This window comes from Micromonospora sp. NPDC005979 (assembly GCF_040614415.1).
GTDB lineage: Bacteria > Actinomycetota > Actinomycetes > Mycobacteriales > Micromonosporaceae > Micromonospora.
In genome coordinates, this window is the sequence record NZ_JBEXUR010000017.1 from 1 (window position 1) to 97,683 (window position 97,683).

Genomic DNA, 97,683 nt, shown 5'->3' on the forward strand with positions numbered 1-97,683 from the left:
GCCATCATCGCCGCCACCAAGAAGGCCGGCCTGCCCGAGCGCGCCGCGGTCATCTCCATCGCCACCAGCCTGCAGGAGTCCAAGCTTCAGAACCTGGGCCACCTCGGCGACGCCAACGACCACGACTCCCTCGGTCTGTTCCAGCAGCGCCCGACCTCCGGTTGGGGCACGCCCGAGCAGATCACCAACCCGGAGTACTCGACGACGGCGTTCCTCAAGGGCCTCAAGCAGGTCGACCGCTGGCAGGACATGCCGCTGACCGACGCCGCCCAGACCGTCCAGGTCTCCGCCTACCCGGACGCCTACGCCCAGTGGGAGCAGCAGGCCACCGACCTCGTCGCCCACAACTGGAACAGCTAACAACCACCGATGACCGGCACCCGACAACGGGTGCCGGCCATCGCCGCATCTACAGATCTTGGACAGCTTCCGTCAGCTCGGAACAGTCAGCTCGGAACGGAAACTGTCCAAGATCTCGTGGGGCGACGTAGCGCAGTGGCCTTGTCGCCGCCCGGTGATCCGATCGACGGTCGCGTCCGTACCCTCCGGCGGGGACCGGCGGAGGGACAGGGCATGGCCGTGGTGGGTGACGGCAACGAACCTCAAGGCGAGCATCGAAGCGAGCATCAAGCGACACGCCGCGCAGGTCGGCGACCTGCGGACACGACGGCCGCGGCCCGGACGGCTGCGGCGCACCTGCCCGCCGACGACTCTGCGACGAACCAACCAGTGCCCGAGCCGGCCAGCCGGGACCGGGCGACAACGGGGAAACCGCCGCCCGAGACAGAGCCGGGGCCACCGGAAGTGGACGTCGCGTCGGGACGCTGGTCCGTCGGTGCCCGCCTGCTGCTGACCGCCGCTGCCGTCGTGCTGGTACTCGGCGTCATGGCGGTCGCGGTGATCGTGAGTGACCCCGACCGCCTCGGTCAGACCTACAGCGACACGGGTCCACGGGACACGAGGCAGGACGCCGCGGCGGCATCCGATCAGACGGTGACCGCGCCGTTGGCGGGCCGGCAGAAGGCTACCTTCGTGCTCGTCGACGGGTTGACGTCGTTCGACCTGCGGGTGACGGACCTGGGTGACGACCTGTACCGGATCAGCAGTCCGTCCGGCACGGGTGTGGCGGCCCGGCCGGTGCTCGACGGGGAGACGGTCCGGCTCGGCGTGGTGGCCGCCGGCGCGTCCGACGGACGGGCCGTACGGGTGTTGCTCAGCGAGCGGGTCGCCTGGCGTCTGCGCCTGGAGGGCGGGGTGAGCGACCAGGCGCTGGATCTGACGCGGGCGCGTCTGCGGGGAGTGGACCTTGTCGGCGGTTCCGCTCGCACCGATCTCATCCTGCCGCCCGTGGATCGCGGCGTCATGACTGTGCGGTTGACCGGCGGGACCAGCCGGCTGTCCGTCCGGGTGCCGGGCGTGCCGCCGGTGCGGGTGCGGGCGGGCGCGGGCGCCGGCTCGGTGGTGGTCCGCGACCAGCGGTGGAACGGGGTTGCCGCCGGGGATCTGGTGAGCACGCCGGGATGGGACCGCTCGCCCAACCGGATCTTCCTGGACCTGGTCGCGGGCGTCAACGCGGTGACGGTGACCGAGGCGCGGTGACGGTGACCGAGGCGCGGTGATGGGAACCAAGGCCGGGTACGGCTGGCCGGCATCGGTGGCCGGGGGACGCCACGCGGGATTCGAGCGCCAGCCTGAACGCCCCGGCGGTTGAGGTGGCGGTCACCCCGAACCGGAAGCGCGGCTGTCGGGGGAGCGCGCGAGCGTACAGTCGGGCGGTGGAGCGTACCGAATCGATGCTGGCGCAGACCCGACCGCCCGGCGTGGCCGACGTCGATCCCGGCAGCGTGCTGCTGCCCGGCCACGACGTGCCGCTGGGTCGGTACACGACGGTGCGGCGTCTGCTGCCGCAGCGGCCCCGACGGATGGTCGGCGCATGGTGCTTCGTGGACCATTTCGGCCCGGACGATGTGGCGCAGCGACCCGGCATGGAGGTTCCGCCGCACCCGCACACGGGGCTGCAGACGGTGACGTGGCTGCTCGACGGCGAGATCATCCACCGGGACAGCCTGGGCAACGTCCAGGCGATCCGACCCGGCCAGTTGAACGTGATGACCTCCGGGCACGGCATCGCCCACTCGGAGCGGTCGCCGGCCACGCACCCGCCGGTCATGCACGGGGTGCAGCTCTGGGTGGCGCTGCCGGACCCGGCGCGGGCCGGCGCGGCCGACTTCGCCCACCACGCCGACCTGCCGCGCTGGCGCGACGGTGAGGTCGACGTGACGCTGCTGGTGGGCGAGTTCGCCGGGCAGCGGTCGCCGGCGGTGGTGCACACCCCGCTGGTGGGCGTGCAGCTCGAACTGGGCGGGTCGGCGCCCACGACGCTGCCGTTGCGGCCCGACTTCGAGTACGCCGTGCTGGCAATGTCCGGCGCGGCCGAGGCCGCCGGGGTGGGCTTCGAGCCGGGGGCGCTGCTCTACCTGGGTACGGGTCGGCGTGAGCTGACCGTGCGCGGCGGGGCGGGGGCGCGGCTGTTGCTGCTGGGCGGTACGCCGTTCGAGGAGCCGCTGGTCATGTGGTGGAACTTCGTGGGCCGTTCGCACGAGGAGATCGCCACGGCTCGGGAGGACTGGATGGCCGGGCGGCGTTTCGGTGTGGTGGCCGACGACGCGGCGTCGCCGCTGCCCGCGCCCGCCCTGCCCACCACCCGGCTCAAGGCCCGCGACCGTACCGGCGGCCTGCACGGCTGACCCGACGCGTTCTCCGCAACGGATGCCGGGGCTGACGTGGGCTGGCCCACAGTTCAGCAAAAACTGACCGTACGGAGGATGTTCTGTCGTATGGTTGTACCCGGCAGTGCTGACCGCTCGGTTCGGGCGGGCATCCACCGCCTGGTGGCCGCGACCGGTTCGGACGTGGTTCACCGCCTGGGCAGGTTTGCGTGGCGCCCCCGGTCGCGGTTCGTGGCCAAGGGGCGCCCGCCTGTCCCGGCGAACGTTCGCCAGCTCCGGCAAGACCGTCGAGCAGGCAGGATCCGACGGGACAGGGCGCCGGCCCGCGCCCACCCACTCAGCGTGCCAGCCCCGCAAGCAGGTTCACCGTGACGGCGATGACGAACGCGCCGAACAGGTACGACACCATCGAGTGCCGCAGCACCGTCCGGCGCATCTCGTTGCTCGTCAGGTTGGTGTCGGAGACCTGGAACGTCGCCCCGACGGTGAACGCGACGTACGCGAAGTCCGAGTACCGGGGCGGTTCGCTCTGGTTGAAGTTCACGCCGCCGTCCGGGCCCGTGTAGTAGATCCGCGCGTAGCGGGCGGCGAAGACGGTGTGCACGACCAGCCAGGACAGCACCACGCTGAGGACGCCGAGTACGCCGTACAGGTCGCGGCGCACTCCGGGTGGCGCGGCGTGCGCGCTGGCCAGAACCAGCCCGACGGCCAGCAGGCTGGCGAGGCAGGCGATCAGCAGGACCACGTCCCGGGTGGGCCGGTTGGGGTCCTCGTGCACGGCGAGTTGGGCGGTGCGGGCGGCGTCCATCGGCCAGAGTTTGCGCCACACCAGCACCAGCCAGCTCAGCGCGGCGGCGTCCCAGCCGGCCAGCGGGGACAGCGCGGGCGACAGCGTCAGAGCGAAGACGCCGCCCACGAGAATGCCGACCACCGCCACGATCAGCAGCTGCGTCGCCGCGGGGATGCCTCCGTCCGGCGGGCGGGACAGCGGACCGGTGCCGGTCATCCGCGACGCCGGCTCGCCACGGCGGACACCTCCACGGCGCGGTCAGATGCCGCGCAGATGCTGCGACACCCGGTTGTGCTTCTTGTCCCGGGCCTGCGTCGCGCGTTGGGCCGTCGCGTGTTGCGCCGGGCCCACCTCGGGAGCGGCCTCGATGCCGGCCGAGCGGGCCACCTCGGTGCCGTTGGCGTAGTCGACCGGGGGCAGCGCGCGCAGTGCCTTGAGCACGTCCGGCGGGGCGCCTTCGCGCTCGGCCTCGCGGACCACGTCGTCCTTCTCGGCCGGGTAGTCCAGGCTCGACAGGTACTGCAGGACGTCCGCGTAGCTCGCCATGTCTGGGGCTCCCTCGGGGCATGGATTGGTCGCGTCCGGCGGCGGTTACCCGTCCGCCGCCGGGTCACGCCCGGGTCGTAGGGGAAATCCGGCGTCGTTTCCAGCGGGGCGCCGCGGGTACCCGCAGGCGCCGCAGACACCGTTCGAGGGAGTACGCGATGAACTACGACACCTTCGTCGACCAGGTTTCCCAGCGCACCCGTACGTCGTCGGAGCAGGCCGTCGAGCTGACCCGGGCGGTGCTGGAGACGTTCGCCGAGCGGCTGACCGGTGGCGAGGTGCTGGACCTGGCGGCCCAGTTGCCGCAGCCGCTGCAACTGATGCTCAAGCCGAGCCCGAGCACCGAGCAGGCGGACCGCTTCGGGGCGGCCGAGTTCGTGGCGCGCGTGGCGTTGCGGGCGCGGGTCGAGGAGCCGGCGGCGCGGGACGCCGTCCGGGCGGTGTTCACCACGCTGCGCGAGGCGATCACGGGCGGCGAGTTCGACGACGTGGCGACGCAGTTGCCGCGCGACTACCGGGATCTCGTGGAGCAGGCGATGGCCCCCGGCGCGACGCTGCGCCGCGCCTGAGGGCGGGTGGGAGAGCAGGCGCACACAGCGGTTGGCCAGGGCAACCATCGACGGCCGGCTTGGCGTGTCGATCCGGCCTGGCCTAACCTGGTCGTGCGAGGGGAGTACTTCCCACGAACCATTCCGGTCAGTACGGCACGCCCGGCGTGCCTCGGGTGGTTGCCCATCGAGTGATGGGTGAAGGAGACCTCGAACATGACACGGTGTTCGAGGAGACCCCATGACCGAATTGTCCCCCTTGGCCGCGGCGAGTGACCTGTCGTCGATCGGTACGCCCACCCTCTGGGCGGTGACGATCGCCGGCGTGCTGCTCCTGCTGGTGCTGGACTTCCTGGTGACGCGCAAGCCGCACGAGGTGTCCATGCGGGAGGCGATCGGCTGGTCGACCTTCTACATCGCCCTGCCGCTGGCCTTCGGTGGGTGGCTCTGGGCCCGCTACGGCTCCCAGCAGGGCGTCGAATACCTGACCGGTTACCTCGTCGAGAAGTCCCTCTCGGTCGACAACCTCTTCGTCTTCATGCTGCTGCTGGCCGCGTTCGCGGTACCGGCCGTGCTGGCCCAGCGGGTGCTGCTCTACGGCATCGCGGGCGCCCTGGTGCTGCGGGCGGTCTTCATCGCCCTCGGCGCGGCGGCGTTGCAGACCCTCGACTTCGCGTTCCTGCTCTTCGCGATCATCCTCATCGCCACCGCGGTGAAGCTCCTGCGCGACGCCCTCTCCGGGCACGAGCAGGAGGTCGACATCAACAAGATGCGCTCGGTCAAGCTGCTGCGCAAGGTCATGCCGGTGGTCGACGACTACCACGGCACCCGGATGACCGTCCGGGAGGGCGCACGGCGTGCGCTCACGCCGTTCGCCCTGGTGGTGGTCGCGGTGCTGGCCACCGACATCGTCTTCGCCGTCGACTCGGTGCCGGCGGTCTACGGCATCACCGAGGACCCGTACCTGGTCTTCGCCACCAACGCGTTCGCCCTGCTCGGCCTGCGGGCGCTCTACTTCGTCCTGCACGCGGCGCTGAGCCGGCTGGTGCACCTCAGCTACGGTCTGGCGATCATCCTGGCGTTCATCGGGCTCAAGCTGGGTCTGCACTGGGCGCACGGCATCTGGGAGAGCGTGCCGCAGATCCCCACCCTGGCCTCGCTCGGCGTGATCATCGGTGTGCTGGTGGTGGTCACCCTGACCAGCCTGCGCGCCACCCGGGGCGGCACGCCCGCCGAGCGCGAGGTCGTCACCGAACGGCACTGACCGCGCCGCGCCGGGCCCACGAGGGGGTACGCGGGAAAGCTCCCGCCCCGGCCGGCCCGGGTGGTACGACTGTGCAATGGGAATCGTGTCACCGGGCTTTCAGGGTCGGCCCCGATCACAGGAGCCGGCCCTGCCGCCCGGTCAGTACCTGACCGAGGACTTCCCGGTGCTCTCGGCCGGCCCGACACCCCGGGTCTCCCTGGACACCTGGGAGTTCGTCATCGCCGCCGAGAACGGCGCCGAGTACCGGTGGTCGTGGCAGGAGTTGATGGCGCTTCCGCAGGAGACGCCGACCGTCGACATCCACTGCGTCACCCACTGGTCGAAGCTCGGCACCAGCTGGACGGGCGTCTCCCTGGACACCCTGCTCGAGGGTGTGGACACTGGCGCGCACTTCGCGCTCGCGCACTCCTACGGCGGCTACACCACCAACCTGCCCCTGGAGGACCTGCGCGGCGGCCGGGCGTGGGTGGCGCACACCTTCGACGGAGCGCCGCTGCCGGCCGAGCACGGCGGCCCGGCCCGGCTGCTGGTGCCGCACCTGTACTTCTGGAAGTCCGCCAAGTGGGTGCGCGGCATCCGGCTCAAGACGATGGACGAGCCGGGGTTCTGGGAGACCGCCGGATACCACGACTACGGCGACCCGTGGCGCGAGCAGCGGTACCAGGGTGACTGAGCGGGCCGTGGCGACGGGCACCCCGGCCCGTGCGCCGATCAAGTGGCAGGTGGCCCGTCTGGTGGAGCGCCGGGTGGAGACGCCGTCCGCGCAGACGCTGGTGCTGGAGGTGCCCGACTGGCCGGGGCACCTGCCCGGCCAGCACGTCGACGTGCGCCTGACCGCCCCGGACGGCTACCAGGCCGCCCGGTCGTACTCGATCGCCGGGCCGGTCGTGGACGGGCCCGGCGGCCCGCGCATCGAGGTGACCGTCCAGCGGGTCCACGACGGTGAGGTGTCTCCGTACCTCATCGATGTCTTCACCGCCGGCGACCCGGTGGAGATCCGCGGACCGCTCGGTGGCTGGTTCATCTGGCGGCCGGAGCAGACCGATCCGGTGCAGCTCGTGGCCGGCGGCTCCGGGATCGTCCCGCTGATGGCGATGATCCGGGCGCGGCGGGAGGTCGGCAGCAAGGTGCCGTTCCGGCTGATCTACTCGGTCCGCACGCCGCAGGATGTGATCTACGCCGACGAGTTGCGCCGCCGGGGCCGCGACGACTTCGGCCTGGACGTGGCGTACGTCTACACGCGCGAGGCCCCCGACGGCTGGCGCGGCGAGCCGCACCGGGTCGGCCTGGCCGACGTCAACACCCACGGCTGGCCGCCGGATCTGCAACCGCTCACGTACGTCTGCGGTCCGACCGGGTTCGTGGAGGCCGTGGCCGACCTGCTGGTGGGGCTGGGCCATCCCTCGCGGCGGATCAGGACCGAACGCTTCGGCCCCACCGGCTGAGAGCGCGCCCGCCGCTCACCGTCTTGTCGAGGAGATCCGATGACCAACATGTCCTACCTGGACGGCAACATGCTCGACGGTCCGCTGCGCGAGCTGTTCGCCGTCGACCTGAGCACCGCGATGGGCCGCTGTGAGAACTGCGGAATGACCGGCTCGATGGCCAGCCTGCACGTCTACTCGCACGCCCCGGGTCTGGTCGGCCGCTGTCCGTCCTGCGAGTCGGTGATGGTGCGGCTGGTGCGCGGGCCGGACCGGGCCTGGCTGGACATGCGCGGTGTCACCTACCTCCAGGTGCCGATGCCGATGGAGCAGACGCTGCCCGAGCCGCTCTGAACAAGCCGGCTTCGCCGCCGCTAACGGCTACGGCCTCGGTGTGAACGAGCGGATGTAGGCCAGGGCGGCGTCCAGCGACGCGCGCATCGGCTGGGTGTTGCGCATCGTCTGACTCAGCAGCGCCCCGCCCTGCAGAGCCGTCAGCAGCACCAGGGACAGCTTGTCGAGGTCCGCTTCGGCGCGCAGCTCGCCCCGGTCCCGCATCGCGCCCAGGCCGTCCAACAGCAGGGCCTGCCACCGCAGGAAGCCCTGGTTGAGCTCCTCGTGCGACTCCTCGTCGGCGCTGAGTTCGGCGGCCAGTGAGCCGAGGGTGCACTCACCGCGTCCCCCGTTCTGTTCCTGCCGTTCGATGGCCGCGTCCGCCCAGGCGCGGAGGGCGTCGAAGCTGTCGAGCGCACCCATCATCGGCTGGCCGGGGATCGGCGGGGCGTCGGCCTGGCGGGTGATGACCGCCCGGATGAGGGCCTGCTTGCTGTCGAAGTAGTGGTAGAGCTGCGAGCCGCTCACGCCGGCTGCCCTACGGACGTCCTCGGTGCTGGTCCCGGCGACGCCGTGGACGGCGATGAGGTCGGTGGCGGCCTGCACGATGCGCTCGCGGGTCGCCTGTCCCTTGCGCGTCAGCCGCTGCGGCGGGGCCGAGCTCTCTGTCACGCAGCCCAGCCTACCCGACTGGGTTGTGTAACCCAGAAAGCGGTGCTAAAAATGGGTTGACCAACCCAGAAAGAAGGCCCTGATGACTGTCAGCACTGATCTCTCCGGACGTACCGCCCTCGTGACTGGCGCCACCGCCGGCATCGGCCGCGCCGTCGCCCGCAAGCTTGCCGAGCGCGGCGCCGAGGTCGTCGTGCACGGGCGGGACCCGCGCCGGGGTGCCGACCTGGTCGCCGAGATCGCCCAGCGGGGTGGCCGGGCGCGCTTCGTGGCCGCCGACCTCACCGACGCCGAGCAGGTCATCGGGCTGGCGGCCACCGCCGGCGAGGTGGACATCCTGGTGAACAACGCCGGGATCTACGACTTCGCCAGCACGCCGGACACCAGCACGGAGAGCTTCGACCGGCACGTCGCGATCAACACCCGGGCACCGTTCCTCCTGGTGGGTGCGTTGGCGCCCGGCATGGCCAAGCGCGGCCACGGCGTCATCGTCAACGTCACGTCGACCGCCGCTACCCTGGCCGCGCCCGTCGGCGGTGCCTACGGCGCCTCCAAGGCCGCCGCCGAGATCCTCACCCGCTCCTGGGCCACCGAGTTCGGGGCCAACGGAGTCCGCGTCAACGCCGTGTCGCCCGGCCCGGTGCGGACCGAAGGCACCGAGCAGATGCTCGGTGGGAACGCGGAGATGCTCGGGAAGGTCAACATCCGTGGTCGGGTCGGGGAGCCCGACGAGATCGCCGAGGTCGTCCTGTTCCTGGTGGACGACCGCAGCAGCTACGTCAACGGAACCGTGATGATCGCCAACGGGGGCGAGCTCAGCTCCCTGCCGGGCTGAGCCGAGATGCAAGGGGCGGGGGTGAGCGCGGGAAAGTGGATAAATACTTGATTTTTCATAGTCTTGAATTTATCGATGCCTTCTTGCTCGCTTTCCCGGTATGCGGTCGGATGTCCGGCAACTGTTAAGACAGTTGTCTATTCATCCACCCGTACTGAGGAGGGCCCCCATGCGCTGTCGACGCGTACTCCTGGCGGTGGTCATCGCGCTCGCCGCCGGCGCGGTGACCACCACCGCACCCCCGAGCGCCCAGGCCGCCCCGGCCACCTTCACCCATCCCGGTGTGCTGGTCAGCCGGCCACAGCTCGACTTCGTCAAGGCCAAGGTGCAGGCCGGCGAGCAGCCGTGGCGCGACGCCTACAACCAGATGATGGGCAGCCGGTACGCCTCCCTGTCCCGGGTCCCCGCACCGCGCGCGACTGTGGAGTGTGGTCAGACCTCCAACCCGAACTACGGCTGCACCGACGAGCGCGAGGACGCCATCGCCGCGTACACCGACGCGCTGGCCTGGTACATCACCGGCAACTCGGCGTACGCGCAGAAGTCGATCGCCCTGATGGACGCCTGGTCCGCCACGATCCAGCGGCACACCAACGCCAACGCCCCGTTGCAGACCGGCTGGGCCGGCTCGGTGTGGCCGCGCGCCGCCGAGATCATCCGGTACACGTACGGCAACTGGCCCAACCAGGCGCGGTTCGCGACCATGCTGCGCACCGTCTACCTGCCCGTGGTCATCGCCGGTGACTCCCGCACCAGCAACTGGGACCTGACCCTCGCCGAGGCGGCCATCGGCATCTCGATCTTCCTGGAGGACCGCACGTCGTACGACCGGGCGCTCGCCCGGTTCCGGGCCGTGGCCGCTGCCTCCATCTACATCGCCGCAGACGGGGTTCGACCCCTGTACCCGCCGGCCACCAGCGTCGACACGCCCGCCGAACTCGTGTCCCGCTGGCACGGCCAGGCCACCTACACCGACGGTCACGCGCAGGAGACCTGCCGCGACTGGGTCCACACCGGCTACAGCCTCTCCGCCATCTCACATGTCGCCGAGACCACCCGCATCCAGGGTGGCGACCTGTACCCGGAGCTTCAGGACCGGCTGCGCCACGCCCTCGGCTTCCACACGAAGTACGAGAACGGCACCGCCGTGCCGTCCAGCGTGTGCGGCGGCTCGGTCGTCCTCGGCCTCGGCCCGATCACCGAGGTCGGCTTCAACGCGCTGCACAACCGGATGGGCATCGGCATGGCCAACACCCAGAGTTACACCGAGCGCAAGCGTCCCCAGGGCACGAACAACCTCTTCGTGGCCTGGGAGACCCTGACCCACGCCAACAACCCGGCCTAGCCGGCGGCTCAGCCCTTGATCGACTCCGTTTCGCTGATGTGGGGGTGTCGAAGTGCCCCGGATACCCCCACATCGGCGATCCGACGTCGATCAGGGTGCTTCTCGTGTCGGGGTCGCGCGGCAGACTGGCCGGGTGGGCACCGATCGGTGGCGCGGCGTTCCGGCGCGGGTCCGGCTGGTCGTGTCGGCGGCCGTGCTGGTCTTCGCGTACGGCGGCGTCGTGCACGTACTCCAGCTGTTCGTCCCCGGCCTTCGACCGCAGCTCGCCCTGCCCGGCTGGCTCGCGGTCTACTTCGCGTCCCTGACCCTGTGGGATCCGCTGGCGGCGCTGCTGCTGGCGGCCCGCCGTTCGGCGGGGCTCGGGCTGGGCTGCGCCGTGCTGGTCACGGACGCCGCCGCCAACGGGTACGCCAACTACGTGCTCGACCCGGCCGGTGGCGTCACGCCGGGCCGGATCGGGCAGGCCGTCATCACCGCCCTTGCCGCCGCGCTCGTCGCGTTCACCCCGTGGCTGGCCCGCTGGTTCAGTCCGGCGCGATGAGCGGGCGGCGGTACGGGGTCCAGCCGACGAACCGCGCGAACATCGCCTGCGGTGCGGGCGCCTCGTCGGGATTGAGCCGGTAGAGGTCCCGGATCGCCTCGTGCAGTTGCCCGCACAGGTAGATCGACAGGCCGATCAGGTCGTGCTCGTGTTCGGCCTTGAGCACCAGCCGGGCGGTCGGGCAGGGCCATGGGCCGCCGCATGCCCGGCAACACCACATCGGACGCAGCGGCGTGTGTGGCGGTGTGCCGGTCGGCGCGGGCGGTGAGGTCAGCATGGATCACGCTCCTTCGCAGGTGGGGGAGGGGCCGCCGCGGTACGGGGGTTCGCGGCGGCCCCTCGTTCGGTTCCGCCCGTCGGTCGGCCGGGCCGGGCGGTTCCGCTACGTGACAGTCTGCTGACCGGGCCGCTACTGTCGGAAGGCGCGCGAGTCCCACCAGCGCCGATGTACGTGTCAGACGCCCCCGGTGTGCAGAGGTGTGCAGTGGATCGTTTGCCCATGCTGGAGCTGTTCGCCGGAGAGCTGCGTCGGCTGCGGACGGTCGCCGGTCTGTCCCAGGAGGCGCTGAGCGAGCGGATCAACTACTCGGCGTCGCTCGTCGCGGCCGTCGAGCAGTGCCGGCGTCCGCCCCGGCTGGAGTTCACCGAGCGCAGCGACCGCGTGCTGGACGCCGACGGCCTGCTGCTGCGCATCCGCGAGACGATGATCCGCGAGTCGGTGATGCCGTGGTTCCGCGAGTGGGTGACGATCGAGCAGGAGGCGACGGCGCTGCGTTCGTTCCAGCCGTTGGTGCTGCCGGGGCTGCTGCAAACCGAGGGGTATGCGCGGGCGCTCTATAGCGGCGCGAGTCAGCTGGCCGATCATCAGCTGGACCAGCCTGTCGCTGCCCGACTCCAGCGGCAGGAGATCCTGACCCGTGAGCAGCCACCACTCTTCGTCGCGGTGCTCGACTACACGGTGCTGGAACGGCCCGTGGGCGGACCGACCGTGATGCGCGAGCAGCTACAGCACCTTCTTGACATTGGCCGGCGGCCACGGGTGCACCTGCACCTCGTGCCGCGCGAGGTGGGCGCGTATCCCGGGCTGGACGGCGCCTTCGTGATCGCCACCCCGGCTGACGGGGACGACGTGGCCTACCTGGACAATCCTCTAAAGGGGACGGTGATCGAGCGCCCTACGGACGTACTATCGCTGCGACAGTCGTGGGAATCGGTACGGGCCGAGGCGATGCCGCACGGGCAGACCCTCAGCGTGATCTCGGAGGCGGCAGAGGCATGGACCTGAGCGGCGCGATCTGGCGCAAGAGCACCCGCAGCAGCGGCAATCAGGGCGACTGTGTCGAGGTCGCGGCCAACCTGCCGGGCGTGGTGGGTGTCCGCGACAGCAAGGACCCGGCCGGCCCGGCGCTGGTCGTCACCCCGGCGGCCTGGCGGGCCTTCGTCACCTTCGTCACGCGCCACTGACCGGGCCGGCGAGCGCCTCCCGGATCAGCCTCTCGACCAGCCGTGGCGTGACCGGCTCCAGGGCGAACACCTCGACCACCCGCTCGGGATCCGTGGTGATGATCGGCCCGTAGTTGAGCCACGGGTCGTCGAAGGCGACCCGCTCCTCCAGCCGGACGTCCTGGCCGCCGTCGACGTCCCACACCCGGACCACGACGTGGCCCGGATCGGCCTGGCTGACCGTCCATCGATAGTCGACGTCGTCGACGCGGATCGTCCGCTTGCGAGTCCTGGCCACGGTGCGAGGCTAGGCCCCGGGCGGGCACGGCGGTAGCGAATACTCGGATGCGGAACGGCATGCTCATCCTTAGGCTTTCGCTCCACGGCGGGCCGCGCCCAATCGGATCGGAGATGAGCAGACCGATGACCTCCCACCTGTTCGCGATCAGCTTCGACGCGCTCGAACCTCTGCCTCTGGCGCGGTTCTGGTCCGGGATCCTCGGCTGGGAGATCGTCGACGATCCGCGCGAGGGTGTGGGTCTCGTGCCCACCGACGACACCGGGTTCCGACTCCGCTTCCCGCCGACCGAGCAGCCGAAGGTCGTCCAGAACCTCATGCACTTCGACCTGACAAGCACCTCGCCGCAGGATCAGGAGCTGACGGTCTCCAGGGCGATCGAGCTGGGTGGACGGCACATCGACATCGGCCAGGGCCCGGACGTCGACCACGTGGTGCTGGCCGACCCGGAGGGCAACGAGTTCGACGTCATCCCGCCGGGCAACAACTTCCTCGCCGGCTGCGGGTTCGTCGGCGCGCTGGCCTGCGACGGCACGCCGGAAGTCGGGTACTTCTGGGCCGAGGCGCTCGGTTGGCCGCTGGTCTGGGACCAGGACCAGGAGACCGCGATCCAGTCGCCGCGCGGCGGCACGAAGATCACGTGGGGTGGGCCGCCCTACATGTCGAGCGAGGGCAGGGGTCGGGTGAGCTTCGACCTCGCCCCACCCGTCGACGGTGACCGGCAGGCGGAGGTGGACCGTCTGCTCGCCCTCGGCGCGACCCGGGTCGGCACCGACCCGGCGGGCGCGGTGGTGCTGGCCGATCCCGACGGCACCCCCTTCCGGCTGCTGACGCCCCGCTAGGCCGTCCCCGGCTGGGCGTGGGCCGGTACGAACGGCGGGCCGGTTGGACAACTGTCGCGCCGGTCGTCAGAGTGGTCCGCCGTGAGATACCTGCGCAGCGGTGGTCCCGCCGCGATCCGGCGACCCCGGCCGACCGACGTCGACGAGTTCGTGGCGGCCGTGCGGCGGAGTCGGGACCTGCACCATCCGTGGCTGGCCGCGCCGGAAACGCCCGAGGAGTACGACCGTTACCTCGCCCGGATCCGGCGTCGCGACAGCGCCGGCTACCTGATCTGCGACCGGGCCAGCGGAGCGATCGCCGGCTACGTGAACATCAGCGGAATCGTGCTCGGCGCGCTGCGCGGCGGGTACCTCGGGTACGCGGCGTTCGAGCCGTACAGCGGCACCGGCCACGCCTCTGCGGGCATCGCCCTGGTCATCGACCACGCGTTCACCAGCGTCGGACTGCACCGGCTGGAGGCGAACATCCAGCCCGGCAACGAGCCGTCCCGGCGGGTCGCCCGCAAGCTCGGCTTCCGCCTGGAGGGCTTCTCCCCCGACTACCTCTTCATCGACGGCGCCTGGCGCGACCACGAACGCTGGGCCATAACAGCCCCCACCCCACCTCCCCCCACCCCACCCGCGTGATCATGAGGTTAGCGTCACGACACGCCGAAGCGGGTGACGCTAACCTCATGATCAACGGGGCGAGGACGGGGGCGAGGGCGGGGCAAGGGGCAGCGGCGGGCCCGCAGGGGGTTAGGCGCCGGGGCGGGGGAAGGCTACCGGGCTGTGGAGGCCGGCTCGGTTGACCGCGCGGATGCCGAAGAAGACGTTGTCCTTGGACAGGTCGATGCTGACCTCGGTGACGTCGCCGACCCCGATCACCCGCTGCCACTCGGCGGCCGTGGTCTCGCGCCACACCACCTCGTAGCCGGCGAGGTCCGGCTCGTCGCCGCGCTGCCAGCGCAGCGTCGTGTTGTTGGTCAGATCGGTGGTCACGATGATGGCGCCCTTGGGCGTACCGGGGGCCTGGGCCAGGGACCACAGCGCGGCGCCGTTCACCCTCGCCACCCGCGCGATGTACGCGAAGTCGCAGAACTCCGGCAGGTCACCGAACTGCTTGCCGTCCTGCACGCGGACGTCCTGGTGCTGGTGGGCGAAGTCTTCGTTCGGCTCCGTGAACCGGGCCGCCGGCCAGCCCTCGCGCAGGAACGAGATGTGGTCGCTGCCGCGCAGGTAGCGGTCCCGCCGGTAGATCACCCGGACCCGCATGCCGGTCGTTTCGTTGTCCGCGACGTCCCGGACGAACCGGGCGAGCTGGCGCGACGGTGAGTCGTTCTCGCCGCCGACGGACTGGCGGGTGGTGGCCTCCTCCGGAGTCTCCGCGGTCGGCACGCCCTCGGCGAACAGCCGCACCGTGTACGGGTCGCGGGCGCCGTCGTCGGCGGTGCTGCTGCCCACGATGTCGTCGCTGAACATGCCCTGCACGTCGACGCCGGCCGCCTTGAGCTGCGCGGCCAGGTACGCCGAGCCGTACAGGCCCTGTTCCTCGGCGGCCACTGCGGCGAACACGATGGTGGCGGCCGTCGGCCGGGTGGCCATCAGTCGGGCCAGCTCCAGCACCACGGCCACGCCCGAGGCGTCGTCGTCGGCCCCGGGGGCGTCGCTGGCGGCGTCCATCACGTCGGTGACGCGGGAGTCGTAGTGGCCGGTGACCACGTACGTGCGGTTCGGCGACGTCGCGCCACGCAGGGTCGCGACCACGTTGGTGATCCGGGTGGCGGTGGGAATCCGGGACGCGGGCTGCTGGACGTACGACTGGAGCTCGACCGTCATCCGGCCGCCGGAGGTGGCCGCGTACTCCTGCAATCGGGCGTGGATCCAGTCCCGGGCGGCGCCGATGCCCCGCTCGGGGTCGCCCTGGCTGGAGAGGGTGTGCCGGGTGCCGAACGCGGCGAGCCGGCGCACGATCGCCTCGATCCGGCGTGGGTCGACCTGGCGCAGCAGCTCGCGCAGCTCGCGGTTGGGCCGCTGCGGGTGTGCTGCGCGCCCGGGGCCGGCGTCAGCGGCGGCGGGCGCGGCCAGGGCCGGCAGCGCGACGGTGGCGGCGGTCGCCGCGGTGGCGGCGGAGGCGGACAGGAAGGTGCGGCGGGTGGGCCTCGTGGGCGAGCCGCCGATGTCGTCTGATCCCATTGGGGCATCCTGCCCATCGATGGTGGTGTCTGTCCATATCGTTCGACGTGGATGTTGGGGGAGTTCACCCGGTCCGGGTGATGACACTTCGTAACACGATCCCTACGGTGGGTGCCATGGCTGTCCTGCGCGCGACCCCCGCCAACCCGACCGCGGGCGTGGCTTCCGCGACGGGGGAGAGTGGTGACCAGCGCGCGATGCCGCCCGAGCTGGGCCCCAACTCGCTCGCCGTGCTCAGCGGCCCCACCTTCCTTTACTCCGACGCGCGCGGCGACGTGCCACCCGGCAGCATCGGCGGGCTCGTGCACCTGGACACCCGCCTGATCAGCGGCTGGACCCTCACCGTCAACGGTGGTCAGCTGCTGGTGTTGCGGGCCAGGACCATCGAGCACTACTCCGCGCAGTACGTGCTCACCAACCCGGAACTGCCCGGGCTGGCGCCGAACGGTCTCGCCATCCGGCGGTTGCGCTACGTCAGCGACGGCTTCCACGAGCGGGTGGAGTTGGTGTCGTACCAGCCCGAGCCGGTGCGGGTGGAGCTGCGCCTCGCCGTCGACGTGGACTTCGCCGACCTGTTCGAGGTCAAGTCCGTGGTCCGGGACCGCTCCGCGCAGATCGTCCGCGGCCACGCCGCCGACGGCTCCGAGCTGTGCTTCTCCTACCGCAACGGAGACTTCACCGCCGAGACCCGGGTGCGTTGCGCGACCCCGGCGGACCGGATCGAGGGGGACGATCTGGTCTGGGACCTGCACCTGCGTCCGCGCGAGGACTGGCTGGTGGACCTACACGTGCCGCTGGCGCCGGGCCTGGGAGTGGTCGAACCGGTGCGGGGCGACATCATCGACGTCCTCCAAGGCAGGGCCGATGACCCGCTGCGCCGGTGGACCGAGGATCGGGCCGTGCTGCGCAGCGACAGCCAGGCGCTGGAGTGCACCGTCCGCCAGTCCCGCGACGACCTGGCCGCGCTGCGGCTCGACCTGGAGGTCAAAGGTCAGCGGATCCTGCTGCCCGGCGCGGGGCTGCCCTGGTTCCTGAGCGTCTTCGGGCGGGACACGCTGATCACCGCGTACCAGACGTTGGTGGCCGGGCCGGCGCTGGCGAAGGGGGCGCTGCTCGCGCTCGCCCGACTACAGGGCGAGGCCTGTGACGATTTCACCGACGAGGAGCCGGGCAAGATCCTGCACGAGGCCCGCAGCGGCGAGCTGACCCGTACCGGCCAGAAGCCGTACGGCCCCTACTACGGCACCGCCGACGCCACCCAGCTCTGGCTGATCCTGCTCTCGGAGTACTGGCGGTGGACCCGCGACGACGAGACCGTCCGGCACCTGCGCGACAACGCGCTGGCCGCGCTGCGGTGGATCGACGAGTACGGCGACCGCGACGGCGACGGCTTCGTGGAGTATGCCACCCGGTCTCCGGAGGGGCTGGGCAACCAGTGCTGGCGGGACTCGCCGGACGGCGTCTGCTTCGCCGACGGGCGTATCCCGGTGCTGCCGCTGGCAACGGCCGACGTCCAGGGCTACACCTTCGACGCGAAGGTGCGGCTGGCCGAGCTGTTCGACGGCCCGCTGGGCGACCCCACCCTGGCGGCACGGCTGCGCGACGAGGCCGGCACCCTGTACGAGCGGTTCAACCGGGACTTCTGGATCGACGAGCGGGGCGGCTACTACGCGGTGGCCCTCGATGGCGACAAGAACGTGGTCGACTCCAAGACGTCCAGCATGGGTCACCTGTTGTGGAGCGGGATCGTGCCGCCGGGGCGGGCGGACGCGGTGGTGCGCCAGCTCATGTCGCCCGACATGTTCTCCGGCTGGGGCATCCGGACGCTGTCCGCCGAGGAACGCCTCTACCGGCCCCTCGGCTACCACCTGGGCACGGTCTGGCCGCACGACAACTCGCTGATCGCCCTCGGCCTGGCCCGCTACGGCTACCGGGCCGAGGCGAACCGGGTCAGCCTGGCGATGATCGACGCTGCCGAGCAGTTCGATCACCGACTGCCCGAGGCGCTCAGCGGGTCCGACCGACAACGGCTGCTGTTCGCCATCCCGTATCCCACCGCGTGCAGCCCACAGGCGTGGGCGGCCGGAGCGCCCCTGGCGCTGGTCCGCGCGATGCTGGGGCTCAACCCGGTCGAGGGTCGGCTCGTGCTCGACCCGGCGGTTCCACCGGAGATCGGCCGGATCTCGGCCAACCGGGTGCGGGCCTTCGGTCAGGAGTGGGGTGTAGAGGCGACGGGCTCCAGCGGCCACGTCTGGATCGAGCGGAGCTGACCGCGCGCCTGCGCTTCGACGTTTGTCCTGGGCTGCGACGGGAAACGGCCGGCAATGACGAAACCTCGTGTGGTGATCGTGGGGGCCGGGTTCGCCGGTTACCACGCGGCGAAGACGTTGAGCCGGATCGCCCGGGACCGGGCCGAGATCGTGGTGCTGAACTCCACCGACTACTTCCTGTACCTGCCGCTGCTGCCCGAGGTGGCGGCCGGGGTGGTCGAGCCGTCGCGCATCGCCGTGCCGCTGACCGGGACCCTCAAGGGCGTCCGGGTCGTGATCGGCGAGGCGGACCACGTCGACCTCCAGAACCGCTGGGTCGGCTTCACCCAACCCGAGGGGGAGAAGAACCGCCTGGCGTACGACCGGCTGGTCCTCGCCGTGGGCAGCGTCAACAAGCTGCTCCCCATCCCGGGCGTCACCGAGTACGCGCACGGCTTCCGCGGCCTGCCCGAGGCCGTCTACCTGCACGACCACATCGTCCGCCAGGTGGAGTTGGCCGAGCAGGCCGAGGACCCGGCCGAGCAGCGGGCCCGCTCCACCTTCGTGGTGGTCGGTGCGGGGTACACCGGCACCGAGGTCGCCGCGCACGGCCAACTGTTCACCGACGCCCTGCACGCGCAGCGACCCCGGCTGACCGTCCGGCCCCGCTGGATGCTGCTCGACGTCGCCCCCCGCGTGCTGCCGGAGCTGGACAAGAGAATGTCCGACACCTCGCACAAGGTGCTCAACAAGCGCGGAGTGGACGTGCGGATGGGCACCTCGGTGGCCGAGGCGACCTGCGACGGGGTCAAGCTCACCGACGGCGAGTACGTCCCCACCTGCACGCTGGTGTGGTGCGTGGGCGTACGGCCCGACCCGTTCGTCAACGAGTTGGGGCTGCGCACCGAGCGGGGCCGGCTGGTCACCGACGAGTACCTCAACGTCCCCGGCTATCCGGAGGTCTTCGCCTGTGGTGACGCGGCCGCCGTGCCCGACCTGGTCAACCCGGGGCAGATCTGCGGCATGACGGCGCAGCACGCGGAGCGGCAGGGCAAGCGGGTGGCGCACAACATCGCCGCGTCGTACGGGTTCGGCAAGCGCCGGCCGTACAAGCACCACGACCTGGGCTGGGTGGTCGACCTGGGTGGCAAGGACGCCGCCGCGAACCCGCTACAGGTCAACCTGGCCGGGCTGCCCGCCAAGGCGGTCACCCGGGCGTACCACCTGATGGCGATGCCGGGTAACCGCACCCGCGTGGGGGCCGACTGGGTGCTCGACGCCGCGCTCACCCGCTCGGCGGTGCAGTTGGGGCTGGTCCCGGCGAACGCGGTGCCGTTGGAGAGCACCTCACCCGAGGTCGCGGCGCGCGGTCGCTGAGCGGGGAGGCTCCGCCCGCCGCGCCGGGTCCTCCGGGCGGGGCGGGTCCGCCCGTCGCGGGCCGTACTCGCGCAGCAGGATCTGGACGATGCCGGCGGCGGGGATGGCCAGCAGCGCGCCGAGCAGCCCGGCCAACTCCGCCGCGAGCAGCAGGCTCAGCAGCACGGTCAGCGGGTTGAGCCGGACCGCCCGGGCCAGGATGAGGGGTTGCAGCAGGTGGTTCTCCACCTGCTGGTAGACGACGAAGAAGACGAGCACGACGACGCCGGCGGTGGGGGAGTGCAGGAACCCCGCCCCGGCGGCGAGCACCGCGCCGATCGTCGCGCCCACCAGCGGTATCAGGTCGGCCACCGCGACGAGCAGCGCGATCACCCCGGCGAACGGCACCCCCGTGAGGCTCAACACCAGGAAGGTCAACGCGCCACAGATCACGCTGATCAGCAGGTTGCCGGTGAGGTAGCCGGTGACCGTGCGGGACACCTCCCGGCCGACGCGGCGCAACCGCTCGCCCGGACCGTCCCCGGCCACCGCGAGCACGCCACGGGTGATCCGCGGCGATTCCAACACCATGAGGTACGCCAGCACGACGACCGTGACCAGCCCCGCGATCCCCTCCGCCACGCCGCGCAGCACCCCGACGGCGGGTTGCCGCAACCGCGCTCCGGCGTTCCGCAGCTCGTCCGCGTGCGCGCTGGCGTAGCGCCGTACCCCGGTGCGTTCCAGGAACTGACCCAGCGGACCGCGCCCGGCGCGCGCGTCGCGCAGCAGCTCGGGCCCCCGCTCGGCGAACCGGCCCACCTCGTCCAACAGCGGCACCAGGATCACCGTGGCGAGGACCGCCAGCACGACGAACGCGGCGAGGAAGACGAGCAGCGTGGCCAGCGCCCGGCGGCGGACGAACCGGCGTTGCAGCCGGTCCACGGCCGGTTTGAGCGCGACCGCGAAGAAGGCGGCCACCACCGCCCAGACGAGCACCCGACGGGTCGCGTACACGAAGGCCAGCGCGAGCGCGGCGGCCAGCACCAGCGCGATCACGACCAGGGTCCGGCGGGCGGTGGCCCGATCGTCGACGTTGCTCACCCGCCGGGCCTTCCCCGCCCAGACCGCAGGAAACCCGGCATTGCGGGACGGTTGGCGCTCCCTCAGACGTCGGTGTCGAGAAGTGGGTGCGCGCCGGCCACGAAGGTGTCGAGGGCGGCGGCGTGCAGCAGCCCACCCGCGATCGGGTCGCGCAGCGCGGCCACGGCGAGCCGACCGACCGGCAGCCCGCCGGGGCGGTGCGTCGCGGCGAGCACCAGGTTGCCGTAGCGCCGACCACGCAGCATCCGGCGGTCGCCGAACACGCAGACGTCCCCGAAGACCGCCCGCAGCGTCGCCACCTGCACCCGGGTGCCGACCAGCGGTGGCAGGTCCGTCACGTTGACCAGGTAGAACCCGCCGGGCCGCAGGACACGGGCCACCTCGGCGGCGAACTCCACGGTGCGGACGTGCCCGGGCATCCGGGCGGCCCGGTAGATGTCGGCGATCACCAGGTCGTACGCGTCCGCCTCGGTGGCGGTGACCGCCTCCCGCGCGTCGCCGACCTCCACCCGCACCTCGGGTGGCAGCGGCGGCAGCTCCCGCGCCACCAGGTCGACAACCGCCCGGTCCCGTTCCACGACCCGCTGTTCCGAGCCCGGCCGGGTGGCGGCCAGCCAGCGGGGCAGCGTCAACGCGCCGCCGCCGAGGTGCAACACGTCCAGGGGTACGCCGGCCGGCGCTGCCAGCTCCACGGCCGACGCGATCCGGCGGACGTACTCGAAGTGCAGGTGCCGGGGATCCTCGACGTCCACGTACGACTGCTCGACGCCGGCGGAGAGCAGCGTCCGTCCGGTCCTGCGGACCGGATCGGCGACCAACTCCAACCGGTCGGCGGCGCGGTTCATGAGGGCACGCTAACCGAGCGCCCGACGGGCCGGCGGAGCGGGAGCACCCGCGTCCGCCGGCCCGTGTACGTCACGACGGCGGTCAGCCGCCGGCCATCCCGGCGCCCGCCTCGTCGATCGCGTCGTCGATCGCGTGGGCCAGGTCCACGTCCAGCGCGCTCACCCCGTCCGCCTGGTTCGTGCGGACGGTCAGCACGGCTACCGTGTCGCCGGGCCGCCCGATGCTCGGGCCCCGGCCGGTCTCCTGACGCAGCCGGTCGAGCCGGGCGAGCACCCGGTCGAGGTTGTCCGGGGGCAGCGCGACCACCCGGTACAGGCCGGTGGTGTCGCCGGCCCAGTACGGCAGGTCGTCCAGCGCCGCCTGGACCTGCTCCTCGTCCAGGGTGGGCGTGGTGGTGGAGGCCCCCACGATGCCGCCGCCGGCCGCCGGCGGGTTCAGCAGCTCCCGCAGGCCGTCGGGGACGTGCAGGGACTCGATCAGGTCGCCGTCCTGGTCGGCGAGCGCGGCCATCGTCGCCTCCGCCTGGTAGCGGGCCTGCTCCGGCGTACGCCCGCTGATCCGGCCCACCTCGGCCAGGAAGCCGGGCAGGTCGCGGTGCCGCTCGATGCCGTCCACGGGCACGACGTCGTGCAGCGAGTTCGGCACGGCGGCGAGCAGCCGTTGCCGCTCCGCCACGTCGAGCGCGAAGGCCAGCACCAGGACGGTCGCCTCGGCGCCCACCTTCGCCGTCCGGAAGTCGACCCCGGACCGGCGTCGGACGTCCTCGACCAGATCCTGGTAGCCCAGACTTGTCACACCGGCCGCGCCCCCGGGAGGCGGCTGCGGTCGCGGATTGTCCGGGGTACCCCTCGACGGCGGGGCCGGTCCACCACGCGTGGTGTCCGCCTTGTGCCGTCCGGCCGGCGGCGGTCCGGCCCGTCTGCTCTGGTCCAGGCTGGTGAGCTGCTTGGAGGCGCTCAGGCTCGCGCCGTACTCGCTGGGCTGGCCGCCCTGTTCGCGGGCCTGCCGGGCCAACGCCCGGCGGCGCTGGTTGTCGCCCTCCATCTGCTTGCGCATGGTGACGCCCCTTCCGCTGGGGATCGATCCTGCGACGGTCGCGTTCCCGCCGTCCCGGGAGCCGAAACGGACGCTGCCGGCCGAGTAGGGCTGAGCGTGGGCCGGGCTTCATCCGCCCGGGGTGAGGGGCGCTCACCCGTGCGGCCCGCAGGATCGGGGCAGGAGGCAGTTCTTCCGAGGTACGCGGAAGGAAGGTCGTCATGAAACGGATCGTCGAGATCGTTCCCGCTCGACCCGGCTGGTACGCCCGCTGGCAGCTCACGCCCGACGCCACCCGGTGCTACCCGGTGAGCCTGTGGGCGCTGTTGGAGGAGGCCGACGGAACCGGCCGGGAAGTGGTCGGAATGGACTGCATCGGCCAGTGGCCGGGTGCGGACGACAACGAGGCGGGTGGGGAGTTTGTCCGCTACCTGTACCAGACGCCCGACTCGGGGGAACCCGACGACATCGAACCTCCGTCGACCGTCGAACTGCGCGATGGCGGGCCTCGACTCCAGCCGATGACCGCGCCCTAGGCATTTCTCCGGCCCCCGGCCCCAGGTCCCAGGGTCGGGGGCCACCCCCCTCGCGCGTGGGGTGGTCGCTCGGTGCGCCCGTCAGCCGGTGGCGCGCAGGTCGTCGTCGCCCTGCACGGCCAGCAGTTCGGTGAGGCCGGTGCGGTCCAGCAACTGCTGGATCTGCGGGCTGACCCCGGTGAGCTGGATCGCGCCGACGCTCCGACGCGCGAGCAGCAGGGCGCTGAGCCCGGACGAGTCGCAGAGGCCGACGCCGCTCAGGTCGATCGTCACCTGCTGCTCGCCGTGCAGGCCGGCTGCGGCGGCCACCAGCTCGGGCGCGGTGTCGTAGTCGAGATCGCCGGTCAGCCGGAGCCGGACGTGACCGGCGTCGGGCCGGCTCACCTCGATGGTCAACAGCTGGTGGGGCATTGCACCATGTTCCCAGTCCGCGCGCGGAACGCAAACTATGGGGCCGCGCGTCGCCGGATCACGCCGTGGCGGGGGACGCCTCGGCGTCGGGGCCGTCCTCCGGACGGGCGGTGGGCAACGGCCGACCGATGAGCGTCGCCACGCCGGTGATGTCCAGGATCGTCGCCAGGAAGCGGGGGACCGAGCGCAGCCGGAGCCCGGCGCCGACCGCCTGACCCTCCCGCCAGGCGTGCACGATGACGGCGAGGCCGGTGCTGTCGATGAAGGTCAGATCGGCGAAGTCCAGCACGATCGCGCGTGGCGCGTCGGCCAGGATCCGGTCGATCTCGGCGTGCAGAGGGGCCGAGGTCGCGTACGCGAGCTCGCCGGCGACGCGGATCAGGGGCAGGTCGGGCTCGGACCTGTCGACCGACAGGATCAGTGGCTTCGCCTCGGGTCTACGCCCTTCCAACAGCACGATCACGCCCTTTCGCCCGCCGGATTCTCTGGCCGGTGCGAGGGGATCGTAACAACCGTCGAGGGGGGCCGCTCGCTACCGGAACCGGGGCCCGACCTGCTGTCGGATGCCGGTCACGGCGCACCGGCGTAGGGTGGGTGGCCAGGTGCACGTTCGGTGGACGACAAGGAGTGAGGCTCAGCTGGTGACTGCTTCCGACGTCAGGGACTGGGACCCGGGCGACGGACGGATCTCCACGCCGAGTACCACACGGGCCCCGGCGTGGTCCGCCGCCGCACCGTCCTGGCCCGCGCCCGCGCTGGCGCCGCTGGCCCCCGACCGTGACCCGGCCAGTCCGGACTGGTCCGAGGTCGTCGAACACTTCCGCGAGGGCCTGGTGGTCTGCGACGCGGACGGTGTCGTCCGGCACGTGAGCCCGGTGGCCGAGCGGCTGTTGCCCGAGGTGGTACCCGGTGAACCGCTGGCCGCGTCCGGCGTGCCGGGGTTGGGCGACGGCGTGCCCGGAAACTTCACCCACCACGACCGTCGGCTCACCGCCCGCCGGGTGCCGCTGTCCGCCGGCCGCTGCTGCTGGTACGTCGAGGACGTCACCGAGAGCGTCAGCCGGGCCGACGCGTTGCTCGCCGAGCGGGCCCGGTCCGCCTTCCTGGCCGTGGTGGGCGACAAGCTGGGCAACCCGCTGCACCCCGACCGGGCCGCCGCCGCAGTCGTCCGACTCGCCGTGCCGACCCTGGCCGAGGTGGCGGTGCTGGTGCTCGCGCCCCGCGCGGGGCGGGGCCGCTGGTGGCGGGCCACCCGGGTCGACGACGAGGCTCCGATGGTCGACAGCGGCGTCCTGACCGGCGGCACCCTCCCGCCGGCCATCGCCGACGGGCTGACCGGTGTCGAGCCGCACACGGTCGACTGGCTGGTGGAGCAGGCGGTCGACGCCGGCTGGCTGCCCGGCCTCACCGGCGTCGACAGCACCGCCCGCGTCGTCCCGCTGCCCGGCCGCGACACCCCCGTCGGGGTGCTGTTGGTCGCCCGGCGCTCCAGCCGCTGGTACGACGAGGACGACGTCGAGTTGATCAGGGCGTTCGCGGCCCGGGCCGGCGCGGCGTTGACCACCGCCCAGCTCTACCGCGACCAGGCGGAGGTCGCCGACACCCTGCAGGCCAGCCTGCTGCCGGTCGAGCCGACCGAGACCGCGGGCGTGCAGTGGGGCACCGCGTACCGTCCGGCGCAGGCGGGACTGCGCATCGGCGGCGACTTCTACGGCTCGCACCGGCTCGCCGACGGCGGTTCCGTCTTCTTCCTCGGCGACGTCTCCGGCAAGGGCGTCGAGGCGGCCGTGTTCACCGGTCAGCTCCGCCAGTGCCTGCAGGCGCTGCACCGGGTGGAGTCCCACCCGGGCCGGCTGCTGCGGCTGCTCAACGACGCCCTGTTCGAGACGACCCAGGCCAACGGCCAGGGCCGCTTCGCCACCATCGTGCTGGGCGTGGCCCGTCCGCAGCGCGACGGAGGCGTCACCCTCACGATGGCCGGGGGCGGGCACCTGCCGCCGCTGGTGCTGCGCGACTCGGGCGAGGTCGAGGCGGTCCCGCTGCGCGGCATGCTGATCGGGGTGGTGCCCGACCCGCGCGTCGGCGAGGTGACCGTACGTCTGGCGCCGGGCGAGACCTGTCTGCTCTACAGCGACGGCGTCACCGAGGCCCGTGGGGGTCGTCGCGGCGACGAGCAGTTCGGCGCGGAGCGGCTGGTGACGGCCGTGACGGGTTGCCAGCGCATGCCGGCGCCGGCCCTGGCCGAGCGCGTCGAGCAGGTCACCTGTGACTGGCTGGGGCACGGCGACCACGACGACATCGCCGTCCTGGCGCTGCGCGCGGTCAGCCCCGGCGGTCGTGGCGCGCGGCACCTGCACGCCGTTCCCACCCCGACGACCGCCGACGAACAGAGGATGAGCCCCGCGTGACCGCCCCCGCCGCGACGACGGAACCGACCGACGCCTACCCCGGCTACCTGGCCTGCCTCGCCGACGCCGACGAGTACGCCGCGATCGACGTGGCGATCGGCCTGTTGGAGGCGGGCGTGCCGCCGGAGCGGGTGCTGCTCGACCTGGTCGCGCCGGCACAGGCCGAGGTGGGTGAGCGGTGGGCCCGCAACGAGTGGAGCGTGGCGCAGGAGCACGCCGCCACCCACATCAGCGAGCGGGTGGTGGCCGCCGTGGCGGCGCACGCCAAATCGCGTCCGACGGGCGGTCATGTCGTGGTGGCCTGCATGGACGGCGAGTGGCACGCCCTGCCGCCCCGGCTGGTGGCCGAGGTGCTGCGGCTCCGCGGTTGGCAGGTGACCTTCCTGGGCGCCAGCGTGCCGGCCGCGCACCTCGTGTCGTACCTGCACCGCAACGACGCGCAGGCGGTCGCGCTGGCCTGCGCGCTGCCGATGCGGCTGCCGCATGCCCACCGGATGATCGAGGCGTGCCGGCGTTCGGACGTGCCGGTCGTGGTCGGTGGGCGGGGCTTCGGCGCGGACGGCCGGTGGGCGGCCCGGCTCGGTGCGGCCTGGGCGCCGAACGCGCCGGCGGCAGCCGAGGTGATCGCCGACGAGCGGGCGCTGCGGCGGGTGCCGGCGGCGCGACTCGCGCACCTGGCCGATGACGAGTACGCGAGTCTGGTCCGCCGCCGTGGCGATCTGATCGACAGCGCGCTGACCGATCTGCGGGAGAAGGCGCCGGCGACGCGCGAGTACACGGCCACCCAGCTCGACTCGACGGTGAGCGACCTGGGTCACATCCTGGACTCGCTGGCCGCCGCGTTGTACGTCGACGACGCCTCGCTGTTCACCGAGTTCGTCGACTGGCTCGCGGAGATTCTGACGAGCCGGCGGGTGCCGGCCAGCGCCGTCGCCCTGACCCTGGAGCACTTCGCCGCCGAGTTGCGGGACTACCCCCGGGCCGCGCACACGCTGGAACTGGGGCGTGCCCGGCTGGCCGCCGCGTCCCGTTCCGCCGGCTGACCCGGGTGGGCCAGACGATCACCACGCGCTGCGGAGCGTCGTACCCCCCTGCGTATACTTGCCGCACTGCAAACGTCCCACCCGCCGGTGGAGCGAGCGAGGGGGGAGACGGTGACGTTCAGTGTCAGCGACGCCGGGCGCGACGGTGGTGTCGCCTGCCTGCGGCTCGCCGGTGAGCTGGACCTGAGCACCGCGGACGAGCTGACCGCCGCCATCGACCGGCTCACCGCGGCCGGCGAGCGCCGGGTGCTGCTCGACCTCACCGACCTGACCTTCTGCGACTCCACCGGGATGGCCGTGTTCGTCCGGGGCGACAACCAGGCGGCCGCCGACGGGGGCTGGCTGAGGATCACCGGCGCCGCCGGTCGGGTCGAGCGCGTGTTGCGGATCACCGGTCTGGCCGACGTGCTCCGCTACGTTCCCGACACGGCCGACCCGGCGTCCCACAGCGCCCTCTGATGGGCTAGATTTCCCCGCCAGCACGGTGACCGTCCGGTTTCCATGCTCCGCCGACCCGAGGCAGGTAGTGATGGGCGACAGCCCGCAGCCGGTACGCATCCTGGTGGTCGACGACGATCCCGGCGACGTGCTGATGATCGAGGAGGCGCTGGCCGACTCCGACGTCGAGAAGATCATCGACGTGGTGAGCGACGGCGAGGAGGCGATGGAGTTCCTCCGGGCCGAGGGTCGCCACCTGCAGGCCCGTCGGCCGGACGTGATCCTGCTCGACCTCAACATGCCGCGCATGGACGGGCGTCAGGTGCTCGGTGCGGTCAAGCAGGACGAGGATCTGCGGACCATCCCGATCGTGGTGCTGACCACCTCCAACGCGGACACCGACATCGTCGGCAGCTACACGTTGCAGGCCAACGCCTATGTCACCAAGCCGATCGACCTGGACGACTTCAACGACGTGGTGCGCCGCATCGACGAGTTCTTCGGCCGCGTGGTCGTGCTACCCAAGCGCCCCTGATCCGTCCGTCCCGCGCATGCTGAACAATTTTCCCGAACCGCCTCGGTAGGTGTCGTCGCGCCCGAGGATCCAGGTGGGGAAGTAACAGCGGCTGCCTGGGGGCGACAGTATGAGGTTCTCCGTCGTGAAGACCGGCTACGACCAGCGACAGGTGGACTCCTTCCTGGATGAGCTGGGGATCAGGTTGTCCCGGCTCGCGGCGCGGGCGGAGGGCGCGGCCGGGGCGACCCGGGAGTGGGACGAAATCCGCCAGGAGGCGACCTGGCTCAGCGGGCTGCTCCAGCGACTGGACCTGGACGACGCCGCGGCCACCCGCGGGGCCGGCGACGTGGTGCGTCAGGAGGCGGACGAGATCCTGGCACAGGCCCGCCGCGCGCTGGACGAGGCCCGTGAGGAGGCCCGTCGGGTCCGGGAGCAGGCGTACGCGGATGCCGTGCAGGCCCGGCGTGACTTCGAAGAGGCGCTGCACGCGCGCCGCCGCCGCGAGGCCCTGGTGGACGAGATCCTCATCGGCGTGACCGTCGAGCCGGTGCCGGCCGACACGCCCACGGCCGCGGCCGGCACGGGCGTACCCGCGACCCGGGCGGCGGCCGGCGGCCGGGACAGCGGGGCGCAGCCGCCCACCGGGCGTACGGCCCGCTGAGACCGCCTCAGGCCAGCAGCGCCGCCGCCACGGTGGTGGCACGGTCCTCGTGCGGGGCGTACGCGTCGGGGTACGCCGAGACCTGCACGGCCTGGGCGGCGGCGGTGAGGCTCATGTCCTCCCAGCCGGGGATCTCGGCGAGGGCGGTGTAGAAGGCCCGGGCGGCGTACGACGGGCGCATCAGCTCGGCGACCGTGCCCCACCCGCTGCTGGGCCGCTGCTGGAACAGCCCGACCGAGTCGTGGTCGGAGCCGCTGCCCTGGTGCGGGTACTCGCTCGACTCCGGCAGCACGTCGCTGGCCAGGTTGTAGAGGTTGCTCTCCTGCATCGCGGTGGCGAGCGCCACGACCAGGGCGCGACGCGGCATCTTCAGCCCCACGCCGACGTCCACGATGATCTTCGCGTTGTCCATCTGCTGCTGGTCGAGCCCGGCGACCGGGCGCGGCCGGCGGGGCTTGACCGGCTTCTTGGGGGCCTTGCGGGTGACGGTGGGCCGGGGGGTGGGCGAGGCCGTGGGGGTGGGGGTGACCCGGGCCGGGGCGATGTCGCGGTCCAGCGACCGGGAGGCGCGCTCGTCGGCGATGGCGGCACGGTCGGCCAGCGCGTCGGCGATCGGCCGGACGGGCTGCGGGGCTTCCTGCCCGTCCCGGGTGGCGGCGAACGCGCCCAGGCCGAGGCAGCAGGTGACGCCGGTGGCCAGGGCGACCCGGACCGGGGTGGAGCCGAGCAGGGCGCGGCGCGGCGGCGGTTCGGGGGCCCGGTGACGGCCGATCGTCCGTTCGGTTGATGCGGCGTCCCTCGTGCGGGTGGTCGAGGGCGCGTCGGCCAGCTTCTGGGCGGTGGGGTCGTCGGGATGCACCCGCCGAGGCTAGATAGTCGACTGCCCGCTGCCATCGGCCCCAAGAGTGGCATGCGCCACAATTTGCCCGAATCCATGGTGTGGGACCGGTCGAACTCCGCTTATACCGGCATAACCTCGCCGATCAGGCGAGCCGGGTATTCCCGATTCGCCTGATCAGACCGGTCACCGGGACATGCGCGTACGTCGCTGTGGCTCGCGCTTCGGTCATCGTCCGACCGGTCGATGGTCGCATCCACCGAAAGGTGGTCCTCAGTGCCGGCCGTTCTCGGCTGGGCTGACCGTCAGCCGGTGCCGGGTGTTGTCGCTGCTGGAGAAGGGCCAGAGCCGATCGGCGTACTCGACCAGGTCGGCCAACTGCGCCCGGCTCAGACCGGCCGACGAGATCGAGGCGTGCACGTCGGCTCGGTACCGGCCGTCGTCGTCGCGCCCCAGCCTCGCCTCGGCGCGCACCTGGACCGTGTGCGCCTCGTCGGTGATCTCCCCGGCCGCCTCCACGGCGGCGTGGTGCAGGCAGGAGGCGAAGGCCGCCGCCAACAACTGCTCCGGTCTCAGGCCGGTGCAGTGCGCCGCCAGCGGCGACGCGAGCGGCGTGGAGAGCCCGCCGTCATCGGTTCGGACGTGGCCACCCTCGGCGGTGGCGGTGGCCTCGCGCAGCCAGGAACTCGGACTCGGCATCGCGTTCCTCCCGTCGCTCACCCGCCCGGCTACCCGGCCGGGGGCGGGCGAAACGCTCAGGTCAGCTCGCGTCGACGACCGACAGCGCCTCGGTGGGCTGTGCCGCCGCCCGCTCGGTCCACGGCGACGACGTCGCCGACGGTGGCCGTTGGGTGGGGATCGCCATCGGCACGTACACCCGGGCGTCCACGACCTCGGCCAGCAGCAGGGCCGTGACCAGGCTGGTCGGGCGCTCGGCGGGATCGTCCTCCAGGCAGCAGCGGCACAACTCGGACACCTCGGGCGGGAGGCCGTCGACCTCCGGCAGCGGCTCGGGCGGCCGGGACCGCCGCGCGGCCAGCAGCTCGGCCGGGTTCTGGGCCCGGTAGGGGAGACGGCCGGTGAGGCAGTAGTAGAGCAGCACGCCGAGGGCGTACATGTCGGCGGCCGGCGTGGCGGGGGCGCCGTCGAGCTGTTCGGGCGCCAGGTACGCCGGGGTGCCGAGCAGCATGCCGTCGGGCATCGGGTCCGCCGTGCCGGTCGGGGTGGCGATGCCGAAGTCGAGGACCTTGACCCCCGCCGGGGTGAGCATGACGTTGGCCGGCTTGACGTCGCGGTGCACGATGCCGCTCGCGTGCGCGGCGGACAGCGCGGCGGCGACCTCCGCGCAGACCCGTACCGAGATGCGCCAGTCCAGTGGGCCCGCCCGCAGGTGCGCCGCGAGGGTCTCGCCCTCGGCCAGCTCCATGACGATGTAGGGGACCCGGCGGCCGGGAAGCGTCGAGGAGGTGCCGAAGTCGTGCACGCTCGCGACGTTCGGATGCACCAACCGGGCCGCCGATCGGGCCTCCGTGCGGATCCGGTCCACCGTGTCGTGGTGGCCGTCCGGGCCGGGCGCGATCAGCTTCACGGCGACCGGTCGGTCCAGCACCCGATCGTGGGCCCGCCACACCTCGGACATCCCGCCGACGCCGATGCGCTGTTCGAGCTGGTACCGCCCGTCCAGCGTCCGCATCGTCAGCTCCTCGTCCTTGTCCCACCCGGCGGCGGGGCCTGGGAATCGCGGTACCCGGGGGCCGAGCTGGGCAAACCGCGTCGGCCGTCGATCACGCCGTACGTCGACCGGGGTCGCCGCCCGGTGCGGTAGCTTGCGACCCAGGGCCGTACGCACCGAGCGTGCCGGCATCGTCACGCAAAGGAGCGCCGCGATGGGCGAGGTCACCGTACGCTTCGTCGGCGGTCCCGCGGACGGGCTGGTCCGCGCGGTGCCGGCCGAGCCGGACGGCGCTCCTCCGCACCGGTGGATCATGCGGCATCCGGGCGGCACCGGCCCGACGCAGCCCGGCCCCGACCACCTCTACGAGCGCGACCAGCCCGACGGCCACGGCGGGTGGAGCATGCGCTTCGTCCGGACCGACGCGTACGGGGTGTCCGAGTGACCACGGTCGGAGGCTGAGCGGTGGCCCGGCGGCCCGGCCGCACAGCTGGCACACAGGCGGCGCAGAGGCGCGACACAGCGGAGGTGTCCACGATGGGGGGCATGGTCATCCAGGGGCAGACCGTGCCGGGCCGGATCGAGTTGCGCCGCCCGGACGGTGAACCGGTCCGCGTGCTGGTGGTGGACGACGAGGCGACGCTTACCGATCTGCTCTCGATGGCGCTGCGCTACGAGGGCTGGCAGGTGCGCAGCGCCGGCAACGGCATGGCGGCGTTGAGCGCCGCGCGGCAGTTCCAGCCGGACGCCGTCGTCCTCGACGTCATGCTGCCCGACCTCGACGGCTTCCAGGTGCTGCGTCGGCTGCGCGAGCACGCCCCGACCGTGCCGGTGCTCTTCCTGACCGCCCGGGACGCCGTCGAGGAGCGCATCGCCGGGCTGACCGTGGGCGGCGACGACTACGTGACCAAACCGTTCAGCCTGGAGGAGGTGATCGCCCGGCTCCGCGCGCTGCTGCGCCGCTCGGGCTTCGCGGTCGCCGCCCACGAGGAGGCGCTGCTGACCGTCGGCGACCTCACCCTCGACGAGGACAGTCACGAGGTCCGCCGTGCCGGCCAGCTCGTCACGCTGACCGCGACCGAGTTCGAGCTGCTGCGCTACCTGATGCGCAACCCGCGTCGGGTGCTCAGCAAGGCGCAGATCCTCGACCGGGTGTGGAACTACGACTTCGGCGGCCAGGCCAACGTGGTGGAGCTGTACATCTCGTACCTGCGCAAGAAGATCGACGCCGGGCGACCGCCGATGATCCACACGCTGCGCGGCGCGGGCTATGTCCTCAAACCCGCCGACTAGGGCACTCGCCCGGCTGCGGCGCTGGTGGGCCGGCCGACCGCTGCGGACCCGGCTGGTGCTCGCCCTGGTCGCGCTGCTCGCCCTGGTCAGCGTCGCCATCGGCGGGCTCACCACGCTGGCCCTGCGGCACGTGCTGGTCGCCCAGGTCGACACCCAGTTGACGATGGGGGACCGGCCGCGCGACCTGCCGCCGTGGTTCCGCCCGGGTGGCGACCCCGGGTGGCCCGCCCCACGGCCGGGCGTGGCCGCGCCGACCCCGCCGGAGCCTCCGCGCGGCTTCCCGCCGGGCTCGCTCGCCGTACGCCGTGCCGACGGCGTCACCACGGCGACGCGGAGCACCGCGAGCGGCAGCCTCGCCGACGTGCCCGCCGCCGACGCCGCACGGCTGGTCGCGCTGCCCACCGACGGCCGGCCCCGCACCGTCACCCTCGACCAGGGGGACGTCCGGGCGGTGGCCCGGCAACTGCCCAACGGGGTCGTGGTCGCCGTGGGCATTCCGCTCAGCGGCGTGCAGGACACCGTCTGGGCGCTGGTCGCCGCGCAGGCCGGGGTCGTCGGCCTCGGCCTGTTCCTGGCCGGTGGCGCGGGCGCGCTGATCGTCCGGGCCACGCTGCGACCGCTGAACCGGGTGGCCGCGACCGCCGCCCGGGTCACCGAGCTGCCACTGGACCGGGGCGAGGTGGCGCTCGCCGTCCGGGTGCCGGCCGCCGACACCGACCCGCGCACCGAGGTCGGCCAGGTCGGCGCGGCGTTGAACCGGATGCTGGGCCACGTCGCCGACGCGCTGGCCGCGCGGCAGGCCAGCGAGACGCGGGTACGCCAGTTCGTCGCCGACGCCAGCCACGAGCTGCGCACCCCGCTCGCGGCGATCCGTGGGTACGCCGAGGTGGCCCGGCGGGGCCGCGACGAGGTTCCCGCCGACGTGGCGCACGCCCTGCGCCGCGTCGAGTCCGAGAGCGCCCGGATGACCAGCCTCGTCGACGACCTGCTGCTGCTGGCCCGGCTCGACGCCGGCCGGCCGCTCGCGGCGGACCCGGTCGACCTGTCCGCCCTCGTGGTCGACGCGGTCAGCGACGCGCACGTCGCCGGCCCCGAGCACCACTGGCGGCTCGACCTGCCCGAGGTCGTCATCCGCGTGCCCGGCGACGCCGCCCGCCTGCACCAGGTGGTGGCGAACCTGCTGGCCAACGCGCGCGTGCACACCCCGCCCGGCACGACTGTCACCACCACTCTCGCCGTGGAGGCGGACGCCGCCGTCCTCACCGTCGCCGACGACGGGCCGGGCGTGCCGGCCCAGCTGCGACCGGAGATGTTCGAGCGGTTCGCCCGGGGTGACAGCTCCCGCTCCCGGGCGCACGGCAGCACCGGGCTCGGCCTGGCGATCGTGGCGGCCGTCGTCGAGGCGCACCACGGCACGGTCGGCGTCGACAGCCGTCCCGGCCGGACGGTGTTCGCCGTCCGCCTGCCGGATCCCACAGCTGACGCATAGGCGGCGCACGGGGTTCCGCCAGTTCGGCCGCCAAGGCTGGCGGCATGGACCGAACAGACACCCTGTCGACGACGCCCGGCGACCCGGTCGGGCCGCCGCACCCGAGCACGCGCCCCGAGGAACATCCGCCGCCGGCCGGCCGTGCGCCGACCTGGACCCGGCCCGCTCTGCTGGCCCTGCTCCTGGGCACCGGCCTGCTCTACCTCTGGGGCCTCGGCGCCTCCGGCTGGGCCAACTCGTTCTACGCGGCCGCCGCACAGGCCGGCTCGGTGAGCTGGAAGGCGTTCTTCTACGGCTCCTCCGACGCGGCCAACTCGATCACCGTGGACAAGACGCCCGCCTCGCTGTGGCTGATGGCCCTGTCGGTGCGGATCTTCGGGCTCAACAGCTGGGCGATGCTCGTCCCGCAGGCACTCTGTGGCGTCGCCTCCGTCGGCGTCCTGTACGCCAGCGTGAAGCGCTGGTACGGGCCGGTCGCCGGCCTGATCGCCGGTGTGGTGCTCGCCCTCACGCCGGTGGCGACGCTCATGTTCCGTTTCAACAACCCCGACGCGCTGCTCGTGCTCCTGCTGCTCGGCGGCGCGTACGCCACCGTGCGCGCGTTGGAGACGGCCAGCACCCGGTGGATCGTGCTGGCCGGCGCGCTGGTCGGCTTCGGCTTCCTGACCAAGATGCTCCAGGCCTTCCTGCTGGTGCCGGTGTTCGCCGGCGTCTACCTGCTGGCCGCCCCGACCGGGCTGTGGCGGCGGGTACGGCAACTGCTGCTGGCGGGTCTCGCGGTGGTGGTGTCCGCCGGCTGGTGGGTGGCCGTCGTCGAACTCGTCCCGGCCGGCGCGCGTCCGTACGTCGGCGGGTCGCAGGGCAACAGCATCCTGGAGTTGACCCTCGGCTACAACGGGCTCGGCCGGATCACCGGCGACGAGGTGGGCAGCGTCGGCGGGGGCGCCGGACGGATGGGCGGCGGCGGTGGGCCGTTCTCGGGGCGGACGGGCCTGCTGCGGATGTTCGACGGCGAGGTCGGCGGTCAGATCTCCTGGCTGTTGCCGGCCGCGTTGATCCTGCTGGTCGCGGGCCTGGTGGTGGCCGGTCGGGCCGCGCGTACCGACCGCACCCGGGCCGGTCTGCTGCTGTGGGGTGGCTGGCTGCTGGTGACCGGACTGATCTTCAGCTTCATGTCCGGGATCTTCCACGCCTACTACACCGTGGCGCTCGCGCCGGCCGTCGGCGCGCTGGTCGGCATCGGCGTCACCGTGCTCTGGCGGCAGCGCCGTCCGCGGCCCGCCCCGGCCGCCGACGCGCACGAGGAACCGGCGCTGGTGTCCCGGTGGCAGCGGTGGCGTCCGCTGGCCGCCACGGCGACCCTCGCCGCCACCCTCGCGGTCACCGTCTGGTGGGCGTGGGTGCTGCTCGGGCGCAGCCCCGACTGGTACCCGTGGCTGCGCACGGCGGTCCTGGTCGCCGGTCTGCTCGGCGCGGCCCTGCTCCTGTCGACCGTCCGACTGCCCCGGTGGCTGGGGGCCGTGGCACTGGGCGTCGGCGCGGCGGCGGCCCTCGCGGGGCCGGCGGCGTACGCGGCGCAGACCGCCGCGACCCCGCACACCGGCTCGATCCCGAGCGCCGGCCCGGCGGTGGCGGGCGGATTCGGCCGCGGCGGCTTCCCCGGCGGACGACCGCCCGGCGGGATGGCGTTCCCCGGCGGCGGGCAGTTCCCCGGCGACGGCCGCAACGGCGCTCAGCCGCCCGGCGGCGACGGCCGCAACGGCGCTCAGCCGCCCGGCGGCGACGGCCGCAACGGCAACCAGAACGGCGGACGGTCCCCGGGCTTCCCGGGCGGCGGTCAGGCGCCCGGTGCTCCCGGCGGCGGTCAGGCGCCGGGCTTCCCCGGTGGCTTCCGCGGCGGCGGCCAACTACCCGGCTTCCCCGGTGGTGGCCGGGAGGCCGGCGGCGGCATGGGCGGTCTGCTCGACGCCCGCGAACCCAGCGCCGCGCTGCGCGAGTTGCTCGAGCGCGACAGCGATGACTTCACCTGGGTGGCGGCCACCATCGGTTCCAACAACGCCTCCGGTTATCAGTTGGCCACCGGCGATCCGGTGATGCCGATCGGCGGGTTCAACGGCAGCGATCCGTCACCGACCCTCGCCCAGTTCCAGCGCTACGTGGCCGACCACAGGATCCACTACTTCGTGGGTGGTGGTGGCTTCCGTGCCAACGGTGGCAGCTCGGCCTCGCAGGAGATCTCCACCTGGGTCGAGGAGACGTTCACCGCGCAGACCGTGGACGGGGTCACCGTCTACGACCTGAGCACCGGCGCGGACGCGTCGTGACCGCGCTCAGCGGCCCGCGTCCCGCCGTCCGGACCCGGTCCACCACCACCGGGGCGGTGCTGGACGTGGTGATCCCCGTCTACAACGAGGAGATCGACCTCGGGCCGTGCGTACGCCGGCTGCACGCCCACCTCACCGAGCACTTCCCGTACCCGTTCCAGATCACCGTCGCCGACAACGCCAGCGTGGACGGCACCCTGACGGTCGCCGAGGACCTGCGCGCCGAACTGCCGGGCGTCGAGGTGCTGCACCTGGACGCCAAGGGTCGGGGACGCGCGCTGTCCGCCGCGTGGTCGGCCTCGTCCGCGCCGGTGCTGGCGTACATGGACGTGGACCTGTCCACCGATCTCGCGGCGCTGCTGCCGCTGGTCGCGCCGCTCATCTCCGGCCACTCCGATCTGGCGATCGGCACCCGGCTGGCGCGTACGTCCCGGGTGGTGCGCGGCGCCAAACGGGAGGTCATCTCCCGGGCCTACAACCTGCTGCTGCGCGGCGCGCTGTTCGCGCGGTTCTCCGACGCGCAGTGCGGGTTCAAGGCGATCCGCGCGGACGTGGCCGGTGAGCTGCTGCCCCTCGTGCGGGACACCGGGTGGTTCTTCGACACCGAGCTGCTGGTGCTGGCGCAGCGGGCCGGGCTGCGCATCCACGAGGTGCCGGTGGACTGGGTCGACGACCCGGACAGTCGCGTCGACATCGTCGCCACCGCCCTGGCCGACCTGCGGGGGATGGGTCGACTCGGGCGGTCCCTGGTGACCGGCGCGCTGCCCCTGGCCGAGCTACGTGCCCAGCTCGGTCGGGCACCGCTGGCCGCGCCACCGGCACAGGTGCCGGTCGGGCTTCCCGGGCAGCTGGTCCGGTTCGCCGCCGTCGGGGTGGCCAGCACGCTGGCGTACCTGCTGCTGTTCGTGACCACCCGGGGCGCCCTCGGCGCGCAGCCGGCGAACCTGCTGGCGCTGTTTCTGACGGCGGTGGCGAACACGGCCGCGAACCGACGGCTGACGTTCGGGATCACCGGTAGCCGCAATGCCGGTCGGCACCACGCGCAGGGGCTGCTGGCGTTCGGCCTCGGCCTGGCGTTGACCAGTGGCGCGCTGGCGGCGCTGCACGCGCTCGTCGCCGTACCCGCCCGGTCGGTGGAACTGGCCGTGCTGGTGGTCGCGAACCTGGTCGCCACCGTGCTGCGCTTCGTGCTGCTGCGCCTGGGCATGCACCACCGGCGCAGCTAGGCCAGCATCTGCGCGAGGACCTCGACGACGCGCCGGGTGTGCCGCCCGTCGGGGTCCTCGTCGGGGTTCAGGTCGGTCACGCTCATCCCGAGCAGCCGGTCGGCGCGCGCCAACGGCGTGACCAGTGCGACGAGGTCCGCCCACCGTGGCCCGTCCGGCTCCGGGTAGGTCACCGCCGGCAGGTCGCGCGGATCCACCACGTCCAGGTCGAGGTGCAGCCAGGCCGGCCCGTCGCCGCCGCCGGCCAGGCCCGCCCCGACCGCTCCGGCGCCGAGGCGCAGCAGGTCGGCGGCGGGCACCTGGTGGATCGCCGGGTCGATCCGGGCCGCCTCGACACGGCTGTCCTCGTCGGTGGGCGGTCGGTGGCCGAGCAGGTGCACCCGGGCGGGGTCGAGCAGCGCGTCGTCGACGCCGATCGCGGCGGCCGGGCCGTGCCCGGTGACCACCGACAGGTCCATGTCGGCGGCCTCGCCGGTCGGCGACGTCGCGCCGTCGAGGAAGTCGGGATGCGCGTCGACGAACCACAGCTCGGTCGTGCGGGGCAGCGCGCGGCAGATGCCGGGCAGGATCGCGCAGTCGCCGCCGAGCACCAGCGGTCGGTGACCGTCCGCGATCAGCCCGCCGATCCGCGCGCTGATCGCGGCGCCGGCCTGGACCAGGCCGGCGGCGTCGATCACCCCGCTCGCCGGCTCCCGGTTCGGGTCCCGCAACCGGGCCTCGTCGATCTGCCCGTCGTCGTCGGCGGCCAGGGCGTCCAGCAGGCCGGCCCGACGCAGGGCGGCCGGCGCCCGCTCCTCGCCGCGCCGAGCGCCGGAGGAGTCCAGTGGCGCGTCCACGACCATCCAGCGCACGCTTCGCAGCCTACCGAGGCAGGCCGCTTCCTGTGGCCGGGCTGGGAGTCCTCGGATGTGGGCGCGGTGGCGCGGACGAGCAGCGTACGGTGATGGACAAGTCCGGCTTACTGGGTCAAAAGCCTCATTGCTGTCGCCCCGGGACGCCGGTGTCGAGACGGGCGAGGGGAAGGAGCGGTCGGTGATCCATCTGGCCTACCTGGACGCGGGATCGGGCAGCCTGATCGTGCAGGCCGTCGTCGGCGGGGTGGCCGGCGTCGCGGTCGCCGCCAGGCTCTACTGGCGGCGGCTGGTCGACCGGTTCCGCCGGCAGCCCACCGACCAGCGGTAACGGTCGCGGCGACCATGACGAGCACACCCACCGGGGTACGCCCCGAGCCCGCCTCCTTCCGCGACCCCGCCAACCGGGTCTTCCACGTCGGCGACGAGGTGCTGCGCGGCCTCGACGCCCAGGCCGCCGCGCACTGGCGCACCCTCGCGGCCAGCCCGTTCTTTCCCACCCTCGTCTCGGCGGGCAAGGTCTGCGCCACCGAGGACGCCCCCGCGACGCTGGCGCCCGCCGCCGGCCCCGAATGGGCGGCGGTGCTGCGCCACGAACGCATCCCGTTCGTCTCGCACCCGTACGAGTGGTCCTTCGCCATGCTGCGCGACGCCGCGCTGCTGCACCTGGAGATCCTGCGTACCGCCCTCGCCGAGGGGTTCACCACCAAGGACGGCTCCGCCTACAACCTCCAGTGGCGCGGCGCGAAACCCGTCTTCATCGACATCGGCTCCTTCACGCCGGTCCGCGACGGCGAACCGTGGGCCGGCTACCGCCAGTTCTGCCAGACCCTGCTCTACCCGCTGCTGCTCACCGCGCACCTGGGCGTGGACTTCCAACCCTGGCTACGCGCCCAGGTGGACGGCATCGAGGCCGAGCAGTTGCGTCCCCTCTTCGGCGGAACCCGTCGGCTGCGCCCCGGCGTCCTGACCCACCTGCACCTGCACGGCGCGATGCAGCAACGCAACGCCGCCGCCAGCACCACCGACGTCAGGGCCCAGCTCCGGGCCGCCGGCTACTCGCGCCAGTTGCAGGCGGCCACCGTACGCGGCATCGAGAAGCTGGTTCGCCGCCTGGAGCACCGCCCCTCCGGCAGCCACTGGTCGGACTACCAGCGCACCTGCGGCTACTCGGCGCGCGACCGGGTCGCCAAGGAGCAGTTCGTGGTCGCCGCCGTGGCCGCCGCCGGCCGTCCCCGCCTGGTGCTCGACCTCGGGGCCAACGACGGCCGGTACTCCCGACTGGCCGCCGGGCACGCCGACTACGTGGTCGCCGTCGAGCAAGACCCGGCGGTGGTCGACGAGCTGTACCGGGCGCTGCGCTCCGAGGGGCAGCAACAGATCCTGCCGCTGGTGGTCGACCTGGCCGACCCGTCCCCGGGCGGCGGCTGGCGCGGCGTCGAGCGGGCCGGCTTCGCCCAGCGGGCGTCGGCGGACGTCGTGCTCGCCCTGGCTCTCGCGCACCACCTGGCGATCGGCCGCAACGTGCCGCTGCCGGAGGTCGTCGACTGGCTGGCCGGGCTGACCGCTCCCGGCGGGGCCGTGGTGGTGGAGTTCGTCCACCCGGACGACCCGATGGCCGCCCGGCTGCTGGCGAACAAGCCCGACGGCCTCTTTCCCGACTACCGGCGGGACACCTTCGAACGGCTCCTCGCCGCCCGGGGCCGGATCACCGACCGGCTGGAACTGCCCTCGGGCACCCGCACGCTCTACCGGACGGTGATGGGTGGCTGACCCGCCCGTCGAGCCCGCGCCGCCCGCCTCGTCACCGTCGACCCGGCCCCCCGCCGCTGTCGGACGGGGGGAGCGGGGGTGGCGCGGGGAGCTGGGCCGGGTGCTGGAGATCGTCGCGCTGGTCGGGCTGGTCGTCACCCAGCCGCTGCTGGACGTGCTCGGCCGCAGCCCCGACTTCTTCCTGTTCCACCGCGCCGACACCGGCCAGATCCTGCTGCTGGTCGCGCTGGTGGCGCTCGTACCCACCCTGCCCGTGGCGGCGCTGGGCGCGCTCAGCCGATTGGCCGGCCGGACCCTCCGCGCGCTCACCCACACGGCGCTGGTGGGCCTGCTGGTAGCTGCCCTCGCCGTGCAGGTGGGTCGGCACGCGACGACGCTTCGGGGCGTACCCCTGCTGGGTCTTGCCGGTCTGGCCGGTGTGGCCGGCGCGGCGGCGCACCGGCGGTGGCGGGCCCCGGTCCGCGCGCTGCGACTGGCCGCCGCCGGGCCGGTGGCGTTCGTGGCGCTGTTCCTGTTCGTGTCGCCCACCTCGGCGGTCGTGCTGCCGCGCGGCGACGGCGGCGCGGTCGGCACCGCGCAGGGCAGCGCCGTGCACCCGCCGGTGGTCATGCTGATCCTCGACGAGCTGCCGCTGGTCAGCCTGCTCGGCGGCGACGGCCGGATCGACGCGGCACGGTTCCCGCACTTCGCCGAGCTGGCCGGAGCGTCGACCTGGTACCGCAACGCCACCGGGGTCAGCGGCTGGACGCCCAACGCGCTGCCGGCGATGCTCACCGGCCGCTACCCGGCGCGGTCGGTGGCGCCGCACTACTCGCAGTACCCGGACAACCTGTTCACCGCCTTCGGCGGCCTGTACGACATCCAGGCCGAGGAGAGCATCACCCGGCTCTGCCCACCCAGCCGCTGCGAACAGCCGGTCGCCCCCGAACAGGGACTCGGCGTGCTGGTGAAGGAGACCGGCAAGCTGCTCGGCCGGATCGCCGGGCCGACGGAGAGCGCGGTCGACCCGGAGGACTCGTACCGGGAGCGGACGCGCGCCGAGGCGGGCCTGGACGCCGCCGAGCCGGTGCCGGCCGACCCCAAGTTCCGCTGGGACAGCCTCGACGACAACCAACCCGCCCGGTTCACCAGCTTCCTCGCCGGGCTGAAGCCGCAGCCCCGGCCCACCCTGCACTTCCTGCACCTGCTGATGCCGCACTCCCCATGGGCGTACCTGCCGTCCGGCGCGCGGTACGACGCCCCCGAGGACCTGCCCAACGACGGCGCCGGCTGGATCGACCTGGCCCGTCAACGTCACCTCGCCCAACTCGGCTACACCGACCGGCTGATCGGCGAAACGCTGCGCACACTGCGCGCCAGCGGCCTCTACGACCAGGCCCTCGTCGTCGTCACCGCCGACCACGGGGTGAGCTTCACACCGGGCGCGCAGGGCCGGGGGATGGACGCCATCAAGGCCGCCGCCGGCGAGGTCGCCTGGGTGCCGATGTTCGTCAAGGAACCACGGCAGCAGACCGGCCGGGTGGACGACCGCAACTGGGAACACGTCGACCTGCTGCCCACCGTCGCCGACGAGGCCGGCATCCGCCTGCCCTGGCGGGTCGACGGTCGCTCCGCCCGCCAGAGCCCGCGCGCCGACGCCACGAAACACTTCTACGACACCCCCGGCCAGGCGGTCACCTTCCCCGGCGGGGTACCCACCCCACCGCCGCTGCCGACACCACACCGGCTGGTCGGCACCGAGGTACGCGCCGGCCCCAGCGGCGGCAGCGCCCGCGTCGCCGACCTGGCCGCGTTCCGGGCCACCGATCCGGACACCGGCACCCTCCCGGCACTCGTCTGGGGTGACGTGCCCGATGCCATACCGGACGGCACGCTGCTGGCCGTCGCCGTCAACGGCCGGATCGGCGCGGTCGTCCCGGTGGTGCCGACCGACCCGGGCGGGCGTCGGTTCGCCGCGCTGCTCACCGACGACCGGCTGTTCCACGCCGGCACCAACCAGCTCGACCTCTACCAGGTCACGGCCACGGGTACGCTGCGCCGCCTGACGCTGTCCTGAAACCGGCTGTCCGTCGGACTGCCGGGGACAGGTCGTTTGCGGCTTTCGTGGGCTTCCCGCCTGCCGGGATTGCGGGTTTCCCGGCCTGCTGGTCGGGAATCGGGTGACGCATACCTCACCGCCGAACCACGGCGGGCAGTGTCCCCCGAGCCGCAATTACGGTAGAAGCGAAGGCAATTCAACGTAGATCTGCCGGCGAAGCGAGGAACCACATGACGGAAGTCAAGCTCGACCACCCCGGCGGGCAGCTGTCGATGCCGGTGCATTCCGCGGTCGAGGGCCCCGCTGGCATCGGGGTGAGCAAGCTGTTGAAGGAAACCGGGATGACGACGTACGACCCCGGTTTCGTCAACACCGCGGCTGCCTCATCCGCGATCACCTACATCGACGGCGACGCGGGCATCCTGCGTTACCGGGGGTACCCGATCGAGCAACTGGCCGAGAAGTCCTCCTTCCTGGAGGTCTCGTACCTGCTCATCTACGGTGAGCTGCCCACCGAGCAGCAGCTGACCGAGTTCACCGAGTGGATCCGGCGGCACTCGCTGCTGCACGAGGAGATGCGTCGGTTCTTCGACGGCTTTCCCCGCGACGCCCACCCGATGGCGGTGCTGTCGTCCGCCGTGAGCGCGCTGTCGACCTTCTACCAGGACAGCCTGGACCCGTTCGACTCCGAGCACGTGGAGATCTCCACGGTCCGGCTCATGGCGAAGGTCCCCACCATCGCCTCGTACGCGTACAAGAAGTCCATCGGGCAGCCGCTGCTGTACCCGGACAACTCCCTCGGGTACGTGGACAACCTGCTGCGCATGACGTTCGGCGTGCCGGCGGAGCCGTACGAGGTCGACCCGGTCATGTCGAAGGTGCTGGACATGCTCTTCGTCCTGCACGCCGACCACGAGCAGAACTGCTCCACGTCGACCGTCCGGCTGGTCGGCTCCAGCAACGCCAACCTGTTCGCCTCCGTCTCGGCGGGCGTGAACGCGCTGTTCGGCCCGCTGCACGGCGGTGCGAACCAGGCGGTGCTGGAGATGCTCCAGCAGATCCACGCCGGTGACGACGACGTCCGGTCCTTCGTCCGCAAGGTCAAGGACAAGCAGGACGGCGTCAAGCTGATGGGCTTCGGCCACCGGGTCTACAAGAACTACGACCCACGGGCGGCGATCGTCAAGAAGGCCGCGCAGGACGTGCTGGGCCGGATGGCCAAGCCGGACCCGCTGCTGGACATCGCCATGGAGCTGGAGGAGATCGCCCTCGCCGACGACTTCTTCGTCTCCCGGCGGCTCTACCCGAACGTGGACTTCTACACCGGCCTGATCTACAAGGCCATGGGCTTCCCCACGAAGATGTTCACGGTGCTCTTCGCGCTCGGCCGGCTCCCCGGCTGGATCGCCCAGTGGCGCGAGATGATCAGCGACCCGGAGACCAAGATCGGCCGTCCGCGGCAGGTCTACGTCGGCGCCGCCGAGCGGGACTACGTCCCGTTCAACGAGCGCTGACCTCCGCTCCTTTCACGACCGCAGGCCGCCGATCCGCTTCAGGGTCGGCGGCCTGCGTCGTCTTCGGTCGACCTTGATCGGCTCGGGTTCCGTCGTCCTGGCCTGCTGGTCGGGGTCAGAAGGCGGAGATGTCGCGGGCTCGTTCGCTGCGGCTCAACGCGCCGATCAGCGCGGACTGGCCGTGTCGGCGCACAGCCAGCCGGACGAGCAGGTCGCGTACGGGGTCGAAGACCCCCGCCGGAAAGACCGGGGTGGGCACGCCGACGCTGACCGCGAGGTCGTCGCTGTGTACGACGATCTCCAACTGGCGCGTGAGCAGGAAGTCGGCGCGTCGCAGGGACCAGCCCTGCCACGGGATCGGCACCAGGTCGAGGGCTGCTCCCCGGGTGAGCAGGTCGTTTACCTGTGTCAGCGCCTCGCCGGAGCGGGCGTGCAGGTCGTCCGGTCCGCGGAGCGCGTCGGCCTCGTCCGGGCCGGCCGCGACCGCGTCCTCGTCCGGGGTGCCCTCGGTGACCCAGGCGGCCCGCTCGTAGTGGCTGTCGGCCGATTCCAGGGTGGGCAGGTCGGCGGACGCGGGCAACAACTCCGCCGCACGGATCGCCTGCCGCCCGAGGTGGCACGCCAGCGCGCCCACGGACAGGTGCGGCAGGGCGCTCGGGCGCGACCACCGCGCGGCCACCTCGGGGTGCCGGATCAGGTCCAGCGCGATCGAAGCGGCGATCGGGAAGGCGGAATCCAGAGCGTCAACGGGACGAGACATCAGCACATTCTGGCAGGACGAGCCGCGCCCGGCACGACCGGCGAAATCGCCTCGGGTCGGCGGGGCGGGCGACAAGGATGCGCGGGCGGCGATCCACACCGAGGAAGACCGGGCGGCGATCCACACCGACGAAGAGCGGTGGAGCCGCGACACCGGGGCGGACCGGGAGGTTGCCGCGCGCGTCCTTTGCTCTGCTTCAATCCAGGAAACACCTGGCGTCCGATAATCGGACACCGGGTGTTTCCCCCGTTGAAGCAGAGCAAAGGACGTGAGGGGGAGGTGGGGTCGTCCGGCTGGGGGCGTCGACGCTCCGGGTGCCGCCCCGGCTCGCCGGTGGTGTCGGGGGCGGGTGTGCCCTTTCCGTGGTCGAGGCGCACGGGCGGGCGGTGACCGGCTCGGCCTACGGGAAGTCGGGGTGTCACCGGGCACGGGACACCCCGACTTCTAGGAACGCGAGTCGATCACCGCACGTGCGCGTCGGGCACGCGCGCTCGGAGGCGTCAGCGGAGGCCGGCGGCGGCCAGCAGGTTGCCGTCGGGGAGCGCCGGAAGCGCCCGGCCCTGCGACATGCGCTGTTCGGCGCGCTCGGTCGTGAACGCGGCGTCGTTGGCGATGGCGGCGCCGTAGCTGGCGGCGGTGCGCTGGGCGATGGCGGTCCAGCCGTACTGCTCGGTGACCATCCGACGGGCCCGGCGGGCCATGGCGCGGGCGCGCTCGCGGTCGGACAGCAGCGCGTCGACGGCGTCGGCGAGGCTGTCCGGGTCGTGCGGGCGGAACGTCATGCCGGTCGCTCCCGACTCGACGATCTCGGCGAGGCCACCGGTGGCGGCGACGGCCAGGGGCGCACCGGCGGCGGCCCCTTCGAGGGCGACCATGCCGAACGGCTCGTAGATGCTCGGCACGGCGAAGCAGTCGGACGCGGCCATCAGCGCCGGCAGGTCGGTGCCGCCGAGGAAGCCGGGCATGCTGACCATGCCGCCGAGGCCACGGAGGTGCACCTCGGCCTCCAGGTCGGCGCGGTACGGGCCGTCGCCGGCGATCACGGCGCGCAGCCCGGGGTGCCGCTCGCGCAGCCGGGGGAGAGCGGCGACGAGGTGCTGGACGCCCTTCTCGTACACCAGCCGACCGGCGAAGGTCACCAGCGGGCCGTCCCCGGCGAACCGGGCCCGGGCCGCCGCCACGTCGCGTGCCGGCACCTTCCAGCGGTACGACTCGACGCCGTTGGCGACCACGTCGACCCGGCTGGCCGGTACGCCGAACAGGGCGTTGACCTCGTCGCGCATGTAGCCGGAGCAGACGATCACCCGGTTGGACTCGCTGCTGAGCCACTGCTCGACGCCGTGGATGGTGCGGTTCATCTCCTCGGGCAGCCAGCCCTGGTGCCGGCCCGCCTCGGTGGCGTGGATGGTGCTGACCAGCGGGATGTCCAGGTGGTCGCGCAACGTCATCGCGGTGTGCGCGACGAGCCAGTCGTGGGCGTGGATGACGTCGTAGGCGCCGGCCTGGGTGGCGCGCAGTGCGGTGCGGGTGAGGGTGTGGTTGAACGCCATGGTCCACGCCAGCAGCGAGCCGGTGGCGAGGGGGAACGTCACCGGGTCTTCGGGGGCGCGCAGGATGCGTACGCCGTCGGCGTACTCCTCCAGGGGTGCGCCCTCGGCGTGGCGGGTGACGACGGTGACCTCGTGCCCGGCGGCGGCCAGGGCCACGGACAGGGCGTGGACGTGGCGGCCGAGGCCGCCGACGAGCACCGGCGGGTACTCCCACGACAGCATGAGGATGCGACGGGTCTGCGGCGGCACACCGGGACCGCGCTGCGCCGGCACGGCGGAGCCGGGCTGCGCGGACGGACCGGGCGAGGTCGACGGCTGGGGCCGGGAGGTCACGGTGGGCCGGTGGGTTCGGTCCTTGGTGGCAGCGAGCTGCTCATCGACCCGCAGGGTCGTCACATCTGTCTCCGTCCAGGCATGGAGGGGCGCGCCGGCGTCAGTGGCGGCGGAGAGGGTGGAAAAAAGGTGGCCGAGGGCCGACGGGCGCACGCTGGCGCGTGTCCCCCGACAAGCAAAGGCCATCGGACGCCGGTTCGCACCTCCAAATCGGCCATGGTGACGGAAGACACCTGAGGGGTGTAGCGCGCATCAGACAGGTGGATTCCGGTCACCGCCTGAAAGGATGGATTGGCGCGCCCGGGGCGGGGGCACTACCCGCTTGCGCGCGGGCGGCTGAGCCGGCGCGCACATCACCATGGCTTGAGGGAGCGACATGCAGGTCTGGCCGGGCGAGCGGTATCCCCTGGGCGCCACCTACGACGGGATGGGCACCAACTTCGCCATCTTCTCCGAGGTGGCCGAGCGGATCGAGCTGTGCCTGTTCGACGAGTGGGACACCGGCGCGGAGCGCCGTATCGAGTTGCGCGAGGTCGACGCGTACGTCTGGCACGCGTACCTGCCGGGCATCGAGCCGGGGCAGCGCTACGGCTACCGGGTGTACGGGCCGTACGACCCCGCGAACGGGCTGCGCTGCAACCCGCACAAGCTGCTGCTCGACCCGTACGCCAAGGCCATCGACGGTGACGTCACGTGGGACCCGGCGGTGTACGACTACGAGCTGGGCGACCCGGAGACGATGAACGAAACCGACTCGGCGCCGTTCATGCCGAAGTCGGTGGTGGTGAACCCGTACTTCGACTGGGGCAACGACAAGCCGCCGCGCACCCCGTACCACCACTCGGTGATCTACGAGGCGCACGTGCGCGGGCTGACGATGCGGCACCCGGACATCCCGGAGGAGCTGCGCGGCACGTACGCGGGGATCGCCTCGCCGCCGATGATCGAGTACCTGACGCGGCTCGGGGTGACGGCGATCGAGCTGATGCCGGTGCACGAGTTCGTGCACGACCACCGGCTCGTCGACCTGGGGCTGCGCAACTACTGGGGCTACAACACCATCGGCTTCTTCGCCCCGCACCACGGCTACTCCGCGCTGGGCCGGACCGGCCAGCAGGTGCAGGAGTTCCGGGGCATGGTGAAGGCGCTGCACGCGGCCGGCATCGAGGTCATCCTCGACGTGGTCTACAACCACACCGCCGAGGGCAACCACCTCGGCCCGACGCTGAGCTTCAAGGGTGTGGACGCCCCGAGCTACTACCGGCTCAGCGAGGAGGACCGCCGCTACTTCGTCGACTACACCGGCACCGGCAACAGCCTCAACGTGCGCAGCCCGCACTCACTGCAACTGATCATGGATTCGCTGCGCTACTGGGTGACCGAGATGCACGTCGACGGCTTCCGGTTCGACCTGGCGGCCACCCTGGCCCGCGAGTTCTACGAGGTGGACCGGCTCTCCACCTTCTTCGAGGTGGTGCAGCAGGACCCGGTGGTCAGCCGGGTGAAGCTGATCGCCGAGCCGTGGGACGTCGGCCCCGGCGGCTACCAGGTGGGCAACTTCCCGCCGCTGTGGACGGAGTGGAACGGCAAGTACCGCGACACCGTGCGGGACTTCTGGCGCGGTGAGCCGGCCACCCTCGCCGAGTTCGCGTCCCGCATCTCTGGTTCCGCCGACCTCTACCAGGACGACGGCCGCCGCCCGTTCCACAGCATCAACTTCGTCACCGTGCACGACGGGTTCACCCTCAACGACCTGGTGTCCTACAACGACAAGCACAACGAGGCCAACGGCGAGGAGAACCGCGACGGCGAGAGCCACAACCGGTCCTGGAACTGCGGGGTCGAGGGTGACACCGACGACGAGGCGGTCCTCGCGCTGCGGGCCAAGCAGCGGCGCAACTTCCTGGCCACGCTGATGTTGTCGCAGGGCGTGCCGATGATCGGCCATGGCGACGAGTTGGGGCGTACCCAGCACGGCAACAACAACGCCTACTGCCAGGACAGCGAGCTGGCCTGGATCGACTGGGACAACGCCGACGAGCAGTTGCTGGACTTCGTGCGCACGCTCACCGACTTCCGCAAGCGCCACCAGGTGTTCCGTCGCCGCCGGTTCTTCACCGGCCTGCCGGTGGGCGGGCGCGGCACCGACGAGCCGCTGCCGGACCTGGCGTGGCACACCCCGGACGGGCGGGAGATGACCGGCGAGGACTGGGGCAACGACTTCGGCCGGTCGGTGGCGCTGTTCGTCAACGGCGAGGGCATCCGCGAGCGCGGCCAGTACGGCCAGAAGCACCACGACGCCTCGTTCCTGCTGTGCTTCAACGCCCACGACGCGCCGCTGGACTTCACCATGCCCGGCAGCGAGTACGGGCAGAAGTGGGAACGCGTGATCAGCACCGCCGAACCGGAGCCGGGCGACGCCACGGTGATCAGCGCGGGCGGCACCATCCGGGTACCGGACCGGTCCCTCGTCGTGTTGGAGAGGATGATCTGACATGCCGGCCACCCCTCCCAAGGCCACCTACCGCGTCCAGGTCCGCCCCGGTTTCGACCTGGACGCCACCGCCGCGATCGTCGACTACCTGCACGACCTCGGCGTCAGCCACCTCTACAGCGCCCCGCTGCTGGCCGCCACGCCCGGCTCGCAGCACGGCTACGACGTCGTCGACCACCGGTCCGTCAATTCGGAGCTGGGCGGGGAAGCTGCCCGGCAGCGGCTGGTGCGCGCCCTGCGCGACAAGCGGCTCGGCCTGGTCGTCGACATCGTGCCCAACCACGCCGGGGTCGCCGTACCGCCGGCCAACCCGGCCTGGTGGGACGTGCTGCGCCGGGGGCGCGACTCGTCGTACGCCGACTGGTTCGACATCGACTGGGACCGGGGCCGGCTGCTGCTGCCGGTCCTGGCCGACGACCCGGCCGCCCTGGACGACCTGAAGGTCGTCGACGGCGAGCTGCGCTACCACGAGCACCGCTTTCCGATCGCCGACGGCACGGGCGACGGCAGCGCCCGCGAGGTGCACGACCGGCAGCGCTACGAGCTGGTCTCCTGGCGACGCGGGGACGCCGAGCTGACGTACCGCCGGTTCTTCGCCATCGCGGGCCTGGCGGGCCTGCGGGTGGAGGACCCGGCGGTGTTCGCGGCCGTGCACGAGCTGATCCTGCGCTGGGCCGCCGACGGGGAGGTCGACGGCATCCGCGTCGACCACCCGGACGGCCTGCGCGACCCGGCCGGCTACCTCGCGCGGCTGCGCGAGGCCGCGCCGGACGCCTGGCTCGTGGTGGAGAAGATCCTGGAGTACGGCGAGGAGCTGCCGGACTGGCCGGTGGACGGCACCACCGGGTACGACGCTCTCGCCGCCGTGAACGGCCTCTTCGTCGACACCGACGCCGAGGGCGACTTCACGGTGCTGGACACCCGGCTGACCGGGCAGCGCACCTCGTGGGAGGACCTGACCCACTCGACCAAGCTGGCGGCCGCCACCACGCTGCTCGGCGCCGAGCTGACCCGGCTCGCCGCGCTCGCCCCCGAGGTGCCGACCGAGCAGGCCCGCGCGGCCCTCGCCGAGCTGGCGGCGGTGTTCCCGGTCTACCGGGGCTACCCGCCGCAGGGCGCCCGGCACCTCGCCGCCGCCCGCTCCGAGGCCGGTCGCCGCCGCCCCGACCTGACCGGCGCACTGGACGCCATCACCCGCCGGCTGCGTGACCCCGACGACGAGCTGGGCATGCGCTTCCCGCAGCTCACCGGCGCGGTGATGGCCAAGGGCGTCGAGGACACCGCCTTCTACCGCTGGACCCGGTTCGTGGCGCTCAACGAGGTGGGCGGCAGCCCCGCCCACTTCGGCGTACCGCCGGCGGAGTTCCACCGCTTCGCCGCCGCCCGCCAGGTCCGCTGGCCCGCCAGCCAGACCACCCTCTCCACCCACGACACCAAGCGCGGCGAGGACGTCCGCGCCCGCCTCGCCGTACTCAGCGAGCTGCCGGGTCGGTGGGCGGAACAGGTCACGACCTGGATGGAGTACGCGCCGCTGCCCGACCCGGCGTTCGCCCACCTGCTCTGGCAGACGGCCGTCGGCGCGTGGCCGATCGAGCGGGAGCGGCTGCACGCGTACGCCGAGAAGGCCGCCCGGGAGGCCGCGGCCTCGACCAGTTGGGCGGACCCCGACCCGGGCTTCGAGCAGGCCATGCACGCGGTCATCGACCGCATGTACGACGACCCGGCGCTGCACGACGAGCTGACCGAACTCGCCGCCGCGATCGCCCCGGCCGGCTGGTGCAACTCCCTCGGGCAGAAGCTGATCCAGCTCACCATGCCCGGCGTCCCGGACACATACCAGGGCACCGAGCTGTGGGACAACTCCCTGGTCGACCCGGACAATCGCCGGCCGGTCGACTTCGACGTACGCCGGGAGATGCTGGCGCGGCTCGACGGCGGCTGGCGTCCCCCGGTCGACACCGACGGAGCGGCGAAGCTGCTCGTCGTGTCGCGGACGCTGCGCCTGCGGCGGGCGCACCCGGAGCTGTTCACCACCTACCGGCCGGTGCCGGCGCACGGGCCGGTAGGCCGGCACGTGGTGGCCTTCGACCGGGGTGGCGTGATCGCCGTGGCGACCCGACTGCCGCTGGGCCTGGCACGTGCCGGTGGCTGGTGTGACACAGCCCTGTCGCTTCCTGTTAACGAGATGAAGGACCTGTTCACCGGCCGGGTCTACAGTGGCGGGGAGGTCCCGTTGGACAATGTCCTCGCGGACTACCCCGTTGCTCTGCTGGCTCCTCCCACCGCTGCCGAGGAGGCCTCGTCATGACCGAATTCTCCGTCTGGGCGCCGGACGCCAGCCGGGTACGCCTACGCCTGGCCGGCGACACCGACCACGAGATGCGCGCCGCCGCCGACGGCTGGTGGACCGTCGAGGTGCGCGACGCCGGCCTCGACTACTCCTTTCTGCTGAACGACGACGAAACCGCGCTGCCCGACCCCCGCTCGCCGTGGCAACCTGCGGGTGTGCACGGGCCGAGCCGCCGCTACGACCACAGCGCTTACGCGTGGTCCGACGGCTCGTGGACGGGGCGGCAACTGCCCGGCAGCATCCTCTACGAGCTGCACATCGGCACCTTCACCCCGGAAGGCACCTTCGACGCGGCCATCGACCGCCTCGACCACCTGGTCGACCTCGGCGTCGACCTGGTCGAACTGCTCCCGGTCAACGCATTCAACGGCGAACACAACTGGGGGTACGACGGCGTCTGCTGGTATGCCCCGCACGAGCCCTACGGCGGCCCCGACGGCCTGAAACGGTTCGTCGACGCTGCCCACGCGAAGGGGCTGGGGGTGATCCTCGACGTCGTCTACAACCATTTCGGGCCCTCCGGGGCCTACGCGCCGCGGTTCGGCCCCTACCTCGCCGAGCAGAGCAACAGTTGGGGCCGCTCGATCAACCTGGACGGCCCACACTCGGACGAGGTACGCCGCTACATCATCGACAGCGTGCTCATGTGGCTGCGCGACTACCACGTCGACGGGTTGCGGCTCGACGCGGTGCACGCCCTGCCGGACTCGCGGGCTGTGCCGATCTTGGAGGAGCTGGCTGTTTCCGTCGAGTCGTTGTCGACTCATCTCGGCCGGCCGCTGTCGCTGATCGCCGAGTCTGACCTGAACGACCCCCGGCTCATCACGCCACGGGAGGCGGGCGGGTTCGGCCTGCACGCCCAGTGGAACGACGACGCCCACCACGCGCTGCACACCCTGCTGACGGGGGAGCGGCAGGGCTACTACGGCGACTTCGGCTCGCTGGAGACGCTGTCGGACGTCCTCACCGGGGGGTTCTTCCACGCGGGCACCTGGTCCAGCTTCCGTAACCGTCACCACGGGCGGCCCCTGGATGCGCGGGTGCCGGGGCACCGGCTGGTCGCCTATTTGCAGAACCACGACCAGATCGGCAACCGGGCCACCGGGGATCGGATCTCGGCCTCGTTGTCGTCCGCGCTCGTGCGGGTCGGGGCGATGATCCTGCTGACGGCGCCGTTCACGCCCATGCTGTTCATGGGGGAGGAGTGGGCCGCCTCCACGCCGTGGCAGTTCTTCACCTCGCACCCCGAGCCCGAGTTGGCTTCTGCGGTGCGGACCGGGCGGCGGCGCGAGTTCGCCTCACACGGGTGGCCGGAGGGGGACGTGCCTGATCCGCAGGACCCGGAGACGTTCGTACGGTCCCGGTTGGACTGGGCCGAGCTCGACAAGCCTGAGCACGCTTCGATGTTGTCGTTTTATCAGCGGCTGATCGCGCTGCGGCGGTCGGTGGCCGACCTGTCGGATCCTCGGATGCACGCGGTTTCTGTGCAGCACGGGGACCAGTTCCTGCTGATGCGGCGGGGGGACACGCTTGTCGTGGCTAACTTCGCCGGGCGGGGGCAGGGAGTGTCGTTGCCTGGGGTGGCTCGTCGGGTCTTGCTGGCTACGGGGGAGGGCGTCACCGTCATGCGGGACCGGATCGAGCTGCCAGCGGAGACAGCGGCGATCGTGGCGTTGTGAGGCAGGTACCAGACGTCGGCAACGTCAACGATACGGCGGATTGTTGACGTAGCGGATAGTGGCACCTAGTAACCTCAGATACATTCTACTAAATGCGGTTCGTGCCTTCCCCCTACCCATCGGGAAATGTGCCAATAATGCGTGAGAGCTCAGGGCTCACCTCGCCAATAAATCCCGGCATTCCAACCTTCATCATCGCGATAACCGATGCCGCTCGCCAAGCGATCGAGACTGCTCTCGATTCAACCTCCGCATCTCGGCTTCCACGAACATCGACTTGGGCGCCCACCCAGTCGTCGTGAATAGAGTAAGCCGTAACGTATGGGTCCCTCAGGAACCCGATAGGGTGAACGGCCCTCAAAATTTCCTCCTTCTCGACAGGAACTAAGGCAGGAGCCATTAAAGAGTCGTCAGAAAAGAGTAGATCTCGAAGCTCTCTGCCGTAGAAGGCTGCTGGATCGATTAACCGCTGGAAATCTGGCGTATAAATCAGGTAATGGCGTTCCCATAACCTAGGCGACAATCTCGGCCCAGATCTGCTGATTCTGCCTCCAAGGGTTGCGATTGGGACACCTGTAGGTTGCGCAGAAAACTCATCGTCAGGACGGCGACGGAACACTTGCTGAACGACCGCAAAGGGGACGGAGTTGTAACCGAGGATCTCGAGAGCTCGCGTGAGCTCAGCACAAATCGTCGAGGATGGCCTGAAGTAGAAATTACTTTCCAATTCTTTTTGCGACGACAGCACCGCGTAGAGTAATCGCACACTGATCGGCAGATTAGGACTAGACCACAAGCGTCGCTTATCTTCTGGGTACACGGGAAGTTTGGCCCGAGCGGGCTTATTCGGGATATTCGTGGGTTGACCCGAGAGGTTGGCGATCGGCCTCGGAATGTCGGCGGCGGGAATGTCGACTTCGAGACCCTGTCTCGTCAATCCTTTTGACAAGCGCCTCCCGGGACGGGTACCACCTGCAGCCCTCTTCTTCTTCTTCAAACTTACCCCTTGATTATGTGTTTACATCTAGTAGATTTGGATCGCAAGTTTGCAGCGACTGACGTATTACGCGGTATAGCTGCAAGGGTCCAATAGCCTTGCCCGTCTGGGCTTCCGAAAGGTCCCGCTCTTCGACTAATTCGATGTGCCTCAGAGCTACGGAGAAGTGACCCTTCGTCAGAGCCAGGAATGCCTGGTAAGTAAGCAGCCTGGCTCTATCGTGGGGCCGGAATCTGCCGCCTGCATTTTGATATTGCAATGCGAGTGTCAAAGCCCGCTCGAGGGCGATACACGCATCGGGCTCGCCTGCAACCTCGTACATCACCGCGAAGTATGCTGTGCCGAGAACAAGGTTCGTCAAATCCAGGTAGGCGATCGACAAACCTGCCGCGGCTGCCGAGAAGCTGTCTAGGACCTTGATGCACCCCACCCAGTCATGACTCTGGGCCTTCGCCTCGGCCAGTAGTCTTAGCAGGGTGACTGTATGCGGGCCAGCATCTCCCCTGTCAAGAAGCGCCTCGATGAATTTGCTGGCCGCTGCCGTCTCATCCGACGGCGATCGCAACATTTCATTTATCTTGATAATTTCGTTCTGGACTTTACTAAGCCCCGTCGACGGGAGACTGTAGTTGTAGTGGCGCAGCCTCTCCAGTAGGTTACCTACGCGCTCGTCTCGACCCCAATCCATATACATCTCGTTTGCGACTGTTACGGCATTCGAGATCTGTACAGAGACGGCTTCTATATCATGTTTCCGAGCAGCATCCGCGCGTGCCAGAACTGCCTCCAGCAGTTCTGTGACTTCACCAACTATGAGCTTCGGCCTCTCGGCTCGCCTCAGTAAGCAATAGGCGAGTTGACTGTGCGTTTGCAGATCGATAAGAGGATCACGTTCCGATGCTGCGTGCAGGTAGCGCAATTCGGAACGCAGACATCGCTCAGCGTTGTGCCAATCCTCGTAAAACATGAGGGCGCTGGCTGTATTTCCCCAGAGCAGGGCTAAGCAATGGTTGTCGAAACCCTGGGCGTCACCGTAGTCGCCGAGGGTGATGCACTGCTCCAAAAATTGTCCTGCCAGGTCGTAGCGTCCGGCATCGATGAGGCCGGCGAGCCAAGACTGAGTGAAGAAGGCGCCTTGAGTGACGATGCTTTCCTCAATTCTTGATCGGCGGGCTTCGCTCCGAATAACCTCTTGCACTACTTCGTTCATGGATATTGTGTAGTTCAGAGATGTTGGCCCTTGTTTAGAGCGCTCGAAATCCAAGGGTCGGTCCACGGCGACAAGCGATTCTTTACGCATGGCGCGGACAATCTCACCCATCGGGGCATTCTGTCCTCGGTAGGGAACTGGCCCATTCAGGCCTTGCTCAAGGGCCGACCGTGGGTCCAAGAAGATGCACATTAGCAGAAGGTGGACGGGAATCTGTCGGGATGACATGTAGGCAGCGAACCACAGAGCCTTGAACGCACACTCGGCTGCGGTTTCATTATCACCATGGGCGCGCATGCGGTCCCACCCCAGGCGGATTGCTGCGGCAAGGGTTCGTGGGTAACCCAGGGGCACAGAACTCTCGTCGTCTAGGGCCCGCATCAGAGCACGTTTGTAGTCGCCAATGCTATCCACGTCGCCGTAACATTCGCTCAGATACGCTGCCGCGAGCTCCAGCGCCAATGGCCAGCGTTGTAGGTACTCGACGAACTCCCGCAGCTGGTCTTCAGGCTCGTTCGTCCTCTTGCGTCCGACGAGCCTCGTTGACATAAGGTTGAGTGCTTGATCCTGGGTCATGGGTGGAACAGCGACCTTGCTGACACGAGGCCCGCTCCACGCCGTCTGATCGGTGGTTGTGACAAGAACATGACCTAATCCCGAGGTGGGTAGCCAGGCTCTTACATGTGGATGCTCAATGGCGTTGTCGAAAACGAGTAGCCACGGCTGGCGCAGCTGGGCAAGCGCAAGGTGGACTCGCTGCTTGAGGTCATTCTGAAACTTTGCGGAGGGAATCTCAGCCTGACACCACTGATCGATTACCGAGAAGGAGTGGTGCATCGCTTCGGTACTGCTCGCGTCCACCCACAAGACGGCGGCGTAGGAGTCGTTGCGATCAGCCACCCATGCTGCGGCTAAGCTAGTCTTGCCAATTCCGGATAGACCGCTTAATACGCACACTGGAACGTGCATGTTTTTGATTGGGGTTTGTAAGGCAGATCCGATCTTCTCAAGGATTTCTGGTCGAGCGATATCGGGTTGACGTGCAGGAACTGTTACATACTCCGTCCAACCTTGCCGCCCGATGGCGTCAGCCAGTGTGACTGCGTCAATGCACAATTCTCGCTTTAGCGCGGTGAAGGGTATTCGTGGCTCGCCAGGTGCTGCCGCCTTGCCGATTACCTCGGAGACAAGATAGCCAAGTAGGATTCCTGCGGCGTCCCATCCGACAGATTCGGCCCCTGAGAATCTGCGACGAAGATTTCGAACCTTTTCGCGTACTGCACTCCGAACTTCGTATCGATTACGATCGTCGAGCCGGATACTGCAGCGGGTAATGCGCTCCCAGGCGGTCGATTCGGCGGGGGGCAGAATTTCGGATGCCGTCTTTGCTCTTGCGACAAGACGACGAATTTCAGCACGCAAACTAGGAGGATCTGCGGGAGGGTTTGATAAGAGGCGCTGTAATGCTTCAAGTCCTGGGCCCGCGGCTCGGTTGGTGAGCAGAAGATACGCTTCCGACTCCAGGCTGACTAATCTTATGATGATCTTCACGGCCTCCCACGCCGAAATTGTCGATGCCTCACTTCCACTCTTGACCTGAACTGCGAGGAGGCACTTCTGGTCGGAGTGCAGTGAAAAGTCGACTATTTCGGCGTCGGCATTCGGATCATCTTTGGGCGGCTCTTCGACGAACAGGGTCGTGGTACGTCGATCATCGATAGAAATCGAATCTAGGCTGAATTCGAGAGCCTGTAGGAACTGATACTCGAAACCACGGACTGCTTCCCGGCCGCCCATCGATTTTCGCTCCCGCCGTCTACTGGACAGATCTCTTGCCAGCTCTGCTGGAGGAGTTGGCCGGCGTCCATCCTGCCAGCAAATTGAAAATCCTATCCGGTTCGGCGGCTGCCGCGCATCGCGCTGTTCTGTCGTGATTCCGACTTCCGCCGCCACGCGCGGAGGATTGTCCGCCGACCCTGTACGTTATGCCCGAAACGGGAATATATGTAGCGAGAGCAGTAGGGACAGATATTCGCGGGTCGGCCTTCGAGTTCGGCCCGGAGCGGTGGACTGGGCGAACGATGTCCGAACCTCAGCGCCGCCTGCGTTCGCGAGATCTCTGGGCGCCGCCCTTGTTCCGCCGCCGCCTTACCCTGAAGGTGGCAGTCGCTCCACGCCGCCGACAAGGTGCGTCGGGCCTTCGCGGCTGCGGGCATCTGCTGCTGCGGAGACTCGCCGAGCCACATTATGGGGAAGGGCCTGCTCAGCGTCTCGGCGCGTAAAGAAGGCAACATCCTCTAGTTCCTGTCTTGGGACAGTGATGCCGTCAAGGCCGGCAATGAAGCCGCAGTCGTAGGTGAAGCTGATTATGGCGCGAGGCCGCTGTCCAGAGGGCGGAGCCCAATCGACGACGAGAAGCTCGCCGACCACCACGGCGATCCCCAGTTCCTCCCGGACTTCGCGGGCGCAGGCATCGTGTGGGTATTCGCCCTCGTCCACATAGCCGCCAGGGAAGGCCCAGTGGTCGCGGTATGTGGGCTTGACGAGCAGGACGTTCCCCGCTGGGTCGGTGATGAAAGCCGCAGCGGCAGCGTAGAAGGAAGCCAGGTTGGCATACCAGGTGGCGGGCTCCGTCCAGGTCACCCCGGTGACGGTAGCGGACATGCCTAAGTACGCTCTCGCTCTACGTAGCTGCTGGCGCGGCTGAGAGAGCAAGCAGGGCTTCGTTGAGCTGGGGCGATGCCCGGTGCATGCGGAGACTGGTAGTGAGTTCGCGGAGGCGCTGACGAACGCGCACCGACTGGACGGCCGCAGCATCCTGCACCAGCGTCCGGCTCCACTCACAGGCCGCATCGGTGTCGCCAGCCCGGGCATGAGTCATCGCGATGAGAGCCGTGTGCAGGGCACGGGTTCGGGTGTTCTGGCTGCCGAGGGTGAGCGCGTCGGGCGCATGTCGTAGGGCCTGCGGATAAAGGTGCAGGTCGCCTAGGCATCTCAGAGCTGCGCCGGCCAGGTGGGCTGGGGTGAAGTAGCCGACCCAGCGTGGGCCGGACTCTGTGCCCGTCCGACCTAGAGAGTGCTCAGCCTTGTTGAGGGCAAGTTGGCAGGCACGCCGTTCGCCTGCCTGTCCATAGGCCGTAGCGGCGGTGGCGTGTAGCCGCGCGAGGACCGCGGCGGGTGCACGGCCAGCCCCGTCGATGGCGGCTTCCGCGAGCCGAGCAGCCTCCCGAGCATGGCCCAGAAACACAGCCTGAGTGGCAAGGTTCGCTAGCAGGTGAGCGCCGTAGAGGCGGTCGTTCCCGGCCTTTGCGAGCCGCATACCGAGGGTCACGTGATGTTGCGCCCTCGAATGGTCGCCCGCGTCGTACGACATGAAGGCGAGTTGGCCGGCGAGCACCGCCGCCGCACGCAGGAGTTCGCGCCCCACTGCGTCGGTGTAGGTGCCGCGCAACATCGGCCCGACCTGACGTACGAGCAGATCGGCCATGACGGCACGAGTATGCGGAGAGCCGCTGCCGTGACGTCGGTCGAGGTCGGTGAAATGGTCCGCCAGCGCGTACAGCGATTGAACATCGCTGGAGGTCACCTTCTGCCGACCGCGCCGGATGACCGCCTGATCGGGCAGGTCGTACCGCCAGCCGAGCGCCGCCTGTAGAGCTTTACCGCTGTCGAAGCTCCCGTCTGCCTGCCGGTTGAGGTGCTTGGCGAGCGTCATCCAGATCTGCTCGGCGGCATCTATTGCCGCATCGACGGAAGCGGGGTAGACGCATGTTCCGGTGCTGGCGAGAACGCCGAATCCCAGCTCCGCCGCAGAGACGGCTCGCCCGAGTTTGCGAGCGAGTGTTTCGGCCATGGCCTCTTGGACGTGCTCGCCAGGCCGGCGACCGCGCAGCCACCAGTAGACGCTGGCTGCGTCGTACCGCCAGGCGCCCTGCTCTCGGCCGACGTGATTGAGCTGGCGTGCGAATGCGGCGTGCGCGTTCCCATAACCAGCGGCAGTCAGCAGTCCGTCGAAGGCCGCATTCGTCACCGGTCGTGCCACGTTTCGCCTCCAGCAATCGTTCAACTACCAACAGTGATGAGCCTATGGGTTGCCGTCGTCCGATGGGGACCCGCGCAACCCCGCGCAAGCCACGTCCTGACCAGCGCAACCGTGCGCAGCGCTCGCCATCTGGCTCGTCGGCCGGCAGCCCGCTTGCCTGGTTGCAGGGAGTTCCCGGGTGGCGGCAGAGCTCAGTGTCCCGCCCCGGTTGACGGAGGTGGAGATGGGCAGCGATAGGCAACCGAGCAAGGGTGAACAGGCTGAGGCGGCCGAGCAGGAGGCTGCCAAGCAGCGCATTCTGGCTCAGGCCGAGGCGGAGCGCGTACCCGTGGACGACACGACCCGTGCGGTCCCGGACCGGCGGTGGCGGCGTGAGCAGCGATGACCTCCCCATCGGACGACGGGTCGCCGGCTGGCGGGTGCGGCGCTCGATGACCCAGCAGATGCTGGCCGATCGCCTGCGCAGGTCGAAGAGCTGGGTCGACAAGATCGAGCGCGGCGTGCGCCCCCTGGACCGGTACTCGGTCATCCAGGAACTGTCCCGCGTCCTGCGAGTCGACCCGGAGGTGCTGCTCGGCCAGCCGCCCAGCACCCCGAGCAGCACTCCGCCTGGAGTGGACGACATCCGGGCCGCGCTCGCCCGCTACGACATCCCGCAAGCTCCACCGCAGACCGATGAGCTGAGACGGCAGGTCGGGCACGCCTGGTTGTCGTACCAGCACGCGCACTACCCGGAGCTGCTGCGCGTGGTGCCGGGTCTGCTCGACGCCGCTCAGGGCGCGCGGTCGGCGGAACTGCTCGTGCAGGCTTACCGGATCACCTCGTCGCTGCTGGTGAAGCTCGGCGAGGCCGACCTCGCCTGGCTGGCCGCTGACCGGGCGATGGGCGCCGCTGCAGACGACCCGGCGCTCGCGACGTCGGCGGCCGTGTCGGTGGGCCAGGCGCTGCGCGCGTCGGGCCGTAACCGCCTTGCCCTGACCGCGACACTTACCGCAGCCACCCGCATTCTCCCGCCCACCACCGACCCGGCCACATCTCGCTCGGGTGATCATGAGGTTGACGGGCCGTATAGAGATCAAAGCTCCCGCCAACTCCATGATCACCGGGGCGGGGGCTGCGGGCGGTCGGCGGGGGAGTGGGCCGTGGGCGGCACGCTGCTGGTCCAGGCCGCGCTCGCTGCCGCCGGTTGCGGCGAGCACCGCCGCGCCGCCGCGCTGACCGACCGGGCCGCGGGCGTCGCCACAAACCTTCGGGGGTACGACGATCAGCATCGCACCAGCTTCGGCCCGGTCGCTGTCGAGCTGGTACGGGTACTGCTGGCGGCCGCGCGGGACAACTCGATGGAGGCGCTGCGACGGCACTCGATCGTGGTGCGGCGGGAGGGCTGGCGATGGTTGCCGGCCGAGTATCGGGGCGCGTACCTGCTCGACGCCGCGCGGGTGTACGTGCACGCCGGAGACCTGCGTGGGGCGGCACGGGCGTTGGTCGACGCGGACAGTGTCGCGCCGGCCGAGGTTCGGGGGCGGCCTCTGGCGCGTACCCTCATCGCCGATTGTGCGCGGGCGCGGCCGGTGCCGGCCGGCGTGGCGCGACTGGCGACGCTGGTCGGCCTCACCTGCTGAACGCCTGATCGGCCTCAAGATCCGCGCAACATCAGGGAAACTGCTGTCTCCCGCGCGCCCGAGGCAGCAGTTTCCGCGAAGTAGTGCGGGCACCGCGACATGCCGACGATCAGCCAGCATCGGCAAGCGTCGTGCCCACCCCGCAACCCCTTGCGTGGCACGGATAACCTCTCGGCCATGGCTGAACGCCGCAATCCCACTGGTGTCTCGGCGCTACGGGCTTCACTGACGGCAATCATGTGCGGAATCCTGGTGACCGGTCTCGGCGTCACCATCGTTTGGGATCATCGAGGTTGGCCGGGGGAGGTCTGCACCACCGCCACGCTGATCAGCACATCTGAGACGCCACCGCGCGCGAGTCGCCATGGCACGTACTACGAATTCCAGTACGCCGTACCCGATGGACGGCAAGTGCTCCGCACGGAGCTGGTCACCCGCAGCGGCTCCCCCAACCGCGACGGTGACTCCCTCACGGTCCTGTACTCGCCGGATGCCCCGGAGCGGGGCCGGCTGTGGGTGTCCCGAGACGGGGCGGAGTATCTGGTCGCGCTCGGCGGGATAGCGCTCGCGTTCGTCGGGCTCTGGGGCGTCATCCACGAGCTTCGCAAACGGCGTCGCCGACGGCGCGACGGCGCGTCGCTCAGCGCGCTGGCGACCCGGGGTTGACGACCGACTGGACCGGATGACGGCCTGGTTGGGGTGCCGCCTCCCATCCGGGCCCGATCCAGCCGGTGCCGGACGTCAGGGCGTGGCTGGCTGGGGTGCGGGTGTGAACGGGCTCAGGAGAAGGGCGGTGAGGCGTCGCTGGGCGTCCTCGTCACCGGTGAGGCGCAACGCGCCCGACTCCACTGCCGCCGGGAGGGTGATCTCGGAGCCGCAGACGGCCCGGAGGGTGTCGATGTCGGTGGTGAGTGTCGCGTCGGGGTCGGGGACCGTGCCGCGCCGGATCTGCACCGCGTCCTCGGCGACCTCGGCGAGGATCGTGTCGGCGTCGATGTGGAACGCGTAGGTGCCGGCGAGTTCCGGGGCTCGCGCCGGGTCGAAGGACGCCTTGACGCTGAGCAGCAGCGAGTCGACGCCCAGGGCGCCCTCGGGCATCTGCGGTGACTGGCTGCCCCAGCGCCCGAACTGCAGGAGGATGGGCTCCAGGGCGCGGCCCCATTCGGTCAGCTCGTAGAGGTGGACCCGCGTCGGCGGCCCGAGGTCCCGCCGTTGCACGACGCCCTGCTCGGTCAGTTGGCGTAGCCGCTGGCTCAGCACGTTGGGGCTCACGCCGGGCAGGCCGCCGAGCAGGTCGTTGAAACGCCTGGGGCCGAGCAGCAGGTCGCGGACCACCAGCAGTGCCCACCGCTCCCCGATGACGTCCAGTCCACGCGCGACACCGCACGGATCCCCATAGCTACGCACGCCGCTCATGACCGTCAGCCTACCTCGATCCTAATTTAGGAGTTGAACTTGTTCTCTAGGAGTTGACCCTCTACGTTGACACTCATGAGCCTGCCGAACGTCGAGGCGGCGAACCTGCCGCAAGGTGATCTGAAGCTGCTGGACACGGCCCTGGCGCAGCGCCTGCTCGGCGCGCCCGTGGCACGCCTCGCCTACACCAGCCGAGACCTGACGCCGCGACTGATCCCGGTGAACTTCCTGTGGACCGGCGACGAACTGGTCGTCGGCGCGTTCGCCGGCACCTACAAGATCCGTGACCTGCGCGCCCGGCCGGACGTGGCCATCTGCATCGACACGGCGGACGGGCTTCCGGAGGTGCTCATGCTGCGCGGGAAGGTCACCCTGACGGAGGTCGACGGCGTCCTACCCGAGTACGCCACCATCCAGCGCGCCGGGATGGGCGACGAGGCGGGCGCCGCCTACCTGGCGGCGATCGACACGCCGGGCCTGCGGATGGTCCGGATCGGCCTGCGCCCCACCTGGGTCGGACTCGTCGATTTCCAGCAGCGGTTCCCGAGCCGGACGCCGGAGCCCGTCCGGGCCGCGCTCAGCGGCGGTCGCTGAGCCCGCACCATCACAAAGGACGAGGTATGCGCAAGATAGTCGTGTCGATGTGGACCACGCTCGACGGGTTCGTCGCCGGTCCGGACGACGAGATGGACTGGCTGCTGTTCGGCGAGCACCTTCAGCGGTACGAGCGGAGCCTGGTGGACAACGCCGGCAGCCTGCTGCTGGGCCGGGTCACCCACGCCGACTTCGCCAGCTACTGGCCGCTGGCCGCGCAGAACCCCGACGAACCGGACGAGGTCCGCGGATATGCCCAGCGCGTCGACGCGCTGGAGAAGATCGTCGTCTCCGCCTCCGGCAACACCGCAACCTGGAACAACACCCGGAGACTGGCCTCCATCGACCCCGACGAGATCGCCGAGCTCAAGCGCGGGTCCGGCGGGGACATCGTGGTCTACGGCAGCCTCAGCGTGATCCGGTCCCTCGCCGATCTCCGGCTCATCGACGAGATCCATCTTCTCGTGCACCCGCTGTACCTCCGCCAGGGCAAGGCGCTGTTCGACAGCGGTCAGCCGCCCGTACGACTGGAGCTGGTGTCCGCCGAACCCTTCGCCTCCGGGGTCGTCCTGATGACGTACCGACCGACGGGTGCCGTCGCCACGTCTTGATCGCCCGGTGGCGACGCGGCCGGCGGTATCCCCGACCGTGGCTGCCGCAACGTCGGGGAGCTTGCGCGAGTCTTGGGGTCGGCGAGGCGCCCGCGTACGTGGTCTCCTGTATGGACGGGCCGTGCGGCCGTCGACACCGGGGGAGGTGCGGTGCAGTGGGCAGATGGTTCAACCGCAGCCGTAAACGCGACGACGAGCCACCGCGCGAACCGGAGTCGACTGTCCCGGTCATCGAGATCACTCTCAACCATGACGGCCGCTCGATCACCGAGACGATCGGCGGTCCGACGGCCTTCGGGTTGCAGTACCACGCCTTCCACGACCAGTACGGCGCGACCGACCCGCGGACGTTGGCGGCGGGCACCCGGTACGCGCAGGAGTTGATGCGCACCAACGACATCGCCGAGGCCGTGGCCGTCTATCAGCAGATCGTCGGGTTGCGCAGTTCGGCGCTCGGGCCGGAGCATCCCGACACCCTGCGCAGCAAGCACAGCCTGGCCTTCGCGCTCTGGCAGCTCGGCGCGCACGCCGAGGCGGAACCGGTGCAACGGGACGTCTACGAGGCACGCCGCCGGGTGCTGGGCGACGACGACGCCGAGACGTTGCGCAGCGGCAACAACCTCGGCTGGTTGCTGATCGAGTTGCGTCGGATGGACGAGGCCGAGCCGCTGCTGCGGCGGGTCGCCGACGGTATGGCGCGGACGCTGGGCAGGAACGACGCGGACACCCTGGCCTGCCAGATGAAACTGGCCGGCCTGCAACACCTGCGGGGCGACAGCCAGCCGGCCGAACGGGCCCTGCGGGACGTGGTCCGGCGGATGACCAGGACGTTGGGGCCTACCAGCCCGGTGACGCTCCAGGCGCGCAGCAACCTGCTGGTCGTCCTGCTCGACGCCGGCCGGGCGGCCGAGGCGATCGACCCGGCCCGGGCGCTCGCCGACGACGCGGGGCGCGCGCTCAGCACCACCGACGGGGTGTCTCTGCATGCCCGGCACTCCCTGGCCAGGGCACTCGCCGGGGCGGGGCGGCCGGCCGAGGCGATCCGGTTGCTGGCCGACACGCTGCCGGACAGTGAGCGGGGCCGGGGCGTCGACCATCCCGGAACCCTGGAGATGCGGACGCTCTTCGCCCAACTGCTCATCGAGGCGGGTGACCGGCGGGCGGGCAGTGTGGCGCGCGCCGCGCTGGCCGGGTGCGAACGCGTGCACGGCCCGGGTCATCCCGACACGGAGAAGGCCCGCGCGCTGGTCCGGCGTACCCGCTGATCTCAGCCTCCGGTGTGGACGTGCGCGGCCCACAGCGTCGGTGCCAGGGGGTAGCGGTCCCGCAGCCCGCGCACGGCCGAGTGCAGCGCGTACGCCGCTGACCCGGTCGCGTCGCCGTGCGCGTAGAAGGCGGCGGTCAGGGCGAGGGAGATCGCGTCGTCGACCTCCCACAGGGTGCCGATGACGTGCCGGAACCCGGCGAGTTGGAAGGCGCCGGTGATGTGCAGCGCCTCGTCGACGAGGGTCGGCGGGGCCTGGGCGGTCGCGCAGGCGGACAGGAAGGCGAATTCCGCGTCCAGGTCTAGCCGGGACACGTCGGCCACGGTGAGCGGATTCTCCTGGTGGTCGTGCACGAGCAGCCGGCCCTGCGCCGGGTCCTGCGGATCGGCCACGGCGTGGCACGCGAAGTGCGCGTAGGCCGAGTCGGCCAACCGGTCCAGGACCTCGTCGCGGTTGGCCGCCGCGTCCAGCCCGGTCCACGCTCCCGGCAGCGCCCGCGCCGCCGACGCGGCCTCACGTTCGGCGCTGGGCAGCGCGCCCAGACCGCCGGGGGTGGCGCGCATCGCCACCACGCAGGACCGGGCATCGGGCCGGGACTGGCGCGCCCCGGTGCGTTTGCGGGCGAGCGCGGTCACCGTCGGGGTGTAGGAGGAGACCACCCGGTCGAGCGCGGAACGGCCGGCGTCGGCCTGCGCGGCGTGCAGGGGAAAGAACGCCAGCGGGCCGACCGGGCACCACCAGACGCGCGGCAGCTCGCCGCCCGCCCCGGGCGCGCCGATCGCGTCCAGCACCGGCCCGACCAGGGAAGACCACAACCATTCGAGTACGCCGCCGAGCGCCGACTGGGCGCGCAGGCGGCTCCGCGCGTCCGCCGCCGGATCGGACGCCGTGGTGGTGGCCTCCTGGAGCAGCCGCAACTGCGTCACCGCGTCGCTCAGCGACAGATCCGGCAGCGGCAGTACCGTCACGCGGTGGTCCCGCAGGATGAGCGCGTCGCAGCGCAGCTCACTCGCGATCGGCACGATCACGGTGCCGTCGACCTGGTCGAGCAATTGTCGCGCGCTGGGCGGGCGCAGAAAATCACCCAGGCCGGGCAGCTCCCGGATCGTCGCCAGCAGCACGTTCCACTCGGTCTCCCGGTCCCGGCCGAAGGTGGTGGGGCGGGAGGACTCGGGGGCGGGCGCCTCGAAGTCCCGGCGCATCCGCTGGAAGTCGGCCGCCAGCCGCCCGTCGGCGCGTTGCAGCGCCGCCCACTCGCCGTCCGCCGTCAACCGCTGGTGCAGCAGCAGACCCCGGCCACGTTCCAGCAGCTCCAAGGCCCGCTCCGGCTGCCCCGCGCCGATCGCGCAGGAGGCGGCGGTCGCCGCCAACCCGGCCGTCGAGCCGAGGTCGGCGTACTGGTCGTGCCGGGTACGCCCCCGCGAGGCCAGCCGGGGCAGCAGCGTGATGGCCTCGTCGAAGGCGTCCGCCGCCTCCTGCCACCGGTCCAGCGCGGTCAGCGTGTAGGCCGCCTTGTCGAACGCCTGGATCCGGACCGGCACGGCACCGGACTCGATCCGGCCGGCGGCGAGCGCCCGCTCGGCGGCCTCGGTGAGCAGGGCGGGTTCGCCGGTACGCAGGTACGTCGCCCGCAACGCCTGGGCGATGGACAGCCCGGTCTCGACCCGCTGCGGATCACGCGCCGGCAGGGCGTCCAGCGCCTGGCGCAGCAGGACGAGCGACTCCTGGAGGTAGGCGGGCTCCCCGGTGGCGTCGTAGAGCAACCGCAGGCTGTAGCCCAACTGGTCCAGGTACAACGCGTGGTTGGCCTCCCCGCGTACGGACAGCGCGAGCGCCCGGCGTAGCAGGCCTATCGCGATCTCCAGGGCGGAGACGTCGCCCGTGAGCTGGTGCGTCTTCATGCCGACGGAGGACAGGCTCGCGAGGGCCCTGCGATGGTGTGGATGGCGCTCTCCGACGGTGCTCAGCGCGCCGGCGAACTCCTCCCAGGCCTGGCCGAGCAGTTCGGCACGGCCGGTGCGGTCAACCAGGGTGAGCAGCGTCTGCCCGAGCAGGAAACGCGCGTCGATGCTCTGCGAACCGTGCTCCCGCAGCACCGCGACGGCCCGTTCGACATCAGCGGTGTGGGTGGTCCCGGCCGCCCTGGCCAGCAGGCACCGGGCTCGCAGCATGACGATCTGGTCCTGGTTGGGCCCCGTGGTGTCCACCGACGACAGCAGATCCAGCGCCTCGTCGACGTAGTCCTCGACACCGGTGAGCTGGTAGGCGCGCAACAGCGCTTCCGCGTGGACGCCCCGCAACGCGGGTCGGTGCTCCTCGCTGATCCAGTTCTCGGCCATGTTGGCGATGGCCGTGAGCCGGTAGAGCGTGTCAACCGAGCCGTCGAAGTCGTGCCGGACCCGATAGACCTGGCACTTCTTGAGCATCAGCACCGCGCTGTTGCCCAGGTCGGCCGAGGCGTCCTCCGCGAACTGCAGATACTGCTCGGCGACGTCCAGGAGTTGCGGCTCACTCTCGACCCGGGCCCTGGCCAACAGCACATCGGTGTACGTGACAAGCGCGCGGACGCCGTGCGTCGTACCCAGTTCCTCGGCCAGGAAGGAGTCGGCCATCGCGCGGATCGCGGCCTCCAGCACGACGGTGGCCTCGATCAGGTCCTGCCGCGCCCGGTCCGCGTGGTAGCGGTCGAGCAGCGCGGCCCCCAGCTCCACCTGGGCCTCGGCCCAGCGTCGGTCGCCGCGCCGCTGGCCGGCCGCGACACGACGCCAGTCGTTCACGGTGTCCCTTGCGTTGCGACCCACCGGCGTACCTCCCCGTCGCGGTTGCTCCCCAGCCTGCCAGCCGTACGCCACGTCGACAGGAGATAATCAGCCGATGAGCCAATCGGCGCCGGACCGGCGACTCGACGACGACCGGGCGGCTCGACTGGCCCGGATCTGCGCGGACATCGCGCAGGTGGGCGACCTGCTCGGGCCGGAACCGGCCCGAGCCCTGACGCGGCTGCGGGATCGGTCACTGTCCGACCAGGGCGTGGACGCGGTGCTCGCCGAGGTGACCGAGTTGATGCGCGTCGGTGGCCTGGTCGGGGGTGACACCACCGTCCGGGGCGATCGTTACCTGCCGTTGGCCGGCATCCACGGCCGCCGCCCGGAAGTGGTCCAGGTGTGCCCCGCCGACCTGTGCGACCGGGTCGAGATCCCCCGGCCGGACGCCGGCCCCTCGCCGCACTGCGCCGTGTGGGACTGCCCACTGCCGACGTTCCGGATGGACCGGTGAACGCGCTCATCGCCTCGCTCGGCGGAAAGCTGGCAGAGCGGTGGCTCGCCGGCCTGGCGCTGCCCGGTGTGGTGTTCGTGGCGGTGGTCGCCGCGGCGCTGCGGCTGCGACACGCCCACTGGTGGGACCTGGAGCTGCTGCGGCAGGAGGTGGACCGTCTCGCCCTCGGGTCGCCGACGCGCAGCACCGGGTCCGCGCTGCTGATCGTCCTCGGTGTCGTGCTGGGCGGTGTCGTCGCCGCGATGGCCGCCCAGAGTCTGGAACGCCTGGTCATGGTCCTGTGGACGCAGGACTGGGGCCGGGCCGGCGATGCCGTGACCCGCCGACGGCGGCGCCGGTGGAACGCCGCCATGGACCGGTACGAGAACGCTTTGCGGGACAAGGCACGCCGGTTGCGGTCGCCCGCCGACGCCACCGGACCGCTGCCGGATACCCAGGCGCTCGCCCGCGCCTGCGACCGGATCGCGTTGACCGAGCCGGACCGCCCGACGTGGATCGGTGACCGGATGCAGGCCACGGCGGTACGGGTGCGGGCCTGCTACGGCCTGGACCTGGCCGCCGCCTGGCCCCGGCTGTGGCTGCTACTGCCCGAGGAGACCCGGGGACCGCTCGCCCTCGCGCAGGCCGACTTCGCCGCCGCCGCCCGACGGGTGGGCTGGGGGCTGTTGTATCTGGCGCTCGGCCTGCTGTGGTGGCCCGCGGCGGTCGTCGGCCTGGGCCTGTGCGTGGTGGGCTGGCGACAGGGCCGCAGCACGGTGTCCGTGCTGGCCGACCTGGTGGAGGCGGTGGTCGACCTGCACGTACGCACCCTCGGCGCCGCGCTGGGCCATCCCACCGACGGCCCCTTCGGCACGGCCGACGGCGAGGCGGTGACCCTCCTGCTGCGCAAGGACCGGTGAATTTCGGGTCACGTGCAGTGCGCCGCGACGAACGTCACGCGACGACCCAGACCTCGCGACGACAGCGGTCCTCTCGGTAGTCCAGCGGCTCAGCGTGTCGAACGCGGATAGTGTCGCGCCGGCTGAGGTTCGGGGGCGGCCTCTGGCGCGTACCCTCATCGCCGATCGTGCCTGCGCGCAGCCGGCGCAGGCCGGCGTGGCGCGGCTGGCGACGCTGGTCGGGCTTACCCGTTGACGCTTACGACCAGCGGGCACACTCGGCGACCAGGCGTGGGTCGGTGCGTACCCAGACCTCGCCTCCGGCGGCCTCGGCCGGGGTGTCGACCCGTTCAAGACCGAGGAATTCGATCAGCGGGAGCAGAGTCGCCCGTTCGGCCCGGTCGTCGTCGACGTCGTGCCCGTCGAAGAAGACGTAGTACCTGTCGCTGGGGTCGACGTAGCCCGAGTCGGCCCAGATCCGGGCGACCTCTTCGAGCGCCGCCGCCTCCGTCGTGATCGTGGCGGCGCGGGTGGCCCCGCGGTCCTCTGGTGCCGTGTCGAGGTCGGCGAGGTCGGCGAACCACTGGCCGAAGTGGTCGAGGCCGCGATAGCCGTTCTCGAAGAACAGCATCGCGCTCGGAAGGTAGCGGTTGGGCCGATCGACCCGCAGGTGTGCCGACCGGGGTGGGTCCGCATCCTCGATTCGGGAGATCACCCCCAGGTGGGGCCTGAGCACCAGAGTCTGCCGCGCCGGCTCGTCCCTGATCGTGTACGTGGCGGACTCGCGGCCCCGGTAGAACGCGGAGAAAGCCACGTAGGCCTCCTGCGGGTCGCCCACCGAGACCTGGTGCGTGGTGCCGTCACCGGCGGTGAAGACGAACTGCTTCGGTCCGGGGCGGTAGGGGCGGGCCATGTACGTCCTTCGGTCACGGGCGAGCGGCCCGTCAGCGTATCGGGGGTCGGGTTTCCGCGAACGTGAGATCCGGGCATGTATCCCGACACTGCGGGAAGGGGAGAGACAGCGATGTTGGTAACCGGTTATCTCGGCGCGGTGCTCATCGGCGCACTCGTCGGCCTGCTCGGCCGGCTCATCCTGCCGGGCAGGCAACGCATCGGCATCTTCGCCACATTCGTTCTCGGCGTCGGTTCGGCGGTGCTGGGCACCGTGGTCGCCCGGGCTCTGCACGTCGACGACGACGCCGGCGTGAAGGTGTGGGTGCTGCGCTGGGACTGGATCGTGCTCGCGATCCAGGTCGGCCTCGCGATCGTCGCCGTGGCGCTGGCGAACATGCTGACCTTCACCCGGCTTGCCGGCGGCGACGAAACCCCTCGTCGGCGGGTCCGTCGCCGCAAGGCCAAGAGCGAGTCGTGATCGGCGACCGTGCAAGCTGCCCCGAACACGGCAGGTGCACGCCAGGTTCATCCAGCGGGCGCGTGGCGCTCCGACGCCGCGACCGGTGGCAGGTGGCGGGCGAGTTCGCTACGCAGGACGCCGGTTCCGGGCCGAACCAGACCGACGTGGACCGTGTAGATCGGCTGATCGCCGCGGATCCGTGGACGAAGGCTCGTGGCGGGCGGTGCGTCCGCTCCCGGGCGCAGGGTCACCTGGAGGACGGCGAACGGGCCCGGACGGCGAATCGTCGCCGACTGGATCGTCTCCCACGGCAGGAGGACCGATCGCCCCTTCTCGACGAGGCCCAGTGCCGAGCCGGTGACATCGACCGATGACCAGGACTTCCGGTGGAACAGAACCGTGAAAGCGCCGAAGCCGACGGCGTAGATGACACCTGTGACAGCGATGTTCGTGTAGTCGGTCGCCATCCGCCCAGCGACGAGTGCCAGCACAGCCTGGACGAGAACCCAGGCCGGTAGGCCCAGCAGCAGCATGAACACGAACATGAGGCGGGCCGACGTGCGGAATGTCGTCCGGTCGTTATCGTCCATGATGGTCCCTCCGTCGACCGTGCCGTCGACTGTAGGACAGCTCCCGCGGCAGCGCCCGTCCGTCACGGCGCGAAGGGACCACTCGCCCGAGTGGTCCCTTCGCTGGTCGTCGAGGAGTGGCTAGACTTCAGGTTGGCACTTCACCTGCGCTCCGCTGCGGCGGGCGCAGCCTCGGGAGGGTGTTGCAGCACCCTCTCGAGGGGCCGTCCCGTCGGGACGGCGGCTATTCGCAGAAGACCCGCACGGTGGCATCGGGGGAGTCCACCTCCACGGTCACGTCGTCGAGGTGCTCGACGAGCGCCTCCAACTGCTCGGGCTTGAGCTGCGTCAGGTCGATCGGCACACCCGAGTCGCTGAGCGAGGCGTTGGCCTTGACCAGGGCCTGCGGCGGCACCAGCGCCGCCAGCCGCACGCCGGCCCGCAGCAGTTGCAGCGGCACCCGCACGTTGACCCGCGACGGCTCGCCGTTGTCGGTGGCGTCCACCACCACCCGCAGGTACTTCACCTTCCCCTTCGGCCGGGCGTCGGGACCTGCCACCGCCGGTGCCTGGTCCCGTTCGAGGGCGGCGATGAGCTGCTCCGCCTCCTCCGCAGTGATCTTGCCGGCGGCAAGCATGTCGAGGATGTCCTTGCGTTGTTCGGTCATGCGAACCTCTCCTATCGGATGGCCACGAGCACGGCCGAGCGGCCCTGCTCGATGTCGAAGCGGGCGCCGGGCAGCGCGGAGACCACGCGCCAACCGGCGCCGAGCGCCCGCATCACCCGGATGCGGAACACGAGGCAGGCCACGATCGCCGCGAGGACGACCAGGACCAGAACCGGCAGGAGTACGAGCACCACGGGGAGCACCGGAACCCAGAAACGGACGGGTCGGCGGGCGGGGCGATTGACCCGGACGGTCACCAGTTGAGGCATCATGAGCGGCCGTCCAGCTCGGCCAGCGCCTGCTGGGCGGTGATCTCACCGCGGCGCAACCGGTCGATGATGTCGACCCGGGACGGCGCGGGATCGGTCTCGACGAAGTCGAGCATCTGCGTGATCCGGTTGAGCCGCGACTTGATCGTCGGATAGCTCACGCCGAAGATGCGTTCCATCTCCTTGATCGAACCGTGGCAGCGCACGAACGCCGTGACGAAGACCTGGTCCTCGACGTTGAGCTGGGCCAGTTGCGGTAGCTCGAACGCGCCCTCGATCGCGACGCCGTTGCTCGCCAGGCGCACGCGCTCGACGACGAACGGCTGGCCTCGCGTCAGGCTGGTGAGTTCCTGCCAGTCCATCGCCTGTTCTGTCATACCTAAAGTTGTATCTTAAGAATCCTGAACTTCCAAGAGTCAAACCTTAATTTTCTCGAGTACGAGGGCACTCTGGCCGGTCTGGCTACGACCACCGCGCGCACTCGGCGGCTGGTCAGTCGGGGTCGGCGCAGAGTTGGGTGGTCAGGGCGGCGCGGGCCCACTCTTCCCACGCCTCCGGTGACCACTCGCGGTCGCGGACGAAGATCAGATAGAGCTGCGGGCTGAGCAGGCCGAACAGTAGGTCGGCCGCCATGTCGACAGAGAGGCCGGGGCGGGCGTCGGGCTTGCCCATGAGGGCTTCGGCCGCTGCGTACTGCACCGTGTAACGCGGATCGGGGCCATCCGTCCACTGTGCGGCGATCTCCGGGTCGGTGGCTGCGGCAGCCGCGATGAGCGGCATGATCGGGGCGACCCGGCCCAGGATCTCGCCGGTGCCGTGCACGTGTGCGCGTAACTGGCCGGCTGCGGTGGGCTCGGCGCACGCGGCGCGAAACCACTCACGGTCCATGGTGGCGACCGGCTCGGTGTCCCCGGCGATGGACGTGTCGACGACGTCCTTGAACAGGGTGCGCTTGTTACGGAAGACGAAGTAGACCGTCTGGACGGCCACCCCCGCACGATCCGCCACCTCCTGCAGACTCGTCGCCCCGTACCCCTGCGCGACGAACAGCTCGCGAGCCGCGTCGATGACCTTCTGGCGGGTGCGGTGCGAGCGCTCGGCTCGCTTGTCCGGCCTCTTGACCGTGTTCATGATGCGAGCCTATCTTCAGAGTATGTCACTAGAGTCAAACTCTAAACTCTTGGAGGAGACGATGACGCAGCCCAACGCCGCCCAGGGGTCGGCCCCCGCCCCGGCCTCCCCGCAGCGGGACCAGGAGGAGGAAGCGGTTCACCGCGCACTGGAGAGCTACTACCGCGCCGGCACGCCGCCATGGGACACCGGCGTGACACCGCCCGAGTTGGTCGACCTGGTGGAGGGGCGCGACGCGCTGCCGCCCGGGCGGGCCCTCGAACTCGGCTGCGGCACGGGGACCAACGCCGTCTACCTCGCGCGGCACGACTGGGAGGTGGCCGCCGTGGATCTGATCGACAGCGCCGTCGACCTGGCCAGGGAGAAGGTCGCGGCGGCGGGAGTGGCGGTACGGGTCCGGCACGGAGACGCCACCCGCCTCGACGAGCTGGACGTGCCGGGCCCCTTCGACCTGTTCTTCGACCTGAGCTGCTACTGCGGAATTCCACTGCATCGCCGCGACGCCTACGCTGCCGGGCTCACCCACCGCGCCGCTCCCGGGGCACTGTTGCTGATGTTCGGGTACGGCCCCGAGCCACTCGACAATCCGACCACCGAGATCGCGTCGTGGGCGGCCGGCGTCACCGCGGACGAAGTCCGCGCCAGGTTCCCCGGCTGGGCACTTGTCGACGTCACACCGGGCACCAACGCGGTGCCGACCTTCTGGTTCACACTGCGCCGCGACGCCTAGCGACCTCCGATCGCGCGGAGCCGCCGTGCGCGGTGTTCCTCCTTCCCGGGCTTGCTGGCACGCCGCGCGGGCGACGGCGTGGACCCGGACGGTCGGGCGGGAGTTGAAACGGCAGGTCGGTGCTCAGCTCGTGGCCCTCCGGCCGAGGAGGAACACTGTCGTGGCGTCGATGACGTCGTCGAAGTGCCCGCCGTCGCCGGGGTAGTGGAATCCGTGCTCGGCGTCCTCATACTCAAGGAGGGCGCACTCGTTGCCGGCGCTCGTCATCGCGTCGCGGAAGCGCCGCGCGCAGTCGATCGGCTCGACCTCGTCGCGGGTGCCGTGGTGGATCTGCGTCGGCGGACTGCCCGGCCGGACCCACCCGATCAGCGAATACTCGATCAGTCTGCCCGCGTCGAGGCCAACCTGCCGTTCCAGGCTGCGCTGCGCGTCCGGCGTGCGGACGCCCAGGTCGAGTCCCGCCGGGTTGAGGGCCACGACGGCCGCGACGCCGGGCTCCGATGCCGCGCGGGACGGCGTCAGGGCCGCAAGCATCGCCAGGTGCGCGCCGGCCGAGCTGCCACCCGAGGCCAGCTGTGACGCTGCCAGCCCGCGCGATGCCGCCAACCGCCCGAACCGCGCGATCGCGCGCCGCACGTCGGCGAGGCAGTCGTCGATGCTTGTCGCGCCGTGACCGAGCAGCCGGTATCCGGCCGACACCGCGAGGATTCCCCGCGACGCCAGTGCCCGGCAGTGCGGCGCGAGCCCGTCGGGTGATCCGCCGCGCAGCGCGCCGCCATGGAACAGGACGATGCCAGCGCGCGGCGGTACGCCGTCGCCCGGCTCGAAGACCAACAGGGGCAGCTCACTACCATCGGCGGTTTGGTACGAGGTCGACGACGTACGACAGGTCCCCGGCATAACGGCATCCGATCTCGACCGCGTGCCCTAGGCGTCCGCGATGGCCTTCAGCGCCGTGTCGAGTGCCTGGTCGGCCGGCACGGGTACGTCGGGGACCACTCCGACGCCCTCCCAGTTGCTCCCGGTGACGCTGTTGATGGTCCGGGCGGTCGGAACGGTCACCAGGATGTGCTCGGTGACCGCGTGGCGGGCCGTCGGATGGGCCCCGCCCCGGGTCGTCTCACCGACGACGACGGCCCGGCCGTGCGCCTGGAGGGTGTACGCGACGTCCTCGCCCCCGGAGAACGTCGTCGCGCTGGTGAGCACGAAGACCGGGCGGTCCAGGTAGCGCGGCGCGGGAAGGTGCGCGGCGGTCCAGAACTGGCGGGTGGCGCCGGTGGAACGCTCGTAGAAGTCGTTGAGGTGCACCTGGTCGTCGCGGAAGAAGTAGCTGCACCACATCGCGGCTCCCTCCGGCGCTCCGCCGGAGCACGCGCGCAGGTCCAGGATGAGCGCCGAGCTGAGCGCGACCAGTTGCATGGCCGCGCCGATCACGCTGGCCCCCTCGTCGGCGTACGCGATGCGCCGCACGTCGATGAGCCCGACCTTGCCGTCCACCTGCTCGACCCGGCGGATGCCCTGGTTCTCCGTCCGGAGTAGCGCGAGGAACGCCGCCTTGCCCCCGTCCTCGTCCGCTGGATCCAGCGACTGTGGCTGGTCCGACCACAGCAGCCGCAGATGCCTGTCCGGGCACGCCTGCTGAAGGTGGGCGGTCACCGTCTCGCAGAGCACCGGCCCGTCCAGGTCGTCGTACTCACCCGCGGCGAGACGACGCCGGATCGTGGCGTCGATGTCCGGGACCTTCGCCGGAAAGACGTACCCGGCCTCGATCCGGTCCAGGGCGCGTCCGATGATCTCTTCGTTTGACAGCACGGCGGGTCACGATAGACCGGACGAAGCCCCAGGGCCATCGAATATCGCGAGGCTCGGCACCGGAACGGCCGGGGTGGGTCGGAGTCAGGCGCGCGGCAGGACGCCCACGAGCTGCGTGATGATCGCGATGCGCAGGGCTGTCTGCGGGTCGATGTGGTAGACCGCGAGCGTCGGCTCGGACTCGTAGACGGCGAGCAGGCTCGGCGGTGGCGTGCTGTAGGCGGAGAACGCGCCGGCGACGATGAGGACCTGAAGACAGAACAGGTCGGCGCGGTCGCCGACCTCGGGCAGGTGCCGGCGGATGAGATCGGCCATCGCCGTGAGGTTGGCCAGCGAGGCTCGCTTGTGCCGGCGGGCCGCCTCGATCGAGACGTTGTGTTCGAGCACCCCGCCCTGCGCGCCGAAGAGATCACAGAGCACCGTCTCGGTGGCCAGCGACCGGCTGAGCACGTCGGCCACCTGCTCGGCCCGCTCCGACGCGGATGGTTTCGGCTCGACGCCCCGGGCCAACTCCTGGTCCAGCTTGGCCAGCCAGGTGGTCGTCCGGTCGTCGAGGAGGTCGAGCAGCACCGCCTCGCGGGACTCGAAATAGCGCAGCACCGCCGTCTTGGCCAGGCCGACCCGCCGGCTCAGCTCGTTGAGGGTCACGTCGGCCACCGGCATCTCGTCGAGCATCGCCGAGGTCGTCTCCAGGATCGCCTGGCGACGGGCCGCGCGCTGCTCCTCGCTGCGCGCCCGCTGGAACGTCATGCGCCAACCCTAACTTAGGTACCGCCGGTCTCTTGACAGCGTACCGGCGGTACATTAACGTTTCGAGCATAACTTACCGGCGGTACCTTAGGAGCCCGAGATGAACTGGACCGAGCAGCAGATTCCGCGCCAGGACGGCCGGGTGGCCGTGGTCACCGGCGCCAACACCGGCCTGGGCTTCGAGACCGCCCGGCTCCTCGCCGAACGTGGGGCTTCGGTCGTGCTGGCCGTACGCGACACCGAGAAGGGCAAGCGCGCCGCCGCCCGGATGAACGGCGACGTCTCCGTACGGGAACTGGATCTGACCTCGCTGGAGTCGGTGCGCGCCGCCGCGGCCGGGTTGCGCGCCACCCACCCGCGGATCGACCTGCTCATCAACAACGCCGGCGTCATGTACACGCCGAAGCAGACCACCCGCGACGGCTTCGAGATGCAGTTCGGCACCAACCACCTGGGTCACTTCGCGTTCACCGGCCTGCTGCTCGACCTGCTGCTGCCGGTGCCCGGCTCCCGGGTGGTCACGGTCAGCAGCGTCGGCCACCGGATCCGTGCCGCGATCCACTTCGACGACCTGCAGTGGGAGCGGTCGTATGGCCGGGTCGCCGCGTACGGCCAGTCGAAGCTCGCCAACCTGATGTTCACCTACGAGTTGCAGCGCCGGCTCGCCCCCCACGGCACCACCGTCGCGGTGGCCGCACACCCCGGTGTCTCCGACACCGAACTGGTCCGCAACTCCCCGGCGCTCGTCCGCGCGCCGATCACCCTGCTCGCCCCGGTGGTCACCCAGCCCGCTGCGGCAGGCGCGCTGCCCACCCTGCGCGCCGCGACCGACCCGTCCGTCCTCGGCGGGCAGTACTACGGCCCCGACGGCCTGGGCGAGACGCGCGGCCACCCGAAGCTGGTCACGTCCAGCCCGGAGTCCTACGACCTGACCGTGCAGCAGCGCCTGTGGGCCGTCTCGGAAGACCTCACCGGCGTGCGGTTCCCGGTCGGCCAGGCGGCCGCCGCAGCGTGACCGTGGGAACGAGGCAGGTGATCCGGTAGCGGCGGCGCCGCTACCGGACACCGTCTCCTACCGGGCCTGGTGGCGCGAGGTCGAGCGCGCCAGCCCCGCGACCGTTCTCCGCACGAGGTCAGCGGGTTCCGCCGCTCAGCCCACGGCCGATCTGCCAGGAGGCGGCGGGCCAGGCCGTGATGAAACCAGCGATCAGCCCGATCTGCCCGGCGAACCAGAACGTGGGGCTGTCGGGCCGCAGGGCCGGCTCCGGAGAGACCATGTGGTGCGCCAACGTCAGCCACACGAACAGCGCCACCTCGAACGCGGTGATGGTCACCAGTTCCACCTTCACGACGGTCGCCAACGCGCGCCAGACCTCCGCGAGACCGCGCCGCGGGCTCTCGAAGAGCCGGAAGAGAACAGCGATCGTCACCGCCATCAGATAGTCGCCCGCGTAGCCGATCCACAGCGCGCTCCGGGGAAGATCGAATCCGTACAGGGCGACCTCGGCGACGACGAAGCCGAGGGCGCAGTGCGCGCCACAACGGGACACCTGGGTCACGATGATGCCCCGGTGAGGTCGATCCGTCCGCGGCGACGGCGCGAGCGCCTCGGGCCGGCCCCAGTTCCAGTAGAGGCGGACGGCTGCCGGACCGACGTAGAGGACGGTCACCAGCCAGACGATCTCCATGACCCGCACCGGCTGACGGTGCCCGTAGAGGTACGTGTCGACGAGGACGACCGCGAAGCTGGCGACACCGACCGCGAGTGAGACCCAGGAGAGCGTCGGGAGCCAGGTCGGTTGCATCCTCGCCCCCTTCCTCCGGGCCGCCTGGTGCGTGGCGCGGCCGAACCTAGCTGGCGAAGTCGACGGCGGCGAGCGTGGCGCAGCGGTGCGTGGCGAGGCGTTCGGCCTGCGCGGTGATGGCGTCGCGCGTGCCGGCGGACAGTTTGCGCCAGGGCTGGACCGCCACCGTGAACGATCGGCCGGACTTGCGGGGCCGCCAGGTGCCGACGATCTCGCCGTCGACCAGCACCGCGCCCGGGCGGCCCAGCACCGGCCACAACTCCTTCGCGTGGGCGGCGTCGGGCGCGAGTGTCGTCCGGTCCTTCGCCTGTAGGAACAGGTCGAACGGGCCGAGCAGGCGGGTCGCGCTCACCTCGGCCGACGTCAGCGCCGCCTCGTCGGCGGCCAGCAGCGAGCGCGATTCGCCGTCGACCGTCACGTCGACCACGTCGTCGGGCCAGCGTGCCTTCACGTCCTTGACCGGCGCGTCGAGATAGTCGGCGACCTGCTTCGCAGTAGCGGGGCCGAGCAGCCGAAGGTACGCGCGGACGAGGTCGAACCGGTCGCCCGGTGCGGACGCCTTGCGGAAGCCGGTGATGCGCCGCAGGACCGGAGGTGAGGTGTCGAGCTGCAACTCTAGACCGGCCCGCGCGGCGGCCAGCCGGAAGGGCATCTCGTACAGGTGGGTGGCGTCGCACGGCCGGCAGAACCGCAGGTACGGCTCGGGCAGCATGGTCGCCAGGCGGCCGGAGACGTCGCCCTTGACCGTTGGCGCGGTGACGATCGCCCGCATGCCGGCGGCCACCTCGTCGAGGGCGGCGAGGTTGCCGATGCCGGCGGCCTTCAACGGCTTCGACGCGTCGTAGATGCGCTTGCCCGCGTCGGCGTCGGAGAACGGCTCGACCGCGGCCACCACCTGCCCGACGTCGGCGCGGCGATAGAGGTGCGGAGCGCCCCGTACCGTCCACAGCAGGACCACGTCGGCGTCGGACAGCGCGGTCACGTCGACGCCACGGACGGCCAGGGCCCAGCGGGCGCCGTCCGGCCCGGTGTTCTGCACACCGATGTCCAGGACGGCGGTGTCGGCCAGCGAGCCCTCGTCCCGGTCCAGCTGCTGCGCCCGTACGCGGTAGGCCACCACCTGACGCCGGTCAACCATGAACGCACCCTAGCCGCGAGCGGTCAGTCAGCGGCGACCATCGGGCGGTGGACGCCGAGAAACTAGAGTTGGTGGGGTGCGGATCCGGATCGAGGGCAGTGACCTGCCGGGCCGGCGCGCGGGCGCGGAGGCCGACGCGCTGCGGCTCGGCAACGTACACGTCGGCATCCAGCGCAGAACCGAGGTGATCGATCGCGTACGGGTCGACGCGGCACGGGCGGTCTGGAACGTAGCGGTGTCCAGCCGGGAGATCGACGGGGTGCTGGACGTCGGCGGGCCGTTCGTGCATGGACGACCCGGAGGGCGTTTTCTCTACCTGAGCTGGGGCACGGTGATCGATGACGGGTTCGCGATGTTCCGGCGGGCGAAGCTGATGTTCACCGACATCCCGACCGACCTGCTGCGCGCCGTGCACGAGAGCGGGGGGTTGCTGGTGAGCAGACTGGGACTGACGGACGCGGCCGGCGGGCCGGTATGCGCCCGGGTCCACCCACCCGCCATCGGCTGGACGCTGGAATAGTCCCGGCCGCCCGTACCGGACGGGCGACCGGGAAACAAGCCGTCAGGCCACCAGGGAGACCCGTCCGTTGTCCAGGTCGTAGCGGGCGCCGACGACCCGCAGCGCGCCCTGACGCACCTTCTCGGCGATGATCGGGCTGCGCGCCGACAGGGCCCGAACCTGGGCGGCGATGTTGGCGCGGACGGCGTTCTCCACCGGGTCGCCCGGCTGGCTCAGCACCGGCTCGACCACCGGGCGGAGGCTGTCGACGATGGTGCCGATGTGTCCGGGAGCGGTGCCGCCGGTGTGGATGGCGTCGATGGTGGCCGTGATCGCGCCGCAGCGTTCGTGCCCGAGGACGACGATCAGCAGGCTGCCGAACTCCTCCACGGCGAACTCGACGCTGCCCAGCAGCAGGTCGTCGACGATGTTGCCGGCCACCCGGTTGTCGAACAGGTCACCGAGCCCCTGGTCGAACAGCACCTCGGGTGCGACCCGGGAGTCGGCGCAGCCGACCGTGATGGCGAACGGGTGCTGGCCGGCGGCGAGGCGGTGCAGGTCGTCGAGGCCCTGGTGCGGGTGCCGACCGTGACCGCTGGTGAAGCGGTGGTTGCCGGCGAGCAGCCGACGCAGCGCCTCGGCCGGCGTGGCAACGGTGTCGTCGGCCGGCGGCGCGGCGGCGCTCGCCGCGGACGGGCCGGCGACGGCCGCGCCGAGCGCGACGGCCGTCGCGCCGCCGGCGGCCAGCAGGGAACGGCGAGACAGAGGGGTACGAGGCACAGTGATCTCCCGAGAGTGAGGCGGTTGCCTTCTTCCTACCAGGCGATCATCCACAGTGGTCCGCCGACGCCCCGGCCACCCGGTCGCGCGCGGCGGCCGGGGGACCGGGGATCGGTGGGTCAGCGGTGCTCGCTGTCGAGGGCGGCGACCTCGCGCACGGCCTGGGCGACGGCCGCGAAGTCCTTCTTGAGGATCGCGCCGTGGTTGCTGGCGACCTTCGCGTGGACTCGGATGTTCGGGTTACGCGCGGTCACCCCGTCGAGGCTGGCGCGAATGCGCTCCTGCTCGTCTCCCTTGCTGCCGAGGGACGTTCCCGAGGCGACCACGTACCGCACCGGGACGGTGATGTCGTCCAGCACCGGACCCAGTTCGCGTTCCCGGGAGAGCCGGCCCAGCTCGATGTTGCTCTCCGCCTGCTGGGCGGCGCTCATACGCGGGGTCAGGCCGGTCGGCCGCAGCAGCGGCGTGAACCAGCCCAGGCGCCGGAACAGCTTGCGGATCCGCTGCTCCATGGCGTCGTCGAGCCAGTCGTGCGGGAACGCGCCGTCGACCAGCACCGCGCCGATCGTGCGGTCCGGGTTGCGGTGGGCCCAGTGGGCGCCGACGACGGCCCCGTACGACCAGCCGACGAGCACCGCCCGCTGGACGCCTCGGGCGGCGAGAACGGCGTCGACGTCCCGGACGGCCGCCTCGAAGGAGTAGTCCGCCGAGCGACCCGACTTTCTGCCGCGGGCCCGCTCGTCGTAGGTGATGTGCCGCCATCGGGTGCCCAGGTCGGTGATGACGTTCCGCCAGTACCCCTGGGTGGCGAACTGGCCATTGAGGAAGACCACGGGGACGCCCGCACCGCCGGTGTCGGTGACGGCCAGGGCGGTGTCGTCGACCGGCACCAGGCCGGTCCACGGCGAGCTGGTCGAGGAGGGAGTGTTCGTCGTCATTGTCGTACTCCTTGAGGGGGTTGGGGTTCAGAGGCTGCGGGCGGTGATGTCGCCGAGCGAGGTGGTGGCGTGGATGTCGAGGTCGGCGCTGCCGTGGTTGACCAGGGCGTTGCTGATGCGCCCGTGGCCGGTGCCGGCGTCCAGGGCGGCCGAGACGCCGCTGGCGGCGGCGACCGAGATGTCGCCGGACTGGGTACGCAGCACGAGCCGACCTCGCGTTGCCTGCGCGACGCGGATGTCGCCCCGCGTGGTGCTGATCTCGGCGGGGCCGTTGAGCCGACCGACCTCGACGGTGCCGTCGACGGCGGTGAGGCGCATGCTCGCCGCCTCGTCGACCTTGATGTGGCGGTACGCGCCGTCGACGGTGACGTCACCGAGGCGTCCGACGCCGCGCAGCTCGGCGCTGGCAGCCCGGACCTCGACGCGGGAGTCGGCGGGCAGTTGGACGGTGACCTCCACCGAGCCGGCGGGGCCCAGGAGCTGGTTGTCGGGGGACGCGGTCGTGACCCGCAGGACGCCGTCGGCGTACGCGATGGTGGTCTGCTCGGCGGCCCGGGTGTCGCGGCTGCGGCCGGCGTCGGCGGGCCGGACCTCGACGGTGGTGTCCGCGCGGTCGGCGGCGATGACCTGGACGCGCCCGGCGGGGATGTCCAGGACGGCGGCGATGGGGGCGGGGGTGGCGAAGCTCTGCACGGCGTTCTCCGATGCTCTCTCCGGTGTTTCTGACATTGGAAACGCTACGTTGCTTTCTAGACAGTGGCAACAGTGTTATTGCGTAGACACAAAGTAACACCAGCTCAGAGCGTTGTAAACGTTGCAACAGATCTGTCACTAAAGCAACGGCCGGTGTTACCGCCATTGCAATCAACTGGTGGTGAACGCTATGGTGGCAATGCCGTTGAGGACGACCACCGAGGAGATCACCGTGCCGGGAGGCAGACTCACCCAGCAGGACCGTCAGCAGATCGCGTCCGGGCTGGCCGACAGCCTCCCGTACGCCGAGATCGCTCGACGCCTCGACCGTCCGACCTCGACCGTCACCCGCGAGGTGCTGCGCAACGGCGGCCCGAACGCCTACCGGGCCGACCTCGCCCACCGCGCCACCGAACGCCGCGCCCGCCGTCGCGTGCCGTCCGCCACCCGGACCGCCGAGGCGATCCCGCAGCCGCACGGCCGCGATGCCGAGGCCGTCGCCGAGTACGAGGAGGTGTTCACCACCGTCCTCATGGCGACGGGTCTGAACAAGATGGGGGCCCGGGTACTGACCTGCCTGTTCACCACCGACACGGGCAGCCTCACCGCGGCGGAGCTGGCCCAGCGTCTGCACGTCAGCCCGGCGTCCATCTCCAAGGCCATCAGCTTCCTGGAGAGTCAGAGTCTCGTACGCCGCGAGCGCGACGAGCGCCGCCGCGACCGCTACGTCATCGACACCGAACTCTTCTACCAGGCGACGATGGCCAGCGCCCGCGCCAACGACCAACTCATCGCGACAGCACGTGAGGGCGTCGCCGTCCTCGGCCCCGGCACCCCGGCCGCCGCCCGCCTGGAGAACATCGCCCGCTTCCTCGACTTCATCAGCGAGAGCATCACGCGCGCCGCCGAACAGGCCCGTGCCGTCCTGCACACGCGCTAGTTCCGGTCCGGGCGGTGCCGGGCGTACGCGTCGACGCGCCCCCAGCGTCCGGGAATGTCCAGCAGCGCGATCCGGTCGAAGGCGGACGGCAGCGCGGGATTCACGGCCAGGTGTTCCTCGTGCGGGTCGAGGCCGAGCAGAGTGCGCAGCAGCAGCATCGGCGCACCGCTGGACCACGCCTGCGGGCTGCCGGCGGTGGGATACCGGACCGGGTACCGGGTGGTGCTGCGGTCGAAGCCCCCGAACGCCTCGGGCAGCCGCCCCTGGAAGTAGGTCGCGGCCGACAGGATGCCCTCGGCGATGCGGCCCGCCTCGCTCAGGAACCCGTAACGGCGCAGGCCCCACGCGATGAACGAGTTGTCGAACGGCCAGACGGTGCCGTTGTGGTAGCCGAGCGGGTTGTAGCGGCTCTGCCCGGAGGCGAAGGTCCGCACGCCCCAGCCGGAGAAGAGCGCCGGACCCATCAGGTGCTCGACGACCCGCGCGGCCCGGTCGGGCGCCACGATGCCACTCCACAGCAGGTGGCCGATGTTCGAGGAGAGGCTGTCCACGGGAGTGCCGTCGTGGTCGAGCGCGAGGGCGTAGTAGCCGCGGTCCTCGAGCCAGAAGTCCCGGTTGAAGCGCTCGTACAACGCCGCCGCCTCGCGTTCCAGCCGCTCGGCGTAGGCCGGGTCGCCCCAGAACGTACGCGCGAGCCGGGCCCCGCGAAGCTTGGCGTCGTAGGCGTACCCCTGGACCTCACACGTCGCCCTCGGGAACCCCGGCAACCGGCCGTCGGCGTAGGAGATGCTGTCCCAGGAGTCCTTCCAACACTGGTTGTCCAGGCCGGTGGCCCGGTTGCGCCGCTGGTACCAGACGTAGCCGGTCGACGTCAGGTCCGCGTACGCGTCGATCCAGTCCAGGGCCGCGCGAGCCTCCTGCTCCAACTCCATCACCAAGCCGGTGTCGCCGCTCCACCGCTCGTACTCGTCGAGCAGCACCACGAACAGGGGCGACGCGTCGACGGTGCCGTAGTAGGGGGAGTGCGGCTGCTCCTCGAACGCGGCCGACTCCCCGTAGCGCAGCTCGTGCAGGATCCGGCCGGGATCCTCCTCCAGCACGTCGTCGGTCCGGGCGCCCTGGAGCGAGGCGAGGATCCGCAGTGTCGGCGGGGCCAGCGACGGCGTGACGGGCAGGGTCTGTAGGCAGGTCAGCAGGCTGTCGCGGCCGAACAGGGTCATGAACCAGGGGAGCCCGGCCGCGGGTACGGCAGCTCCGCTGAGCGACAGGGGCGCGAAGCGCAGCGCCGCGAGGTCCACCAGGCTGCGGTGGTAGACCTGTTGGAGGGTGGCGCTCTCGGTGTCCAACGTCGGCGCCTGCGCCACCCACTCGCGCACGCTGTCCGGCAGCGTCGACTCGTGCGGGCGTAGGGCACGCAGGGCGTTGCGCAGGTCGACGCCGTCCGGTCGCAGCGCCCGCATGGCCACCTGCAACCGGGTGTCCCACTGCTCGCCGGGGCGCAGCCGCACCGCGTACCGCAGGCCGCGCGCGTCGATGGTGGCCGACTCACTGGTCGACACGACGACCTCGCGCCGGTACGTCCCACGCCGATAGCCCACCCGCAGCTCGTTCGGCTCGACGTTGGTGTAATAGCTGCCCGCCTTGTCCTGGATGTCGAACTTGATCTCGAAGATGTCGGCGAAGTCGGCCTCCACCTCCAGCCGTACGTCGAGGTCGACCACTCCCTGGCCGTAGTTGAAGATCGTCAGCGTCTCGCTCAGGTCCGGGCCGATCCGCCGCCGCCGGATCGCGGACACGTCCGCCTCCACGTAGTCGACGGCCCCGCCCGGCACCACGAAGAACGTGACCTCGTAGTACTGGCTGTCGTCCACCGACAGGGCGGCCAACCGCTCGCCGTTCACGGTGAGCACCCAGCGGGACAGATAGCGCGTGTCGTTGGCGAACAGCCCCACCGGCGTTGCGGGCGACGACTCCACGTCTCCACTGGCGTCCGACACGATGAAGGTGTTGCCGTCGATGCACGACACCGTGCCCGGGATGTCCCTCACGGCGCGCTGGTCGCCGTCGGCTGGTCGGCTCCCGCGCCACCATCGGCCTCCCGGGGAAACAGTCGCCCGATGCGCAACGCCAGGGCGAGGTCGCCGTCGACCAGGATCTCGCCGCGCTCGATCGCCGCCAGCCCGTTCACCTCGCCGCGCGCCATCGACTCCGCCACCTGCGCCGGCACCCTGATGACGGTGTCGGCCGGGTCTCCGCTCTGCGACACCTGTAGCTTGCCGTGGTCGATGACCAGGAGCCACTGCTCCAGGGCGTCCCCGTCGGCGATGTCGAAGCGCACGCTTCCGCACACCTTGCTGAACCGCGGATCCTTGCACGCGGCGGCCAGCCGCTCGAAGAAGTCGCTGGTCGCCGTCGTCATCCCACCTCCCGGCCCGAGAAAGAGCGGACGACGGCTACCCGCTGCGGCCCGTTGCTAACGCCCGGCCGACGGAAATGAGCTGTCGGCGTGGCAGGCGTACCGCTCAGAATGTCCGCCGTGGCGAAGGAACAGGTGCTGGCGAAGGTGGCGGCGGATCTGGAGCGCGGGCACGTGCACCCCGCGATGCAACGCCTGGCGAGCCTGACCGCCGCGTACCCCGACGACCTGGAGGTGCGGGCGCGGCGTGCCGCGCTCTACCGGCAGGTGGGCAACGTGACCGAGGCGGGGCGGTGGGGCTTCCTCGACGAGGACACCGACGCGCGGGAGGTCACCGCGTTCGAGGGGGCCTACGGGAACGCCTGGCGGCGTCTGCGGGCGTTGCGGGTGACCGTCGACCCCAGCGTCAGACTCGGGCCGGTGGCGGGCGCGCGCTTCGCCCGACTGCTGGAGCAGGCCGGCCGGTACGGGCCCGTCACCTGGACCGATGACGGGCCACGTCCCGAGGAGCCGAGTTCGTGGCGGGACGGCTTGGGCTGCCTGGTGGCGGCGGTGATCGCCCTGGTGCTGGTGGCGTTGTGCGTGGTCGGTCTGGTCACCGTGCTCCGGTGGGTGTTCTAGCCGAGGTCGAAGTCGACCACGACCGGCGTGTGCCGGACCCGCAGCGGGGTCGCGGCGTCGAAACCGGCGGCGTCGCGGTGCCACACCGGTTGGGTGTACGCGCAGTCGCAGCGCAGCCGCACCCGCTGGCCGGGGAGTAGCCGCAGGGCGTAGCCGTCGCCCACGTCCGCCACGCCGGCGAGGTCCCCGGTCGCCGCGTCGAAGGCGAGCACCTGGGCGTAGGTGAGCAGCTCGTCGACGCGTACCGCCCCGCCGACCGGGGTGCCGGCGGGTAGCGCCTGGTCGAGGGTCGCCGTCCGCGCGGCGCGGACCCGTACTCCTCGCGCCTGCGCCCGGCTGCCCACCCCGCCGGACCAGACGCTGGCGTACCCGCCCGCGGCGAACTGCACCGGCCACTCGTACGGCCCGAGGCCCGTGATCGTGTAGCGGCCGTTCTCATCGGTCGTGGGCCCGTGGTCGCCGTACTTGGGGTCCGGCACGTACGGCACCACCATCACCAGCGCTCGCGGGACCGGGGCGCCGGTCGCCGCGTCGGTCACCACTCCGACGACCGAGCCGGGCGGATCGAGCCGGATGTCCGGCGCGCTGGTCACCGCGCCGGCCCGGACCCGAATGACGGACGCGCGCTCGCGCTCGCCGGTGCCGCCGTGCCGGCCGACCCACTGCCAGCCGTGCCGGGTCGTGTCGTAGGGCCGCACGAGCAACCGGTACTCCCCGGGGGCGACGTCACCGGTCACCAGGCTGCCCTGCTCGTCGGCGCAGCCGCCGTACCGGCCGAGCTGGTCCTCTCCGAGGGTGACTGCCGCGAGCGCCGCGGCGTCGACGGGCACGAGCGCGGCGCAGGCGCGGGGGACCGGCACGCCGGTGGCCGCGTCACGCACGACGGCGCGGACGCCGCCGGGCGCGGGCGCGGACTCGGCGGTACGCGCCAGAGCCGGCGCGGCGGCCTCCACGACGAGCAACGCGACGGCGATGGTGGTGGTCAGTTTGCGCAGGAGTGTAGGGCTCACAGGCGTGCTCCTCGCGGCGACGGAACGGGGGGTGAGCCGACCGTAACCGTTCGTGCTTGATCTAAATCGGTCAATGTCGCGATCCTGACTGAAGGGCGGCGGGCATACTGCGGATCCCCGTGTTCTGCCCGAAGCGGGCGCATGTCGCACAAATAGCGCATAGCGTCACCAGAGCGGACACCGCTGCCCGACCGGCCGGCGGCGACGTGCCTACCGGAAGGGACCCGACATGAGCCGTGTCGAGACCGTGCTCCTGCCGGAGCTGGAAAGGCCGGTGTCGCCGGCCCTGCCGAGGTTCCTGGGCCTGCTGAGCCTGGCCCTGGGCGTGAGCGCGCTGGCCGCGCCCCGGCCGCTCGCCCGACTGACCGGGGTGGACGACTCCCCGGCGGCGCAGGCGGTCATCGGGGCGGTCGGCGCTCGCGAACTGACGCACGCCGTGGGCCTGCTCGCCGGTCGCCGCCCGGTCGGTTGGGCGTGGACCCGGGTCGCTAGTGACGCCCTCGACCTGACCCTGCTGGGCCGGGCCATGGCCGACCGGCGGGGTGAGCGACGCCGTCGCCTGGCCCTGACCACGGCCGCGATCGCGGGCATCACCGCCCTGGACGTCGCCGCCGCCATCGCCGCGGCCCGCGCCCGGCGGGCGCGGGCGCGGATGATCCGGATGGAGATCGCGGTGACGGTCAACCGGTCGCCCGCCGAGGCGTACCGGTTCTGGCGTGACATGGAGAATTTGCCCCGGTTCATGGCGCACCTGGAGTCGGTACGCGCCGACGACCTGCGGCTCTCGCACTGGGTCGCCCGTGGTCCGGCCAGCCGCCGCGTCGAGTGGGACGCCGAGATCATCGACGATCAGCCGAACAGGTCGATCACCTGGCGGTCGCTGCCCGGCAGTCGGGTGGCGAACGCCGGTCGGGTCGCGTTCGTGCCCGCTCCGGGCGACCGCGGCACCGAGGTCCGGGTGCAACTGCGCTACGCGCCACCGGCGGGCGCGCTCGGCCGGGCCGTGGCGAAGCTCTTCGGCGAGGAGCCCGAGCAGCAGGTCCGCGACGACCTGCGCCGGTTCAAGCAGGTGCTGGAGGCCGGCGAGGTGGTCCGCTCCGAGGGCAGCCCGAACGGCATCTCCGTACGCCAGCAGGCGATGCAGCGGCCCGCGCAGCCGCTGCCGGCGTCCCGTCGCTGACCACCGGATCCGAAGGGACCGCGACATGAAGGCCACCGCCTGGATGGGCACCGACACCGTCAAGGTGATCGACGTACCCGATCCGACGATCATGAACGCCCGGGACGCCATCGTGCGGGTCAGCACCACCGCGATCTGCGGCTCCGACCTGCACCTCTACCACGGCTACATCCCCGCGATGCGCAAGGGCGACATCCTCGGCCACGAGTTCATGGGCGAGGTGGTGGAGGTCGGGCCGCAGGTCCGCAACCTCAAGCCCGGCGACCGGGTGGTGGTGCCGTTCCCGATCGCCTGCGGGCACTGCTCCTCCTGTCAGCGTGGCCTCTACTCGGTGTGCGAGAACTCCAACCCCAACGCCGGCATCGCCGAGAAGGTCATGGGTCACTCGCCGGCCGGCATCTTCGGCTACTCCCACCTGCTCGGCGGGTACGCGGGCGGCCAGGCCGAGTACGCGCGGGTGCCGTTCGCCGACGTCGGCCCGCTCAAGGTGCCCGACGAGATCCCCGACGACCAGGCCGTCCTGCTCGCCGACGTCTTCCCGACCGGCTATATGGGCGCCGAGATGTGCGACATCAAGCCCGGACAGGTCATCGCGATCTGGGGCGCGGGACCGGTGGGGCTGCTCGCGGCGGCCAGCGCCCGGCTGCTCGGCGCGGAGCGGGTGATCGTCATCGACCGGTTCCCGTACCGGCTGCGGCTCGCCGCCGAGCACGCCGACGCCGAGACGATCAACTACGAGGACGTCGACGTGCTGGACGCCCTCAACGAGATGACCGCCGGTCGGGGGCCTGACGCGTGCATCGACGCGGTCGGCCTGGAGGGGCACCACGGCAACTCCGCGATGTACGCGTACGACCGCGCCAAGCAGGCGGCGCGGACCGAGACGGAACGGCCGTTCGCGTTGCGGGAGGCGATCCTGGCCTGCCGGTCCGGGGGAGTGGTGTCGGTCGTCGGCGCGTACGGCGGCTTCGTCGACAAGTTCCCGATGGGCGCGTTCATGAACCGGTCACTGATCATGCGGACCGGCCAGTGCCATGTGCAGCGCTACACCCGCCCCCTGCTGGAACGCATCCAACGCGGCGAGATCGACCCCAGCTTCATCGTCAGCCACCGCATGCCGCTGCGCGACGCCCCCAAGGGCTACAAGATCTTCCAGAAGAAGCAGGACGACTGCACCAAGGTGCTCCTCAAGATCTAACCCCTCCCGCCCGGCTCCCCGCGATCTTGCACTTTCGGTGGCGAAAAAGGGTGCGTATTACCCCAAATCGGCAACCGAAAGTGCAAGATCGGCGCGGGAGGGGTGGGGACGCGCGCGGGAGGGGGGTGTGTTTGTGGTCCGTGGGCTCGGGAACGCGGATTGTTCGTTCCGGAGACGGGAGGGAGCGGGTCATGGAGTACGAGCAGATGATCGCGACCGTACGACAGCGCGGAGGGCTCGGGGAGAACGAGGCCGTGCGCTCGGTGCAGGCCGTCCTGTCGGTGCTCGGTGAACGGCTCGCCGGACAGGAGGCCGACAACCTGGCGGCACAGTTGCCCGATCGGCTGAACGATTCTGTCACCCGAAACCCGCAGGGACGCCGGTGGGACGTCGAGGAGTTCCTGAAGAAGGTCGGCGACCGTGAGCAGGTGTCGAACGGGGACCAAGTGCGTCAACACGCCCAGGTGGTGCTGAACACCGTTGCCGAGGCGCTCGACGACGACGACCGGCACGACCTGCTGGCGCAGTTGCCCGGCGGCATCACCGACCTCTTCGGTGTCCCCACCCCACGCGGCTGAGCGCGGTCACGCTCTCAACGGGCGCGGACCCCGGCCTCCACGGTCAGGGTCCCCGCCTCGGCGTCGATCGTCGCGTGCGCGCCGAGCGGGACGGTGAGCTGACCGTTGCCGTGCCCCAGGCGTAGTCCGCCCAGGACGGGCACGCCCAGGTCGTACAGGCGGTCCTTGAGCACCGCCGCCGCGTCCCACTGGTCGGCGCCGCCGACGCTGTTGGTGATCTGACCGACGACCACCCCGGCGACCCGGGACAGCACGCCCACCCGGCGCAGTTCGGTCACCATCCGGTCGATGCTGTACGGAGCCTCGTCCACGTCCTCGAAGAACAGGATCGCGTCGTCGAACCGCGGAGTGTCCGCCGCGCCGAGCGACGTGGAGAGCATCGTCAGGGTCCCGCCGAGCAGCGGACCCGACGCCCGCCCCGGCACCACCACCGGGGCGGTCGTCTCGGCCGGGTCCCGGGTGATCGTGACGGGCGCGGTGGTCATCACCGCGCTCCGCAGCGCCTCTGCCGACTCGGGGCCGGTGCGGCTGTCGCTCCAGTTGACCATCGGCCCGTAGAACGTGACCAACCCGGTCTCGCGCCAGAGCCTGCCGTGGATGCTGGTGATGTCGCTGAAGCCCACGACCACCCGGGGGTCGCGGCGCAGGCCGGACAGGTCGATCTCGTCGACGATCCGCTGCGTGCCGTAACCGCCACGGGCGGCGAAGACGGCACGTACGCCGGGGTCGTTGAGCGCGGCGTTCAGGTCCGCCAGTCGCTGCGCGTCGGTGCCGGCCAGGTAGCCGTACTTCGCGTAGACATGCTCGCCCAGCTCCACCTCCAGACCCCAGCTCCGCAGGATCTCGATGCCGCGCGCCATGTTTGTCGGGTTGGGAGTGCCTCCGGGAGAGACGACCCGGACCCGGTCCCCGGGCGCCAGCGCCGGCGCCCGCAGCGCCCGCCGCGCCTTCGGCTCGGGCGCGCTGTGCGCGGATGCGGCGTCGGCATGGCCGGCGAGCACCACTGTGCCGGCGGCCGCCGTTCCCATGCCCAGCATGCGACGACGCGACAGGGCCAGCCGAGCGGATGTGCGGGTCGGGACGGGATCCGCGCCGGAACCGGCCACAGTTGCCTCCATCGTCATCGACGTGCGACGTTCGAGCCGCTACAGCCTATGACGATGGTCGATCTAATGGGGGGTCCACAAAGGACAGGCGATCGTCAGGGAATCGGCCACTCGTGCACCGGCCGGTTGCTGTGCATCAGCTCCACGTAGTGCCGCACCACCTCGCGCAGCGCCTCCGGCCGGTCCAGGTGATCGGCGGACTCCAACCGGTGCAGCGTCGCCACCTGCCAGGTCGCGCCGTTGCGGTTGGTCAGGCAGCGCTGCTCGATGACACCCAGCAGGCGGTCCCGCTCGGTCGGGTCGAGGCCCCACCGGTCCAGGCCGTGGTGCGCCATCGGCAGCAGCCGGCGCAGCACCAGCTCGGTGACCGGCAGGTAGCCGAGGCCGGGCCAGAAGACCTGCGCGTCGATGCCGTGCCGGGCACAACTGGTGAAGTTCTCCTCGGCGGCGCTGAACGACATCTGCGACCACAGGGGCCGGTCCGACTCGGCCAGGGCGCGGACCAGTCCGAAGTAGAACGCGCCGTTGGCGATGGTGTCCAGCACGGTCGGCCCGGCCGGCAGCACCCGGTTCTCCACGCGCAGGTGCGGCCGGCCGCGCGACACGTCGTACACCGGACGGTTCCAGCGGTAGATCGTGCCGTTGTGCAGCCGCAGCTCGGCGAGGTTCGGCACCTCGCCGGCCGCCAGGGTCTGCGCCGGATCCTGCGGGTCGCACACCGGCAGCAGCGCCGGGAAGTAGCGGACGTTCTCCTCGAACAGGTCGAAGACGCTGGTGATCCAGCGTTCGCCGAACCAGACTCTGGGGCGTACCCCCTGGGCTTTTATCTCTTCCGGCCGGGTGTCGGTGGCCTGCTGGAACAACGGGATGCGGGTCTCGCGCCACAGCTCCCGACCGAACAGCAGCGGCGCGTTCGCCCCGAGGGCCACCTGGATGCCGGCGACCACCTGGGCGGCATTCCAGTAGTCGGCGAACTGCGCCGGGCTGACCTGGAGGTGGAACTGGGTGCTGGTGCAGGCCGCCTCCGGGGTGATCGTGTCGGCGGTGACCGCCAGGCGCTCCACCCCGGAGATGGCGATCGGCAGGTCCTCGCCCCGCGCCGCGAAGATCTGCTCGTTGAGCAGCTTGTAGCGCGGGTTGGCCGACAGCGTCTCGGCGGTGAGGTGCTCGGGACGCAACGTCGGCAGGATGCCGATCATGACCATGTGCGCGCCGACCGTGCGGGCCTTCTCCTCAGCGGCGTTGAGGCTGGCCCGCACGTCCTGCTCGAAGTCGAGGGTCCCGGTGCCGGTCAGCCGGCGCGGCGGCACGTTGATCTCGATGTTGAACTGGCCCAGCTCCGTCTGGAAGCTCGGATCCTCGATGGCCGCCAACACGTCGGCGTTGCGCATGGCCGGATTCGACGCCTCGTCCACGAGGTTCAGCTCGATCTCCAGCCCCGTCATCGGCCGGTCGATGTCGAACCGCGACTCCCGCAGCATCTCGGCGAAGACATCCAGGCAGTTCCGCACCTTTTCCCGGTAGCGGGCCCGATCCTCCCGACTGAAGGTCCGTACGCCGACATCCTCGCCCATGGTCACCGCCCTGTCACCGCTGGTTCCCCCTAACCTCGCACGCGGCCGTGCGGGCGGGGAAGACCCGAGGGTTCTTTCCTACCCAGTGGCGGGCCCCGTGACCCCTGTCGCACGCTCTGTGGTCGGCGAGGGCGCGAACGGCCGGCGCCGCTAACATTGCCGGATGCGCGAGAAGGTGACCCGGCTGTTCGTCGCGGCGGCGATCGCCGAGGCCTGCTCCTGGCTGGCCCTGCTGGCCGGGATGGCCGTCAAGTACGGTCCGCCCGACAATGAGCTGGGCGTCAAGGTCTTCGGTCCGATCCACGGCGGCCTGTTCATCGCGTACGGGTTGCTGGTGCTCGCGGTGGCGCGGCTGCGCCGCTGGAGCCTGCCGGTGACCCTCGTGGCGCTGGCGTGCGCCGTGCCGCCGTTCGCCACCGTGATCTTCGAACGCTGGGCACGCCGCCGGGGCATGCTCGGCGGCGACCGGCAGCCGACCCGCGAGCCCGCCCCGGTCGGCTGACCGGCCCCGGCCGAACGCTCAGGTCAGCGCGGAACAGGCCACGACGCCGGCCAACAGCAGAGCGCCGATCATCGCCTGCAACAGCAGCGGCGGCCCCAGGTGTGACCAGAGCGTCGCGGTACGCGGGGTGAGCAGCTGCCCGGTGGTCAGGTTGACGATCCGCTCGATCCGGGGTGGCAGCTCGGGGTCGCGCTGCGGGCGCAGGGTGAGCTGCACCTGGTCGGCCGGGTGCAGGGCGCTCTGCGGCAGGTGCCCGTGCAGCTCGACCTCGCAGAGCTGACCGGCGGTGTTCCGCAGGCGCACCGGGGTGACCAGGTACTCCGGGCCCTGCTTCAGCTCCTTCCAGCGCCGGCGGGCGCCACCGCCGCCGAAGGAGAACAGCGCGCGCAGCAGCAGGGCCGGCAGCCGGGCGAACGCGGCCGCGGCGAGCACGGCGACCAGCACCGGTTGGCCGACGCGTATCTCGCGGGTGTAGCCGTCGAGCAGGCGGATCAGCCGCCCGGTGACGATCCGCTCCGTCGGGTGCACGATCCGCCGGGTATCGAGTCCGCTGTCCATGTCCACCACCGAGAGTCCGCTTGTGTTCACTGATCGTATCGATGTCCCCGGTTGAACGACGTGAATGAAACCTGGTCACGGGCTCACGCCCGCGAGGTGACATCCCGGGCGACGGGGGTAAGCGGGAGGTCGAGCTGGAAAGGGGTCGAGCATGCAGCTGTCCTTCCTGCGCCCGCTCTACGACCGACCCGGGCCGTGGTGCTCGGTGTACCTGGACGCCTCCGCCGACACCGAGGACGCCCACCCGGCGCTGGACCTGCGCTGGCGCGCCCTGGAACGCCGCCTGGCCGAACAGGGGGCGGACGAGGCGAGCGTCGCCGCGCTGGACCGGGTGATCCGGGGCCACGACCCGATGGTCGGGGACTACGGACTGGCGGTCTTCGCCAGCCACGGTCGGGTGGCGCTCTCGGAGTACCTGTCCGCGCCGCCGCTGCGCGACCTGGCGAGTTTCGGGCCGTTGCCGCACGTCATGCCGCTGCTCGCCCAGCGCGGCGAACAGGTGGCGTGGGTCCGGGTGGTCGCCGACCGGACCGGGGGCGACGCCGTCGCGGTCAGCGCGGGCGGCGTACCCCGGCGGGCGCACGTGGCCGGCCGGGAGAGCTTCCCGCTGCGTCGGGTCCAGCCCGGCGGGTGGTCGCAGTCGCGCTACCAGCGGGCCGCCATGGAGGCGTGGCATCAGAACGCCGGCGACGTCACCGCCGCGACCGTGGAGCTGGCCGACCGCGTCGGCGCGGACGTCGTGGTGGTGGCCGGTGACGTCCGGGCCACCGGGATGATCGCCGCGCAGATGCCGGCGCGCTGGCAGGACCTGGTCGTCCGTACCGACGCGGGCTCGCGGGCCGGCGGCGCCGACCAGAGCATGCTGGACGACCTCACGGTGCAGACCATCGCCGAGGTCGCCGACCAGCGGATCACCGCCGCGCTGGACAAGTTCGGCGTGCAGGAGGACGTCGGCGCGGGACTCGACGCGGTCGTGTCGGCCCTGCAACGCAACCAGGTCGACACGATGCTCATCGTCGACGACCCGTCCGCCAACGGCGAGCTGTGGATCGGCCCCGAGCCCACCGAGATCGCCGTCGACCCGTCCCAGTTGAGCGCGATGTCGGTCGGCGACCCGCAGCGGGTCCGCGCCGACGCGGCGCTGGTCCGGGCCCTGGTGGGCACCGACGCGGCGTTGACGGTGCTCGGCGCGGACGAGGCGCCGCAGCTCACCGACGGCGTCGGCGCGGTCCTGCGCTACGTGGACGAAGGCACCCCGGGACGCGGCAATGGCTGAGCGCCGGGTCGCGGACCTGGTGGTCGAGCGGATGCGGGCCTGGCGGGTACCGCGCGCCTTCGGTTACCCCGGAGCGGCGATTGCCCCGCTGGTCGAGGCGCTGGAGGACGCCGGGGGCGACCCGGCGTTCATCCCGGCCCGGCACGAGGAGACCGCCTCGTTCATGGCCACCGGGCACGCCAAGTTCACCGGCGGCATCGGGGTCTGCCTCGCCACTCAGGGACCGAGCGCGGTGCAACTGCTCAACGGCCTGTACGACGCCAAGCTCGACAGCAAGCCGGTCGTGGCGATCGTCGGTGAGGACGTCACCGGGCCGCTGGGCGGCGCGCACCAGCAGATCGGGTTGAGCCGGCTCTTCGGCGACGTGTGCAACCAGTTCGTCCGGTACGGCCGCAGCCCGGCGTCCGTACCCGCGCTGCTGGACCAGGCGTTCCGCACCGCGGCGGCGACGCGGAGCCCGACGTGCGTGGTGCTGCCCCGGCACCTGCAGGAGGCCCTGGTGCCGGACCTGGGGACGCACGCGGTGGGCGTGATCACGGCGACCCCCGGTGAGCCGCTGGCCCGGGTGCTGCCGCACGAGGTGGACCTCGACGCCGCCGCGCAGGTGCTCGGCAACGGCCAGCGCACGGCGATCCTGGTGGGCCAGGGGGGCCGGGGCGCCGCCGCCGAGATCGTCGAGCTGGCCGACCGCCTCGGCGCCGGGGTGGCGACGTCGCTGCTGGGCAAGCCGATCCTGGACGAGCGCCTGCCCTTTCACGCCGGAGTGCTCGGGGAGGTCGGCACACCGGCTGCGGCCGAGCTGATGGGCGGCTGTGACACGCTGCTGCTGGTCGGCACGAACGACCCGTGGACCGACTACTTCCCGATGCCCGACCAGGCCCGCACGGTGCAGATCGACATCGACGGCACCCGCATCGGCAGCCGCTACCCGGCCGACGTCCCGCTGGTCGGTGACGCCACCGAGACGCTGCGGGCACTGCTGGAGCGGGTGCCCGCCCGGCCGCACCAACAGTGGCGCGCGACGGTGGAGAGCACCGTCGACCGCTGGCGGGCGACCGCCGCCGACCGGGCCGCCGCGCCGGCCGAACCGATCAACCCGCAGCTCGTCCTCCAGGAACTGTCCACGCGGGTGCCGCACGCCGGGTCGGTGGCGGTCGACGTCGGCTCGGTCCTCTACTGGTACGCCCGGCACCTCGTCCTGCCGCCCGGGGTGAACGCGCAACTCTGCGGCACCCTCGGTTCGATGGGCTGCGCCCTGCCGTACGCGGTGGCCGCCAAGCTCGCGGCCCCGGACGCGCCGGTGATCGCGCTGCTCGGCGACGGGGCCATGCAACTCAACGGCCTCGCCGAGATGATCACGGTGTCGCACCACTGGCAGGACTGGGCCGACCCGCGGTTGGTGGTGCTCGTGCTCAACAACCGCGACCACAACGGCATGGGCGGTGGACGCGAGTCGTCCGGGGACCCGATGGGCCGCCGCCCCGACGTCCCGTACGCGGGCTGGGCCCGGCTGCTCGGGCTGCACGGCGTCCGGGTGGACCGTCCGGAGCTGGTCGGCGCTGCCTGGGACGAGGCGCTCGCCGCGGACCGGCCCTGCGTCCTGGAGGCGGTCGTCGACGCGACGGTCTCCTTGGCGCCCCCGGAACCGGCCTTCGCCGACCTGCGTGGCCTGTACGACGAGGGGGAACCGGCCCGGCGAGTCCGCGAGCAGGTGGAGCAGGCCGTGGCCGTCGAGGATCTCGTTTAGGCGCACCCGACCAGGGCATCAGTAGCGGCCCGACGACCCTGGAGGTCCCATGCCGGAACCCGCCGACCGCCGTTATGGTCCCGCGCCCCTGCCGCAGCCGCGCGGCCCGCTGTCGGCGGCGGTGACCGACGCGCTTCGCCGCGCGCCGTACGACCTGCCGGCGTACCTCGGCGTCGACCTCGACCCCGCGGACCCGATGGCCGACGAGGACCTGCAACTGACCCTGTTCCTCTGCTACGAGCTGCACTACCGGGGCTGGCAGGGCGTCGACGAGGGCTGGGAGTGGCAGCCCACGCTGCTGGCCCTGCGGGCCCGGGCCGAACGCCCCTTCGAGGCGGCGCTGCGCCGGCTGGCCGGCGTACCGGCGATGCCCGCTGGCCGCCACGCGGCGGAGCTGCCGGGCCGGGTCGCGGCCGGGCTGGCCGAGCTGGTCGCGGCCGATGACGGGCCGTCGCTGGCCGCGGCGCTCCAACGGCGTGCCGACCTCACCCAATTCCGCGAGTTCGTCGCCCACCGCTCGGTCTACCACCTGCGCGAGGCGGACCCGCACAGCTGGGCGTTGCCGCGCCTGGGCGGTCCTGCCAAGGCCGCCCTCGTGGAGATCCAGGCTGACGAGTACGGCAACGGGCGGTTGGACCGGATGCACGCCGAGCTGTTCCGGCGCACCCTCGAACGGCTGGGTCTGGACATCCGCTACGGCGCTCACCTGGACGTGGTGCCCGCCGTGACCCTGGCGACAAACAACCTGATGTCCCTGTTCGGGCTGCACCGACGGCTGCGCGGGGCGCTGCTCGGGCACCTGGCGGCCTTCGAGATGACCTCGTCCCTGCCGAACCGCCGCTACGGCAACGGGCTGCGCCGCCTCGGTTTCGACGAGGTGGCGACCCGCTTCTACGACGAGCACGTGGAGGCGGACGCCGTGCACGAGCAGATCGCCGCGCACGACCTGTGCGGCGGCCTGGTCCGGACCGAGCCGGCGCTCGCCCCGGACGTGCTCTTCGGCGCAGCGGCGGCGCTCGCGGTGGACCGGCTCTTCGCGGCGCACCTGCTCGACAGTTGGGCGGCCGGCCGCAGCTCGCTGCGGTCACCCGCCCCGCCGACCCCGCCGCCGACCGTCCCGCTCGTCGGGTCGACCCCGGTGACTCCGGCGGCCTCGGGGGGCGCGCGGGAACAGATCGCGCTCGTCTGATCCGAAGGTCCGCCGCAGCCGCCGGACCGTTGGCTGTGCCGGCGGGTCCGCCCGGTCCACCGTCGCCTTGGCCCCGGACCGTTGGCTGTGCCGGCGGGTCCGCCCGGTCCACCGTCGCCTTGGCCCCGGACCGTTGGCTGTGCCGGCGGGTCCGCCCGGTCCACCGTCG

The 97,683-nt window shown here is 71.3% G+C and carries 97 protein-coding genes and 1 pseudogene; 56 read left to right on the forward strand and 42 right to left on the reverse strand.

Annotation, left to right across the window (positions count from 1 at the left end):
• The 3 genes and pseudogenes from ABZ272_RS24895 to ABZ272_RS24905 all read left to right on the forward strand — a co-directional run.
• A pseudogene (locus ABZ272_RS24895) lies at nt 1-360 on the forward strand (hypothetical protein); the annotation flags it as partial.
• A 444-nt stretch (nt 361-804) separates the two neighbouring features.
• Nucleotides 805-1,599, forward strand: coding sequence for a hypothetical protein (locus tag ABZ272_RS24900; protein WP_355052327.1), 795 nt, complete (start codon nt 805-807; stop codon nt 1,597-1,599).
• A 176-nt stretch (nt 1,600-1,775) separates the two neighbouring features.
• Complete coding sequence (locus ABZ272_RS24905) at nt 1,776-2,747, forward strand: pirin family protein (RefSeq protein ID WP_355052328.1); 972 nt, start codon at nt 1,776-1,778, stop codon at nt 2,745-2,747.
• Between the two features lie 319 nt (nt 2,748-3,066).
• Here ABZ272_RS24905 and ABZ272_RS24910 read toward each other — a convergent pair whose 3' ends face one another.
• Complete coding sequence (locus ABZ272_RS24910; RefSeq protein WP_355052329.1) at nt 3,067-3,735, reverse strand: DUF1345 domain-containing protein; 669 nt, start codon at nt 3,733-3,735, stop codon at nt 3,067-3,069.
• A 42-nt stretch (nt 3,736-3,777) separates the two neighbouring features.
• A complete protein-coding gene (locus ABZ272_RS24915) occupies nt 3,778-4,065 on the reverse strand; it encodes a DUF2795 domain-containing protein (protein WP_355052330.1) in 288 nt (95 codons plus the stop codon).
• Between the two features lie 158 nt (nt 4,066-4,223).
• Between ABZ272_RS24915 and ABZ272_RS24920 the strand changes: the two genes are divergently transcribed.
• The 5 genes from ABZ272_RS24920 to ABZ272_RS24940 all read left to right on the forward strand — a co-directional run bounded on the left by ABZ272_RS24920 (nt 4,224) and on the right by ABZ272_RS24940 (nt 7,658).
• Nucleotides 4,224-4,634, forward strand: a complete 411-nt coding sequence (locus ABZ272_RS24920; protein WP_355052331.1) for a DUF2267 domain-containing protein — start codon at nt 4,224-4,226, stop codon at nt 4,632-4,634.
• A gap of 220 nt (nt 4,635-4,854) precedes the next feature.
• Nucleotides 4,855-5,877 carry a TerC/Alx family metal homeostasis membrane protein gene (locus tag ABZ272_RS24925; RefSeq protein WP_355052332.1) on the forward strand — a complete coding sequence of 341 codons (1,023 nt, stop codon included), beginning with the start codon at nt 4,855-4,857 and terminating at the stop codon, nt 5,875-5,877.
• Nucleotides 5,878-5,953: 76 nt separating this feature from the next.
• Nucleotides 5,954-6,553, forward strand: a complete 600-nt coding sequence (locus ABZ272_RS24930; RefSeq protein WP_355052333.1) for a sulfite oxidase-like oxidoreductase — start codon at nt 5,954-5,956, stop codon at nt 6,551-6,553.
• A 7-nt stretch (nt 6,554-6,560) separates the two neighbouring features.
• Complete coding sequence (locus ABZ272_RS24935) at nt 6,561-7,325, forward strand: ferredoxin reductase (protein WP_355052469.1); 765 nt, start codon at nt 6,561-6,563, stop codon at nt 7,323-7,325.
• 39 nt (nt 7,326-7,364) lie between these two features.
• Complete coding sequence (locus ABZ272_RS24940; RefSeq protein WP_355052334.1) at nt 7,365-7,658, forward strand: DUF6510 family protein; 294 nt, start codon at nt 7,365-7,367, stop codon at nt 7,656-7,658.
• A 27-nt stretch (nt 7,659-7,685) separates the two neighbouring features.
• Here the strand turns inward: ABZ272_RS24940 and ABZ272_RS24945 are convergent, their stop codons facing one another.
• A complete protein-coding gene (locus tag ABZ272_RS24945) occupies nt 7,686-8,309 on the reverse strand; it encodes a TetR family transcriptional regulator (RefSeq protein WP_355052335.1) in 624 nt (207 codons plus the stop codon).
• An 82-nt stretch (nt 8,310-8,391) separates the two neighbouring features.
• Between ABZ272_RS24945 and ABZ272_RS24950 the strand changes: the two genes are divergently transcribed.
• The 3 genes from ABZ272_RS24950 (at nt 8,392) to ABZ272_RS24960 (ending at nt 11,030) form a co-directional block, all read left to right on the forward strand.
• Nucleotides 8,392-9,144: an SDR family oxidoreductase gene (locus ABZ272_RS24950; RefSeq protein WP_355052336.1), complete on the forward strand. Its 753-nt coding sequence runs from the start codon at nt 8,392-8,394 to the stop codon at nt 9,142-9,144.
• Between the two features lie 169 nt (nt 9,145-9,313).
• Nucleotides 9,314-10,489: an alginate lyase family protein gene (locus ABZ272_RS24955; RefSeq protein ID WP_355052337.1), complete on the forward strand. Its 1,176-nt coding sequence runs from the start codon at nt 9,314-9,316 to the stop codon at nt 10,487-10,489.
• A gap of 133 nt (nt 10,490-10,622) precedes the next feature.
• Entirely contained in the window at nt 10,623-11,030 is a 408-nt protein-coding gene (locus tag ABZ272_RS24960) for a hypothetical protein (protein WP_355052338.1), read from the forward strand.
• On the opposite strand, the gene ABZ272_RS24965 is transcribed toward ABZ272_RS24960, so the two are convergent.
• Nucleotides 11,014-11,307: a hypothetical protein gene (locus tag ABZ272_RS24965; RefSeq protein WP_355052339.1), complete on the reverse strand. Its 294-nt coding sequence runs from the start codon at nt 11,305-11,307 to the stop codon at nt 11,014-11,016. The genes ABZ272_RS24960 and ABZ272_RS24965 overlap by 17 nt on opposite strands.
• Before the next feature lie 222 nt (nt 11,308-11,529).
• Between ABZ272_RS24965 and ABZ272_RS24970 the strand changes: the two genes are divergently transcribed.
• Both ABZ272_RS24970 and ABZ272_RS24975 read left to right on the forward strand, forming a co-directional pair.
• On the forward strand, nt 11,530-12,315 hold the full coding sequence (locus ABZ272_RS24970) for a helix-turn-helix transcriptional regulator (protein WP_355052340.1): 786 nt from the start codon (nt 11,530-11,532) through the stop codon (nt 12,313-12,315).
• Entirely contained in the window at nt 12,306-12,494 is a 189-nt protein-coding gene (locus tag ABZ272_RS24975; protein ID WP_355052341.1) for a DUF397 domain-containing protein, read from the forward strand. Before ABZ272_RS24970 ends, ABZ272_RS24975 begins: the two co-directional genes overlap by 10 nt.
• Here ABZ272_RS24975 and ABZ272_RS24980 read toward each other — a convergent pair.
• Nucleotides 12,481-12,771, reverse strand: coding sequence for a hypothetical protein (locus ABZ272_RS24980; protein WP_355052342.1), 291 nt, complete (start codon nt 12,769-12,771; stop codon nt 12,481-12,483). The two genes, ABZ272_RS24975 and ABZ272_RS24980, sit on opposite strands and share 14 nt — an antisense overlap.
• A gap of 125 nt (nt 12,772-12,896) precedes the next feature.
• On the opposite strand from ABZ272_RS24980, the gene ABZ272_RS24985 reads away from it, so the two are divergent.
• Together ABZ272_RS24985 and ABZ272_RS24990 are read left to right on the forward strand one after the other, a co-directional pair.
• Complete coding sequence (locus tag ABZ272_RS24985; RefSeq protein ID WP_355052470.1) at nt 12,897-13,613, forward strand: VOC family protein; 717 nt, start codon at nt 12,897-12,899, stop codon at nt 13,611-13,613.
• Between the two features lie 81 nt (nt 13,614-13,694).
• Entirely contained in the window at nt 13,695-14,240 is a 546-nt protein-coding gene (locus tag ABZ272_RS24990) for a GNAT family protein (protein ID WP_355052343.1), read from the forward strand.
• A 111-nt stretch (nt 14,241-14,351) separates the two neighbouring features.
• Here ABZ272_RS24990 and ABZ272_RS24995 read toward each other — a convergent pair whose 3' ends face one another.
• On the reverse strand, nt 14,352-15,788 hold the full coding sequence (locus tag ABZ272_RS24995) for a M20/M25/M40 family metallo-hydrolase (protein WP_355052344.1): 1,437 nt from the start codon (nt 15,786-15,788) through the stop codon (nt 14,352-14,354).
• A 116-nt stretch (nt 15,789-15,904) separates the two neighbouring features.
• Between ABZ272_RS24995 and ABZ272_RS25000 the strand changes: the two genes are divergently transcribed.
• Nucleotides 15,905-18,058, forward strand: coding sequence for a glycogen debranching N-terminal domain-containing protein (locus tag ABZ272_RS25000; RefSeq protein WP_355052345.1), 2,154 nt, complete (start codon nt 15,905-15,907; stop codon nt 18,056-18,058).
• A gap of 54 nt (nt 18,059-18,112) precedes the next feature.
• A complete protein-coding gene (locus tag ABZ272_RS25005) occupies nt 18,113-19,414 on the forward strand; it encodes an NAD(P)/FAD-dependent oxidoreductase (protein ID WP_355052346.1) in 1,302 nt (433 codons plus the stop codon).
• Here ABZ272_RS25005 and ABZ272_RS25010 read toward each other — a convergent pair.
• The 3 genes from ABZ272_RS25010 to ABZ272_RS25020 form a co-directional block, all read right to left on the reverse strand.
• Nucleotides 19,385-20,494: an AI-2E family transporter gene (locus tag ABZ272_RS25010; RefSeq protein WP_355052347.1), complete on the reverse strand. Its 1,110-nt coding sequence runs from the start codon at nt 20,492-20,494 to the stop codon at nt 19,385-19,387. The genes ABZ272_RS25005 and ABZ272_RS25010 overlap by 30 nt on opposite strands.
• 62 nt (nt 20,495-20,556) lie before the next feature.
• Nucleotides 20,557-21,339 carry a fused MFS/spermidine synthase gene (locus ABZ272_RS25015; RefSeq protein WP_355052348.1) on the reverse strand — a complete coding sequence of 261 codons (783 nt, stop codon included), beginning with the start codon at nt 21,337-21,339 and terminating at the stop codon, nt 20,557-20,559.
• An 82-nt stretch (nt 21,340-21,421) separates the two neighbouring features.
• On the reverse strand, nt 21,422-22,396 hold the full coding sequence (locus ABZ272_RS25020) for a DUF2267 domain-containing protein (RefSeq protein ID WP_355052349.1): 975 nt from the start codon (nt 22,394-22,396) through the stop codon (nt 21,422-21,424).
• Between the two features lie 200 nt (nt 22,397-22,596).
• On the opposite strand from ABZ272_RS25020, the gene ABZ272_RS25025 reads away from it, so the two are divergent.
• Nucleotides 22,597-22,911, forward strand: coding sequence for a hypothetical protein (locus tag ABZ272_RS25025; RefSeq protein ID WP_355052350.1), 315 nt, complete (start codon nt 22,597-22,599; stop codon nt 22,909-22,911).
• A gap of 81 nt (nt 22,912-22,992) precedes the next feature.
• On the opposite strand, the gene ABZ272_RS25030 is transcribed toward ABZ272_RS25025, so the two are convergent.
• Both ABZ272_RS25030 and ABZ272_RS25035 read right to left on the reverse strand, forming a co-directional pair.
• A complete protein-coding gene (locus ABZ272_RS25030) occupies nt 22,993-23,322 on the reverse strand; it encodes an STAS domain-containing protein (protein ID WP_355052351.1) in 330 nt (109 codons plus the stop codon).
• A gap of 58 nt (nt 23,323-23,380) precedes the next feature.
• Nucleotides 23,381-23,785, reverse strand: coding sequence for an STAS domain-containing protein (locus ABZ272_RS25035; protein ID WP_355052352.1), 405 nt, complete (start codon nt 23,783-23,785; stop codon nt 23,381-23,383).
• A 178-nt stretch (nt 23,786-23,963) separates the two neighbouring features.
• On the opposite strand from ABZ272_RS25035, the gene ABZ272_RS25040 reads away from it, so the two are divergent.
• The 5 genes from ABZ272_RS25040 to ABZ272_RS25060 all read left to right on the forward strand — a co-directional run bounded on the left by ABZ272_RS25040 (nt 23,964) and on the right by ABZ272_RS25060 (nt 28,389).
• Nucleotides 23,964-25,730, forward strand: coding sequence for a PP2C family protein-serine/threonine phosphatase (locus ABZ272_RS25040; RefSeq protein WP_355052353.1), 1,767 nt, complete (start codon nt 23,964-23,966; stop codon nt 25,728-25,730).
• A complete protein-coding gene (locus ABZ272_RS25045; protein WP_355052354.1) occupies nt 25,727-26,773 on the forward strand; it encodes a cobalamin-dependent protein in 1,047 nt (348 codons plus the stop codon). The genes ABZ272_RS25040 and ABZ272_RS25045 overlap by 4 nt, the downstream gene beginning before the upstream one ends.
• A gap of 111 nt (nt 26,774-26,884) precedes the next feature.
• Nucleotides 26,885-27,232 (forward strand): STAS domain-containing protein, encoded by a 348-nt coding sequence (locus ABZ272_RS25050; RefSeq protein ID WP_355052355.1) that lies wholly within the window; start codon nt 26,885-26,887, stop codon nt 27,230-27,232.
• Between the two features lie 70 nt (nt 27,233-27,302).
• Nucleotides 27,303-27,746, forward strand: a complete 444-nt coding sequence (locus tag ABZ272_RS25055; RefSeq protein WP_355052356.1) for a response regulator — start codon at nt 27,303-27,305, stop codon at nt 27,744-27,746.
• A 109-nt stretch (nt 27,747-27,855) separates the two neighbouring features.
• The gene (locus ABZ272_RS25060) at nt 27,856-28,389 is read left to right on the forward strand and encodes a DivIVA domain-containing protein (protein ID WP_355052357.1); all 534 of its coding nucleotides are present in this window, start codon (nt 27,856-27,858) and stop codon (nt 28,387-28,389) included.
• Nucleotides 28,390-28,396: 7 nt separating this feature from the next.
• Here ABZ272_RS25060 and ABZ272_RS25065 read toward each other — a convergent pair whose 3' ends face one another.
• From ABZ272_RS25065 to ABZ272_RS25075, 3 genes are all read right to left on the reverse strand, one after another.
• The gene (locus ABZ272_RS25065) at nt 28,397-29,248 is read right to left on the reverse strand and encodes a hypothetical protein (RefSeq protein WP_355052358.1); all 852 of its coding nucleotides are present in this window, start codon (nt 29,246-29,248) and stop codon (nt 28,397-28,399) included.
• Between the two features lie 252 nt (nt 29,249-29,500).
• Nucleotides 29,501-29,926, reverse strand: a complete 426-nt coding sequence (locus ABZ272_RS25070; RefSeq protein WP_355052359.1) for an OsmC family protein — start codon at nt 29,924-29,926, stop codon at nt 29,501-29,503.
• Between the two features lie 61 nt (nt 29,927-29,987).
• Nucleotides 29,988-30,920, reverse strand: a complete 933-nt coding sequence (locus ABZ272_RS25075; RefSeq protein WP_355052360.1) for a serine/threonine-protein kinase — start codon at nt 30,918-30,920, stop codon at nt 29,988-29,990.
• Nucleotides 30,921-31,113: 193 nt separating this feature from the next.
• On the opposite strand from ABZ272_RS25075, the gene ABZ272_RS25080 reads away from it, so the two are divergent.
• The 5 genes from ABZ272_RS25080 (at nt 31,114) to ABZ272_RS25100 (ending at nt 37,231) form a co-directional block, all read left to right on the forward strand.
• Nucleotides 31,114-31,344 (forward strand): hypothetical protein, encoded by a 231-nt coding sequence (locus tag ABZ272_RS25080; RefSeq protein WP_355052361.1) that lies wholly within the window; start codon nt 31,114-31,116, stop codon nt 31,342-31,344.
• A 101-nt stretch (nt 31,345-31,445) separates the two neighbouring features.
• A complete protein-coding gene (locus ABZ272_RS25085; RefSeq protein ID WP_355052471.1) occupies nt 31,446-32,192 on the forward strand; it encodes a response regulator transcription factor in 747 nt (248 codons plus the stop codon).
• Nucleotides 32,170-33,681: a HAMP domain-containing sensor histidine kinase gene (locus ABZ272_RS25090; protein ID WP_355052362.1), complete on the forward strand. Its 1,512-nt coding sequence runs from the start codon at nt 32,170-32,172 to the stop codon at nt 33,679-33,681. Before ABZ272_RS25085 ends, ABZ272_RS25090 begins: the two co-directional genes overlap by 23 nt.
• Nucleotides 33,682-33,725: 44 nt before the next feature.
• On the forward strand, nt 33,726-36,005 hold the full coding sequence (locus ABZ272_RS25095; RefSeq protein ID WP_355052363.1) for a glycosyltransferase family 39 protein: 2,280 nt from the start codon (nt 33,726-33,728) through the stop codon (nt 36,003-36,005).
• Complete coding sequence (locus ABZ272_RS25100) at nt 36,002-37,231, forward strand: glycosyltransferase (RefSeq protein WP_355052364.1); 1,230 nt, start codon at nt 36,002-36,004, stop codon at nt 37,229-37,231. Before ABZ272_RS25095 ends, ABZ272_RS25100 begins: the two co-directional genes overlap by 4 nt.
• Here ABZ272_RS25100 and ABZ272_RS25105 read toward each other — a convergent pair.
• Nucleotides 37,228-38,073 (reverse strand): arginase family protein, encoded by an 846-nt coding sequence (locus tag ABZ272_RS25105; RefSeq protein ID WP_355052472.1) that lies wholly within the window; start codon nt 38,071-38,073, stop codon nt 37,228-37,230. The genes ABZ272_RS25100 and ABZ272_RS25105 overlap by 4 nt on opposite strands.
• Before the next feature lie 190 nt (nt 38,074-38,263).
• Here ABZ272_RS25105 and ABZ272_RS25110 point away from each other — a divergent pair, with 190 nt between their 5' ends.
• From ABZ272_RS25110 to ABZ272_RS25125, 4 genes are all read left to right on the forward strand, one after another.
• A complete protein-coding gene (locus ABZ272_RS25110) occupies nt 38,264-38,413 on the forward strand; it encodes a hypothetical protein (protein ID WP_355052365.1) in 150 nt (49 codons plus the stop codon).
• Nucleotides 38,414-38,427: 14 nt separating this feature from the next.
• Nucleotides 38,428-39,855 (forward strand): class I SAM-dependent methyltransferase, encoded by a 1,428-nt coding sequence (locus ABZ272_RS25115; protein WP_355052366.1) that lies wholly within the window; start codon nt 38,428-38,430, stop codon nt 39,853-39,855.
• Nucleotides 39,848-41,911 (forward strand): sulfatase-like hydrolase/transferase, encoded by a 2,064-nt coding sequence (locus ABZ272_RS25120; RefSeq protein ID WP_355052367.1) that lies wholly within the window; start codon nt 39,848-39,850, stop codon nt 41,909-41,911. Before ABZ272_RS25115 ends, ABZ272_RS25120 begins: the two co-directional genes overlap by 8 nt.
• A 212-nt stretch (nt 41,912-42,123) precedes the next feature.
• Nucleotides 42,124-43,407 (forward strand): citrate synthase, encoded by a 1,284-nt coding sequence (locus tag ABZ272_RS25125; protein WP_355052368.1) that lies wholly within the window; start codon nt 42,124-42,126, stop codon nt 43,405-43,407.
• A 115-nt stretch (nt 43,408-43,522) separates the two neighbouring features.
• Here ABZ272_RS25125 and ABZ272_RS25130 read toward each other — a convergent pair whose 3' ends face one another.
• Both ABZ272_RS25130 and ABZ272_RS25135 read right to left on the reverse strand, forming a co-directional pair.
• Nucleotides 43,523-44,167: a maleylpyruvate isomerase N-terminal domain-containing protein gene (locus ABZ272_RS25130; RefSeq protein WP_355052369.1), complete on the reverse strand. Its 645-nt coding sequence runs from the start codon at nt 44,165-44,167 to the stop codon at nt 43,523-43,525.
• Between the two features lie 500 nt (nt 44,168-44,667).
• Nucleotides 44,668-46,113 carry a glycosyltransferase family 4 protein gene (locus ABZ272_RS25135; protein ID WP_355052370.1) on the reverse strand — a complete coding sequence of 482 codons (1,446 nt, stop codon included), beginning with the start codon at nt 46,111-46,113 and terminating at the stop codon, nt 44,668-44,670.
• A gap of 313 nt (nt 46,114-46,426) precedes the next feature.
• Between ABZ272_RS25135 and glgX the strand changes: the two genes are divergently transcribed.
• From glgX to treZ, 3 genes are read left to right on the forward strand one after another with little or no spacing between them, the layout of a single operon-like run.
• Nucleotides 46,427-48,544 carry a glycogen debranching protein GlgX gene (gene glgX / locus ABZ272_RS25140; protein ID WP_355052371.1) on the forward strand — a complete coding sequence of 706 codons (2,118 nt, stop codon included), beginning with the start codon at nt 46,427-46,429 and terminating at the stop codon, nt 48,542-48,544.
• Nucleotide 48,545: 1 nt separating this feature from the next.
• Entirely contained in the window at nt 48,546-50,852 is a 2,307-nt protein-coding gene (gene treY / locus ABZ272_RS25145) for a malto-oligosyltrehalose synthase (RefSeq protein ID WP_355052372.1), read from the forward strand.
• Nucleotides 50,849-52,573 (forward strand): malto-oligosyltrehalose trehalohydrolase, encoded by a 1,725-nt coding sequence (gene treZ, locus ABZ272_RS25150; protein ID WP_355052373.1) that lies wholly within the window; start codon nt 50,849-50,851, stop codon nt 52,571-52,573. Before treY ends, treZ begins: the two co-directional genes overlap by 4 nt.
• A gap of 1,010 nt (nt 52,574-53,583) precedes the next feature.
• On the opposite strand, the gene ABZ272_RS25155 is transcribed toward treZ, so the two are convergent.
• The 3 genes from ABZ272_RS25155 to ABZ272_RS25165 form a co-directional block, all read right to left on the reverse strand.
• Nucleotides 53,584-56,733: an NB-ARC domain-containing protein gene (locus ABZ272_RS25155; protein WP_355052374.1), complete on the reverse strand. Its 3,150-nt coding sequence runs from the start codon at nt 56,731-56,733 to the stop codon at nt 53,584-53,586.
• A 195-nt stretch (nt 56,734-56,928) separates the two neighbouring features.
• Nucleotides 56,929-57,423, reverse strand: a complete 495-nt coding sequence (locus tag ABZ272_RS25160; RefSeq protein ID WP_355052375.1) for an NUDIX hydrolase — start codon at nt 57,421-57,423, stop codon at nt 56,929-56,931.
• Between the two features lie 40 nt (nt 57,424-57,463).
• Nucleotides 57,464-58,822, reverse strand: a complete 1,359-nt coding sequence (locus ABZ272_RS25165) for a hypothetical protein (RefSeq protein ID WP_355052376.1) — start codon at nt 58,820-58,822, stop codon at nt 57,464-57,466.
• Nucleotides 58,823-59,000: 178 nt separating this feature from the next.
• Here ABZ272_RS25165 and ABZ272_RS25170 point away from each other — a divergent pair, with 178 nt between their 5' ends.
• The 3 genes from ABZ272_RS25170 (at nt 59,001) to ABZ272_RS25180 (ending at nt 61,110) form a co-directional block, all read left to right on the forward strand.
• Nucleotides 59,001-59,207, forward strand: coding sequence for a hypothetical protein (locus ABZ272_RS25170; protein ID WP_355052377.1), 207 nt, complete (start codon nt 59,001-59,003; stop codon nt 59,205-59,207).
• Nucleotides 59,194-60,444: a helix-turn-helix transcriptional regulator gene (locus tag ABZ272_RS25175; protein WP_355052378.1), complete on the forward strand. Its 1,251-nt coding sequence runs from the start codon at nt 59,194-59,196 to the stop codon at nt 60,442-60,444. Before ABZ272_RS25170 ends, ABZ272_RS25175 begins: the two co-directional genes overlap by 14 nt.
• 237 nt (nt 60,445-60,681) lie before the next feature.
• The gene (locus ABZ272_RS25180; RefSeq protein WP_355052473.1) at nt 60,682-61,110 is read left to right on the forward strand and encodes a DUF3592 domain-containing protein; all 429 of its coding nucleotides are present in this window, start codon (nt 60,682-60,684) and stop codon (nt 61,108-61,110) included.
• A gap of 75 nt (nt 61,111-61,185) precedes the next feature.
• On the opposite strand, the gene ABZ272_RS25185 is transcribed toward ABZ272_RS25180, so the two are convergent.
• Nucleotides 61,186-61,860: a winged helix-turn-helix transcriptional regulator gene (locus ABZ272_RS25185; protein ID WP_355052379.1), complete on the reverse strand. Its 675-nt coding sequence runs from the start codon at nt 61,858-61,860 to the stop codon at nt 61,186-61,188.
• A 75-nt stretch (nt 61,861-61,935) separates the two neighbouring features.
• Between ABZ272_RS25185 and ABZ272_RS25190 the strand changes: the two genes are divergently transcribed.
• The 3 genes from ABZ272_RS25190 (at nt 61,936) to ABZ272_RS25200 (ending at nt 64,330) form a co-directional block, all read left to right on the forward strand.
• Nucleotides 61,936-62,454: a pyridoxamine 5'-phosphate oxidase family protein gene (locus ABZ272_RS25190; RefSeq protein ID WP_355052380.1), complete on the forward strand. Its 519-nt coding sequence runs from the start codon at nt 61,936-61,938 to the stop codon at nt 62,452-62,454.
• Between the two features lie 26 nt (nt 62,455-62,480).
• The gene (locus ABZ272_RS25195) at nt 62,481-63,065 is read left to right on the forward strand and encodes a dihydrofolate reductase family protein (RefSeq protein ID WP_355052381.1); all 585 of its coding nucleotides are present in this window, start codon (nt 62,481-62,483) and stop codon (nt 63,063-63,065) included.
• Between the two features lie 155 nt (nt 63,066-63,220).
• Nucleotides 63,221-64,330, forward strand: coding sequence for a tetratricopeptide repeat protein (locus ABZ272_RS25200; protein ID WP_355052382.1), 1,110 nt, complete (start codon nt 63,221-63,223; stop codon nt 64,328-64,330).
• 2 nt (nt 64,331-64,332) lie between these two features.
• On the opposite strand, the gene ABZ272_RS25205 is transcribed toward ABZ272_RS25200, so the two are convergent.
• On the reverse strand, nt 64,333-67,131 hold the full coding sequence (locus ABZ272_RS25205; RefSeq protein ID WP_355052383.1) for a CHAT domain-containing protein: 2,799 nt from the start codon (nt 67,129-67,131) through the stop codon (nt 64,333-64,335).
• A gap of 73 nt (nt 67,132-67,204) precedes the next feature.
• Between ABZ272_RS25205 and ABZ272_RS25210 the strand changes: the two genes are divergently transcribed.
• A complete protein-coding gene (locus tag ABZ272_RS25210) occupies nt 67,205-67,606 on the forward strand; it encodes a hypothetical protein (protein ID WP_355052384.1) in 402 nt (133 codons plus the stop codon).
• Nucleotides 67,603-68,505, forward strand: coding sequence for a hypothetical protein (locus ABZ272_RS25215; protein ID WP_355052385.1), 903 nt, complete (start codon nt 67,603-67,605; stop codon nt 68,503-68,505). The genes ABZ272_RS25210 and ABZ272_RS25215 overlap by 4 nt, the downstream gene beginning before the upstream one ends.
• A 238-nt stretch (nt 68,506-68,743) precedes the next feature.
• Here ABZ272_RS25215 and ABZ272_RS25220 read toward each other — a convergent pair whose 3' ends face one another.
• Nucleotides 68,744-69,397, reverse strand: coding sequence for a hypothetical protein (locus tag ABZ272_RS25220; RefSeq protein WP_355052386.1), 654 nt, complete (start codon nt 69,395-69,397; stop codon nt 68,744-68,746).
• A 111-nt stretch (nt 69,398-69,508) separates the two neighbouring features.
• Here ABZ272_RS25220 and ABZ272_RS25225 point away from each other — a divergent pair, with 111 nt between their 5' ends.
• On the forward strand, nt 69,509-69,856 hold the full coding sequence (locus ABZ272_RS25225; RefSeq protein WP_355052387.1) for a GlsB/YeaQ/YmgE family stress response membrane protein: 348 nt from the start codon (nt 69,509-69,511) through the stop codon (nt 69,854-69,856).
• 47 nt (nt 69,857-69,903) lie between these two features.
• On the opposite strand, the gene ABZ272_RS25230 is transcribed toward ABZ272_RS25225, so the two are convergent.
• From ABZ272_RS25230 to ABZ272_RS25250, 5 genes are all read right to left on the reverse strand, one after another.
• A complete protein-coding gene (locus ABZ272_RS25230; RefSeq protein ID WP_355052388.1) occupies nt 69,904-70,371 on the reverse strand; it encodes a hypothetical protein in 468 nt (155 codons plus the stop codon).
• Between the two features lie 280 nt (nt 70,372-70,651).
• Nucleotides 70,652-71,074: a hypothetical protein gene (locus tag ABZ272_RS25235; protein WP_355052389.1), complete on the reverse strand. Its 423-nt coding sequence runs from the start codon at nt 71,072-71,074 to the stop codon at nt 70,652-70,654.
• An 11-nt stretch (nt 71,075-71,085) separates the two neighbouring features.
• The gene (locus ABZ272_RS25240; protein ID WP_355052390.1) at nt 71,086-71,346 is read right to left on the reverse strand and encodes a hypothetical protein; all 261 of its coding nucleotides are present in this window, start codon (nt 71,344-71,346) and stop codon (nt 71,086-71,088) included.
• Complete coding sequence (locus tag ABZ272_RS25245) at nt 71,343-71,720, reverse strand: DUF2089 domain-containing protein (RefSeq protein WP_355052391.1); 378 nt, start codon at nt 71,718-71,720, stop codon at nt 71,343-71,345. The genes ABZ272_RS25240 and ABZ272_RS25245 overlap by 4 nt, the downstream gene beginning before the upstream one ends.
• 115 nt (nt 71,721-71,835) lie before the next feature.
• Nucleotides 71,836-72,474: a helix-turn-helix domain-containing protein gene (locus ABZ272_RS25250; protein WP_355052392.1), complete on the reverse strand. Its 639-nt coding sequence runs from the start codon at nt 72,472-72,474 to the stop codon at nt 71,836-71,838.
• A gap of 61 nt (nt 72,475-72,535) precedes the next feature.
• Between ABZ272_RS25250 and ABZ272_RS25255 the strand changes: the two genes are divergently transcribed.
• On the forward strand, nt 72,536-73,204 hold the full coding sequence (locus ABZ272_RS25255) for a class I SAM-dependent methyltransferase (protein ID WP_355052393.1): 669 nt from the start codon (nt 72,536-72,538) through the stop codon (nt 73,202-73,204).
• 123 nt (nt 73,205-73,327) lie between these two features.
• On the opposite strand, the gene ABZ272_RS25260 is transcribed toward ABZ272_RS25255, so the two are convergent.
• The 3 genes from ABZ272_RS25260 to ABZ272_RS25270 form a co-directional block, all read right to left on the reverse strand.
• On the reverse strand, nt 73,328-74,038 hold the full coding sequence (locus ABZ272_RS25260) for an alpha/beta hydrolase (RefSeq protein ID WP_355052394.1): 711 nt from the start codon (nt 74,036-74,038) through the stop codon (nt 73,328-73,330).
• 93 nt (nt 74,039-74,131) lie between these two features.
• Nucleotides 74,132-75,016 (reverse strand): S41 family peptidase, encoded by an 885-nt coding sequence (locus ABZ272_RS25265; RefSeq protein ID WP_355052395.1) that lies wholly within the window; start codon nt 75,014-75,016, stop codon nt 74,132-74,134.
• Nucleotides 75,017-75,100: 84 nt separating this feature from the next.
• Nucleotides 75,101-75,766 (reverse strand): TetR family transcriptional regulator, encoded by a 666-nt coding sequence (locus ABZ272_RS25270; RefSeq protein ID WP_355052396.1) that lies wholly within the window; start codon nt 75,764-75,766, stop codon nt 75,101-75,103.
• Between the two features lie 100 nt (nt 75,767-75,866).
• Between ABZ272_RS25270 and ABZ272_RS25275 the strand changes: the two genes are divergently transcribed.
• Nucleotides 75,867-76,781 carry an SDR family NAD(P)-dependent oxidoreductase gene (locus tag ABZ272_RS25275; RefSeq protein WP_355052397.1) on the forward strand — a complete coding sequence of 305 codons (915 nt, stop codon included), beginning with the start codon at nt 75,867-75,869 and terminating at the stop codon, nt 76,779-76,781.
• A 118-nt stretch (nt 76,782-76,899) separates the two neighbouring features.
• Here ABZ272_RS25275 and ABZ272_RS25280 read toward each other — a convergent pair whose 3' ends face one another.
• Nucleotides 76,900-77,571, reverse strand: a complete 672-nt coding sequence (locus tag ABZ272_RS25280) for a DUF4396 domain-containing protein (protein WP_355052398.1) — start codon at nt 77,569-77,571, stop codon at nt 76,900-76,902.
• 46 nt (nt 77,572-77,617) lie between these two features.
• Nucleotides 77,618-78,709 (reverse strand): winged helix DNA-binding domain-containing protein, encoded by a 1,092-nt coding sequence (locus ABZ272_RS25285; RefSeq protein WP_355052399.1) that lies wholly within the window; start codon nt 78,707-78,709, stop codon nt 77,618-77,620.
• A 76-nt stretch (nt 78,710-78,785) separates the two neighbouring features.
• On the opposite strand from ABZ272_RS25285, the gene ABZ272_RS25290 reads away from it, so the two are divergent.
• Nucleotides 78,786-79,229 (forward strand): DUF5990 family protein, encoded by a 444-nt coding sequence (locus tag ABZ272_RS25290; RefSeq protein WP_355052400.1) that lies wholly within the window; start codon nt 78,786-78,788, stop codon nt 79,227-79,229.
• A gap of 42 nt (nt 79,230-79,271) precedes the next feature.
• Here the strand turns inward: ABZ272_RS25290 and ABZ272_RS25295 are convergent, their stop codons facing one another.
• The 3 genes from ABZ272_RS25295 to ABZ272_RS25305 all read right to left on the reverse strand — a co-directional run bounded on the left by ABZ272_RS25295 (nt 79,272) and on the right by ABZ272_RS25305 (nt 81,655).
• Nucleotides 79,272-79,988, reverse strand: a complete 717-nt coding sequence (locus ABZ272_RS25295; RefSeq protein ID WP_355052401.1) for a carbonic anhydrase — start codon at nt 79,986-79,988, stop codon at nt 79,272-79,274.
• A gap of 119 nt (nt 79,989-80,107) precedes the next feature.
• Complete coding sequence (locus ABZ272_RS25300) at nt 80,108-80,926, reverse strand: alpha/beta fold hydrolase (protein ID WP_355052402.1); 819 nt, start codon at nt 80,924-80,926, stop codon at nt 80,108-80,110.
• 27 nt (nt 80,927-80,953) lie between these two features.
• Nucleotides 80,954-81,655 carry a DUF4097 family beta strand repeat-containing protein gene (locus tag ABZ272_RS25305; protein ID WP_355052403.1) on the reverse strand — a complete coding sequence of 234 codons (702 nt, stop codon included), beginning with the start codon at nt 81,653-81,655 and terminating at the stop codon, nt 80,954-80,956.
• Nucleotides 81,656-81,851: 196 nt separating this feature from the next.
• Here ABZ272_RS25305 and ABZ272_RS25310 point away from each other — a divergent pair, with 196 nt between their 5' ends.
• On the forward strand, nt 81,852-82,559 hold the full coding sequence (locus tag ABZ272_RS25310) for a helix-turn-helix domain-containing protein (RefSeq protein WP_355052404.1): 708 nt from the start codon (nt 81,852-81,854) through the stop codon (nt 82,557-82,559).
• Here the strand turns inward: ABZ272_RS25310 and ABZ272_RS25315 are convergent.
• Nucleotides 82,556-84,598: a glycogen debranching N-terminal domain-containing protein gene (locus ABZ272_RS25315; protein WP_355052474.1), complete on the reverse strand. Its 2,043-nt coding sequence runs from the start codon at nt 84,596-84,598 to the stop codon at nt 82,556-82,558. The two genes, ABZ272_RS25310 and ABZ272_RS25315, sit on opposite strands and share 4 nt — an antisense overlap.
• 5 nt (nt 84,599-84,603) lie before the next feature.
• A complete protein-coding gene (locus ABZ272_RS25320) occupies nt 84,604-84,978 on the reverse strand; it encodes an SCP2 sterol-binding domain-containing protein (RefSeq protein ID WP_355052405.1) in 375 nt (124 codons plus the stop codon).
• 117 nt (nt 84,979-85,095) lie between these two features.
• Between ABZ272_RS25320 and ABZ272_RS25325 the strand changes: the two genes are divergently transcribed.
• Entirely contained in the window at nt 85,096-85,596 is a 501-nt protein-coding gene (locus tag ABZ272_RS25325; protein WP_355052406.1) for a DUF6584 family protein, read from the forward strand.
• Here ABZ272_RS25325 and ABZ272_RS25330 read toward each other — a convergent pair.
• Nucleotides 85,593-86,606 (reverse strand): carboxypeptidase regulatory-like domain-containing protein, encoded by a 1,014-nt coding sequence (locus tag ABZ272_RS25330; RefSeq protein WP_355052407.1) that lies wholly within the window; start codon nt 86,604-86,606, stop codon nt 85,593-85,595. The genes ABZ272_RS25325 and ABZ272_RS25330 overlap by 4 nt on opposite strands.
• A gap of 229 nt (nt 86,607-86,835) precedes the next feature.
• On the opposite strand from ABZ272_RS25330, the gene ABZ272_RS25335 reads away from it, so the two are divergent.
• The 3 genes from ABZ272_RS25335 (at nt 86,836) to ABZ272_RS25345 (ending at nt 89,562) form a co-directional block, all read left to right on the forward strand.
• Nucleotides 86,836-87,786: an SRPBCC family protein gene (locus tag ABZ272_RS25335; RefSeq protein WP_355052408.1), complete on the forward strand. Its 951-nt coding sequence runs from the start codon at nt 86,836-86,838 to the stop codon at nt 87,784-87,786.
• A gap of 25 nt (nt 87,787-87,811) precedes the next feature.
• Nucleotides 87,812-88,984: a zinc-dependent alcohol dehydrogenase gene (locus ABZ272_RS25340; RefSeq protein WP_355052409.1), complete on the forward strand. Its 1,173-nt coding sequence runs from the start codon at nt 87,812-87,814 to the stop codon at nt 88,982-88,984.
• Nucleotides 88,985-89,175: 191 nt separating this feature from the next.
• Nucleotides 89,176-89,562 carry a DUF2267 domain-containing protein gene (locus tag ABZ272_RS25345; protein ID WP_355052410.1) on the forward strand — a complete coding sequence of 129 codons (387 nt, stop codon included), beginning with the start codon at nt 89,176-89,178 and terminating at the stop codon, nt 89,560-89,562.
• A 14-nt stretch (nt 89,563-89,576) separates the two neighbouring features.
• Here ABZ272_RS25345 and ABZ272_RS25350 read toward each other — a convergent pair whose 3' ends face one another.
• Nucleotides 89,577-90,599: an LD-carboxypeptidase gene (locus tag ABZ272_RS25350; RefSeq protein ID WP_355052411.1), complete on the reverse strand. Its 1,023-nt coding sequence runs from the start codon at nt 90,597-90,599 to the stop codon at nt 89,577-89,579.
• A 164-nt stretch (nt 90,600-90,763) separates the two neighbouring features.
• Nucleotides 90,764-92,242, reverse strand: coding sequence for a glutamate--cysteine ligase (locus tag ABZ272_RS25355; protein WP_355052412.1), 1,479 nt, complete (start codon nt 92,240-92,242; stop codon nt 90,764-90,766).
• Nucleotides 92,243-92,405: 163 nt separating this feature from the next.
• Between ABZ272_RS25355 and ABZ272_RS25360 the strand changes: the two genes are divergently transcribed.
• Entirely contained in the window at nt 92,406-92,744 is a 339-nt protein-coding gene (locus tag ABZ272_RS25360; protein ID WP_355052413.1) for a DUF3817 domain-containing protein, read from the forward strand.
• An 18-nt stretch (nt 92,745-92,762) separates the two neighbouring features.
• Here the strand turns inward: ABZ272_RS25360 and ABZ272_RS25365 are convergent, their stop codons facing one another.
• The gene (locus tag ABZ272_RS25365; protein WP_355052475.1) at nt 92,763-93,311 is read right to left on the reverse strand and encodes a hypothetical protein; all 549 of its coding nucleotides are present in this window, start codon (nt 93,309-93,311) and stop codon (nt 92,763-92,765) included.
• Nucleotides 93,312-93,453: 142 nt separating this feature from the next.
• Here ABZ272_RS25365 and ABZ272_RS25370 point away from each other — a divergent pair, with 142 nt between their 5' ends.
• From ABZ272_RS25370 to ABZ272_RS25380, 3 genes are read left to right on the forward strand one after another with little or no spacing between them, the layout of a single operon-like run.
• Nucleotides 93,454-94,578 carry a Vms1/Ankzf1 family peptidyl-tRNA hydrolase gene (locus ABZ272_RS25370; RefSeq protein WP_355052414.1) on the forward strand — a complete coding sequence of 375 codons (1,125 nt, stop codon included), beginning with the start codon at nt 93,454-93,456 and terminating at the stop codon, nt 94,576-94,578.
• Nucleotides 94,571-96,325: a thiamine pyrophosphate-binding protein gene (locus ABZ272_RS25375; RefSeq protein ID WP_355052415.1), complete on the forward strand. Its 1,755-nt coding sequence runs from the start codon at nt 94,571-94,573 to the stop codon at nt 96,323-96,325. Before ABZ272_RS25370 ends, ABZ272_RS25375 begins: the two co-directional genes overlap by 8 nt.
• A gap of 49 nt (nt 96,326-96,374) precedes the next feature.
• Nucleotides 96,375-97,514 carry an iron-containing redox enzyme family protein gene (locus ABZ272_RS25380; RefSeq protein ID WP_355052416.1) on the forward strand — a complete coding sequence of 380 codons (1,140 nt, stop codon included), beginning with the start codon at nt 96,375-96,377 and terminating at the stop codon, nt 97,512-97,514.
• The last annotated feature ends 169 nt before the right edge of the window (nt 97,515-97,683 follow it).

Coding starts and splice junctions, on each gene's coding strand:
- ABZ272_RS24910 (WP_355052329.1), bottom strand. CDS start 3,735: ATGACCGGCACCGGTCCGCTGTCCCGCCCGCCGGACGGAGGCATCCCC.
- ABZ272_RS24915 (WP_355052330.1), bottom strand. CDS start 4,065: ATGGCGAGCTACGCGGACGTCCTGCAGTACCTGTCGAGCCTGGACTAC.
- ABZ272_RS24920 (WP_355052331.1), top strand. CDS start 4,224: ATGAACTACGACACCTTCGTCGACCAGGTTTCCCAGCGCACCCGTACG.
- ABZ272_RS24925 (WP_355052332.1), top strand. CDS start 4,855: ATGACCGAATTGTCCCCCTTGGCCGCGGCGAGTGACCTGTCGTCGATC.
- ABZ272_RS24930 (WP_355052333.1), top strand. CDS start 5,954: ATGGGAATCGTGTCACCGGGCTTTCAGGGTCGGCCCCGATCACAGGAG.
- ABZ272_RS24940 (WP_355052334.1), top strand. CDS start 7,365: ATGACCAACATGTCCTACCTGGACGGCAACATGCTCGACGGTCCGCTG.
- ABZ272_RS24950 (WP_355052336.1), top strand. CDS start 8,392: ATGACTGTCAGCACTGATCTCTCCGGACGTACCGCCCTCGTGACTGGC.
- ABZ272_RS24955 (WP_355052337.1), top strand. CDS start 9,314: ATGCGCTGTCGACGCGTACTCCTGGCGGTGGTCATCGCGCTCGCCGCC.
- ABZ272_RS24965 (WP_355052339.1), bottom strand. CDS start 11,307: ATGCTGACCTCACCGCCCGCGCCGACCGGCACACCGCCACACACGCCG.
- ABZ272_RS24970 (WP_355052340.1), top strand. CDS start 11,530: ATGCTGGAGCTGTTCGCCGGAGAGCTGCGTCGGCTGCGGACGGTCGCC.
- ABZ272_RS24975 (WP_355052341.1), top strand. CDS start 12,306: ATGGACCTGAGCGGCGCGATCTGGCGCAAGAGCACCCGCAGCAGCGGC.
- ABZ272_RS24985 (WP_355052470.1), top strand. CDS start 12,897: ATGACCTCCCACCTGTTCGCGATCAGCTTCGACGCGCTCGAACCTCTG.
- ABZ272_RS24995 (WP_355052344.1), bottom strand. CDS start 15,788: ATGGGATCAGACGACATCGGCGGCTCGCCCACGAGGCCCACCCGCCGC.
- ABZ272_RS25000 (WP_355052345.1), top strand. CDS start 15,905: ATGGCTGTCCTGCGCGCGACCCCCGCCAACCCGACCGCGGGCGTGGCT.
- ABZ272_RS25005 (WP_355052346.1), top strand. CDS start 18,113: ATGACGAAACCTCGTGTGGTGATCGTGGGGGCCGGGTTCGCCGGTTAC.
- ABZ272_RS25015 (WP_355052348.1), bottom strand. CDS start 21,339: ATGAACCGCGCCGCCGACCGGTTGGAGTTGGTCGCCGATCCGGTCCGC.
- ABZ272_RS25020 (WP_355052349.1), bottom strand. CDS start 22,396: ATGCGCAAGCAGATGGAGGGCGACAACCAGCGCCGCCGGGCGTTGGCC.
- ABZ272_RS25025 (WP_355052350.1), top strand. CDS start 22,597: ATGAAACGGATCGTCGAGATCGTTCCCGCTCGACCCGGCTGGTACGCC.
- ABZ272_RS25030 (WP_355052351.1), bottom strand. CDS start 23,322: ATGCCCCACCAGCTGTTGACCATCGAGGTGAGCCGGCCCGACGCCGGT.
- ABZ272_RS25055 (WP_355052356.1), top strand. CDS start 27,303: ATGGGCGACAGCCCGCAGCCGGTACGCATCCTGGTGGTCGACGACGAT.
- ABZ272_RS25060 (WP_355052357.1), top strand. CDS start 27,856: ATGAGGTTCTCCGTCGTGAAGACCGGCTACGACCAGCGACAGGTGGAC.
- ABZ272_RS25070 (WP_355052359.1), bottom strand. CDS start 29,926: ATGCCGAGTCCGAGTTCCTGGCTGCGCGAGGCCACCGCCACCGCCGAG.
- ABZ272_RS25075 (WP_355052360.1), bottom strand. CDS start 30,920: ATGCGGACGCTGGACGGGCGGTACCAGCTCGAACAGCGCATCGGCGTC.
- ABZ272_RS25080 (WP_355052361.1), top strand. CDS start 31,114: ATGGGCGAGGTCACCGTACGCTTCGTCGGCGGTCCCGCGGACGGGCTG.
- ABZ272_RS25085 (WP_355052471.1), top strand. CDS start 31,446: ATGGTCATCCAGGGGCAGACCGTGCCGGGCCGGATCGAGTTGCGCCGC.
- ABZ272_RS25090 (WP_355052362.1), top strand. CDS start 32,170: ATGTCCTCAAACCCGCCGACTAGGGCACTCGCCCGGCTGCGGCGCTGG.
- ABZ272_RS25095 (WP_355052363.1), top strand. CDS start 33,726: ATGGACCGAACAGACACCCTGTCGACGACGCCCGGCGACCCGGTCGGG.
- ABZ272_RS25105 (WP_355052472.1), bottom strand. CDS start 38,073: ATGGTCGTGGACGCGCCACTGGACTCCTCCGGCGCTCGGCGCGGCGAG.
- ABZ272_RS25115 (WP_355052366.1), top strand. CDS start 38,428: ATGACGAGCACACCCACCGGGGTACGCCCCGAGCCCGCCTCCTTCCGC.
- ABZ272_RS25125 (WP_355052368.1), top strand. CDS start 42,124: ATGACGGAAGTCAAGCTCGACCACCCCGGCGGGCAGCTGTCGATGCCG.
- ABZ272_RS25130 (WP_355052369.1), bottom strand. CDS start 44,167: ATGTCTCGTCCCGTTGACGCTCTGGATTCCGCCTTCCCGATCGCCGCT.
- glgX (WP_355052371.1), top strand. CDS start 46,427: ATGCAGGTCTGGCCGGGCGAGCGGTATCCCCTGGGCGCCACCTACGAC.
- treY (WP_355052372.1), top strand. CDS start 48,546: ATGCCGGCCACCCCTCCCAAGGCCACCTACCGCGTCCAGGTCCGCCCC.
- treZ (WP_355052373.1), top strand. CDS start 50,849: ATGACCGAATTCTCCGTCTGGGCGCCGGACGCCAGCCGGGTACGCCTA.
- ABZ272_RS25180 (WP_355052473.1), top strand. CDS start 60,682: ATGTGCGGAATCCTGGTGACCGGTCTCGGCGTCACCATCGTTTGGGAT.
- ABZ272_RS25185 (WP_355052379.1), bottom strand. CDS start 61,860: ATGAGCGGCGTGCGTAGCTATGGGGATCCGTGCGGTGTCGCGCGTGGA.
- ABZ272_RS25190 (WP_355052380.1), top strand. CDS start 61,936: ATGAGCCTGCCGAACGTCGAGGCGGCGAACCTGCCGCAAGGTGATCTG.
- ABZ272_RS25195 (WP_355052381.1), top strand. CDS start 62,481: ATGCGCAAGATAGTCGTGTCGATGTGGACCACGCTCGACGGGTTCGTC.
- ABZ272_RS25210 (WP_355052384.1), top strand. CDS start 67,205: ATGAGCCAATCGGCGCCGGACCGGCGACTCGACGACGACCGGGCGGCT.
- ABZ272_RS25220 (WP_355052386.1), bottom strand. CDS start 69,397: ATGGCCCGCCCCTACCGCCCCGGACCGAAGCAGTTCGTCTTCACCGCC.
- ABZ272_RS25225 (WP_355052387.1), top strand. CDS start 69,509: ATGTTGGTAACCGGTTATCTCGGCGCGGTGCTCATCGGCGCACTCGTC.
- ABZ272_RS25230 (WP_355052388.1), bottom strand. CDS start 70,371: ATGCTGCTGCTGGGCCTACCGGCCTGGGTTCTCGTCCAGGCTGTGCTG.
- ABZ272_RS25235 (WP_355052389.1), bottom strand. CDS start 71,074: ATGACCGAACAACGCAAGGACATCCTCGACATGCTTGCCGCCGGCAAG.
- ABZ272_RS25240 (WP_355052390.1), bottom strand. CDS start 71,346: ATGATGCCTCAACTGGTGACCGTCCGGGTCAATCGCCCCGCCCGCCGA.
- ABZ272_RS25245 (WP_355052391.1), bottom strand. CDS start 71,720: ATGACAGAACAGGCGATGGACTGGCAGGAACTCACCAGCCTGACGCGA.
- ABZ272_RS25250 (WP_355052392.1), bottom strand. CDS start 72,474: ATGAACACGGTCAAGAGGCCGGACAAGCGAGCCGAGCGCTCGCACCGC.
- ABZ272_RS25255 (WP_355052393.1), top strand. CDS start 72,536: ATGACGCAGCCCAACGCCGCCCAGGGGTCGGCCCCCGCCCCGGCCTCC.
- ABZ272_RS25270 (WP_355052396.1), bottom strand. CDS start 75,766: ATGACGTTCCAGCGGGCGCGCAGCGAGGAGCAGCGCGCGGCCCGTCGC.
- ABZ272_RS25275 (WP_355052397.1), top strand. CDS start 75,867: ATGAACTGGACCGAGCAGCAGATTCCGCGCCAGGACGGCCGGGTGGCC.
- ABZ272_RS25280 (WP_355052398.1), bottom strand. CDS start 77,571: ATGCAACCGACCTGGCTCCCGACGCTCTCCTGGGTCTCACTCGCGGTC.
- ABZ272_RS25285 (WP_355052399.1), bottom strand. CDS start 78,709: ATGGTTGACCGGCGTCAGGTGGTGGCCTACCGCGTACGGGCGCAGCAG.
- ABZ272_RS25300 (WP_355052402.1), bottom strand. CDS start 80,926: ATGACGACGAACACTCCCTCCTCGACCAGCTCGCCGTGGACCGGCCTG.
- ABZ272_RS25305 (WP_355052403.1), bottom strand. CDS start 81,655: ATGTCAGAAACACCGGAGAGAGCATCGGAGAACGCCGTGCAGAGCTTC.
- ABZ272_RS25320 (WP_355052405.1), bottom strand. CDS start 84,978: ATGACGACGGCGACCAGCGACTTCTTCGAGCGGCTGGCCGCCGCGTGC.
- ABZ272_RS25335 (WP_355052408.1), top strand. CDS start 86,836: ATGAGCCGTGTCGAGACCGTGCTCCTGCCGGAGCTGGAAAGGCCGGTG.
- ABZ272_RS25340 (WP_355052409.1), top strand. CDS start 87,812: ATGAAGGCCACCGCCTGGATGGGCACCGACACCGTCAAGGTGATCGAC.
- ABZ272_RS25345 (WP_355052410.1), top strand. CDS start 89,176: ATGGAGTACGAGCAGATGATCGCGACCGTACGACAGCGCGGAGGGCTC.
- ABZ272_RS25350 (WP_355052411.1), bottom strand. CDS start 90,599: ATGCTGGGCATGGGAACGGCGGCCGCCGGCACAGTGGTGCTCGCCGGC.
- ABZ272_RS25355 (WP_355052412.1), bottom strand. CDS start 92,242: ATGGGCGAGGATGTCGGCGTACGGACCTTCAGTCGGGAGGATCGGGCC.
- ABZ272_RS25360 (WP_355052413.1), top strand. CDS start 92,406: ATGCGCGAGAAGGTGACCCGGCTGTTCGTCGCGGCGGCGATCGCCGAG.
- ABZ272_RS25370 (WP_355052414.1), top strand. CDS start 93,454: ATGCAGCTGTCCTTCCTGCGCCCGCTCTACGACCGACCCGGGCCGTGG.
- ABZ272_RS25375 (WP_355052415.1), top strand. CDS start 94,571: ATGGCTGAGCGCCGGGTCGCGGACCTGGTGGTCGAGCGGATGCGGGCC.
- ABZ272_RS25380 (WP_355052416.1), top strand. CDS start 96,375: ATGCCGGAACCCGCCGACCGCCGTTATGGTCCCGCGCCCCTGCCGCAG.